The sequence below is a fragment of the Streptomyces sp. NBC_01591 genome (genome assembly GCF_035918155.1).
Lineage (GTDB): Bacteria > Actinomycetota > Actinomycetes > Streptomycetales > Streptomycetaceae > Streptomyces.
In genome coordinates this window covers 5,376,012-5,488,998 of the sequence record NZ_CP109327.1, presented here as the reverse complement: position 1 = coordinate 5,488,998, position 112,987 = coordinate 5,376,012, and the positions used below count along the sequence as shown (strand labels likewise).

Annotated in this window: 107 protein-coding genes and 2 pseudogenes (2 of these 109 only partly in view); 60 read left to right on the top strand and 49 right to left on the bottom strand. The window is 70.2% G+C overall.

Annotation, left to right across the window (positions count from 1 at the left end):
• Positions 1-725: the 3' portion of a pyridoxal phosphate-dependent aminotransferase gene (locus tag OG978_RS25675; RefSeq protein ID WP_326767455.1), read on the top strand. Its footprint begins 487 nt before the window's first position; 725 of the gene's 1,212 nt are visible here — the last part of the coding sequence; its start codon lies off the left edge, out of view; it ends in the stop codon at positions 723-725.
• A 103-nt stretch (positions 726-828) separates the two neighbouring features.
• Positions 829-1,233, top strand: coding sequence for an SCO4983 family protein (locus OG978_RS25670; protein WP_326767454.1), 405 nt, complete (start codon positions 829-831; stop codon positions 1,231-1,233).
• Between the two features lie 93 nt (positions 1,234-1,326).
• On the opposite strand, the gene OG978_RS25665 is transcribed toward OG978_RS25670, so the two are convergent.
• Positions 1,327-2,523, bottom strand: coding sequence for a tetratricopeptide repeat-containing glycosyltransferase (locus OG978_RS25665; RefSeq protein WP_326767453.1), 1,197 nt, complete (start codon positions 2,521-2,523; stop codon positions 1,327-1,329).
• A gap of 292 nt (positions 2,524-2,815) precedes the next feature.
• Between OG978_RS25665 and OG978_RS25660 the strand changes: the two genes are divergently transcribed.
• Entirely contained in the window at positions 2,816-3,877 is a 1,062-nt protein-coding gene (locus OG978_RS25660) for a hypothetical protein (protein WP_326767452.1), read from the top strand.
• An 88-nt stretch (positions 3,878-3,965) separates the two neighbouring features.
• On the opposite strand, the gene OG978_RS25655 is transcribed toward OG978_RS25660, so the two are convergent.
• Both OG978_RS25655 and OG978_RS25650 read right to left on the bottom strand, forming a co-directional pair.
• A complete protein-coding gene (locus OG978_RS25655) occupies positions 3,966-5,705 on the bottom strand; it encodes an Ig-like domain repeat protein (protein ID WP_326767451.1) in 1,740 nt (579 codons plus the stop codon).
• Between the two features lie 292 nt (positions 5,706-5,997).
• Positions 5,998-7,821, bottom strand: a complete 1,824-nt coding sequence (locus tag OG978_RS25650; RefSeq protein WP_326767450.1) for a phosphoenolpyruvate carboxykinase (GTP) — start codon at positions 7,819-7,821, stop codon at positions 5,998-6,000.
• 212 nt (positions 7,822-8,033) lie between these two features.
• Here OG978_RS25650 and trhA point away from each other — a divergent pair, with 212 nt between their 5' ends.
• Entirely contained in the window at positions 8,034-8,732 is a 699-nt protein-coding gene (trhA, locus tag OG978_RS25645; RefSeq protein WP_326767449.1) for a PAQR family membrane homeostasis protein TrhA, read from the top strand.
• Positions 8,733-8,784: 52 nt separating this feature from the next.
• Positions 8,785-9,417, top strand: coding sequence for a TetR/AcrR family transcriptional regulator (locus OG978_RS25640; protein WP_326767448.1), 633 nt, complete (start codon positions 8,785-8,787; stop codon positions 9,415-9,417).
• Positions 9,418-9,454: 37 nt separating this feature from the next.
• Here the strand turns inward: OG978_RS25640 and OG978_RS25635 are convergent, their stop codons facing one another.
• Positions 9,455-11,485 carry a thioredoxin domain-containing protein gene (locus tag OG978_RS25635; protein WP_326767447.1) on the bottom strand — a complete coding sequence of 677 codons (2,031 nt, stop codon included), beginning with the start codon at positions 11,483-11,485 and terminating at the stop codon, positions 9,455-9,457.
• A 259-nt stretch (positions 11,486-11,744) separates the two neighbouring features.
• On the opposite strand from OG978_RS25635, the gene OG978_RS25630 reads away from it, so the two are divergent.
• Entirely contained in the window at positions 11,745-15,029 is a 3,285-nt protein-coding gene (locus OG978_RS25630) for a tetratricopeptide repeat protein (RefSeq protein ID WP_326767446.1), read from the top strand.
• Between the two features lie 111 nt (positions 15,030-15,140).
• Here OG978_RS25630 and OG978_RS25625 read toward each other — a convergent pair whose 3' ends face one another.
• Positions 15,141-15,374, bottom strand: coding sequence for a hypothetical protein (locus tag OG978_RS25625; RefSeq protein WP_326767445.1), 234 nt, complete (start codon positions 15,372-15,374; stop codon positions 15,141-15,143).
• Position 15,375: 1 nt separating this feature from the next.
• A complete protein-coding gene (gene mca / locus OG978_RS25620; protein WP_326767444.1) occupies positions 15,376-16,257 on the bottom strand; it encodes a mycothiol conjugate amidase Mca in 882 nt (293 codons plus the stop codon).
• Between the two features lie 97 nt (positions 16,258-16,354).
• On the opposite strand from mca, the gene OG978_RS25615 reads away from it, so the two are divergent.
• Together OG978_RS25615 and greA are read left to right on the top strand one after the other, a co-directional pair.
• On the top strand, positions 16,355-16,771 hold the full coding sequence (locus tag OG978_RS25615) for a DUF4307 domain-containing protein (RefSeq protein WP_326767443.1): 417 nt from the start codon (positions 16,355-16,357) through the stop codon (positions 16,769-16,771).
• Positions 16,772-16,954: 183 nt separating this feature from the next.
• Positions 16,955-17,452: a transcription elongation factor GreA gene (gene greA, locus OG978_RS25610; protein ID WP_326767442.1), complete on the top strand. Its 498-nt coding sequence runs from the start codon at positions 16,955-16,957 to the stop codon at positions 17,450-17,452.
• Between the two features lie 68 nt (positions 17,453-17,520).
• Here greA and OG978_RS25605 read toward each other — a convergent pair whose 3' ends face one another.
• From OG978_RS25605 to ilvA, 3 genes are all read right to left on the bottom strand, one after another.
• Positions 17,521-18,306, bottom strand: coding sequence for an ABC transporter permease (locus OG978_RS25605; RefSeq protein WP_326770163.1), 786 nt, complete (start codon positions 18,304-18,306; stop codon positions 17,521-17,523).
• Positions 18,307-18,371: 65 nt separating this feature from the next.
• Complete coding sequence (locus tag OG978_RS25600) at positions 18,372-19,430, bottom strand: ATP-binding cassette domain-containing protein (protein ID WP_326767441.1); 1,059 nt, start codon at positions 19,428-19,430, stop codon at positions 18,372-18,374.
• Between the two features lie 150 nt (positions 19,431-19,580).
• Positions 19,581-20,810 (bottom strand): threonine ammonia-lyase, encoded by a 1,230-nt coding sequence (gene ilvA / locus OG978_RS25595; RefSeq protein WP_326767440.1) that lies wholly within the window; start codon positions 20,808-20,810, stop codon positions 19,581-19,583.
• A 177-nt stretch (positions 20,811-20,987) separates the two neighbouring features.
• Here ilvA and OG978_RS25590 point away from each other — a divergent pair, with 177 nt between their 5' ends.
• From OG978_RS25590 to OG978_RS25575, 4 genes are all read left to right on the top strand, one after another.
• Complete coding sequence (locus tag OG978_RS25590; RefSeq protein ID WP_326767439.1) at positions 20,988-21,518, top strand: MarR family winged helix-turn-helix transcriptional regulator; 531 nt, start codon at positions 20,988-20,990, stop codon at positions 21,516-21,518.
• Between the two features lie 73 nt (positions 21,519-21,591).
• Positions 21,592-22,086 carry a sigma factor-like helix-turn-helix DNA-binding protein gene (locus tag OG978_RS25585; RefSeq protein ID WP_326767438.1) on the top strand — a complete coding sequence of 165 codons (495 nt, stop codon included), beginning with the start codon at positions 21,592-21,594 and terminating at the stop codon, positions 22,084-22,086.
• Positions 22,083-22,331, top strand: coding sequence for a hypothetical protein (locus OG978_RS25580; RefSeq protein WP_326767437.1), 249 nt, complete (start codon positions 22,083-22,085; stop codon positions 22,329-22,331). Before OG978_RS25585 ends, OG978_RS25580 begins: the two co-directional genes overlap by 4 nt.
• A gap of 65 nt (positions 22,332-22,396) precedes the next feature.
• The gene (locus OG978_RS25575) at positions 22,397-22,588 is read left to right on the top strand and encodes a DUF1059 domain-containing protein (RefSeq protein WP_266730111.1); all 192 of its coding nucleotides are present in this window, start codon (positions 22,397-22,399) and stop codon (positions 22,586-22,588) included.
• A gap of 78 nt (positions 22,589-22,666) precedes the next feature.
• Here OG978_RS25575 and OG978_RS25570 read toward each other — a convergent pair whose 3' ends face one another.
• Entirely contained in the window at positions 22,667-23,812 is a 1,146-nt protein-coding gene (locus OG978_RS25570; RefSeq protein ID WP_326767436.1) for a cystathionine gamma-synthase, read from the bottom strand.
• Positions 23,813-23,880: 68 nt separating this feature from the next.
• Here OG978_RS25570 and OG978_RS25565 point away from each other — a divergent pair, with 68 nt between their 5' ends.
• From OG978_RS25565 to OG978_RS25535, 6 genes and pseudogenes are all read left to right on the top strand, one after another.
• Positions 23,881-24,984, top strand: coding sequence for a hypothetical protein (locus OG978_RS25565; RefSeq protein ID WP_326767435.1), 1,104 nt, complete (start codon positions 23,881-23,883; stop codon positions 24,982-24,984).
• Between the two features lie 240 nt (positions 24,985-25,224).
• Entirely contained in the window at positions 25,225-26,826 is a 1,602-nt protein-coding gene (locus OG978_RS25560; RefSeq protein ID WP_326767434.1) for a M48 family metallopeptidase, read from the top strand.
• An 18-nt stretch (positions 26,827-26,844) separates the two neighbouring features.
• On the top strand, positions 26,845-27,942 hold the full coding sequence (locus OG978_RS25555) for a hypothetical protein (protein WP_326767433.1): 1,098 nt from the start codon (positions 26,845-26,847) through the stop codon (positions 27,940-27,942).
• A 90-nt stretch (positions 27,943-28,032) separates the two neighbouring features.
• Entirely contained in the window at positions 28,033-28,698 is a 666-nt protein-coding gene (msrA, locus tag OG978_RS25550; protein ID WP_326767432.1) for a peptide-methionine (S)-S-oxide reductase MsrA, read from the top strand.
• Between the two features lie 561 nt (positions 28,699-29,259).
• Complete coding sequence (locus tag OG978_RS25540; protein WP_326767431.1) at positions 29,260-29,844, top strand: DinB family protein; 585 nt, start codon at positions 29,260-29,262, stop codon at positions 29,842-29,844.
• A gap of 26 nt (positions 29,845-29,870) precedes the next feature.
• Positions 29,871-29,966, top strand: a pseudogene (locus OG978_RS25535) (peptide-methionine (S)-S-oxide reductase MsrA); the annotation flags it as partial.
• An 88-nt stretch (positions 29,967-30,054) separates the two neighbouring features.
• Here OG978_RS25535 and OG978_RS25530 read toward each other — a convergent pair.
• From OG978_RS25530 to OG978_RS25520, 3 genes are all read right to left on the bottom strand, one after another.
• Entirely contained in the window at positions 30,055-30,264 is a 210-nt protein-coding gene (locus OG978_RS25530) for a DUF397 domain-containing protein (protein ID WP_326767430.1), read from the bottom strand.
• 86 nt (positions 30,265-30,350) lie between these two features.
• Positions 30,351-30,527, bottom strand: a complete 177-nt coding sequence (locus OG978_RS25525; RefSeq protein ID WP_326767429.1) for a DUF397 domain-containing protein — start codon at positions 30,525-30,527, stop codon at positions 30,351-30,353.
• A gap of 13 nt (positions 30,528-30,540) precedes the next feature.
• Positions 30,541-31,428: a helix-turn-helix domain-containing protein gene (locus tag OG978_RS25520; protein ID WP_326767428.1), complete on the bottom strand. Its 888-nt coding sequence runs from the start codon at positions 31,426-31,428 to the stop codon at positions 30,541-30,543.
• 2,203 nt (positions 31,429-33,631) lie between these two features.
• Here OG978_RS25520 and OG978_RS25515 point away from each other — a divergent pair.
• The 10 genes from OG978_RS25515 (at position 33,632) to OG978_RS25470 (ending at position 42,116) form a co-directional block, all read left to right on the top strand.
• Positions 33,632-34,141: a DUF6879 family protein gene (locus tag OG978_RS25515; RefSeq protein ID WP_326767427.1), complete on the top strand. Its 510-nt coding sequence runs from the start codon at positions 33,632-33,634 to the stop codon at positions 34,139-34,141.
• Between the two features lie 23 nt (positions 34,142-34,164).
• The gene (locus OG978_RS25510) at positions 34,165-34,971 is read left to right on the top strand and encodes a helix-turn-helix domain-containing protein (RefSeq protein ID WP_442817850.1); all 807 of its coding nucleotides are present in this window, start codon (positions 34,165-34,167) and stop codon (positions 34,969-34,971) included.
• A gap of 122 nt (positions 34,972-35,093) precedes the next feature.
• Complete coding sequence (locus OG978_RS25505) at positions 35,094-35,234, top strand: hypothetical protein (protein WP_326767426.1); 141 nt, start codon at positions 35,094-35,096, stop codon at positions 35,232-35,234.
• A gap of 265 nt (positions 35,235-35,499) precedes the next feature.
• Entirely contained in the window at positions 35,500-35,724 is a 225-nt protein-coding gene (locus OG978_RS25500) for a DUF397 domain-containing protein (RefSeq protein ID WP_326767425.1), read from the top strand.
• Between the two features lie 63 nt (positions 35,725-35,787).
• Positions 35,788-36,264 carry a hypothetical protein gene (locus tag OG978_RS25495; RefSeq protein WP_326767424.1) on the top strand — a complete coding sequence of 159 codons (477 nt, stop codon included), beginning with the start codon at positions 35,788-35,790 and terminating at the stop codon, positions 36,262-36,264.
• Between the two features lie 819 nt (positions 36,265-37,083).
• Positions 37,084-37,830, top strand: coding sequence for an IPT/TIG domain-containing protein (locus OG978_RS25490; protein ID WP_326767423.1), 747 nt, complete (start codon positions 37,084-37,086; stop codon positions 37,828-37,830).
• Positions 37,831-38,094: 264 nt separating this feature from the next.
• Entirely contained in the window at positions 38,095-39,660 is a 1,566-nt protein-coding gene (locus OG978_RS25485; protein ID WP_326767422.1) for an IPT/TIG domain-containing protein, read from the top strand.
• 72 nt (positions 39,661-39,732) lie between these two features.
• Complete coding sequence (locus OG978_RS25480) at positions 39,733-39,870, top strand: hypothetical protein (RefSeq protein ID WP_326767421.1); 138 nt, start codon at positions 39,733-39,735, stop codon at positions 39,868-39,870.
• A 625-nt stretch (positions 39,871-40,495) separates the two neighbouring features.
• Positions 40,496-41,404, top strand: coding sequence for a tectonin domain-containing protein (locus OG978_RS25475; RefSeq protein ID WP_326767420.1), 909 nt, complete (start codon positions 40,496-40,498; stop codon positions 41,402-41,404).
• Positions 41,405-41,720: 316 nt separating this feature from the next.
• Positions 41,721-42,116 carry a YrdB family protein gene (locus OG978_RS25470; protein ID WP_326767419.1) on the top strand — a complete coding sequence of 132 codons (396 nt, stop codon included), beginning with the start codon at positions 41,721-41,723 and terminating at the stop codon, positions 42,114-42,116.
• A gap of 68 nt (positions 42,117-42,184) precedes the next feature.
• On the opposite strand, the gene gdhA is transcribed toward OG978_RS25470, so the two are convergent.
• Together gdhA and OG978_RS25460 are read right to left on the bottom strand one after the other, a co-directional pair.
• Positions 42,185-43,564 carry an NADP-specific glutamate dehydrogenase gene (gene gdhA, locus OG978_RS25465; protein WP_326767418.1) on the bottom strand — a complete coding sequence of 460 codons (1,380 nt, stop codon included), beginning with the start codon at positions 43,562-43,564 and terminating at the stop codon, positions 42,185-42,187.
• A 232-nt stretch (positions 43,565-43,796) separates the two neighbouring features.
• Positions 43,797-43,967 carry a hypothetical protein gene (locus OG978_RS25460; protein ID WP_326767417.1) on the bottom strand — a complete coding sequence of 57 codons (171 nt, stop codon included), beginning with the start codon at positions 43,965-43,967 and terminating at the stop codon, positions 43,797-43,799.
• A 163-nt stretch (positions 43,968-44,130) separates the two neighbouring features.
• Between OG978_RS25460 and OG978_RS25455 the strand changes: the two genes are divergently transcribed.
• Positions 44,131-45,783 (top strand): hypothetical protein, encoded by a 1,653-nt coding sequence (locus OG978_RS25455; RefSeq protein WP_442817745.1) that lies wholly within the window; start codon positions 44,131-44,133, stop codon positions 45,781-45,783.
• 102 nt (positions 45,784-45,885) lie between these two features.
• Here OG978_RS25455 and OG978_RS25450 read toward each other — a convergent pair whose 3' ends face one another.
• A complete protein-coding gene (locus tag OG978_RS25450) occupies positions 45,886-46,398 on the bottom strand; it encodes a hypothetical protein (RefSeq protein ID WP_326767416.1) in 513 nt (170 codons plus the stop codon).
• An 83-nt stretch (positions 46,399-46,481) separates the two neighbouring features.
• Here OG978_RS25450 and OG978_RS25445 point away from each other — a divergent pair, with 83 nt between their 5' ends.
• On the top strand, positions 46,482-47,078 hold the full coding sequence (locus OG978_RS25445) for an RDD family protein (protein WP_326767415.1): 597 nt from the start codon (positions 46,482-46,484) through the stop codon (positions 47,076-47,078).
• On the opposite strand, the pseudogene OG978_RS48365 reads toward OG978_RS25445, so the two are convergent.
• The 3 genes and pseudogenes from OG978_RS48365 to OG978_RS25435 form a co-directional block, all read right to left on the bottom strand.
• Positions 47,047-47,203: pseudogene (locus OG978_RS48365) on the bottom strand (ABC transporter permease); the annotation flags it as partial. The gene OG978_RS25445 and the pseudogene OG978_RS48365 sit on opposite strands and share 32 nt — an antisense overlap.
• 149 nt (positions 47,204-47,352) lie before the next feature.
• Positions 47,353-48,621 carry a L,D-transpeptidase gene (locus OG978_RS25440; RefSeq protein ID WP_326767414.1) on the bottom strand — a complete coding sequence of 423 codons (1,269 nt, stop codon included), beginning with the start codon at positions 48,619-48,621 and terminating at the stop codon, positions 47,353-47,355.
• A 278-nt stretch (positions 48,622-48,899) separates the two neighbouring features.
• A complete protein-coding gene (locus OG978_RS25435) occupies positions 48,900-49,283 on the bottom strand; it encodes a hypothetical protein (RefSeq protein ID WP_326767413.1) in 384 nt (127 codons plus the stop codon).
• Between the two features lie 107 nt (positions 49,284-49,390).
• Between OG978_RS25435 and OG978_RS25430 the strand changes: the two genes are divergently transcribed.
• The gene (locus OG978_RS25430; RefSeq protein WP_326767412.1) at positions 49,391-49,678 is read left to right on the top strand and encodes a hypothetical protein; all 288 of its coding nucleotides are present in this window, start codon (positions 49,391-49,393) and stop codon (positions 49,676-49,678) included.
• 46 nt (positions 49,679-49,724) lie between these two features.
• Here OG978_RS25430 and hutH read toward each other — a convergent pair whose 3' ends face one another.
• The 5 genes from hutH to OG978_RS25405 form a co-directional block, all read right to left on the bottom strand.
• Positions 49,725-51,278 (bottom strand): histidine ammonia-lyase, encoded by a 1,554-nt coding sequence (hutH, locus tag OG978_RS25425; protein ID WP_326767411.1) that lies wholly within the window; start codon positions 51,276-51,278, stop codon positions 49,725-49,727.
• A 77-nt stretch (positions 51,279-51,355) separates the two neighbouring features.
• The gene (locus OG978_RS25420; RefSeq protein WP_326767410.1) at positions 51,356-52,519 is read right to left on the bottom strand and encodes a GGDEF domain-containing protein; all 1,164 of its coding nucleotides are present in this window, start codon (positions 52,517-52,519) and stop codon (positions 51,356-51,358) included.
• A gap of 95 nt (positions 52,520-52,614) precedes the next feature.
• A complete protein-coding gene (locus tag OG978_RS25415) occupies positions 52,615-53,427 on the bottom strand; it encodes an enoyl-CoA hydratase/isomerase family protein (RefSeq protein ID WP_326767409.1) in 813 nt (270 codons plus the stop codon).
• A gap of 106 nt (positions 53,428-53,533) precedes the next feature.
• On the bottom strand, positions 53,534-54,706 hold the full coding sequence (locus OG978_RS25410) for an adenylate/guanylate cyclase domain-containing protein (protein WP_326767408.1): 1,173 nt from the start codon (positions 54,704-54,706) through the stop codon (positions 53,534-53,536).
• Positions 54,707-55,055: 349 nt separating this feature from the next.
• Positions 55,056-55,922 carry a biotin--[acetyl-CoA-carboxylase] ligase gene (locus OG978_RS25405; RefSeq protein WP_326767407.1) on the bottom strand — a complete coding sequence of 289 codons (867 nt, stop codon included), beginning with the start codon at positions 55,920-55,922 and terminating at the stop codon, positions 55,056-55,058.
• Positions 55,923-56,055: 133 nt separating this feature from the next.
• Here OG978_RS25405 and OG978_RS25400 point away from each other — a divergent pair, with 133 nt between their 5' ends.
• The 4 genes from OG978_RS25400 (at position 56,056) to OG978_RS25385 (ending at position 58,854) form a co-directional block, all read left to right on the top strand.
• Positions 56,056-57,639: an acyl-CoA carboxylase subunit beta gene (locus OG978_RS25400; RefSeq protein WP_326767406.1), complete on the top strand. Its 1,584-nt coding sequence runs from the start codon at positions 56,056-56,058 to the stop codon at positions 57,637-57,639.
• 14 nt (positions 57,640-57,653) lie between these two features.
• Positions 57,654-57,875, top strand: a complete 222-nt coding sequence (locus OG978_RS25395) for an acyl-CoA carboxylase epsilon subunit (protein WP_326767405.1) — start codon at positions 57,654-57,656, stop codon at positions 57,873-57,875.
• Positions 57,876-58,030: 155 nt separating this feature from the next.
• A complete protein-coding gene (mmpB, locus tag OG978_RS25390; RefSeq protein WP_326767404.1) occupies positions 58,031-58,159 on the top strand; it encodes a morphogenic membrane protein MmpB in 129 nt (42 codons plus the stop codon).
• An 83-nt stretch (positions 58,160-58,242) separates the two neighbouring features.
• Positions 58,243-58,854 carry a nucleoside triphosphate pyrophosphatase gene (locus OG978_RS25385; protein ID WP_326767403.1) on the top strand — a complete coding sequence of 204 codons (612 nt, stop codon included), beginning with the start codon at positions 58,243-58,245 and terminating at the stop codon, positions 58,852-58,854.
• Between the two features lie 47 nt (positions 58,855-58,901).
• Here the strand turns inward: OG978_RS25385 and OG978_RS25380 are convergent, their stop codons facing one another.
• Positions 58,902-59,354, bottom strand: coding sequence for a hypothetical protein (locus OG978_RS25380; RefSeq protein ID WP_326767402.1), 453 nt, complete (start codon positions 59,352-59,354; stop codon positions 58,902-58,904).
• A 411-nt stretch (positions 59,355-59,765) separates the two neighbouring features.
• Between OG978_RS25380 and OG978_RS25375 the strand changes: the two genes are divergently transcribed.
• Both OG978_RS25375 and OG978_RS25370 read left to right on the top strand, forming a co-directional pair.
• Entirely contained in the window at positions 59,766-61,520 is a 1,755-nt protein-coding gene (locus OG978_RS25375; RefSeq protein WP_326767401.1) for an acetyl/propionyl/methylcrotonyl-CoA carboxylase subunit alpha, read from the top strand.
• Between the two features lie 161 nt (positions 61,521-61,681).
• The gene (locus tag OG978_RS25370) at positions 61,682-62,281 is read left to right on the top strand and encodes a TetR/AcrR family transcriptional regulator (protein WP_326767400.1); all 600 of its coding nucleotides are present in this window, start codon (positions 61,682-61,684) and stop codon (positions 62,279-62,281) included.
• Between the two features lie 187 nt (positions 62,282-62,468).
• On the opposite strand, the gene OG978_RS25365 is transcribed toward OG978_RS25370, so the two are convergent.
• Together OG978_RS25365 and OG978_RS25360 are read right to left on the bottom strand one after the other, a co-directional pair.
• Entirely contained in the window at positions 62,469-63,401 is a 933-nt protein-coding gene (locus OG978_RS25365; RefSeq protein ID WP_442817849.1) for a DeoR/GlpR family DNA-binding transcription regulator, read from the bottom strand.
• Positions 63,402-63,624: 223 nt separating this feature from the next.
• The gene (locus tag OG978_RS25360; protein ID WP_326767398.1) at positions 63,625-65,064 is read right to left on the bottom strand and encodes an NAD(P)H-quinone dehydrogenase; all 1,440 of its coding nucleotides are present in this window, start codon (positions 65,062-65,064) and stop codon (positions 63,625-63,627) included.
• Positions 65,065-65,313: 249 nt separating this feature from the next.
• On the opposite strand from OG978_RS25360, the gene OG978_RS25355 reads away from it, so the two are divergent.
• The 3 genes from OG978_RS25355 to OG978_RS25345 all read left to right on the top strand — a co-directional run bounded on the left by OG978_RS25355 (position 65,314) and on the right by OG978_RS25345 (position 68,392).
• The gene (locus OG978_RS25355) at positions 65,314-65,751 is read left to right on the top strand and encodes a gamma-glutamylcyclotransferase (RefSeq protein ID WP_072486709.1); all 438 of its coding nucleotides are present in this window, start codon (positions 65,314-65,316) and stop codon (positions 65,749-65,751) included.
• 102 nt (positions 65,752-65,853) lie between these two features.
• A complete protein-coding gene (locus OG978_RS25350; protein WP_326767397.1) occupies positions 65,854-66,678 on the top strand; it encodes a purine-nucleoside phosphorylase in 825 nt (274 codons plus the stop codon).
• 73 nt (positions 66,679-66,751) lie between these two features.
• A complete protein-coding gene (locus OG978_RS25345) occupies positions 66,752-68,392 on the top strand; it encodes a phospho-sugar mutase (protein ID WP_326767396.1) in 1,641 nt (546 codons plus the stop codon).
• A gap of 140 nt (positions 68,393-68,532) precedes the next feature.
• On the opposite strand, the gene OG978_RS25340 is transcribed toward OG978_RS25345, so the two are convergent.
• A complete protein-coding gene (locus OG978_RS25340; protein ID WP_326767395.1) occupies positions 68,533-69,978 on the bottom strand; it encodes an NCS2 family permease in 1,446 nt (481 codons plus the stop codon).
• A gap of 276 nt (positions 69,979-70,254) precedes the next feature.
• On the opposite strand from OG978_RS25340, the gene OG978_RS25335 reads away from it, so the two are divergent.
• Positions 70,255-70,932, top strand: a complete 678-nt coding sequence (locus tag OG978_RS25335) for a helix-turn-helix domain-containing protein (protein WP_326767394.1) — start codon at positions 70,255-70,257, stop codon at positions 70,930-70,932.
• A gap of 275 nt (positions 70,933-71,207) precedes the next feature.
• Here OG978_RS25335 and OG978_RS25330 read toward each other — a convergent pair whose 3' ends face one another.
• Positions 71,208-71,858 (bottom strand): PH domain-containing protein, encoded by a 651-nt coding sequence (locus OG978_RS25330; RefSeq protein ID WP_326767393.1) that lies wholly within the window; start codon positions 71,856-71,858, stop codon positions 71,208-71,210.
• 289 nt (positions 71,859-72,147) lie between these two features.
• Between OG978_RS25330 and deoC the strand changes: the two genes are divergently transcribed.
• The 3 genes from deoC to OG978_RS25315 are packed head-to-tail and all read left to right on the top strand — an operon-like array spanning position 72,148 to position 75,498.
• Positions 72,148-73,110 (top strand): deoxyribose-phosphate aldolase, encoded by a 963-nt coding sequence (gene deoC, locus OG978_RS25325; RefSeq protein WP_326770160.1) that lies wholly within the window; start codon positions 72,148-72,150, stop codon positions 73,108-73,110.
• A 5-nt stretch (positions 73,111-73,115) separates the two neighbouring features.
• Positions 73,116-74,555 carry an aldehyde dehydrogenase family protein gene (locus OG978_RS25320; RefSeq protein ID WP_326767392.1) on the top strand — a complete coding sequence of 480 codons (1,440 nt, stop codon included), beginning with the start codon at positions 73,116-73,118 and terminating at the stop codon, positions 74,553-74,555.
• A complete protein-coding gene (locus tag OG978_RS25315; RefSeq protein ID WP_326767391.1) occupies positions 74,545-75,498 on the top strand; it encodes an aldehyde dehydrogenase family protein in 954 nt (317 codons plus the stop codon). The genes OG978_RS25320 and OG978_RS25315 overlap by 11 nt, the downstream gene beginning before the upstream one ends.
• A gap of 65 nt (positions 75,499-75,563) precedes the next feature.
• On the opposite strand, the gene OG978_RS25310 is transcribed toward OG978_RS25315, so the two are convergent.
• A complete protein-coding gene (locus OG978_RS25310) occupies positions 75,564-75,983 on the bottom strand; it encodes a hypothetical protein (protein WP_326767390.1) in 420 nt (139 codons plus the stop codon).
• A gap of 63 nt (positions 75,984-76,046) precedes the next feature.
• On the opposite strand from OG978_RS25310, the gene OG978_RS25305 reads away from it, so the two are divergent.
• Positions 76,047-76,754 (top strand): uridine kinase family protein, encoded by a 708-nt coding sequence (locus OG978_RS25305; RefSeq protein ID WP_326767389.1) that lies wholly within the window; start codon positions 76,047-76,049, stop codon positions 76,752-76,754.
• A 142-nt stretch (positions 76,755-76,896) separates the two neighbouring features.
• Here OG978_RS25305 and OG978_RS25300 read toward each other — a convergent pair whose 3' ends face one another.
• The gene (locus tag OG978_RS25300; RefSeq protein ID WP_326767388.1) at positions 76,897-77,697 is read right to left on the bottom strand and encodes a SigE family RNA polymerase sigma factor; all 801 of its coding nucleotides are present in this window, start codon (positions 77,695-77,697) and stop codon (positions 76,897-76,899) included.
• A gap of 192 nt (positions 77,698-77,889) precedes the next feature.
• Between OG978_RS25300 and afsQ1 the strand changes: the two genes are divergently transcribed.
• The 5 genes from afsQ1 to OG978_RS25275 all read left to right on the top strand — a co-directional run bounded on the left by afsQ1 (position 77,890) and on the right by OG978_RS25275 (position 81,707).
• A complete protein-coding gene (gene afsQ1 / locus OG978_RS25295) occupies positions 77,890-78,567 on the top strand; it encodes a two-component system response regulator AfsQ1 (protein WP_326770159.1) in 678 nt (225 codons plus the stop codon).
• Positions 78,564-80,102, top strand: a complete 1,539-nt coding sequence (locus OG978_RS25290) for a HAMP domain-containing sensor histidine kinase (RefSeq protein WP_326767387.1) — start codon at positions 78,564-78,566, stop codon at positions 80,100-80,102. Before afsQ1 ends, OG978_RS25290 begins: the two co-directional genes overlap by 4 nt.
• 11 nt (positions 80,103-80,113) lie before the next feature.
• Entirely contained in the window at positions 80,114-80,737 is a 624-nt protein-coding gene (locus tag OG978_RS25285; RefSeq protein WP_442817848.1) for a GerMN domain-containing protein, read from the top strand.
• Between the two features lie 120 nt (positions 80,738-80,857).
• Positions 80,858-81,406: a VanZ family protein gene (locus OG978_RS25280; protein ID WP_326767386.1), complete on the top strand. Its 549-nt coding sequence runs from the start codon at positions 80,858-80,860 to the stop codon at positions 81,404-81,406.
• Positions 81,407-81,500: 94 nt separating this feature from the next.
• Positions 81,501-81,707 carry a PspC domain-containing protein gene (locus tag OG978_RS25275; RefSeq protein WP_326767385.1) on the top strand — a complete coding sequence of 69 codons (207 nt, stop codon included), beginning with the start codon at positions 81,501-81,503 and terminating at the stop codon, positions 81,705-81,707.
• Positions 81,708-81,776: 69 nt separating this feature from the next.
• On the opposite strand, the gene OG978_RS25270 is transcribed toward OG978_RS25275, so the two are convergent.
• Together OG978_RS25270 and OG978_RS25265 are read right to left on the bottom strand one after the other, a co-directional pair.
• Positions 81,777-82,094 (bottom strand): hypothetical protein, encoded by a 318-nt coding sequence (locus OG978_RS25270; protein WP_326767384.1) that lies wholly within the window; start codon positions 82,092-82,094, stop codon positions 81,777-81,779.
• 136 nt (positions 82,095-82,230) lie between these two features.
• Positions 82,231-83,385, bottom strand: coding sequence for an adenosine deaminase (locus OG978_RS25265; protein ID WP_326767383.1), 1,155 nt, complete (start codon positions 83,383-83,385; stop codon positions 82,231-82,233).
• A gap of 187 nt (positions 83,386-83,572) precedes the next feature.
• Here OG978_RS25265 and OG978_RS25260 point away from each other — a divergent pair, with 187 nt between their 5' ends.
• Positions 83,573-84,256: an alpha/beta hydrolase gene (locus tag OG978_RS25260; protein WP_326767382.1), complete on the top strand. Its 684-nt coding sequence runs from the start codon at positions 83,573-83,575 to the stop codon at positions 84,254-84,256.
• 34 nt (positions 84,257-84,290) lie between these two features.
• Here the strand turns inward: OG978_RS25260 and OG978_RS25255 are convergent, their stop codons facing one another.
• Positions 84,291-86,567: a leucine-rich repeat domain-containing protein gene (locus OG978_RS25255; RefSeq protein ID WP_326767381.1), complete on the bottom strand. Its 2,277-nt coding sequence runs from the start codon at positions 86,565-86,567 to the stop codon at positions 84,291-84,293.
• 181 nt (positions 86,568-86,748) lie between these two features.
• Complete coding sequence (locus OG978_RS25250) at positions 86,749-87,702, bottom strand: LysR family transcriptional regulator (RefSeq protein WP_326767380.1); 954 nt, start codon at positions 87,700-87,702, stop codon at positions 86,749-86,751.
• Between the two features lie 62 nt (positions 87,703-87,764).
• On the opposite strand from OG978_RS25250, the gene OG978_RS25245 reads away from it, so the two are divergent.
• The 4 genes from OG978_RS25245 (at position 87,765) to OG978_RS25230 (ending at position 91,307) form a co-directional block, all read left to right on the top strand.
• Positions 87,765-89,081 carry an MFS transporter gene (locus tag OG978_RS25245; RefSeq protein ID WP_326767379.1) on the top strand — a complete coding sequence of 439 codons (1,317 nt, stop codon included), beginning with the start codon at positions 87,765-87,767 and terminating at the stop codon, positions 89,079-89,081.
• A gap of 85 nt (positions 89,082-89,166) precedes the next feature.
• Positions 89,167-89,883 carry a L,D-transpeptidase family protein gene (locus tag OG978_RS25240; RefSeq protein WP_326767378.1) on the top strand — a complete coding sequence of 239 codons (717 nt, stop codon included), beginning with the start codon at positions 89,167-89,169 and terminating at the stop codon, positions 89,881-89,883.
• A gap of 106 nt (positions 89,884-89,989) precedes the next feature.
• On the top strand, positions 89,990-90,979 hold the full coding sequence (locus tag OG978_RS25235; protein WP_326767377.1) for a sigma-70 family RNA polymerase sigma factor: 990 nt from the start codon (positions 89,990-89,992) through the stop codon (positions 90,977-90,979).
• A gap of 34 nt (positions 90,980-91,013) precedes the next feature.
• Positions 91,014-91,307, top strand: a complete 294-nt coding sequence (locus tag OG978_RS25230) for a hypothetical protein (RefSeq protein WP_326767376.1) — start codon at positions 91,014-91,016, stop codon at positions 91,305-91,307.
• Positions 91,308-91,397: 90 nt separating this feature from the next.
• Here OG978_RS25230 and OG978_RS25225 read toward each other — a convergent pair whose 3' ends face one another.
• The gene (locus OG978_RS25225; RefSeq protein ID WP_326767375.1) at positions 91,398-91,784 is read right to left on the bottom strand and encodes an STAS domain-containing protein; all 387 of its coding nucleotides are present in this window, start codon (positions 91,782-91,784) and stop codon (positions 91,398-91,400) included.
• A 287-nt stretch (positions 91,785-92,071) separates the two neighbouring features.
• Here OG978_RS25225 and OG978_RS25220 point away from each other — a divergent pair, with 287 nt between their 5' ends.
• Positions 92,072-95,422 (top strand): S8 family peptidase, encoded by a 3,351-nt coding sequence (locus OG978_RS25220; protein WP_442817744.1) that lies wholly within the window; start codon positions 92,072-92,074, stop codon positions 95,420-95,422.
• A gap of 88 nt (positions 95,423-95,510) precedes the next feature.
• Here the strand turns inward: OG978_RS25220 and OG978_RS25215 are convergent, their stop codons facing one another.
• The 7 genes from OG978_RS25215 to OG978_RS25185 form a co-directional block, all read right to left on the bottom strand.
• A complete protein-coding gene (locus OG978_RS25215; RefSeq protein WP_326767374.1) occupies positions 95,511-96,101 on the bottom strand; it encodes a Uma2 family endonuclease in 591 nt (196 codons plus the stop codon).
• A gap of 98 nt (positions 96,102-96,199) precedes the next feature.
• On the bottom strand, positions 96,200-97,477 hold the full coding sequence (locus OG978_RS25210) for a thymidine phosphorylase (RefSeq protein ID WP_326767373.1): 1,278 nt from the start codon (positions 97,475-97,477) through the stop codon (positions 96,200-96,202).
• 133 nt (positions 97,478-97,610) lie between these two features.
• A complete protein-coding gene (locus tag OG978_RS25205; RefSeq protein WP_326767372.1) occupies positions 97,611-98,009 on the bottom strand; it encodes a cytidine deaminase in 399 nt (132 codons plus the stop codon).
• Positions 98,006-99,271 (bottom strand): ABC transporter permease, encoded by a 1,266-nt coding sequence (locus OG978_RS25200; protein WP_326767371.1) that lies wholly within the window; start codon positions 99,269-99,271, stop codon positions 98,006-98,008. The genes OG978_RS25205 and OG978_RS25200 overlap by 4 nt, the downstream gene beginning before the upstream one ends.
• On the bottom strand, positions 99,268-100,386 hold the full coding sequence (locus OG978_RS25195; protein ID WP_326767370.1) for an ABC transporter permease: 1,119 nt from the start codon (positions 100,384-100,386) through the stop codon (positions 99,268-99,270). Before OG978_RS25195 ends, OG978_RS25200 begins: the two co-directional genes overlap by 4 nt.
• A complete protein-coding gene (locus tag OG978_RS25190; RefSeq protein ID WP_326770156.1) occupies positions 100,383-101,966 on the bottom strand; it encodes an ABC transporter ATP-binding protein in 1,584 nt (527 codons plus the stop codon). Before OG978_RS25190 ends, OG978_RS25195 begins: the two co-directional genes overlap by 4 nt.
• Before the next feature lie 251 nt (positions 101,967-102,217).
• Positions 102,218-103,267: a BMP family lipoprotein gene (locus tag OG978_RS25185; RefSeq protein WP_326767369.1), complete on the bottom strand. Its 1,050-nt coding sequence runs from the start codon at positions 103,265-103,267 to the stop codon at positions 102,218-102,220.
• Positions 103,268-104,531: 1,264 nt separating this feature from the next.
• Here OG978_RS25185 and OG978_RS25180 point away from each other — a divergent pair.
• Positions 104,532-104,870 (top strand): hypothetical protein, encoded by a 339-nt coding sequence (locus OG978_RS25180; RefSeq protein ID WP_326767368.1) that lies wholly within the window; start codon positions 104,532-104,534, stop codon positions 104,868-104,870.
• 70 nt (positions 104,871-104,940) lie between these two features.
• On the opposite strand, the gene OG978_RS25175 is transcribed toward OG978_RS25180, so the two are convergent.
• On the bottom strand, positions 104,941-106,167 hold the full coding sequence (locus OG978_RS25175) for an amidohydrolase (RefSeq protein ID WP_326770155.1): 1,227 nt from the start codon (positions 106,165-106,167) through the stop codon (positions 104,941-104,943).
• Positions 106,168-106,364: 197 nt separating this feature from the next.
• Positions 106,365-107,006 carry a hypothetical protein gene (locus OG978_RS25170; RefSeq protein ID WP_326767367.1) on the bottom strand — a complete coding sequence of 214 codons (642 nt, stop codon included), beginning with the start codon at positions 107,004-107,006 and terminating at the stop codon, positions 106,365-106,367.
• Between the two features lie 255 nt (positions 107,007-107,261).
• Between OG978_RS25170 and OG978_RS25165 the strand changes: the two genes are divergently transcribed.
• The gene (locus OG978_RS25165) at positions 107,262-107,504 is read left to right on the top strand and encodes a type II toxin-antitoxin system Phd/YefM family antitoxin (RefSeq protein WP_326767366.1); all 243 of its coding nucleotides are present in this window, start codon (positions 107,262-107,264) and stop codon (positions 107,502-107,504) included.
• Entirely contained in the window at positions 107,504-107,878 is a 375-nt protein-coding gene (locus OG978_RS25160) for a type II toxin-antitoxin system VapC family toxin (protein WP_326767365.1), read from the top strand. Before OG978_RS25165 ends, OG978_RS25160 begins: the two co-directional genes overlap by 1 nt.
• A gap of 26 nt (positions 107,879-107,904) precedes the next feature.
• Here the strand turns inward: OG978_RS25160 and OG978_RS25155 are convergent, their stop codons facing one another.
• The 4 genes from OG978_RS25155 to OG978_RS25140 form a co-directional block, all read right to left on the bottom strand.
• On the bottom strand, positions 107,905-108,960 hold the full coding sequence (locus OG978_RS25155) for a hypothetical protein (RefSeq protein ID WP_326767364.1): 1,056 nt from the start codon (positions 108,958-108,960) through the stop codon (positions 107,905-107,907).
• 11 nt (positions 108,961-108,971) lie between these two features.
• Positions 108,972-109,907 (bottom strand): N-acetylneuraminate synthase family protein, encoded by a 936-nt coding sequence (locus OG978_RS25150; protein WP_326767363.1) that lies wholly within the window; start codon positions 109,905-109,907, stop codon positions 108,972-108,974.
• A 73-nt stretch (positions 109,908-109,980) separates the two neighbouring features.
• Complete coding sequence (locus OG978_RS25145; RefSeq protein ID WP_326767362.1) at positions 109,981-111,225, bottom strand: acylneuraminate cytidylyltransferase; 1,245 nt, start codon at positions 111,223-111,225, stop codon at positions 109,981-109,983.
• Positions 111,226-111,245: 20 nt separating this feature from the next.
• A complete protein-coding gene (locus OG978_RS25140) occupies positions 111,246-112,595 on the bottom strand; it encodes a DUF6716 putative glycosyltransferase (protein ID WP_326767361.1) in 1,350 nt (449 codons plus the stop codon).
• A gap of 209 nt (positions 112,596-112,804) precedes the next feature.
• Between OG978_RS25140 and OG978_RS25135 the strand changes: the two genes are divergently transcribed.
• A protein-coding gene (locus OG978_RS25135) for a glycosyltransferase family 2 protein (RefSeq protein WP_326767360.1) crosses the window boundary here: on the top strand, positions 112,805-112,987 show its 5' end (the start). Its footprint extends 807 nt past the window's final position; the window shows 183 of its 990 coding nt (coding positions 1-183); the start codon lies at positions 112,805-112,807; the stop codon falls past the right edge of the window.

The following is a 112,987-nucleotide window of genomic DNA, read 5'->3' as shown; positions in this document are numbered from 1 at the left end:
TCACCGACCGCACCAAGGCCCTCGTGATCATCAACCCGAACAACCCGACGGGTGCGGTGTACGACGACGAGATGCTGCGCGGGCTGACGGAGATCGCCCGGCGCCACAACCTGGTGGTCTGCTCCGACGAGATCTACGACCGGATCCTGTACGACGGCGCGACCCACACCCCGACCGCGACGATCGCGCCCGATCTGATGGTGCTCACCTTCAACGGGCTCTCCAAGAACTACCGGGTGGCCGGCTACCGGTCGGGTTGGCTGGCGGTCTGCGGTCCGAAGGCGCACGCCTCCTCGTACATCGAGGGGCTGACGATCCTCGCCAATATGCGGCTGTGCGCCAACATGCCCTCGCAGCACGCCGTGGCCACCGCGCTGGGCGGCCGGCAGTCCATCAACGACCTGGTGCTTCCCGGCGGGCGGATCCTGGAGCAGCGGGATACGGCTTACGACCTGCTGACGCAGATCCCGGGTGTGACCTGTGTGAAGCCGAAGGGGGCGCTGTACCTCTTCCCGCGCCTCGATCCCAAGGTCTACAAGATCAAGGACGACCGGCAGATGGTGCTCGATCTGCTGCGGGCCGAGAAGATCATGGTCGTGCACGGTACCGGGTTCAACTGGCCGGAGCCCGACCACTTCCGGGTCGTGACGCTGCCGTCGACCGAGGACCTGGCGGACGCGGTGAACCGGATCGCGCACTTCCTGGACGGATACGGCCAGCCCTAGCACCCCTGCCGACGGGCATTTCGCGGGACCAGGAATCGATCGCAGACAACTTTAGACTGAATCCAAGGTAGGATGGTTCCACTGCAACACCAGGAGGCCATCCATGTACGAACCGATCCGCACCAAATCGGTCCACACACCGGCCGACCACGCCGACGACTTCCCGCACCGTTCCCGCGAGGAAGAGCTGGACATCCAGCTCGCCGGGCACCTGGCCGCGCTCCTCGCGGTCACCGACGAGCTGGGCCTCGGAGAGGCGGGCGACCGCATCGCCGAGCAGGTCGCCAGGTTGCGCGGCGCGCCGCCCGCCCGGCACGCCGGCCGGACCGACGCACCCGCACCGGCGCTGCACCGCCGCGCCCATGCCCTCGCGGGCCGCGCCCTGGTGGTGGCCGCGTCCCGTGCCGACACGGCCGTCGCGATCCTCGCGGCCGAGCGCATGGACGCCCACACCGCGGCGCTCGCCGCCGCCCCCGCTGCCTCGACGCGACTGGTCGGCGCCCACTGACGGCCCCGGTCCACGTGCCGTCGAGGCGCGTGGACCGGGTGCCACCCGGTTGCCCCACACGACCGCCCGCACAGCCCCCGGTCAGGCCCCCGGTCAGGCGTCCACGAGTACCTTCGAGCTCAGCTTGCTCTGCGCAAATTCGAGGTTGCGGGCCACGCGGTCGCGTTGGTCGAGGGGCAGCTTGCCGCTTCTGAGGAGGCGTTCGGCGCAGCGCTGCGACTCCTCGTATTCGCCGATCCAGTAGGCGGCCACGGCGAGTTCGTCGAGTGCGCGCCAGTCGTACCATTCGGACTCGACGAACAGGATGTCCTTCGGGTACGGAATCTGCGCCGCTTGCCGCGCGAACATGTACGCAAGCGGCCAGCGCTCCCCGTTCGTGCGGCACAGGCGTGCGAGTTCACCGAGGGCTTCGGCGCGCGAGGGGCGGCTTTCGTGCGCGCGAAGGTAGCGGTCGATCACCTCGGCCGGCGGCCGGTCGAGCTCCACCGCGCGCCGTGCGGCGTAGAGATGGGCACAGAAGACTTCCTCGGCGAAGCCGCCCATGCCCGCCCGGCGGTCGTAGGCGGCGAGTGACTTCTCCGGCTCTCCGGCATCGCGCCAGCTCTGGGCGAGGTAGAAGACGTAGCGGGAGTTGTCGGGTTCCTTGATCAGACCCTGCTGAAGGGTCTCGGCATCGCGCAGGTATTTCTTCCGCTGCCCCTCCCCCCTCAGGCGTGCTCCGCCGCCCACCGAGAGGATGTTGGCGCCTTTCAACGTCCCCAGGCTGTACGACGTGCCGCAGTCGATGTACTCGTGCAGGACGCCGACGTAACGCCAGGGCAGCCGGGTCGAGACCAGCGCAGGGCGATAGTGGATGATGGGCGCGTTGTGCAGTGCGACGCGATAGGCGTCATGGGTCAGCTCGGGCATGCGGAAGCCGGGCTGCACCTCCATCAGATCGTCGGCGTCGATGAACAGCAGATAGTCCGCCGCGCCACGTGCCAGATCGATCGCCTCGCTGCGACTCCCGTCGTATCCCTTCCAGGGACTTTCGTACAGGGAGCCGGGCAGATCGCTGTAGATGTCACGGATGACGTCCTGGGTGCCGTCGGTCGACCCCGTGTCCAGGATGACCCAGGTGTCGATCAAAGGGCGAACGGATTCGAGGCAGCGCCGGATGACCGGGGCCTCGTCCTTGACGATCATGTTCAGACAGACTGTTGGTTTCACAGGTTTCACCCAACTCTGTGCGCCAAATGGCTGAAATGGAACGGTACTTGAATGCGCAACACATTCATGCAGCCGTGTCACGGACACAGTCATAACGCCGCCGCATTGCCGCCCGGGACAACCACGGACAGACAATGCCGCCATTCGCCTGATCGGCTCCAGGCAGGACGTTCACAAACCGATAATCCAGGTCGCACACCGACCGGCGTAGGAACGGAACGCCAATGGATCTCTTATGGGGCCCTTACGCTGAGCCATTGCGTTGATCGATCCGCATTTCGCTCATCCGCGTTGCGCGCACTGTCGAAAGATCCCAAAGAAGGCTCGAAGGAGCTTCCGACGAATCCAATCGTTTCCCCAAGGAGTAATACAGATGAGTCCTGAAAACGGGACCCGATCCGAGCTGGGCCCGCTTCCCCGGCGCAGCAAGTGGCTCGCCGGCAGTGCGGTGGCATCGCTGGCCATCGTGACGCTCGGCTTCGCCAGCCCCGCGCTGGCGGCCACCGCGAGCTCGCACTCGGCCACGGTGACCACGGTGGGCGCGCAGGGCGGCGACAAGTGCAGGGACGGGGGGAAGCGCGCCGGCGCTCCCGACGTCCAGGCCGACAAGGGCAAGGACAAGGACAAGTGCAAGGAGGGTAAGCCTGGTCCCACCGGCCCCACCGGCCCCACCGGGCCCAAGGGCGACACCGGGCCCAAGGGCGACACCGGCGACACCGGGCCGGAGGGCCCCCAGGGCGACACCGGAGCCACGGGCGCCACCGGAGCCTCGGGAGGCACCGGAGCCACGGGCGCCACCGGAGCCACCGGAGCCACCGGAGCCACCGGAGCCACCGGAGCCACGGGCGCCAGCGGTCCCAAGGGCGACACCGGCGACACCGGTCCCAAGGGCGACACCGGCGACACCGGTCCCAGCGGGTGCGGCACGGACATCGACTCCATCCTCTCCAACAGCACTGAGGAATTCAGCGTCTTCCTGTCGCAGGGGATCACGTACGGGGGCCACCGTGACGACCCCCAGACGGGGACCTACGACTTCGAGGACCTCACCACGACGGAGCAGAACCCCGGCTACCCCGACCCCGCCACTGTCTGTGCCGCCACCATTTCGTCCCTGGGTCAGGTGACGAACTTCAAGGTGATCACCGTGGACGGCTTCATCTACGAGCTCCAGTGCGTATCCAACGGGGTGACCCTCGACTGCGGCAGCCCCGAGAACCCGGTGCCCTGGAACCCCCTCGCCCTCAACGAGGTGCCGAGCGGACCGTTCGTGGCCCAGAACCCGCCGGACGCGAACCAGGCGACGGACCAGGCGGCCGGCAGCGAGAAGACGGCGCAGCAGTACCTGGACGCGCTCAACCTCGATCTCGGGCTGACGCCGGGCACCGTCCTGCGTGGTGCCGAGGCCGAGAAGGGACTCGCGAAGATGCAGTAGTGGTCCTGACCTCGTCGGGATCCCTCTGAAGTGTGCCGTGCCCCGGGTGATCGGGGCACGGCACACGTGCGTGGCGGAACGGCTCTCGTCAGACGCGCACCCGTACCGTCGCCGACGCCGTCGATCCGCTGTGCAGGGCGTCACCGGCGTAGCCGACCTCGTACGTCACCTGGCCGGTGGCCCGGGGCAGGTCGCTGATGGTGAACGTGCCGTCGGCTGCGACGGCGGCCGAGGTCAGTGTGCCGGTGCCCCTTCGGTCGGTGCGCACCACGGAAACCGTGATCCCGGCGGGGAGCGCGCGCCCCTGACCGGTCAGGGTGCCGGTGATCGTCAGCCCGGCGCTCTTCGTCGCCTCCGCCGGGGCCGTGAGGGCGATGGTGGTCGGGGCCTTGGCCACCGCGACGGTGAGTGCGGTGTCCTCGGCCGGGCGGTGGGTGATGTCACCGGTGAACGAGACGGTGTAGGTGGCGTCGCCGACCAGCGACGGAACGTCGAGGACGGTGAACGATCCGTCGGCGTCGACCTCGACGGGGGCGAGCTTGCGGTCGCCGTTCGCGTCGTGCCGTACCGCCGACACCCTGACCGGCTCGGCGGGCGCGGGCCCGTCCAGCTCCAACCGGCCCCTGATCCCGACCGGCTCGCCGACGACGGGCTGTCCCGGGGTGGTGGAGAGCGCGCCGGTGAAGCGGGAGTCGTACTGGGCGGCCGGGGGCTGGATGACATGCAGCCAGAACTCGTTGCCGTACGTGTTGGCGGTGACGGCGAACAGGCGTGAGCCGTCCTTCGACCAGCCGAGCCCGCGCGGCGCGATCCGGTCCCCGTCGAGCGCGCCCTCGAAGGCGAATTCCAGCGGAGCCGTTCCGGCCGCCGGGTCCGCCGGCTGCACGAGCAGGTCGACCGTGCTCCCGGTCGCGTCGGCGCCCCGGGCCATGTAGGTGCCGTCGCCGCTGAAGGCGACCGCGGACGCCTTGGCTCCCTCGGGCAGCGGCTGGTACGCGACCGGCGCGTCGGACAGGTCGGCGGCGTCCAGCAGCCGGGTGCCGTACGCGGCATCGGCGACGGCGATCCGCCGGCCGTCGGGGGACTGCGCCACGTCCTTCATGTCGAGGGCTCCTTGGCCCTCGGCGTCCGCGAACCGGCGCTCCGGTCCGCGCACGAGCGTGTCGCCGCTCGCGTCGAGCGTCGTGAGGAACGGGTCGGCCTCGCCGGGGCTGCGGGTCTGCGCCATCACGATGCGGTCCGGGACCTCGGGGCCGCTCGTCAGACGCAGGCGGCCCGCGCCGTTCCATCCGGTGTTCGTGGACTGGCTCCCGTTCGCGCCGTACAGCCAGGTCGTGGCGGTGTCACAACCGGAGTAGTACGGCGTCTCGGTGTGCCACTCCTTGCCGCCCGCGAAGGCGACATCGCGCGGGCAGCCCACGTCGGCCGCGGTGAAGGTGAAGTTGGTGCGTTCCTGCGTCACGGTGTCGAACGCGAGGATGCCCGAGGACTGCGAGACGTAGAGCGTCCCGCTGTCCGCGCTCAGGGCCATCCCGGACGGTGCGGTGCCGGTGGGCAGCGAACCCACCTTCTGGCCCAGGAAGTTGTAGACGTGGACCTGGTTCGCGACCCGGTCCCGGCGGTCGTCCGTGATGTAGACCCGTTCGTGCACCGAGTCGACGACCATGGCCGAGTACGACGAGATGGGCAACTTGGCCACGGTGTCACCGGCCACCGGGCCGTCGGCCGCGAGGGCGGCGGGTGGAGCGAGGGCGGTGAGCCCCGCGGTGCCGAGCGTCAGCGCGGCCAGCGTGGCCGCGATACGTCCGTGGTGCTGGTGCTTTCTCAACTGAGTCCCCCACAGGCTCTGTTGGTCTCCGGCCGACCGAGCCGGAGACATGTGAAGGAACATCGAATCTTGTGGAGGTGATGTGCGCAAGAGTGGGGCGATGCCTGGCCGTTCTTCACGAAAAGGACAGGAAGGGCAGGAAGGGCGCGAAAAGGGGCGGCCCCCGGAATCGTGAGGGGATTCCGGGGGCCGTACCGCGGCGGGCTTGTTGACCCCACAGGTCAGGGCGGATGTCCGAGGCCCGGCCGCGGGGCGTGCGGGGCGCACCCGCGCGGGGTGCGCCGGGGGGGCGTCAGCCGAGCCGGGCGACCAGCGCGCGGTACTCGTCCCACAGCTCCTTCGGCGTGTGGTCGCCGAAGGTGTTGAGGTGCTCGGGGACCAGCGCCGCCTCCTCGCGCCAGACCTCCTTGTCGACATTGAGCAGGAAGTCCAGGTCGGACTCGGAGAGGTCCAGGCCCTCGGTGTCGAGGGAGCCCTTGGCCGGCAGGATGCCGATCGGGGACTCGACGCCCTCGGCCTTGCCTTCGAGGCGCTCGACGATCCACTTCAGGACGCGGCTGTTCTCGCCGAAGCCGGGCCACACGAACTTGCCCGCGTCGTTCTTGCGGAACCAGTTCACGTAGTAGATCTTCGGGAGCTTGGCCTGGTCCTTGTCGGCACCGACCTTGACCCAGTGGTTCATGTAGTCGCCCATGTTGTAGCCGCAGAACGGCAGCATGGCGAACGGGTCGCGGCGCAGCTCGCCGACCTTGCCCTCGGCTGCGGCGGTCTTCTCGGAGGCCACGTTGGCCCCGAGGAAGACGCCGTGCTGCCAGGTGAAGGACTCGGTGACCAGCGGGACGGCCGAGGCGCGGCGGCCGCCGAAGAGGATGGCCGAGATCGGCACGCCCTTCGGGTCTTCCCACTCGGGCGCGATGATCGGGCACTGGCCGGCCGGGACGGTGAAACGGGCGTTGGGGTGGGCGGCCGGGGTGTCGGACGCGGGCGTCCAGTCGTTGCCCTTCCAGTCGGTGAGGTGGGCCGGAGCGGTCTCCGTCATGCCCTCCCACCACACGTCGCCGTCGTCGGTGAGTGCGACGTTGGTGAAGACCGAGTTGCCCCACATGGTCTTCATGGCGTTGGCGTTGGTGTGCTCGCCGGTGCCGGGCGCGACGCCGAAGAAGCCCGCCTCCGGGTTGATCGCGTACAGCTGGCCGTCCTCGCCGAAGCGCATCCAGGCGATGTCGTCGCCGATGGTCTCCACGGTCCAGCCGGGGATCGTCGGCTCCAGCATGGCGAGGTTGGTCTTGCCGCAGGCGGACGGGAAGGCCGCCGCGACGTACTTCGCCTCGCCCTGCGGCGGGGTCAGCTTGAGGATCAGCATGTGCTCGGCGAGCCAGCCCTCGTCACGCGCCATGACGGAGGCGATGCGCAGCGCGTAGCACTTCTTGCCGAGCAGGGCGTTGCCGCCGTAGCCGGAGCCGTAGGACCAGATCTCGCGGTCCTCGGGGAAGTGCGAGATGTACTTGGTGGTGTTGCACGGCCACGGAACGTCCTCCTGGCCCTCCTCCAGGGGCGCGCCCAGCGTGTGGACGGCCTTGACGAAGAAGCCGTCGGTGCCGAGCTCGTCCAGGACGGCCTGTCCCATGCGCGTCATGGTGCGCATCGAGACGGCGACGTACGCGGAGTCGGTGATCTCGACACCGATCGCGGAGAGCGGGGAGCCGACGGGGCCCATGCAGAACGGGACGACGTACATCGTGCGACCACGCATCGAGCCGCGGAAGACACCCTTTTCACCGGTAAAGATGGCCCGCATCTCGGCGGGGGCCTTCCAGTGGTTCGTCGGACCCGCGTCCTCCTCCTTCTCGGAGCAGATGAACGTGCGGTCCTCGACGCGGGCGACATCGCTCGGGTCGGACGCGGCGTAGTAGGAGTTCGGGCGCTTGGTCTCGTCCAGCTTCGTGAACGTGCCCCTGGCCACGAGCTCCCCGCACAGGCGCTCGTACTCGGCCTCGGAACCGTCGCACCAGACCACCTGGTCCGGCTCGGTTATCGCTGCGATCTCGTTCACCCAGGAAATGAGCTCCTGGTGGTCGGTGGGGACAGTGAGGGGAGCCGCGATGTCGCGCGCCACGATCGCTCCTTGATGAGGGTGTCTGTTTGGTAGTTGCCCCGTGGGGGCTGCGACCCGGATGCTTCTACCCCTTCGAATCCCGTTGGCGCTCATCCGGTGCCGACCGCACTCATTTGATCATCCGACCGTTTCGCCCATATGTCCAGGGGACCGCACACGTGAGCATTGCCACTCGTATTCGTTACCTACGGTTGCGTAGGTACGATGCGGGAATGACTGCTGCCGCCGCCGCGCCCGCGCCCGCCGGGCTGGAACCAGCCGAGTCCGACACCGTCCCGGTGAAGCCACGGATGCGCGGCTGGCTGCATGCCGGAATGTTCCCCGCGGTGATCGTCGCGGGGGTGGTGCTGATCGCGTTCACGGACAGCGCCATCGGCCGGATCGCGTGCGGCATCTACACCCTGACCGCGTGCCTGCTCTTCGGCGTGAGCGCGCTCTACCACCGGGGCACCTGGGGTCCGCGCGGCGAGGCGGTGCTCCGCCGGCTCGACCACGCCAACATCTTCCTGATCATCGCGGGCACCTACACCCCGCTGACCCTGCTGCTGCTCCCCGAGTCCACCGGGACACCGCTGCTGTGGGCGGTCTGGGCGGCCGCCACCGCGGGGATCGCCTTCCGGGTGTTCTGGGTCGGCGCCCCGCGCTGGCTCTACACGCCCTGCTACCTGGCGATGGGCTGGGCCGCGGTCTTCTTCCTGCCGGACTTCATGCGGACCGGCGGGATCGCCGTGCTGGTGCTGGTCGTCGTCGGCGGGCTGCTCTACAGCGCCGGGGGCGTCATCTACGGCATCAAGCGCCCCAACCCCTCCCCGCGGTGGTTCGGCTTCCACGAGGTGTTCCACTCGCTGACCCTGGCGGCCTTCGTGGTGCACTACGTCGGCATCTCGCTGGTGGCCTACAACCACCACTGAGCACCGTTCCCGAACGGTGCCGGCGGCCCGCCGATGCCCGACAATGACGACCATGGCCGCCACCTCCCGTACCCCTTCCGTTTCCGCTCCGGAAGCACCTCCGCAGCTGGGGCTGCGCGAGCGGAAGAAGCTCCGGACCCGGATCGCGATCCGGCAGGCCGCGTACCGGCTGATCGCCGAGCAGGGGTACGACGCGACGACGGTGGAGCAGATCGCGGAGGCGGCCGAGGTGTCGCCCAGCACCGTCTTCCGGTACTTCCCGGCCAAGGAGGACATCGTCCTCTCCGACGAGTACGACCCGGTCCTGGCAGCCGCCCTGCGCGGCCGGCCGGCCGGTGAGCCGCCGCTGGAGTCGCTCCGGCACGTCCTGACCGGGGCGCTCGCGGCGTTCCTGGCGACCGGGGAGGAGGAGCTCCGGCAGCGCACCCGGCTGATGGTGGAGGTGCCGGCGATCCGGGTCCGGATGGCGGAGAGCATGTCCGGCACCGCCGAGGTGCTGGCCGACGCGCTCGCCACCCGCGGCGGCCGCGCCCCCGGCGACCTGGCGGTCCGGGTGTCCGTCGCGGCGGTGCTGGGCGCGCTGCGCGAGGTGACGCTGTACTGGGGCGAGCACGGTCAGCAGGGCGACCTCGTCGCGATGGTCGACCAGGCGCTGGACACCCTGGAGGGCGGCCTGCGGCTGTGACCGGGGGCCGGAGCGGCCCCCGGTCACCCGGCGGGCCTCAGCGGCCCCCGAGGCTCCGCGCCAGCTCCCCCGCGTCCGTCGTCGGCGCCTCGCACACGAAGTGCCTGCACACGTACGCCGTCGGCGCCCCGCCCACCGTCGGCCGGTCCGCCAGCAGCGGGAACTCGGCCCCGCCCGTCTCCCCCGCCGCGACCACCGCGCCCGGTGCCGTGCCCAGCAGCGCCGTACGGTGCAGCTCGCCGCCGACCGGTCCGGCGACGGCGACCTCGCGCGGCCCGTCGAGCAGGGCCTCCGCGACGGCGAGGCCCCAGCTCGTGAACCGGGGAACCCGCGGGCCGAGCTCCTTGACCACGCCCAGCGCGCCCTCCGCGGCGGTGCGATGGGCCTCGGAGCCGGTGTGCGCGGCGTACGAGAGCAGCGCCCCGGCCGCCGCCGTCCAGCCCGCCGGGGTCGCGTTGTCGGTGGGGTCCTGCGGGCGGCGGATCAGCCGCTCGGCGTCGTCCGCCGTGTCGTACAGCTGACCGCCCTCGCCGGTGAAGTGCTGGAGCACGATGTCGAGCAGGAAGCCGGCGAACTCCAGCCAGACGCCCTCGCCGGTGACCGCGGCCAGGGCGAGGAAGCCCTCGGCCACGTCGCCGTAGTCCTCCAGGACCCCGGCGTGGCCGCCGGCCCGCCCGTCCTTCGACGCACGGTCCAGCCGGGCGACGTCGCCCATGTGGACCCGTACCAGCAGATCGGCGGCCTCGGTGGCGCGCTCGACGAGGTCGGGCCGGTCGAAGTACGCCCCCGTCTCGGCGAGCGCGGCGATCGCCAGGCCGTTCCAGGCGGCGACCACCTTGTCGTCCCTGCCGGGGCGCGGGCGCAGCTCACGGGCGGCGAGCAGCCCGGCCCGCACACGGGCGACCCGGTCCGGGTCCGCCCCGGCGTCCGCCCGTGCGAGCTGGAGGACCGAGGTGCCCTCCTCGAACGTGCCCTCCTCCGTCACACCGAAGTACTCCGCGGCGAAGGCGGCATCCTCCTCGCCGAGGGCCTCCCGCAGCTGTCCGGGCGTCCACACGTAGTACGCGCCCTCGACGTGCCGCCCGCCCCCGTCCTCGCTGTCGGCGTCGAGCGCGGAGGCGAAGCCGCCCTCGGCGGTGCGCAGTTCGCGCACCATGAAGTCGGCGGTCTCCAGGGCGACCCGGCGGGCCGACTCCGAGCCGGTGGCCCGCCACAGGTGCGCGTACACCCGGCAGAGCAGCGCGTTGTCGTAGAGCATCTTCTCGAAGTGGGGCACCAGGGCACCATCGGGCCGCTGGCGCAGCACGTACCGGTGGAAGCCCCCGCCCAGCTGGTCGAACAGGCTCGACCGCGCCATGGCGCCGCACAGCCCCTCGGCCATCTCCAGCGCGCCCTCGGACTCCGTCCGGGCGTGGTGCCGCAGCAGGAACTCGATCGTCATGCTCGGCGGGAACCTGGTGTCGCCGGCACCGAGCCAGCCGCTCTCGGGGTCGTACTCCCGGCTGATGCCCAGCAGCGCCCGCGCGAGCTCCGACTCTCCGGGAAGCCCGCCGGTCCCGTGGTCCAGCTGCCGCCCCGCCAGATCGCGCGTGATCTTCTCCGCGACCTCCCCGACCTCCGCGCGCCGGCCCGCCCACGCGTCGTGGACGCCTTCCAGCACCTGCCGGAAGGACGGCATCCCGTGCCGGGGCTCGGGCGGGAAGTACGTACCGAAGTAGAACGGCTCCCCGTCCGGCGTCATGAAGACGGACATGGGCCAGCCGCCCTGGCCGGTCGCCGCCTGCACGGCTTCCATGTAGACGGCGTCGACGTCCGGGCGCTCCTCGCGGTCCACTTTCACGGAGACGAAGTGCTCGTTCATGTAGGCCGCCGTCGCCTCGTCCTCGAAGCTCTCGTGAGCGAGGACGTGGCACCAGTGGCACGAGCTGTATCCCACGCTCAGGAAGACCGGCACATCGCGCCGGCGGGCCTCCTCGAAGGCAGCGGGCTCCCACTGCCACCAGTCGACGGGATTGTCCGCATGCTGGAGGAGATACGGGGACGTGGCGTGCGCGAGTCGGTTGGCCATGCCTCAATCCTCGCGTACGCGGCGCATCCCCGTTCGCACGCCACGGGCACGGCGCACGAACGGGCCCCGCGAGCCCGGCCTGATCCAGACGACAGGGCCTGGGCCCTGTCGCGCGGCAGACGGCAGCTTGACGACAGGGCCTAAGCCTCCGGCGAACGCCGATCGCCGCGCTCCCTCGCGCTGACGCGCCGTACGCAGGAGACTGGGCGGCGATGCCGGCTGAGGCAGTCGCAATCGTCGTATCCGGAGGGGGACACACATGCGGGACAGCCATCGGGCCGAAGCCGAACGGCTGTTGGTGCGCGCCGTGGAGGAAGAGGTGCGGCGCTCGGGCGGCCGGGCCGACGCCGGCACGCTGACGGCGCGCGGGCGGGCCGCGCTGGATTCGCTGGCGGCCGCCGCGGACGACGAGTACGCCGCGTATCTCCAGGCGCTGGACGCGGCCGAGTCCGGGGCGCAGCCGCTGTCACAGCGGTTCAGCCGAGCCGCGCTGGGAACTCCCCTGCTCGTCACCGGAGTTGCCGCAGTCGCCGCCTTCGGCGCGGATGTCGCGTTCGGTACGGCGACGGGGCCGGCGCTCGGCGCGGGCGCCGTCGTCGCGGTCGCGGGGGCCACCGCCACCGTCGCCAAGGTCACCGCCTCGCACTGGCCCGCCGCCCACCGGCGGGCCGGGGCGCTCGGGCAGCCCGGCGGTGCCGAACAGCTGCGGCTGCAGTGGCTGGCGGCGCTGGAGGTGCGGGGCATCCGCCCCTTCATCGACCAGCAGCGGATGCTCACCGCCTCGTCCCGCACCCCGGCCAAGAAGGTCCCGCCGCAGTCGCGGACCGCCCCTTCGCTGCGCGGCACGGACCGCAGCGCGGCGGCCCGTACGCGCTCGCTCCTGGAGCAGTCGTTCGGCCATCTGCCCGCCTGTGACGGGCCGTTCGCGGGGCGGAGGACCGAACTGGCACAGATCGCCCAATGGGTGCGGGAGGCCCGCGCGTCGACGGAGACCAAGCCGACCGTCGTCGTCCTGCACGGCACGCCCGGCTCCGGGCGCACCACGCTCGCGGTGCGGGCCGCGCACAGCCTGAAGGACCTGTTCCGCGGCGCCTGCGTGGTCGACCTGCGCGGCGACGTGGCCGGCGAGGCGCCGCTGCCGACCCGTGACGCGCTGCTCCACCTGCTGAACCGGCTGGGCGCGCCCCGTGAGCAACTGCTGTTCCGGGACGGGGCGGCGTCCCCCGGCGGGGCGGACCCGTCGGCCCGGGGCAGGGCGTCCGCCGAGCAGCAGGTGCGGCGGCTGAGCGAGCTGTACCACCAGCACCTGACCGGCACGCCCGTGACGATCGTCCTCGACGACGCCGGCGACGCGGCGCAGGTGCGCACCCTGATCCCCGAGCGATCCGACAGCCTCGTCCTCGTCACCGCCCGCGAGCCCCTGGAGCTGCCGGCCGACATCCCCGCCCGGGTCCACCATCTGCCGGTCGGGGCGCTCGACGCGGCCGGCGCGGAGGAGCTGCTGCGCGAGGCGGCCGAGACCCAGGAGGAGGGGCCGTACGACTCCCGGGCGACGGACACCGTCGCCGAACTGTGCGGCGGGCTGCCGCTCGCGCTGCGCATCGCGGGCTCCTCGCTCGGGACACGCACCCCCGGCACCCTGGCCACCGACCTCGCCGGGTACGGTCCGGTCGCGCCGGTCGAGCGGGCGCTGTGGCTGCGCTACACCGACCAGTCCGAGCAGGCGCGGCGGCTGCTGCGCCGGCTCGCGCTGGCCGGGCGGGCGAGCCTCGGCGCCGCCGCGGCGGCGGCGCTGCTGTCCGCCGACGAGCAGGAGGCCGAGCGGCTGCTGAAGGCCCTGGCCGGGGCCGGGCTGCTGACCCACGTACGGGGCTCGCGCTACCGGCTGCACGACCTCGTACGGGGCTTCGCCCTGGCCCGGCTGCGGGACGAGGAGGAGGCGGCGGACCGTACCGCGGCGCAGGAGCGGCTGATCCGGAACTACGCGGGCCTGGCCGGTGCGGTGATCCGGATGGTGGACGGCAAGATGTCGACCCGGGCCGGGCAGTTCGGCTCGCACGGCTTCGGTTCGCTGGACTCGGCGCTGCGCTGGCTGGACGACGAGTCGAGCTTCATCACCTCCGCGCTGCGGCACGCCGAGGGCGTCGACCAGGGCGCCGTGCTGGACCTGCTGGGCGCGCTGTGCGACTACTGCCTGCTGCGCGGCGACCTCTACCGGCTGGGCGAGATCAGCGAGTTGACGCAGGCGGTGGACAAGGGGCTGCTGGAACGGTCCGTGCAGTGGCGTACCGGCATCGCGGCCCGTCAGCTCGGCGAGCTGGACAAGGCCCGTACCACCCTGTCGTCGGTCGTCGGCCTGTACCGCGAGGCGCAGAACGGGGCGGGTACGGCGCTGGCGCTCTGCTCGCTCGGCATCACCCTGCACCACCAGGGCAATCTGACCGAGGCGTCGGCGCGGCTGCGCGAGGCGATCGAGCTGCAGTCCTCCGACGAGCAGGCCGAGGACCGGGCCTGGTCGATGCACGCCCTGGCGGCCGTCGAACGCGACCGGGCCCGGCTCGCGGAGGCGCTGACCTTGCTGGACACCGCCCTGGCCCTGCACCGGGAGGGCGAGTCGCTGCACGGCGAGGCGTGGACCCGGTTCCAGCTCGGCCAGACCCTGCTGCGGATGGGCGAGGTGGAGCGGGCCGAGGACGCGTTGCGCAAGGCCCTGGACCTGTACGGCCGCACCCGTGACGAGCGGGGCGAGGCGTGGGCGCTGACCCAGCTGGCGCGTGCCCGGCTCCTGGACGGCGACCCGGCCCCGGCGGTGGAGCAGCTGAACCGGGCGCTGGAGCGGCACCGGGACAACGAGGACGCGCGCGGCGAGGCGTGGACGCTGTTCTACCTGGGCCAGGCCCTGGAGGAGAGCGGCGACACCGACCGGGCGGTCCGGCAGCTGGAGCGGGCCCGCACGATGTTCTCCCGGATGCGGGACGTGTACGGGCTGGCGTGCGCGCGCCACCACTCGGGCCGGGTCACCCGTGACCAGCAGGCGGCCCGGACCGGGAACCTGCGCAACTCCGGCTTCGCCCGCCAGCTCCTGATGGACGCCCGCGCCGACTTCCGGCGCATCGGGGTCGCCCACGGCGAGGCGTGGACGTGCCTGGAGCTGGCGCTGATCGACGCGGGCAACAACCGTGCCCCGCAGGCGCTGGAGCTGTGCGGCGAGGCGGTGGAGCTGTTCGAGTCCTACGGCGACGCGCGGGGCGGGGACTGGGCCCGTTTCCTGCGCTGCACACTGCTGCCCTACGCGTCACCGGGCGGCAGCGAGGTGGGCACGGTGGTGGCCCAGCAGGAACTGGCCGAGCTGCTGCGGGCCGGTCACCCGGCGCGCGACGGCAAGCTGGAGGACTGCGCGGAGGCGTTCGCGGTGGTGCTGAACCGCGGCGTCGACCTGGAGGACGGCTGGCAGGCATGGCGCCTGGGCATGACGCCGACGCGTCATGCCCGGGAGGTCATGGGCGTACCGGTCCCGGCCGCACACGGCCCGTCCGGCGACTGAGGACGGCTTCGGGGTCCGGCCGGCCATGAACCGGCCGGACCGACGCCGGACAACGGGGCGGCTCGGGCTGTTCCGCGCCGCCCCCGCCTGCCTCTGCTTCTGCCTCTGCTTCTACCGCTGCGCGGAGCCCGCCCCGGCGGTGGCCTCGGCCACCACCGCGTCCGGGTCCGGGGCCTCCTCGAAGTCGACCTTGCCCATGTGCCGGTTCATGGACTTCATCAGCAGCCACACGCCTACGGCGAGCGCCGCGAAGACGATGAAGCCGAGAACGCCTGGGGTCACCTTGTTCTTGTCGAGCTCTGCGGCAAGCGGAACGAGGTCGGTCAGTGCCTGGGTCGCGTACATATCAGGCATTGTCGCGGATGCCCGCGAAGAGGTCGCTCTCGGGGAGGGAAGTATCGACGAGAGACTTCGCCAGCTCGTACTCCTCGGTCGGCCAGACCTCCTTCTGGATGTCCATCGGGACCCGGAACCAGCCGCCGTCCGGATCGATCTGCGTGGCGTGCGCGATCAGCGCCTTGTCACGGATCTCGAAGAAGTCCGCACACGGAACGTGCGTGGTCAGCGTGCGTTCGTCGCGCTCGAACTCCTTCCAGCGCTTCAGCCACTCGCCGTACGGCGACTCCAGGCCGCGGGACAGCAGCGCCTCGTGCAGCGCCACCGTGCGCGGCCGGTTGAAGCCCTGGTTGTAGTAGAGCTTCTGCGGCTGCCAGGCCGGGCCGAACTCCGACTCGGGGTACTGCTCGGTGTCCGCCGCACCGTCGAAGGCGATCATCGTGATCTTGTGCGTCATGATGTGGTCGGGGTGCGGGTACCCGCCGTTCTCGTCGTAGGTCGTGATCACCTGCGGCCGGAACGCACGGATGCTGCGGACGAGCCGGCCCGCGGCCTTCTCCTCGTCCTCCAGCGCGAAGCACCCCTCGGGCAGCGGCGGCAGCGGGTCGCCCTCGGGGAGACCCGAGTCGACGAAGCCGAGCCACTCCTGCTCGACGCCCAGGATCTCCCGGGCCTCGTCCATCTCCTTCTTGCGCACCTCGTGGATGTTCTCCTCGATGTACGCGTCGCCCTGGAGCTTGGGATTGAGGATGGAGCCGCGCTCGCCTCCCGTGCAGGTCACGACCAGCACGTCCACCCCCTCGGACACATACTTCGCCATGGTGGCCGCACCCTTGCTCGACTCGTCGTCGGGGTGGGCGTGCACGGCCATCAGTCGCAGCTGCTCGGTCAAGACTCGATCCTCAGTGATTCGGCACATGGGCAGGCTTCTATAGTGACCGAACCGGGGGGCGGAAAATTCCTCGATCCCCGGTACGGAAGGAACGATCATGACGGCGGTGCGCGAGGCGCTTCCGGAGAACCGCTACGGCCGCTCCGCGGACCAGCGAGCGGACCGCAAGCTCAAGATCATCGGCTCTGCGCTGGGCGTCGTCCTCCTCGGCGTGGTCGGCTGGATCGGCTACGACTACGTCAGCGGCCAGGGCATCAGCGCCGAGGTGATCAAGCGCCAGGTCGTCTCGGACCAGCGGGTCGACATCCACCTCGAAGTGCGCAAGGACAAGGACGCCAAGGGCTACTGCACCCTGCGCGCGCAGCACGAGAACGGCAGCGACGTGGCCCGCAAGGACTTCCGCTTCGACGAGCGCACCGACCGGATCGACCGCGTCCTGTCGCTGCGTACGACGTCCAGGGCCACCAGCGTCGAGCTGCTGGGCTGCACCACCGACGGCGGGGCGTCGCATTGACCGACGCACGCCGGCCCTGAACCACCGTTTCCGGGTCCGACCTGCGCATACGCAGTCCCGACGGTTTACCTTCTCCCCCTTTTCCTGCGGAATTGTTAGGCTCGTGGTTTCGCCCACCCGTGGAAGCACATGCTTACGGGTAGGGCGATGCTTTGTATTCCCAGTACCGACGAGGAGCACCCTGTGACCCAGACCAGTGAAAACGTCACCTGGCTCACGCCGGAGGCGTACAACCAGCTCAAGGCCGAGCTGGAGTACCTGTCTGGTCCCGCGCGCACGGAGATCGCCGTAAAGATCGCGGCGGCCCGTGAGGAGGGCGACCTGCGCGAGAACGGCGGGTACCACGCGGCCAAGGAGGAGCAGGGCAAGATGGAGCTCCGGGTGCGCCAGCTCACCCAGCTCCTGGAGCACGCGAAGGTCGGCGAGTCGCCGGCCGACGACGGCGTGGTCGAGCCCGGCATGGTCGTGACGATCTCCTTCGACGGCGACCCGGACGACACGATGACCTTCCTGCTCGCCTCCCGCGAGTACGCCAGCTCGGACATCGAGACGTACTCCCCGCAGTCACCGCTCGGCACCGGCGTGAACGGCAAGCGGATGGGCGACGACGCCGAGTACGAGCTGCCGAACGGCAAGACGGCCACCGTGAAGATCCTCGCGGCGAAGCCGTACACCGGCTGATCCCGCAGCACCGACGCGAGGAGCCCCCGGCCCGTCGGGCCGGGGGCTCCTCGCGTGTGCGGCCCCGCTCAGACCGCCACCTGCCGGTACTTGCGCACCGCCAGGGTGCGGAAGACCACCAGGATCAGCAGCGACCAGATCAGCGACGCCCAGACCGGGTGCACCATCGGCCAGGCGTCCGACGGCGACACGCCCGGGTTACCGAAGAGCACCCGGCAGGCCTGGACGGTGGCGCTGAACGGATTCCATTCGGCGATCGGCTGGAGCCAGCCCGCCATGTTCTCGGTGGGCACGAAGGCATTCGAGATGAACGTGACCGGGAAGAGCCAGATCAGCCCGCCGGAGGTGGCCGCCTCGGGGGTGCGGACCGAGAGGCCGATCAGCGCCCCGATCCAGGAGAAGGCGTACCCCAGCAGAAGCAGCAGCGCGAAGCCGCCGAGCACCTTGCCGATGTTCTCGTGGGTGCGCCAGCCGACCAGCAGGGCGACGACGGCGAGGACCAGCAGGGTCAGCGTCGTCTGGACGAGGTCCGCGAGCGTGCGGCCGGTGAGGACCGCGCCGCGCGCCATGGGCAGCGAGCGGAACCGGTCGATGAGGCCCTTGTGCATGTCGTCGGCGATGCCCGCGCCGGCACCGGCGGTGGCGAAGGTGACGGTCTGCGCGAAGATGCCGGCCATCAGGAAGTTCCGGTAGTCGGCGGGGCTGGTGGAGCCGCCGATCATCATCGAACCGCCGAAGACGTAGCTGAACAGCACGACGAACATGATCGGCTGGATGAGCCCGAAGATGATCATCTCGGGGATCCGGGCCATGCGGATGAGGTTCCGGCGGGCGATGACGAGCGAGTCGCGCATCGACTGCCCGATCCCGCCTCCCGCCCTGGGGACGGCCGGTGTCAGGGTCGTTCCGGTGATGGCGCTCACTTGACCGCCTCCGTCCCCGCCAGGGCGCCGCCGGCCGGGCCGGCCCCGGTCGCGTCTCCGTTCCCGTCGCCGTTCCCTTCGCTGCTCCCGTCTCCGTTCCCGTCTGCGTTCTGCGTCCCGGCGGCGTGTCCGGTCAGCGAGAGGAAGACGTCGTCGAGGGTGGGGCGGCGCAGGCCGATGTCGTCGATCTCCACGCCGCGGGCGTCGAGGTCGCGGATGACCTCGGCCAGCAGCTTGGCCCCGCCGAGGACCGGGACGGTCAGCTTGCGCATGTGCTCGGCGACGGTGACCTCGCCCTTGCCGACCTGTGCGAGCACGGCGCGGGCCGGGGCGATCTGGTCGCGCTGGTGCACCACGACCTCGACGCGTTCGCCGCCGGTGCGGGCCTTGAGCTCGTCGGAGGTGCCGCGGGCGATGACCAGGCCGTGGTCGATCACGCAGATCTCATGGGCCAGATGGTCGGCCTCCTCCAGATACTGCGTGGTGAGCAGCAGCGTCGTGCCGCCCGCGACGAGCTCCTCGATGACCTCCCAGAGCTGCTGCCGGTTGCGCGGGTCGAGGCCGGTGGTCGGCTCGTCCATGAACATGACCGGCGGGGAGACGACGAGCGCCGCCGCGAGGTCGAGGCGGCGGCGCATGCCTCCGGAGTACGTCTTGGCCGTGCGGTCGGCCGCGTCGGCGAGGTTGAACCGCTCCAGCAGCTCCCCCGCCCTGGCCTTCGCGTCCCGTGCGGTCATCTGGTAGAGCTGGCCGACCATCTGGAGGTTCTCACGGCCGGTCAGATACTCGTCGACCGCGGCGAACTGGCCGGAGAGGCCGATCGACCTGCGTACCTCATTGGGTTTCTTCAGTACGTCGATGCCCGCGACGACGGCCCTGCCGCTGTCGGGCCTGAGCAGGGTGGTGAGGACGCGCACGGCGGTCGTCTTGCCTGCGCCGTTGGGGCCGAGAAGTCCGAGGACGGTGCCTTCCGGCACATCGAGATCGACACCGCCGAGTGCTCGTACATCGCCGAAGGTCTTCACCAGACCTTCGGCATGGATGGCGCCTGGCATACGGGATTCCCCCAGTGTGTTCGGGTGACTTCCTCAACAGATCCTAGGTTTGACGGTCTTTCCGCGCCTGGTGAACACCTGCGGCGGACATGCCTGCGAAGACCTGGCGACGACAGGCAACGTAACGCGATACATCGCGACAGGCAAGGCTCAGCTCATCACCAGATAGCCCGCGTCCCGCAGCGCCGCCGAGACCTCCTCGCAGTGCTCCGGCCCCTTCGTCTCCAGCTGCAGCTCCACCTCGACCTCGGTGAGCCCGAGCCGGGGATCGGTCCGTACATGACCGATGTCGAGTACGTTCGCGTCGACCACCGAGAGCACACCCAGCAGAGTGGCCAGCGCACCCGGGCGGTCGGCCAGCCGCAGCCGCAGGCTGAGATAGCGGCCGGCCGCCACCATGCCGTGGGTCAGGATGCGCTGCATCAGCAGCGGGTCCACGTTGCCGCCCGAGAGCAGCGCGACCACCGGCCCGCGGAACGACTTCGGATCGCTCAGCAACGCCGCGACCGGGCTCGCCCCGGCCGGCTCCACCACCAGCTTCGCCCGCTCCAGACAGAGCAGCAGCGCACTGGACAGCTCGTCCTCGGAGACCGTACGGACCTCGTCGACCAACTCCCTGACCAGCTCGAACGGCACATCGCCGGGGCGCCCCACCTTGATGCCGTCCGCCATCGTGTTCAGCGAGCCGATCGACACCGGATGCCCCACGGCCAGCGAAGGCGGATAGCAGGCCGCGCCCGCCGCCTGCACCCCGACGATCCGCACATCGGGCCGGACCGCCTTGACCGCCACCGCGATGCCCGCCGCGAGACCACCGCCGCCGATCCCCACCACGATGGTGCGCACCTCGGGGCACTGTTCGAGGATCTCCAGGCCCACCGTGCCCTGCCCGGCGATGATGTCCGGGTGGTCGAAGGGGTGGATGAAGACCGCACCGGTCTCCTGCGCGTACTCCTGCGCGGCGGCCAGCGTCTCGTCCACGACATGCCCGTGCAGCCGGACCTCCGCCCCGTACTGGCGGGTGGCGGCCACCTTCGGCAGCGGCGCCCCGACCGGCATGAAGACCGTCGACCGTACGCCGAGCAACGCAGACGCGAGTGCGACACCCTGCGCATGGTTTCCGGCGCTCGCGGCGACGACTCCGGCCGCCCGCTCCACCGGGGACAGGCCGGAGATCCGTACATACGCACCACGCAGTTTGAACGAGCCGGTCCGCTGCAGGTTCTCGCACTTGAAATGGACCGGCGCGCCCACGAGCTCGGTCAGGTGGCGGCTGCCTTCCATGGCGGTCATCCTGGCCACGCCGGAGAGCATCTTCTGCGCCCCGCGGATGTCGTCGAGGATCAGCGGAGGAAAATGGCCGGTCGCGCGGAAGTTCATACCGTAAGTCTTGCAGCTCGGCCCGCGGGTCCCGCCGCTCGGCAGGGCGCCGTCCGCCGCGTCCCGTCCCCTCCTGGGCCGTTGTCCACAGGTTTGCGCAGCGCTGGTACGCGTTGCCCCGTGGCCGCGTACTCTGTCCCCCACCCATCCTTCACCGCACGAAGAGAGCCCCCGGCCATGCCCCCTCAGGACATGACGACAGCTGCGTCTCCTTCCGGGGGCGCCGCCCCCGAACCCACGGGTTCCGACCACGTCCTCGACGCTCTGCAGCATCAGGTCGCGGTATTCGCCCGCCGTGCCGAGCAGACCCGCCTCGGCGGTGTCGGCCAGGTGCGCAATTCCATGGACCGGGCCGCCTATCTGCTGCTCAACAGGCTGGACCGGGAAGGCCCGATGGGCGTCAAGGCGCTCGCCGCGGGCATGGGGATCGACTCCTCGACCGTGACCCGGCAGGTCGCACCGCTCGTCGACACCGGACTGGTCAAGCGCACCTCGCACCCCGAGGACGGCCGGGCCGTCGTGCTCCAGTTGTCGCCGCGCGGCCAGGCACGGCTGGACGAGGTCCGCAGCTCCCGGCGCGAGCTCATGACGCAGGTGACGGACAGCTGGACGGCCGAGGAGCGCGAGACCTTCTGCGCGCTGCTCACCCGGTTCAACACCTCGCTGGCCGCACGCCAGGCCTCGCACCAGGCGCCTCCGGCCGGCTGACCCAATCGCCTGGCCCGGGTGGACTGCGGCATACCTCTTGACCCGGAGCCCCGCAGCGGCTCGGATGTGGACTGTGCGAGAGCGCCAGTCGGGCCGGGAGCGGCGCCGCGCCCAGGAGTTCGAGATCTTCGTCGCGGGCGCGGCCGGCCGTCTGCTGCACACCGCCACGCTGCTCACCGCCGAGCCCATGCGGCCACCGGGAGCGAACCCCAGGGCCCAGCGGCTGCTCATGGCCGCGCTGGCAAGCACGTACGCACAGTGGGAACGGCTGCGCGGCGAGGACCCGTACGACCGCACCCGGCGCGAGCTCGCCGTCCGGTTCGCCCACGAGGTCTGGCGGCACCACCGGCCGCGCGGCGGGCTGCTGGACGCGCTGACGCCCTTGGAACGCCTCGTCCTCGTACTGTGGCTGTACGAGGGGGTCGCGGAGGAGCAGGCCGCGGCGCTGCTCGGCCTTCCGGTGGAGCGGGTGCGGGCGATCTGCAACCGCTCGGTGGCCACGATGCGCGGCACCCGTCGGCCCACGGCGCGGCGGGGCACGACGGGTCCGCTGGGGGTCGCGCGGTGAGCCGCGCCGGCGACCGTGAGGACGAGGTCCGGCGCATGCTGGACGGTCCGCATCCGCAGGTGCCCGCCGATCTGGCGCAGCGGGCGTCGGAGCGCGGCGGCAGGATGCTGCGCCGACGGCTGTTCGCCCGCCGGCTGATGCTGCTGGTGGCGTGCGCCGCGGTTGTGGCCTTCACGGTCTGGGCGATGGCGGCGCATCCCTGGCAGGTGCCGCCCGCCGAGACGACGCCGCTGGATGGCTGGTGAGCGGCGATGACGGCCGAACTATCCTGGAATGTGCGGGATCGTGTGACGGTCCCCAGGAGGCTGCCATGACCAGGAAGATCGCTGACTGCCGCAAGCATCCGAGCGTGTCGCACTGCTCGCTCACCATCTCGGGCGAGGAAGAGGAAGTCGTACGCGCCGCGACGGAGCACGCGGTCTCCGTCCACGAACACACCGACAGCCCGGAACTGCGCGAACAGATCCGGGCGATGCTGGAGGACGAGCAGGTCAACGCCTGACAAGGCCCCGAACGGCCGGGCGGGCTCGAACGTTCGAGCCCGCCCGGATTCTTTGCAGGACCGGCCCTGGGCCGCGACCTAGCCGAGCGCCTGCGTGAGGTCGGCCAGCAGGTCGTCGGCGTTCTCGATGCCGACGGAGACGCGTACGAGGTCGGCCGGCACCTCCAGCGGGGAGCCCGCCGCCGAGGCGTGCGTCATGCGGCCCGGGTGCTCCACGAGCGACTCGACGCCGCCCAGCGACTCACCGAGGGTGAACAGCTTCGCCCGGTTGCAGACCTGGACCGCCGCCTCCTCGCCGCCCTTGACCCGGAAGGACACCATGCCGCCGAAGGCCTTCATCTGCTTGGCGGCGATCTCGTGGCCGGGGTGCTCGGGCAGCCCCGGATAGAGGACCTGGGTGACCTTGGGGTGCCGGGTCAGCAGATCGGCGACCTTGGTGGCGTTCTCGCTGTGCCGGTCCATGCGGACCGCCAGGGTCTTGATGCCGCGCAGCACCAGCCAGGCGTCGAACGGCCCGGCGACCGCGCCCATCGCGTTCTGGTGGTACGCCAACTCCTCCGCCAGTTCGGGGTCGTTGACGATCAGCGCGCCGCCGACGACGTCCGAGTGGCCGCCCATGTACTTCGTGGTGGAGTGCACCACCACATCGGCGCCCAGGGCCAGCGGCTGCTGGAGGTAGGGGCTGGCGAAGGTGTTGTCGACGACCAGCCGCGCACCCGCGGCGCGGGCCACACCGGCGATCGCGGCGATGTCGGTGATGCCGAGCAGCGGGTTGGACGGGGTCTCCACCCAGACCGCCTTGGTGCGCGGGGTGATCGCCGCCCGTACCGCCGCCACGTCCGAGGTGTCGGCGACGGAGAACTCCACGCCCCACCGCGAGACGACCTTCGCGAACAGCCGGAACGTGCCGCCGTAGGCGTCGTTCGGGATGACCACATGGTCGCCGGGGGTCAGCAGCGTACGGAGCAGGCAGTCCTCGGCGGCGAGGCCGGAGGCGAAGGCGAGTCCGCGGCGGCCGCCCTCCAGGGCCGCGAGGTTCTCCTCCAGGGCGGTACGGGTCGGGTTGGCGCTGCGGCTGTACTCGTAGCCGCCGCGCAGTCCGCCCACTCCGTCCTGCTTGTACGTGGAAACCTGGTAAATGGGCGGAACAACGGCGCCGGTGAGGGGATCGGCGGTGTTTCCCGCGTGGATCGCGAGGGTCTCGAAGCTGTGCTGGTCGCTCATGGGGCCCGAGCGTAGTTCGTCCCGAGGGCGCCCACCGGACTACCGGGCCGTCCGGCGACAATGGGGGCATGGAGATTCTCTGGTTCCTGATCGCCCTGTGCATGCTCGCCGCGGTCGTCGGCCCCTTCGTGCTGCGCCGCCGAGGCGGAATCCGCCAGGTCGCGCCCGGTTCCCCGGACGCCGCCGACCCGGACGCCTACGGCTTCGTGCGCCAGGAGGAACTGGACATCCGGCTGCCGGGCCCGGACCAGGATCTTCTCGACGTGCTCGATGTCGTGCAGCGTTCCCAGGACTGGCGGGCGGCCTCGCAACTGCTGGCCGGCACGCCCAAGGAGGGCGAGGTGCGGTGGCAGCGGGTGCAGGCGTTCGCCGGGGCCGCCTCGCTGGAGCTGGCGCAGCAGCCCGGTGCCGGTGGCTCGTGGCTGCGCAAGTGGCGGGCGGAGGCGCCGAAGGACGCGGGCGGCGCGGCGGTGCACGCGGAGTTCCTGGTGCAGCAGGCGTGGCGTTCGTCGACCGCGGGAACGGACGACTTCCGGATCATCCTGGAGGAGGCCCGTACGGTCTGCGGCGAGGCGGCACTGCTGGCGCCCGGCGACCCCGTTCCGTACCTCACCGAACTGGCCGTGGCCCGCGGACTCGGCGACTCCCACGAGGAGTTCGACCGGCTCTGGGCGAAGGTGATGGACCGGGCCCCGGCCCACATGGGCGCGCACATCGCCGCGCTGCACTACTGGTGCGAGAAGTGGCACGGTTCGCGCGAGGAGGCCGACCGCTTCGCCACCGCGGCCGCGGCCCGCGCCCCGCAGGGCTCGCTGCTGGCCGCGCTGCCGCTCTTCGCGGTGTACGAGCATCTGCCCGAGGTCAATCTGGTGCAGGGCTTCTACCGCGGCCTGGTGGTGACCAAGGCGGTCGAGGGCGCCCTGTTCGCTGTGCACGCGGCCCGCCCGGACGACCCGATGCTCGCGCACGTACGCCATCTGCTGGTCCTCTTCCTGGTCCGGATGGAGCGCTGGTCGGAGGCGATGGCCCAGCTCGTCCACATCGACGGCCACGTGGGCGCCCTGCCGTGGACGCAGGGCCCCGACCCGGCCGCCGAGTACACGGTCTACCGGGCGCTGGCGGTGGCCGGCTACGAGGCGAACGGCGGCACCCCGGCGACGCTGCCGCGGTAGCCGCCGGGCGCCCGGCGGCTACCTGTCGACGCGCTGCCCGCGCGACCGCCCGACGGCGGAGCGGTGACACGACCGAACAGTGGCCCGGCACCCGCTTTCCGGGCGATGGCCGGTCCATGGCGCGGCCCCGGTCCCGGGCAGCCCGTGATACCACGTTGCCGCGCCCGGCTGCGGGACGACATACTCCGGTTCCCCACGCGCACCACCACCCGTCCCGTTCCTGTGGGGGGAATCCGCCCGATGAGCCCAACTCTGCGTGCCGTCCGCGCCGTTGCCCTGCTCGCCGGCTTCCACCTGCTCGGCATCCTCCTGCTCGCCCTCCTCTGCGTCCTCGACTGGGCCGCGTTCCGCTGGACGCTGCCCCCCGTCGCCGTGATGGTTCTCGCCCGCACCTCCGCGTTGGCGCTCCCGGTCGTGCGAGGCATGTTCATGCTGCGCATACCGAAGAACGACGACGTGCGCGGCCTGCACGTCGACGACGCCCAGCAGCCCCGGCTCTGGGCCACGGTCCGCGACCTCGCCGACCGGGCCGGCACCCGCGCACCCGACGACCTCGTGCTCACCGGTCAGGTGAGCGTCTCGGCCGACGAGGAGACCAGGTTCCTCGGCCTGGCCCGCGGCAGACGCCGACTCCTCGTCGGGGTGCCGCTGATGGCCGGAATGTCCGAGGCCCAGCTGTCTTCCGTGCTCGCGCACGAGATGGACCGCTACGCCAGCTCCGACACCCGCCTCACCGCGATCACCACACGCGGCCGGATCCAGGCCACCCGCACCATCAGCCACTTCCGGGAGCGGGCGGGCAAGACCGTCGCCAAGGTGCGGGCGCGCCAGGAGAAGAAGGCCGCGAAGGCGCACGCCAGGGGCAGGAAGGCCAAGGGGATCGACGTGGGCAGCGCCGGTGTCTCGCACCGTACGCTGGCGGCGCTGTACGCGAGGTACGCGCGCTTCTGCATACGCGCCGCACAGTCCGACGCCCGCCGCGCGGAGTTCGCGGCCGATGTCGCCGCGGCGAGGATCGCGGGCCGTGACGTGAGCGCGTCCGCGCTGCGCGAGATCCAGGTCCTCCTCAACACGCACGACATCTACATGGACTCGTACGCCACGCTCGGTGTGGAGGCCGGGATGCTGCCCCTGCCCGGCCAGGTCCTCGGCGGTATACGGCATGTGCTGGCCGCGCGCAGGGACGAGCTGGACGAGGTGCGCGACTCCATGGCGTCCGAATTGGACGCTTATGCGCACCCGTGGATCACGGAACGCGTCGCCCGGATCGAGGCGCTGCCGGACGACGGGCGCGCGCCGGAGCCGGCAGAACCGGCCCTGGGCCTGCTCGTCGACGCCGAGCGCACGCTGGCCGCTGTCGAGGAGCAGGTGCTGACACCGGAGATGCTGCGGCTGCGCCGGGTCGACTGGCCGGACCTGGTGCACGGGTCGATGACGGCGTACGAGGAGCGGTCGGCGCAGTACATGAGGACGGCGGTCACCGGGGTGACCGGCGGCGACGGCTCGCTGACCGACACGCTCGACGCGATCGACGCGGGCGCGCAGTGGCAGATCGCCGACCGGCTCCACAAGTCCGCCGAGGCCTGTGCGGCGACCGGACGCGCGGCCCGCGAGTTCGCCAGGCCCAGGCTGTACGTCGGACTGAGGCAACTGGTCGAGGGCGAGTACGTGCGGCAGGGGCGGGCCCGCTGGCAGCTGTCCTGGACCGACGAGGCGTCACTGGAGCTGCCGCAGGGCCACGAGGAGAAGCTCCCGGCGGCGCTGGACGCGGCGGTGGCGGACGTCCCGGACACGGAGCCGCTGCGCACCCTGCTCACCCCTGACCGCCGTACCTGTCGCTGAACCGGACCGGAACCCTCCATGACATCACTGCTGCTTCTGTCGGCTGCCGCTCTGTGCGGGTACCTCTGGATGAAGGTGCGGAAGGAGCCGCCGCAGACCGCAAAGGGCGCTCCCGACTCGGCGCAGGCCGCCGCGGAACTCGGCCTGGTACCGGCCGACGAGCTCGGCACCGCGGACGCCTGCGCCCCCGACCCGTACGACGAGGAGATACGCGCCACGGTCCGCGCCGGCGACTGGCGGGCGGGCGCCGCCTTCCTCGACGGAGCGGGCCAGGACTGGCAGGAGCGTTACCGGCGCGCCGCGGTCCTCCAGGACGAAGCCGCCGACGACGACGCCTGGCTGCTGGCCTGGCGCGCCGCGCGACCGCAGGACGCGGGCGCGGCCCTCGTGCACGCCGGTGCGTTGATCGGCGTCGCCGCGCAGGTCCACGGTACGAATCCGGCGAGGCGCCCCACGTGGGAGCAGTCCCGTGTCTTCCACCAGGTGATGGTCAGGGCCCGCGAGGCATGCCACGAGGCCCAGGCGCTGGCGTGCGACGACCCGTGCCCGTACATCGCCGAGATCTCCTGCGCCCTCGGCCTCGGCTACGGGCACGACGACTGCCGTGCCCTGTGGGCGGCGGTCGTCGAGCGCGACGCGTACCACCTCGTGGCTCACGAGGCGGTGCTCCGGTACTGGTGCCACAAGTGGCGCGGCTCGCACGAGCCGGCCGAGTCTTTCGCACGCGAGGCGGAGCGGCTGGGCAGCCCCGGCCAACTGCTCTCGCTGCTTCCGCTGTACGCCGCGTTCAAGCAGGACCGGTCCGACCAGAACACGGACGCGGATGTGTACTACAAGAGCCCGGAGCTGATCGCCGCGGTCGACGCCTGCCTGGCCGACGTGGCGGCCGCCGCGGCGGCCGACCCCGAGGACCGACGGATCGTCCGGGCCCGCCACATGCTCGCCTGGACGCTGTACTGGCAGGACCGGTACGAGGCGGCGGTGGAACAGTTCCGCGTGATCGACGGCCACTTCGACGGCGGCGCCCCGTGGTCGTACTTCGGGAATCCGAAGTTTTTCTACGTCCAGTGCCGCGACTACAGCGCCATGCAGGTCGTGGGCGCGAACGGCGACTGACCGTCGCGTACGCGGCGCGGGCACCGGAATCTCCGGCGCCCGCGGCGCGTTGTAGGGACTGGAAAGCCCAGCCCTCGGAGGAGCCCCCGCATGTTCCTGCAACGCCGTACCCCGCAGCTCCCCACCCCCGAGGAGGCGCTGAAGGGACGCCCCACCCCCGAATTCACCGTCCCGTCCCACCACACGGTCCTGGGCAACCCGCTGCTGGGCCCGTACCCGGAGGGTCTGGAGGTCGCGGACTTCGCGCTGGGCTGTTACTGGGGCGCCGAGCGCAAGTTCTGGCAGACGGACGGCGTCTGGACGACGCTCGCCGGCTACCAGGGCGGCTACACGGAGAACCCCGCGTACGAAGAGGTCTGCTCGGGCCTGACCGGCCACACCGAGGCGGTCCGCGTCGTCTTCGACCCGAAGACCGTCTCGTACGCCGAGCTGCTGAAGCTCTTCTGGGAGTCCCACGACCCGACCCAGGGCTTCCGCCAGGGCAACGACGTGGGCACCCAGTACCGCTCGGCGATCTACACCCACTCCCCCGAGCAGGAGGCCGCGGTGGCAGCCTCCCGCGAGGCCTACCAGAAGGTCCTCACGGCCGCCGGCCACGGCGCGATCACCACGGAGATCCTCCCGGCGGAGGGCCGCACGTTCTGGCCTGCCGAGGCATATCACCAGCAGTACCTCGACAAGAACCCGGCGGGCTACTGCGGCATCGGCGGCACGGGGGTCTCGTGCCCGATCGGGGTGGCTCCGGCCGAGGGATGAACCTCGCCCCACCCCTGTTCGAGCTGACGTGACTCCGGCGGGAACGACGACTGCGCGGATGGACTGAGCCGAGGCCTCTCCCGTGAGGCCGACTCAGGGTGGCGTTTCCCTGCGCCGCCGGTCGCGCGGAGGGAGGGGCGAGACCTGACCGTCGCTGACGGGCGGTGCCTGCCGGCCTGCCGTGCCATGGCCTGCTGCCGCCGCCTGTGGAGGCGGACCAGCCTCCCACCGCGCAGGATTCAGAGGCGCTGCTACGAACTCTTCCGCTCAGTCCCCGTCGGCTCAGCTCCCGTGGCCGTGGGCGATCCCACCAGCAGTACCTTTCGCGCAGCATTAACGGGTACTGCGGGCTGGGCGGCACCTGCGTCTCCTGCCCGATCGGCGTGGCACCGGTCGGCGGGTGAGCGTCGGGATCGCACGGGAAAAGCTGGTATGCCTCCGGCGAACCCGACTGGCCCGGCTGCTGCCCCGTCAATTCCTCGGCTCCGCAGGACAGCGGGGCGGGCCCGCCCGCCGGGAATTCGCTTCTCACCGGAACCGTCCCCGTGCGAAAGTCGTACGGTGACTGACTCCCCCAATGGCTCTGCCCGCGAACTTGACCTGCTGCGCTGGCAGTTCGACCTGACGTGGTCACTGTTCGAGTACCACCTGGAGCGGCTCGTCCCCGATGACTTCCTGTGGGAACCCGCTGCGGATTGCTGGACGGTGCACCGGGCCGACGACGGAACATGGACAGTGGACTGGGCGGAGACCGAGCCCGAACCTGTTCCTGTGCCGACCATCGGCTGGCTGAGCTGGCACATCGGCTGGTGGTGGAGCGTGGCCGTGGATCACGCCTACGGGAGAACGCCCCGAGAGCGGGAGGACATCACCTGGCCCGGCGCAGGGAAGCCGACCGTCGAGTGGTTGCGCGGCCTGCGTGAGGACTGGCTGGAGGCGCTGGACCAACTCACCCCTGCCCGCCTGGACACCACCGGCCCGTTCCCGTGGCCGAATGATCCTCGGCGCACCGTCGCCCACATGATTGCCTGGGTCAACGCCGAACTGATGAAGAATGTCGCAGAGATCGGTCAACTCCGCCTTCAGCGAGCCGTCAGCCAGGTACCGGACCGGACCGGCGATCCCGCCCCTGCCCGGTCGGCATAGACAGCACCTGTCACCGCAAGCGGTCCCACCAGCAGTACCTCAACAAGAACCCGGCGGGCCACTGCGATATCGGCGGGACGGGGGTCTCGTGCCCGATCGGGGTGGCTCCGGCCGGAGAGTGACAGGCCGCCTGCGACCCGGTGAGTGCCCGCCTGCCTGCTATTGGCCGGCGGGCACGTCTGTACCGATACGAGAGGGGCGCGGCAAGGATCAGACGGCGTTTCTGATGCGGTCCTCGCGTACCCCGGCCACAAAAGCGGCCCACGTGTCGGAGCCGAAGATCAGGACCGGACCGCTTGTGGCCTTGCTGTCCCTTACGGGAACGGCACCCTGAACGTCCGCGACCTCAACGCACTGGCCGTTGCCGCTGCTGTAGCTGCTCTTGCACCATGGAGCGGCCTCAAAGTTGGGGGTGCTCATCCCTCACTACCCTTCTTGGTCCCATACTGCTACAGCACGGCGTCTCCGTGCTCGTACGCTCACTGAACCCGGAGGGCGAGAGCTGGTCAGTCGGTGGAGTGCGTCGCCTTCACGTCGGCAACGAACGCATCCCAGCTTCGGTCGCTGAAGGTGACGACGGGGCCGAGGTTCTTACTGTCACGGACCGGAACCATGCCGCTGCGAGTGACCGCCACCTCTACACAGGCTGACTGCTGGTTGCTGTAGCTGGACTTGAACCACATCAAACCGGTTGAACTATTGCTTTTCATAACTCCCTGCCACTTCAGAGATCAGACGCCGTGAGGCCTGTTCGTCGCTTGCCTTGGTGCAGATGTCGGCGAAGGCTGCGTTGTAGCGAGCCACTTCGGCGGGCTTGTCCAGGTAGAGGTCTCCAGTGAAGCCGTCGGCGTACACCGTGGGCGGCTCACTCTCGCTTCCGTCGCGGTTGCGCGGGAACCGCAGGACGCCGAACGCGCCGGACAATACCCCCAGGTGAAAGCCTGCCGCGAACGGGATTACACGGACGCTCACGTTCGGTAGTTCGCCGACATCCAGCAGGTGCCGAAGCTGTTCCGCCATAGCCTTGGGGTGGCAGACCGGACGCCGCAGCACCGACTCGTTGAGTACGACGTTCAGGTTGGCGGGTGCGGTGGGGCGGGTGAGCAGCACCTGTCGGGCGATACGCAGGTTTACTCGACGGGTCACCTCGTCCGTGTCCTCGTCGCCGTTGCCTCGCTGAATGATCGTCTGGGCGTACTCCTTGGTCTGGAGCAGCCCAGGCATCAGGTCGGCCTCATACCAGTCAACTTCAGATGCCGCCTCCTCCAGCCCGATGAAGAGGTCGAACCCTTCCGGGATGACATCGCCGTAGGAGTGCCACCACCCGCGCGCTTTCGTCTCCTTGGCAACGCCCATGAGTGCCTTTGTGAGCTCCTCAGGTGCACCGTAGACGACACACATGGCCTGTACGTCGAGGCTGCGGAGCGACGTTTGCCCGCTCTCAATCCTCCACATCTTGGCTTCACTCCACTCAAGCGCGCGTGCCGCCGCTTTCACGGTGAGACGGGCTTCACTGCGCAAGTTGCGTAGGTACCGCCCGAGTTGCCGTCGCGGGACCGTCGATCCTGTGGGCCCATCGGTCATGTAATACCCCTTCTGATGACGTGCAGACCCTCGGTCTGCGATCTGCCGGTTCCTCGAAATGAGAGCACCACATCCCTCAATTCACAATGACGGCCTTATGTTCGAGTGTCGAAAAATGAAAGCCGCTAAATGAGAGCTTGCAGATCGAGTCCCTCAAGTGCATTCTGAAGCTGTCGCGCAGCAGCTCGCCTGCCCTGCCGAACGGCACCCGGTGAAGTGCGCCAAGTGCCCAGCGGCAGGGGCCTGATGTGGCGCGCGATGGCATGAAGAACCCCCGCGACGGGCTAGGTCCGGGGGCGTGGTCAACGCTTCTGAGGAGCGTCAACGTGATGAATCGTATCGTGCGGGTCCTGGCTCAGTTAGTTCAGTGGCGGCCCCCCAGCATGCGCCGCCCGCGCCAACGGGGTGCCAGCAGACGTTCAGTCAGGTTCGGGCTTGGCGCCTGGTGTCAGCGAAAGCGACGCTGCGCCCTCTGGCTGGCGACCTACGGCATCGACGTGGGCCCCCGCGTCATCCACGGAGTGGTGGTGCGGTGATGGACTCCGAGGCGTGGGAAGGGGCGGATTTTCCGGCCCGGCGGTCGCCGCTCATCTACCCGCCGTGCGAGTGTGGCGAGGCTGGGTGCCCTGATCGTCTCATCCAATCCGGTTCGGACAAGGTGCGTGAGACATGCCGTCCGGTGGAGCCCGACAGCCCTGTGCTCCAGAGCCTTCGGGCTCGCGTCCGTGATGAGAACGACCGGCGGCGCTTCGGGAGGTTGGGTTGAACGACCGAGGGATTAATCCGCCCGGTGCGTCGACCGTGATGCAACGTCGTGCCCGCCCAACTGAAGTGCCACGCCCACCGCAGGTGTTTACGTCCTGGCGGCAGTTGAAGCCTGGTCAGGTGGTGTTCGATCGTGTCAAGGAGATGCCTTGCATGGTGATCCAGGCCAGGGGCACCTGCGCCATCGTCGTACGGCCGGGCGGCCAGCCGTGGGAAGTGCAACTGCGACGACTCTCACCGGGCACTGACTACCACTGCCGACAGCTCGATGCCCTGGCAAACCATGTCGCCTGCCAGCGGCGCGGTGCAGAACGTCCGCGCTGAATCAGGACGCCGACCGGAGAGTCAGGAAGTCGACTATCGCTTCGAGGTTCTTCGTGCAGTGGACGAGGAACGAGAGGCCGAGGGCTCGGGCCGAAATTGCCCAGAGAGCGGCTTTCCACCACCTCGAGGTGGCCGCCGCGACGAGGGGACGGGCCCGTAGACCACTGTCCGGAAGAGTTTCGGCGATGACCGGAGCAACCTGACTGATCGTGCGGCCCATGAGCGTGCTGACCAGTTCGTCGTAGCGGGCATACGTCGCCCTCGTGCCGGGTCGTAGCCAGCGCCGTACTGGAATCCTCACTCGGTGCAAAAGCCATCGCTGAAACGGAACGTACGAGAACCCGACGAACACAGCGATGCACAGCAGGATAGGGATGATCCGCAAGACGGCAACGGCCGCAAGTCCGCGCGTATGGACCAGAGACGAGCTGCCGACCAGCAGAATGCGGAAGGCGGGGCGCACTCTTCGCCAGGTCGACGGCAATGGGGTACGGCCCCCAGATCTGCCGAGGTCGACCACCACGCCGAAGGCGCAGCAGCGAAACGCTCTTGAGATGCACCGGGCATGTGAAACGCACTCCATCGTGCAGCCGGAGGTCGTTTGCAGCTGACGGCTCAGAATAGGTGGCCGAACTCCCGAGCCTTCATGCCAAGCACGAAAGCGCGCAGCTTGGCGACGCTGGTGGTGACGACATCGGGTCATCGCTCTCGCGCACCCTGATCTAGCCGTCGACAGGGGCCAGCCCGATGCAGTACGGGGAGCTCGCCGCACTCGAAGACGGTGTGGCTCACCCTCGCCGCCAAGCGATGAGGAACCCGAAGGCGCTTTCCCGTTCTGGAAAGGATCAGTGCTTGACCCCGCTGCGACCACCTCGGGAACATCGACTGACGACAGGCACCCGCCGATGCCAGGGGGAACAATGCTGAGGAAGCTGACAGGCGACCCGGACTGCAAGAACGGCACATGCCCGACCCTGTGGGCCACTGAGGACGAGAAGAACTACATCGTGCAGGGCTACGTCGTCGCCGATCCGGAGCGGCTCGCACAGCTCGCCCTGCCAGAAAGGAGAGGCAGCCGTCGTGATCCCGGCCGCCATGCTGGAGGAGTACTTCGATGCTCGACGGTGAGGCTTTCGGGCAGCTCTTCGAGTCCTTCGAGCGGTCCGCCTTCCGGCTGGAGACCCTGGCCGTGTACGACGTCGAGGAAGAGGCCGAGGAGATGGCGCGCTTCCTGGCCGGCGAGCCCATGGGCCCGGAGTGGGACGACAACCCGTGGGTCCGTTCGATGACCGACAAAGGCAAGCACGTCTCCCGCGTACACGTACTGACATCCCCGCTCACCGACTACCTGCGCTACGAACTGGCCGCCTACCCCGGCAACATCACAGCCGGCGAGACCATCGGTATCCTGGACGAGGCTGAGCAGGACGTGACCGACCTGCCTGATCACGACTTCTGGTTGTTCGACGACCAGGATGTCTACCGGATGCACTACACACCCGAAGGTACGTTCGTCGGCGCCGAATTGCTCCCTGCCCACAGACTTGCCGAGTACCAGGGCTACCGGGACCGCGCCCTGGCCGAGGCGTTGCCGTTCGCGGACTACTGGGAGCGGCACCACTGACCGCCGACTCGATCGGGAAAGCCCTGCGGGCGCTGCGCGACGCATCCGGACTCACGGGTGACTCGGTGGCCCGCAGGGCTTCCATGTCTGCCGGGAAGCTATCGAAGATCGAGACCGGCAAGGTACGACCGACCGTCCAAGACGTGGACCTGGTCCTCACAGCCATAGGCGTAAGCCAGGAGGTCAAGGAAGAGTTCCTGGCGGCAGCCCGCGCCGAAGCCACCGAGGCCACCGCATGGCGCCTGCTGCGCCGCATGGGCCCGTGGAAGCACCAGAAGACCATCCGGGCCATCGAGGCCGGCACCACCACGCTCAGGCTCTTCCAGGGCCAGCTCGTCCCCGGACTCCTCCAGACACCCGAGTACGCCTCTGCCGTCTTCTCCCTGCCCCCGGCCATGCCGGAGGAGACCAGGGCCAAGACCGTGGCGGCCCGCCTCGAACGTCAGTCGGTCCTGTACGAGTCAGGCCGGTCCTTCCGCTTCCTGATCTGTGAGCACGTACTCCGGTGGCTCATCTGCGAGCCCGTGGTCATGGCGCTCCAGCTGGACCGGCTCGTGTCCGTGTCCCGTCTGCCCAACGTTTCGCTGGGTGTCGTGCCGTCCGACCGCCGGATGCCCGACTTCCCCATGACCTGCTTCAGCCTCCACGACGACCGACTCGTCATCGTGGAAACGTTCCACTCCGAGGTCACCACCCGCGACCCGAAGGACGTACAGCTCTACCTCGACACCTTCGAGCGGTTCGCCGCAGTGTCCGTTTACGGCGATGCCATGAGAGCCCTGGTCGAGGGCATCCGGGACGGATTCTTGCCCCAACAGGAAAGGTCCTAGAACGAGCTGCTCAGCGGGTGAAGCATCAGCGGTGCCAACAACCGAGGGAGGAAATCCCAATGAGCAGCCCAAGCACCTCGATGGACCCGCCGGTTCAACTGTCCCTCCCTCGCACACCCCCCGTGCCTGCACCGGGTTGCGGTGTCTGCGCCGCCCTCGCAAAGCAGCGCACCACGGCGTACGGCAACGGGGACATGTCCGCCGTCTCGGACTACAACGTCGAGTTGGCCGCGCACCGAAAGAAGCACCTCGGGGTGCAGTAGGGGACATGCAGACGTGGAGAGACGAACGCACAACGGCCGCGAACGCCTCCGAGTCCATTCGCGGGGTGCTCGCGCCTGCCTGGGCCTGCCGGAGAGCGCCTACGCGGCGATACGGCGGCAGGTAACCCCCAGAGGTCAGCCGCTCGTGCGCCTCGGCTCGATCCCCGTTGCTCACGTCGAGCACCTCGCAGAGGCGCTGCGAGGCACCCGAACACACCGCGAGCGGGACAGCGGTGTCCTTCCCATCTGAATCAAGGAGGACCAGATGAACGACCTGTACGGCCTCGACATCACCGGAGCCCGCTTCAGCAAGGCGTGTGGGGGCAACACGCACCCGGACGGCGAGGCGTGCGTGACCCTCGCGAAGATCGGGCCGGACGCATGGGCGATGGGCGACAGCAAGCGGCCGGACGCCGAGCCGCTGCGCTTCACCACGGCGGAGCTGGACGCGGCGGGTATCGACCCTGCGCGCTTCGACCTCTCCGCCTGAGCTGACGGCCCTGCCCTCACGCAGACGGGTGGGGCCGTCGTCATCTCTGGGAACGGAGCGGCAGTGCACCACCACGGCTATGCCTGGCTTGGGGAGAAGAAGACGTTCGACAAGGAGAGCATCCGCAGACCGGCCGGACAGGCCCCAACCGTGAGCAGTGAGAAGGACGTACTCGACCGGTATCGGGAAGCCGTAGCGATGTTCCCGACTTCTGACGTGCCCCCGATCCAGACGTCGCACTGGCTCATGAAGCCGCCCTCGATCATCCGAGGGACATGGGAGGAACCCAAGAAAGCCGGCGAATGGCTTGGTCTCCAACTCGCTGAGTTTGCACCCCGGTTCGCCTCTGAAGGTGACCGGAAAGTGGCCAGGCTGGCTCTCCTGGTGAAGGCCGCAGTCGAGCAGCTGACGTGGGGAGGAGACGTATCCCTTGGCCACTATTTGAGTGGCACTGTCTTCCACTCCGTCACCCTCGTGACGTGCTCCCCGAACCGTGCTGCTCCCGACCTGCCCTGCCCTGTCCGGCAGGCCAGTGCATGACAGAGCCCCGACTGATGCCGGGGCCGAAAGAAGCGGCGGGCTACTGCAGCATCGGCAGCACGGGGGTCTCGCACCCGGCCGGGGTGGCTCCGGCCGCCGGAAATCGGTCAGGAACGTGCTGGTTTCTGGGGGCGCGTGGTGCGAGAGGCGGCGGATTTGGGTCCCACCGGCGTACCGATCGTCCCACCCCCATGCGCTCGTCCATTCGATTGACTGCCAGTCAGGGTGCTTGTGTCATATTCCAATTGTGTGGGTCACTTGAGTTACCGAACCGGTGGGCCGCCCATCCCTCTCCGGGGGAGCGCGGAACCGTTCTGTTCGCCGACCGTCCACGCATGACGGGCCTCGGCATCTTTTGCTCCGGATGGCCGCGATGGGCGCCCCTGTAGAGGACTTGGATCCGACCAGTCGTCCCTGCCGAATAGCGGCAGGGACTGGTGCGGCAGCCCCCGGCCTCTGCAAGTGAGCGGTGCGCGAGCCATACGCGCACACCGAATACCTCGTCATCGGGGCCACGAGAGTGGCTGCCGGCCACGGCCTACGGGGCCGGCAGCCCGCGACTTGGCTCATCACGGCTCCGAGCACCCTGCGCGGCGGACGGCCGATGACAACGCCTTCCCCCAGCAGGCATCTTTCGGACGATTCTCCGGGCTCGCCCAGCGGCGTACCCCCGGGACCGGTCGAGCAGGAGGTGAGCGAGGACAGTCGGGGCCGGACAGCGTCCCGGTGGTCCAAGTCGCGGCCATGGGTCCTGATCCGGGCCCGCCTCGAAGTCAACTTCCGGATTCGAGAGGTCAGTTCAAGACACGGAGGACGATCATGCCAATCAGTCCCAACCAGGGCTCCACCGGTGGCGGTACCGCCGTCACCATCACGGGCACCAACCTCACGGGCACCACCGCGGTGCTCTTCGGCACCAAGCCGGCCACCGGCGTCACCAACGTCTCGCCCACCCAGGTCACCGCTGTCTCGCCGTCCGGTTCCGGCGCGGTCGGCGTGACGGTGACCACCCCGGGCGGAACCAGCAATCCGATCCCGTTCTTCTACGTCGGCGCCCCGTTCAAGTCCGGTCTGAGCGTGAGCTCGGGCTCCACCGCAGGCGGCAACACCGTCGTCATCAGCGGCACCGGTCTGTCCACCGCCACCGGGGTGTCCTTCGGCGCCAATACCGCCACGCCGACGGTGCTGTCGGACAGCCAGATCAGTGTCGTCGTGCCCGCGGGTGCGGCAGCCGGGCCGGTGAGCGTCACTGTGACGACCGCCGGAGGATCCAACAACGGTCTGTCGTACACGTACATCGACGTCCCGACCATCACCGGGATCGCTCCGGCTTCCGGACCGACTTCCGGCGGAACGGCGGTGACCATCACAGGCACCAGCCTGACCACGACGAGCCAGGTCACGTTCGACTCGGTGCCGGCAGCGTTCACGGTCATCGACGCGACGACGGTGTCTGCCGTCACCCCGCCCGGCACCGTCGGTGCGGTCGACGTCGGTCTCTCCAACCCTGCGGGCACAGCCACGGACGTCGGCGCCTTCGCCTATACGGCGGGCCCCGGCATCTGATCCGCCACGGCTGTGGCACCGACCGTCGGCCTGAACAGCGCCCGGCGCCGGTACCGCTTCCGGTTGCATGATGCCCGCCCCGGTCCGGCGCGTTCCGCGCCAGGCCGGGCGGGTATCCCCACTCGGCACCACTCGCTCGCGCCCGCCCGACCAGGAGGCCCGGGCGGCGCCCGACCCTCACATTCCGGTGTCCTTATCCCGCCCGCAGCACCCCGATCACACCCCCCTGACAGGAGAACGGCAGTGGTACGTTCCGACAGCTCAATGCCCCACGCTACGCAACCGACGACGGCTGCGGCGGCCGCCGTATTCGCGACGCCCACGATCAGTTCCCTCGCCCCCAACCAAGGGCCGATCACGGGCGGGAACACCGTCACACTGACCGGAACCGGCTTCACCGGCGCCACCTCCGTCCGCTTCGGCACCCTGCCCGCCGCATTCACCTACATCTCCGACACACAAGTCACCGCGATCGCCCCCGCCGTCCCCGCCGTACCCATCGGCCCACTGAACGTCACAATCACCACACCAGGCGGCACCAGCACCGGAATCCCCTACACGTACATCGCCGTTCCGGTTCTGGCCAGCATCGCCCCCAACCAAGGGCCGATCACGGGCGGGAACACCGTCACACTGACCGGAACCGGCTTCACCGGCGCCACCTCCGTCCGCTTCGGCACCCTGCCCGCCGCATTCACCTACATCTCCGACACACAAGTCACCGCGATCGCCCCCGCCGTCCCCGCCGTACCCATCGGCCCACTGAACGTCACAATCACCACACCAGGCGGCACCAGCACCGGAATCCCCTACACGTACATCGCCGTTCCGGTTCTGGCCAGCATCGCCCCCAACCAAGGGCCGATCACGGGCGGGAACACCGTCACACTGACCGGAACCGGCTTCACCGGCGCCACCTCCGTCCGCTTCGGCACCCTGCCCGCCGCGTTCACCTACGTCTCGGCGACTCAGCTGACTGCGGTGGTCCCCGCCGGCGGCCCGGGCCCGGTTACCGTCACGGTCACTACGCCCGCCGGTACCAGCACCGGAATCCCCTACACGTACATCGCCACTCCCGTTCTGGCCAGCATCGCCCCCAACCAAGGGCCGATCACGGGCGGGAACACCGTCACACTGACCGGAACCGGCTTCACCGGCGCCACCTCCGTCCGCTTCGGCACCCTGCCCGCCGCGTTCACCTACGTCTCGGCGACTCAGCTGACTGCGGTGGTCCCCACCGGCGGCCCGGGCCCGGTTACCGTCACGGTCACTACGCCCGGCGGTACCAGCAGTCAAGCCGTCTCCTACTACTACCTCGACGCACCGGTTCTCAACAGTGTCATCCCCGACTCCGGCCCGGTGGGCGGTAACAACACCGTAACGCTGACCGGGGCGAATCTCCTCCAGGCCACGGCGGTTCGCTTCGGCCTGACGGCGGCCACCGCCTACACCATTCTCTCGGCCACGGAGATCGAAGCGACGGTGCCGCCCGGTGTCAGCGGCACCGTTCCGGTCAACGTCACCACGCCCGGTGGCACGAGCAACAGTGTCGCCTACCTGTACCTGAGTGCCCCGGTAGTCGTCGGTCTGGTACCCGACCAGGGACCGTCGGCGGGCGGGAACACAGTGACTGTCACCGGCTCCGGACTGACGCATACCACCGCAGTGCTGTTCGGGGGTGTGCCTGCCGGCTTCACCGTGGTCTCCGACACCCAGTTGATGACCACGGCACCGCCCGGCGTGACGGGCTCGGTCACCGTCAAGGTCGTCACCCCTGGTGGCACCAGTATCGGCGTTCCCTACACCCGAGTTGGCCCACCCGCCATCTGAGCGGTCCGGTCGGCTCGGCGAACCAGTTCGACGGGTATCCCGATAGAACCCGGCCCATGGACAATCGCAGCCATGAGCGGAGATCCGATACGTCACTACCTGGCCTCCGTCGAGAGCCGACTGGCAGCCGACGGCTGCGCACCTCGCTGGGAGAACTGGACCGGAGTTCCTGCGCCCGTCGGGCGGCGGGCCGACTTCCGGATGCGGTAGGCGGCCGCCAACCTGCATCTGTTCACCGTGTACCGGGGGAAGCCGGCCCTTGGCCGGGCCTGCGCCTCGCACCTGACCGAGAAGGGTGCCCGCTACTTCCAGCCGCAGGGCCGAGCCGCCGGGTTCAGGCGCGCCATCCAGCCACCCAGCCACCCGGGTCCTCCAGCCATCGAGTCATCGCGCGTCGTGCGGTGGCTCCATATGGCCCAGCCGCGGGACACCTGCGACGTAGCCGCCCCCATCGGTCCGTCGGCGACCGTAGCCGTCCCGCGCCTGTCCGACGGCCGCGTCGAGTATCTGGGTGCTCGGTGACCCGGCCCTCGTACTCGACAGAGCAGATGGCACGCCGCTCGTCGTCTCCGATCCCCGGAAGGTGATCACCAGCCGGTCGTGCGCGTCCGCGCCCGAAGCCGACCTCGGGGCCGGCGCAGGACGCCCGGGGTCGAACGGCCGGCGCGGGCACCTACACAGTCGGGGACGATCCGGACCCCAACGCTTGGATGCTCAGCCATCGTCCCCGAGTACTCAAGCCACTTGCGTATCACCTGAGCTCGAAGCGGAGGCAACGGCCAGCGGCCTGGACACCCAGGCCACTGCGCGGCTTCGAGTCAAGTGAGCCACGCCTGTGATTCCTCGTAAGTGTGACCCTCTTTGGGCCACATGCAGCCCCGTTACCACCGCTCCACCCCTGCGGGGCAAGGGAATACCGCGAGATAAAACAGCAATTTTCAGACCATTTCATAAGTCACTCCGGGTATCTGCCCGTTTGTATGGTCCTGGTTCTGCCAACCACTCAGATGCACATTCGCGTTGGAAGGAACGAGGCAACATGGCTCACTGGCAGAAGATTCCTGGAGGACTCGCGGCGATCTCGGCCGGGTCCAGAACCAATGTGTGGGGCGTCAACGCCGACGCGAACATCTACCGGTTCACCGGAGACGACGCCAACCCCTGGATCCAGATCCCCGGCGGCCTCACCGACATCGGCGCAGCAGCCGACGGCACCGTATGGGGCGTCAACTCCGCCGGAAGCATCTACCGCTACACCGGAGACCAAGGGGACACCAACCACTGGCAGAAGATCCCCGGCGGCCTGACCCGCATCTCGGCCGGATCCAGGACCAACGTATGGGGCGTCAACGCCAACGGAAACATCTACCGGTTCACCGGAGACGACGCCAACCCCTGGATCCAGATCCCCGGCGGCCTCACCGACATCGGCGCAGCAGCCGACGGCACCGTATGGGGCGTCAACTCCGCCGGAAGCATCTACCGCTACACCGGAGACCAAGGGGACACCAACCACTGGCAGAAGATCCCCGGCGGCCTGACCCGCATCTCGGCCGGATCCAGGACCAACGTATGGGGCGTCAACGCCAACGGAAACATCTACCGGTTCACCGGAGACGACGCCAACCCCTGGATCCAGATCCCCGGCGGCCTCACCGACATCGGCGCAGCAGCCGACGGCACCGTATGGGGCGTCAACTCCGCCGGAAGCATCTACCGCTACACCGGAGACCAGGCAGGCTGAGCCACCCCGACATCGACACTCGCAGGTTCCCCCGACCCTTGCCGGTCGGGGGACCATTTGCTTCCCTGGCCCCTCTGGCCACCGATTCGCGCCCTGGGTCCGAGGGCCGTGGCGCGCGGCTTCTACGCCGAACTCGCCCGCCTCCTGGGCCGGGCGGAGGAGTTGACCGGGGTCCGGCCGCCTGTTGCGATGGTTGTCGAGATGCCTACCTGACGGCTTCGTCCTGCGAGCGTGCCGAGGGGTACGGGCGGTGGCGGGCAGTGGCGTCGCATGCATCGCGCACCGTCGGCCACCGTACGAAGAGGAGCTCCCACCGATGACGAGCGAAGACCGCGGTACTCCTGCCACCCCGACCGGTCCGGCCTGGTTCATGGCCAATGAAGTCGTGGCGTTCGTCGTCGAGTTGGCGGCGTTGGCCGCGCTGGCCTGGTGGGGTTTCGCCACCGGGGACAGTGTTGCTGCCCGGCTGCTGCTGGGGATCGGGGCGCCCGTTGTCGCCGCTGTGGTCTGGGGGATGTTCGCCGCTCCTCGTGCCCGTTTCCGGCCGCCGCTCGTGGGGGTTCTGCTGGTCAAGGCGGTGGTGCTCGGTTGTGGTGTGTACGCGGTCCATGCCGTGGGGCATTCGGGGGCGGCGGTGTTCTTCGGGGTGGTGGTGGTCGTGAACACGGGGCTGGCGGAGACCTTTCGGCGTCGCGCGGTGTCGGCTGCCTGACACTCATGACAGCGGCCCGGCCGCGCGAGGCGGCCGGGCCGGGGTGGCGTCAGGGGTGCCGGGTCAGATCAGATGAGGCCCTGGGCCAGCATCGCGTCGGCGACCAGTTCGAAGCCGGCGATGTTGGCGCCGACCACATAGTTGCCGGGGCTGCCGTAGCGCTCCGCGGTGGTGTAGCAGGAGTCGTGGATGTGGCGCATGATCTCCGCGAGGCGCTCCTCGGTGTGGGAGAAGGTCCAGGAGTCGCGCGAGGCGTTCTGCTGCATCTCCAGGGCGCTGGTCGCCACGCCGCCCGCGTTGGCCGCCTTGCCGGGGGCGAAGGCGACGCCCGCGTCCTGGAGGACGCGTACGGCCTCCGGTGTGGTGGGCATGTTGGCGCCCTCGGCGACCGCCTTCACGCCGTGGCGCACCAGGGCCACGGCATCGGCCTCGTGGAGTTCGTTCTGGGTGGCGCAGGGCAGGGCCACGTCACAGGGGACGTTCCAGACGCCGGTGCCGGGGACGTACTTGACGTGCTCGCCGCGGCGTTCCGCGTACTCGGAGACGCGGCCGCGGCCGGCCTCCTTGATCTCCTTGAGGAGGGCGAGGTCGATGCCCTTCTCGTCCACGACGTAACCGTTGGAGTCGGAGCAGGTCACCACGGTCGCGCCGAGCTGCTGGGCCTTCTCGATCGCGTAGATCGCGACATTGCCCGAGCCCGAGACGACGATGCGCTGGCCGTCGAGGGATTCACCGCGGCTGCGCAGCATCTCGGCGGTGAACAGGACACAGCCGTAGCCGGTCGCCTCGGTGCGCGCCTGGGCGCCGCCCCAGCCGAGGCCCTTTCCGGTGAGTACGCCGGACTCGTAGCGGTTGGTGATCCGCTTGTACTGGCCGAACAGGTAGCCGATCTCCCGGCCACCGACGCCGATGTCACCGGCGGGGACATCGGTGTACTCGCCGAGGTGACGGTGGAGTTCGGTCATGAACGACTGGCAGAACCGCATGATCTCGGCGTCCGAGCGGCCCTTGGGGTCGAAGTCCGCGCCGCCCTTGCCGCCGCCGATGGGCATGCCCGTGAGCGCGTTCTTGAAGATCTGCTCGAAGCCGAGGAACTTCACGATGCCGAGGTTGACCGAGGGGTGGAAGCGCAGCCCGCCCTTGTACGGTCCGAGCGAGCTGCTGAACTCGACCCGGAAGCCGCGGTTGACGTGGATGTCGCCGGAGTCGTCCGACCACGGCACCCGGAAGATGAGCTGGCGCTCCGGCTCGCACACGCGCTCGATGATCCTGGCGTCCACGAACTCCGGCCGCTTCGCGAGGACCGGGCCGAGGGTCTCCAGGACCTCCCGTACCGCCTGGTGGAATTCCTTCTCGCCCTGGTTGCGCCGGAGGATCTCGGCGTACAGCGGCTCGATGACGCGGCTCTCGGTGGCGTGCGGGGTTACGGAATCAGGGGTGGCCTGCATTGGGTCAAGACCTTCCGTCGGTGGGCATGCGCGCGAAGACGCCCCCCGTCCCGGGGGCGCCGGCGGTCCCCCTCCCCATTGAGGGCGTCGCCCAGACATCGCACGCTCTGCGGCTCACGGAAGCGACGTACAGAACCGTTGTGGCAGGTCGATTGTCCCAGTCGCTTCGGAACTCCTTCAACGGGACCCACGCAGTCGGCCTCGGACAGGGGAGCCGGGCAGTGGAGCCGGGCTACGCCCGCACCTCGCGGCGCAGCATCCACAGCCCCGCTCCGGACGCGAGGGCGGTCACCCCGGCGACCACGCTCAGCGCGATCTGGAGTCCGTTCTCCTCCATCAGGAAGTTGAGCGAGACGTTCGCGGCGATCGCCGCGCAGAACACGATCCAGAGCAGTGCCTTCATGGGATTCCTCCGTGGCCGGGCCGGTTGATGTCTCCATGCTGCTGGCGGGAGGCGGTCGCCACGAGGGGCCGGCCCCCCGGATCCATGGTGTAGCCAGCTGCACCACGGTGCCGGTGCGCGGAGGCCGCTGTTCGGTCCGGGCGGCGCCGATAGGGTCTGCCGGGTGGGGATCACCGAGGGCATCGGGACGCGCGACAGGGAACGTGGCAGCGAGGACGTGCGGGCCTCCACCGGAGCGGGCTCGGACTCGGCGCGGTGGTGGGTGCCCGGTGTCGCGGTGCTGGTCGTCGTGCCGCTGTACCTGCTCTGGGCGCTGGTGCTGGCCACCGGCGGCGGTGATCTGGCGGCGCAGCTCGCCTGGGCCGGCTTCGCCTCCCGGCATCCGGGGTCCGCGTACAACCTCTCCTGGTACGGAGGGATGCACACCGCCAACTACAGCCTGCTGACGCCGCCGCTCATGGCGGTGTTCGGGGTGCGGGCGGTGACCGTCGCCGCCGGGCTCTGCGGGTCCTGGGCGCTGGGACGGCTCTGTGTACGGAGCGGGGTGCGGTGGCCGGTGGCGGTCGCGGTGCTGGGTTCGCTGACGCTCTGGTGCAATGTCGCGTCCGGGCGCACGACGTTCGCGCTGGGCGTCGCGATCGGGCTGGTCGCGCTGCTGTACGTACGGCGTCGTACGGGCATCGCGGCGGGATGCGCGGCGCTGGCGACGGCGGCAAGTCCGGTGGCGGGGCTGTTCCTGGTGGTGGCGGGCGCGGCGTACGGGCCGGCCCGGCAGTGGCGGCGGGCGGCCGCGCTCGTCGTGCCGCCGTTCGTGGTGGTGGCCGTGACGACGCTGGTGTTCCCGTTCACGGGTGAACAGCCGATGGCGGCGAGCAAGCTGTGGATGCCGTTGGCGGCCTGCGCGGCGCTGTGGCTCGCGGCGCCGCGCGAGGGCGGCTGGCGGGTGGTCCGGTTCGCGGGCGCGGTGTACGCGGTCGGCGTCGTCCTGACGTACCTGATCCCCTCGCCCATCGGGACGAACGTGGAGCGGCTGGTGGGGGTGGCCGGCCCGCCCGTGCTGCTGGCGGCGCTGCTGACCGTCCTGCCGCGGTGGGCGCGGGGCGGCACGGCGGTGCGGGTGCAGGTTGTGGTGCTCGCCGGGATGCTGGCGTACAACACGGGCTGGCTGGTCGACAAGACCGATGACGATCTGCGGGTCTCCAACTCCGTGCCCGCCTGGGCGGAGCACACCGACGGCGTGGTCGCCGAGCTGCGCCGGCTGGGCGCCGAGCGGACGCGGGTGGAGGTCGTACCGGCCCGCAACCACCGCGAGGCGACGGCACTCGCCCCGTACGTGAACATGGCGCGCGGCTGGAACCGGCAGCTCGACGTGGAGCGCGGGCGGCTGTTCTACGAGGGCACGCCGACCCCGGCGACGTACCGGGCATGGCTGGACCGGTGGGGCGTGGGCCTGGTCGTGCTGCACAACGGCAGGCCGGACGGGCCGGCCGAGGCGGAGGCGGGGATCGTCCGGGGCGGCGCCGACTGGCTGGAGCCGGTGTGGCGGGACGCGGAGTGGCGGATCTACCGGGTGCGCAAGGCCGTACCCCTGGTCTCCGCGCCGGGCACCGTCGTACGCGGGGACGACGCCTCCCTGGTGGTACGGATGCCCGCCGCCGGGTCGGTGACGGTACGGATCGCCTACTCGCCGTGGCTGCGGGCGGACGGCGGGGGGTGCCTGCGGCAGGACGGCGAGTGGACGCTGCTGACGGTGGCGCGGGGCGGGGAGTACCGGCTCGATTCCCACTACCGGCTGTGGCCGTTCGGGGCCTGCTGACGGGTCTTGTCGGCGGGTCTTGTCGGCGGGGCTCGCTGGCGGGGCTTGTTGGCGGGGCCGGCTGACGGGGCGGGCGCGGCTTCGCGGGCGCGGCCCCCGGGTTCAGTCCGTGACGCCCAGGTCCTGACGCATCAGCTCCCGCATCGTGTCGAGGCAGGGGTCGGCCGCCTTCAGGTCCTCCAGGACCTGTTCGACGCTCTCGCCGTCGCGGGCCAGGCCCCGGTCGAGGCGTTTGACGGCGCCGTCACCGGCGGCGAGCACCCGGTTGAGGTCGCGGGACGCCTGCAGTATCCGTTCGGGGACGATCATCTGTGCCTCGGCGTAGCGGTCGCGGTGGTCGAGGCGGGCCTCTTCGAGCTGGTTGCGTTCCTGCTCCGCGTAGACGCCGTCGCGGATGCGGTGCAGGGCGTCCTTGAGGAGTGTGTGGAACTGCCGGGACGCCCGGTTCATGGCCGTGTACTGGGTGCGCCGCTCCTCGAACTTCCGCCGCCCGTCCGCCAGTCGGGCCTCCTCGGCGCGCTGGCGTACGGTCAGCCGTTGCACGAACACCGGGGCGAGGAGGGTGCCGAGCACTCCGACTACTGCGGTGATCATGGCGGTGATGGCGGTGGTCATGACTGCGAGGCTAATGCGGGCCGCGAGGCGGCGTGAATGCGGTTCCCGGGCCATGGTGACGGCACATCAGACATGATGCCGTCATGACAAACTCACGGGGGAAGAGACGTACCCGGAGCCTCTCCGGGTCACCTCTGCCGACGGCTCGCGCGGCTCTCCCGCCCGCGCCCGGGTACCACCACGCGCCGCGCGCGGCGCGCGTACCACCACGCGCGGGCGATATGCGCCGCTATCTCGCCGTCGGCCTCGACTGCTACCTCTGCCTGCTCACGGCCGGCTTGCTGGCCCGGCAGTACGTGGACACGGCCGAGGTCACCGAGGCCGTCGGCCTGCTGCTCGGCCCGACGCTCGCGTTCTCGTTCCTCAACCATGTGGTCCTCACCGCACTCACCGGGGCCGGTGCGGGCAAGCTGATCATGGGGATACGGGTGGTCAGGCTCCCCGACGCCGGGCGCCCGGGGCCCTGGCTGCTGATGCGGCGCTGGCTGTACGGGCTCTGCTGGCTGCCGCTGCAACCCTGGTACGGGCTGCGCTCGCTCCTCTCGGGCCCCGGCGTCCTGCCCCGCACCACGCTCTGGAACGGCGGGAACGGCGAGCTGTACGCCGATGCGCTGGGCCTGCGCCAGGTACGCCACAGCGACCTCACCGCCCACCGGATCGCGAACCCCGCCCACCGCTGAGGCCGGGCGGGCCCACAACCGCGCACCCGGCCCCCGCGATTCCCGTATCCGCCCAGCAGCCCGTTGACGAGGGCCTCGCCGACGACCTGGCGGGTGACGCGGCCGCTCTTCCAGCCGAGCGCCTTGGATGAGAAGGCTCACGAACGCCGGAGGCGGCGGCACCGCGGATCCGAGGGGATCCGCGGTGCCGCCGCCTCCGTGCGGGGTTCGGGAACCGGTCGTCGCCCACGGTGACGACCGGCGGCTCGCGCCGGGGATGACGCGTGGGGTCGGGTCAGGCCTGGGAGCCCGCCGTCCACTCCGCCCAGCTCATGTTCCAGCCGTTGAGGCCGTTGTCGGGGGTGATGGTGCGGTCCGGGGAGTTCTTGACGATGACCACGTCGCCGACCATGGAGTTGTTGTAGAACCAGGCGCCGGGCTGGTTGGCGTCGCTCGCGCCCTTCACGTCGGCGAGGCCGACGCAGCCGTGGCTGGTGTTGGCGCTGCCGAAGATCGACCGCGCGCCCCAGTAGTTGCCGTGGATGAAGGTGCCCGAGGTGGACAGCCGCATGGCGTGCGGCACGTCCTTGATGTCGTACTCGCCCTTGCCGTCGTCGTCGGTGAAGCCGACCGTCGCACCGTTCATCCGGGTCTCCTTGAACTTCTCGGAGATCACCATCTGCCCGTTGTACGTGGGGTTCTCGGAGGAGCCGGAAGAGATCGGGATGGTCTTGATCGTCTTGCCGTCCTGGGTGACGGTCATCATCTTCGTGTTGGCGTCGACCGTCGAGACCTGGTTGCGGCCGACCTTGAAGGTGACCGTCTTCTGCTGCACGCCGAAGACGCCGTCCGCGCCCTCGACACCGTCCAGCGCCAGCTTCAGCGTGACGGTGGAGCCGCCCTGCCAGTAGTTCTCCGGGCGCAGGTCGAGACGCTGCGCGTTGAACCAGTGGCCGACGACCTGCTGGCCGCTGCTGGACGTCACGGTGATACCGGCCTCGACGGCCTTCTTGTCCGTGATCGCCTTGTTGAAGTTGATCGAGACCGGCATGCCGACGCCGACCGTGGAGCCGTCCTCGGGGGTGAAGTTCCCGATGAAGCTGTTGGCGGGCGAGACGGTGGTGAAGGAGGAGTTCTCGTGCGCCTCGCGGCCCTTGGAGTCCTTCGCCGTCGCGCTGATCTTGTACGTGGTCGAGCGCTCCAGCTGGACGTCCGGCTTCCAGCTCTTGCCGTCGGCGGAGAGCGTGCCCTTGACGGTGGCTCCGGCGGCCGTGGTCAAGGTGACCTGGGTCAGCGTGCCCTTGGCGACGGTGACCTTGGCGTCGTTGTTGATGCTCGCGTTGGTCGCGCCGTTCTTCGGCGAGATCGTTATCTGCGCTTCCGAGGCGTCCTCGGCTGCCGCCTTGTCGACTTCGGCCGCCTGCGACTTCTTCGAGCTCTCGGCGCTGCCGCCCTTGTCCCCGCCGCCGCTGCAGCCGGTGAGCACCAGAACGCCGCCGAGCAGTGCGGACACGGCCACCAGGCCCCTGCGCCGCTTGCTGTCCGTCATCACACGCTTCTCCATCGTTGCCGAATCCCCAAAAACCCCGAGCAGAGCCGCCGGCGACCGGCGGAACCCGTCAATGGTCCTAGAACCCATGGAAAGGGTCCTCCGTTCCACATCCACGAAAGATGTGGGGAACAACACTCATCGACGCGTCCGCGGTTGCGGTGGTTCCCGACGCCGGTCACGTAAGGACGACCGGCGAACGACACGGCCCCGCACCGCGTGCGAAGCGGTCCGGGGCCGGTGTTCACCAGCTGCTGGTCCCGCCGCTCGCGGCGACGTGACCGTCGTCGTCCTCACCCATTGTGCGGGACGTCGACACCGCCTTCCGCGTCGTCCTCCTCGTCCTCTTCGCCGTCCTCCTCGTCGAGGTCCCAGGCGTCCGGGTCGTCCGGGTCGTAGTCGACGATCTCGCTGCTCCAGGAGGCCTGGGCGAGCTCGACCCCGGGTACCTCGCTGACCAGGTCGAACGGGTCGACGAGGGAGGCGAGGGCCTCCGCGCCGTCTTCCCGTACGGCGGCCTCGGCGTGCATGCGTTCCTCGGCGGACTCGCCGCCCGGTTCCCCGTATTCGGCGGCGATCGATTCCAGTGCGGTGCCGCTGAGGGCGGCGGGGTCCGTGATCTCCAGCACCATTTCGACCCGAAGGCGAACAAACTGTGATGTCTCAGAAGTGCTCATGTGCCGGAGCGTAAGCTCCGCGCGCCCCCGGCTTTCCCACGACCCGCTGCTTTCACTAGCATCGGCACACATGCCTAACTCACGGCTGTGACAAGGGGATCGATTCCGTGGTCATCGCTCGTCGCCCGCTCCTGACCGCCACCGCCGCGGCCACATTGCTGGCCGCTCTGTGGTTCGTCCCGTCCGCCAACGCGACGGACGAACCGGCCGGTGCACCGGCCGTACGGAGCGTACCGACCACCACCGCCGGGGACTCCGCGGCCGGTCCGAGGCTGGCCGACACCGGGACCGGGATCGACACCACCCCGTATCTGATCGGCGGCGTGGCTTTCCTGGGCATCGGCGCGGCGTTCGTCTCCCACTCGGCACGCCGCACCGACACCCTGCCCGTTTAGGAAGCCTCCAGGCCAGGCCTGTCCGACCCTGATCCGCCGGACAGCCCTAGGCCAGCGGCCCGGTCACCGGCTCGACCGCCGCGACCAGCTTCCCCGCACGCACGAACGCGTCGGCCGCGGCCAAGTCCGGTGACAGGAAGCGGTCCGGCCCCGGCCCCTCGACCCCTGCCGCGCGCAGCGCCTCGATGGCGGCCTGCGAGGCGGGCGCGGGGGTGAGGCCCCCGGCGGCACGCAGTTCGATGGCACGGGTCGCCGCGTACAGCTCGACGGCGACGATCCGGGCGAGGTTGTCGACGGCGGTACGGAGCTTGCGCGCCGCCGACCAGCCCATGGAGACGTGGTCCTCCTGCATCGCGGAGGACGGGATCGAGTCGGCCGAGGCGGGTACGGCGAGCCGCTTCATCTCGCTGACCAGGGCGGCCTGGGTGTACTGGGCGATCATCAGGCCCGAGTCCACCCCGGCGTCGTCGGCGAGGAACGGCGGCAGCCCGTGCGAGCGGTTCTTGTCCAGCAGCCGGTCGGTGCGGCGCTCGGTGATGGAGCCGAGGTCGGCCGCGACGATCGCCAGGAAGTCGAGCACGTACGCGACGGGGGCGCCGTGGAAGTTGCCGTTGGACTCGACCCGGCCGTCGGGAAGCACGACGGGGTTGTCGACGGAGGAGGCCAACTCCCGGGCCGCGACGACGGCGGCGTAGTCGAGGGTGTCGCGTCCGGCGCCGTTGACCTGGGGGGCGCAGCGTACGGAGTAGGCGTCCTGCACGCGCGGCGCCTCGTCCTCCTGGAAGTGGCCGGTGAGGCCCGAGCCGGCGAGGACCCGCAGCATGTTGTCGGCGCTGACGCCCTGGCCCGGGTGCGGGCGGATGGCGTGCAGCTCCGGGGCGAGCACCTTGTCCGTGCCGAGCAGCGCCTCCAGGGAGAGGGCGGCGGTGATGTCGGCGGAGGTGTAGAGGCTCTTCAGGTCGGCCAGGGCCATGACGAGCATGCCGAGCATGCCGTCGGTGCCGTTGAGCAGGGCGAGGCCCTCCTTCTCGCGCAGCTCGACCGGGGTGATGCCGTGGGCGGCGAGCAGTTCACCGGCGGGGCGCACGGTGCCGTCGGGGCCCTCCGCGTCACCCTCGCCCATCAGCGTCAGGGCGCAGTGGGAGAGCGGGGCCAGGTCGCCGGAGCAGCCGAGCGAGCCGTACTCGTGGACGACGGGCGTGATGCCCGCGTTGAGCACGTCGGCCATGGTCTGCGCGACCTCGGGGCGTACGCCGGTGTACCCGGAGGCGACCGTCTTCAGCCGCAGGAACATCAGCGCGCGGACGACCTCGCGCTCGACGCGCGGCCCCATGCCGGCGGCGTGCGAGCGGACGATGTTGCGCTGGAGCTGTGCGCGGAGGTCCTGGCTGATGTGCCGGCTCGCAAGCGCCCCGAACCCGGTGGAGACGCCGTACACCGGCTCCGGCTTGGCGGCGAGCGCGTCCACGATCTCGCGGGCGGCGGCGAGCGCGCTGACGGCGGCTGCGGAGAGCTCGACGCGGGCGTTGCCGCGGGCCACGGCGATGACGTCCTGAGCGGTGGTACCGGACGTCCCCACCACGACTGTATGCATATCCATATTCAGAAGCGTACGGACTGAATCCCTTCATGTCACTAGTGGTCGCGCGGTTGACCCCTTACCGACCGGTGCTTCCTTCAGGGGCGACTGCCGCGCAGGTGGCGGCGGTCGTGGGCGGACCTGGGCGGCGCGTCGGCCAGCCGGATCACCTCGTCGTCGCGCCCCGCCACCACCGGTTTGACCGAACGGGCCGCCTTCGCCCGGTACTGGGCCGCGTCCGCCAGCCGGAACAGCCGCCGCGCCGAGACCACCGGGCCGATCGGATCACCGGTCGACGCGATCCCGCACGCCACCCCGTCGCCCAGCTCCAACTCGGCCGCCCGTTCGCAGAGTTCGGTGGCCACCCGGACCACGTCGTCCACCTCCGGACCCACCGTCAACAGGCAGAACTCATCACCGCCGAGCCGGGCCGCGAGCGCGCCGGGCAGCATGGCACCGCAGCGGGACAGCACCGAGCCGAAACGTTCCAGCAGGCGGTCGCCGACCGCGTGGCCATGGGTGTCGTTGACCTGCTTCAGTCCATTGAGGTCGCAGACGACCAGGCTCACCACCGCTCCGTCCGCCCGGTGCCGCTCCACCGCCTCGTCGAGCCGCACGTCGACGGCACGGCGGTTGGCCAGACCGGTGAGCGGATCGGTGAAGGCGAGCTTGCGGACCTCTTCGAGCCGTTCGGACTGGGAGATCCCCGCGGCTACGACCGCGGCCAGCACGGTCGCGAAGTCCGCGTCCTCCCGCCCGAACACCGGCGCCCCCACCGGGCGGGCCACATACAGCTCACCCCAGGCCCGCCCGTGCAGCACGATCGGCGCGATCACGCAGCAGCCGCGCCCGCGCCGGCGCAGGGCGGCCACCCTCTCCCGGCCGTACCCGCTCCCGTACTCCCGCAGCCCCGCACCCGGCATCGCGCCCGCCGAACCGTCGGCGGTCTCGACCCAGGCGTCCGGTTCACCGCCCCCGGCCCACCGTTCGTGCAGGAACTCGGTGATCTCCGGGAACTGATGCACCGGATACGTCTCCGCCTCGGGGAACTCCTCCTCCCCCTCGGCCCGTTCACCCGCGTTCACCAGCACGCGCAACTGCCCGCGCCCGCGCTCCCACACGGAGAGCGCGGCGAAGCTGCCGCCCAGCGCCTCGCACGCCCCCAGCGCAGCCGCTCGCCACGACCCCCTCGGGGTGTGTGCCGCCGCCATCGTCTGCGCAAGCAAAACCACGGCCCGCAGCCGTGCATCATCACCACCCATCGCTACAGCTTATGTAGATTTGTGGTGATTTGATCAGTTTGGGGCATTCATTGCGTGCGCTTCGTGTCTATTCAGTTATGGAGTGCCACTCCGCGTCACTCGCCGGGCCAGTTCGGCTTCCGCTTCTCGTTGAAGGCGGCCACGCCCTCGGCCCGGTCGCCGGAGAAGGCCACCGACCGCCAGGCGGCGTCCTCGACTTCGAGACCGGCCCGGAGGTCGAGGCCGTGCCCCAGCCGCAGCGCCCGCTTGGCGGCCCGCAGCCCCACCGGGGAGTTGGCGGCGATCCGGCCGGCCAGCGCCAGCGCGGCCGCCCGGTCCTGCCCGGCCTCCACCAGTTCGTCGACCAGCCCGCAGTCGAGCGCCTCGGCCGCCTCCACCCGCCGGGCCGTGAAGACCAGCTCGGCGGCGCGCGCCGCACCGATCCGCCGTGGCAGCAACTGCGTACCGCCGCCGCCCGGGATGACACCGACCGACACCTCGGGCAGGCCGACCAAGGCTGTGCGGTCGGCGACGATCAGGTCGCAGGACAGGGCCAGCTCGAATCCGCCGCCGAGCGCGAAGCCGTGCACGGCGGCGATCGTCGGCATCGGCAGTTCGAGCACGCCGGTGTACGCGGACCGGGCGGTGGGGCGCTGGCGCAGCAGATCGGCATCGGTGAAGGAGTTCCGCTCCTTCAGGTCCGCGCCCACGCAGAAGGCCCGCTCATGGCTGGAGGTGAGGACGGTGACCCGTACGCCGGGGTCGGCGGCGAGCGCGGCGCAGGCGGCGGCGATCGAGCGGGCCATGTCGGTGGACACGGCGTTCATCGCCTTGGGCCGGTCGAGGACCAGCTCGGCGACGTGTTCCTGCCCCTCGTGGACCCGTACGACGACGAATTCCCCGAACCGCTGCTCGGACGTGACGGTCATGACTGCACCCCTCCGGTTAACGATCGTTACCGGAGGGATCCTAGGGGGCGGCCCGGACAGCGGTCCCGGGTGAGTCCGAAAGGCCTGGATTCAGGAAAGGCCGGATTCAGGAAGTGCCGCGGCGTGCCAGCAGCCAGGGCTCCACCACGCCGAGCCCGCGCACCGGGCGCTGCCACATCGGCTGCAGCCCGTAGCGGTACTTGGGCGCGGCAACCGGCTCCACGCCTTCCTGGCGCTCCTTCTCGGCCACCGCGGCCTCCTCCGCCGCCTGCGCCTCGGAGGCCGGGGCGTCGCCGGTACGGGTCAGCTCCTCCGCGAACGCCCCGTCCACCAGCACGGCGTCCTTGGGGGCTATCGACGTCAGCCGGCTGGCGAGGTTCACCGTCGTACCGAAGACATCGCCCATCCGGGTGGTGACCGTGCCGAACGCGATGCCTACGCGCAGCGCCGGCATGGTCTCGTCCTGGGTCATCGCCTCGATCAGGCGCAGCGCGATCTCGGCCGCGGTGCCCGCGTCGTCGGCGGCGAAGAGGACCTCGTCGCCGAGGGTCTTGATGAGGCGGCCGCCGTGGGCGGCCACCAGGTCGGCCGAGGTGGTCTCGAAGGCCTCGACCAGCTCGCCGAGCTCCTCCTCCTCCAGCCGCCGGGTCAGCCGGGTGAACCCGACGAGGTCGGCGAAGCCGACGGCCAGCCGGCGGTCGACCATCTCCTCGTCGTCGGCGGCCTGCACGACCCGCCCGGTGGCGGCGGCCAGCTGGCGCCGCCACACGTAGACCAGGAACTCCTGCAGCTCCGGAAGCAGCAGCTCGACCAGCGGGTACGTGACTTCGGTACGGGTCATTCCGGGCTCGGGCGGCTCGGTCAGCCCCTCCAGGAAGGAATCGATCTGCCACTCCGCCAGCCGGGCGGTGGTCTGCCCGGTGGACCGGGCCACCTGGATCGCCATCGGTTCGCTGAGCAGCCCCGCCTCGACGAGACCGGCGAGCCGGCGCAGTGCCAGCACATCGGCCTCGGTGAGCGCCTTGGCCTGCCCGATGTCGGCGAAGCCCATGGCCCGCCAGAACCGGGAGGCCAGATCCATCGAGACACCGGCGGTACGGGCCGCCTGGAACGGCGTGTAGCGACGGTCTGCGCCCAGGATCAGCTGTTCCAGCCGGATCGCGAGGGGGTCGTCGGTCGGTTCCGCCGTATGGTCGACTTCGTGATGCGGTGTCGCGTGGACCGAGGGGTCCGACGGGGGCTGTGTGCCCGCACCGGAGGTCGTGTCGTCGACGGTCACCAGCCGCCTCCTGCCCGTTCCCTGCGCACTGCCCTGCCGATCTGTCGGTGGATCGCCTCAACGATACGGCAGGTGTGCCGAAGCTCACGCCCCTATGGCTTCCCGGAATGTTCCTGGGTGAGCCGGGGGGCGTGGGTGGTTTCGGTCGGTGGGGGGTTTCCAGGAGGGCACGGATCTCATGCCCCGGGTACGTGTTCGGGTAAGACGAGGGGGCGGGAGGAGCAGAGTCGTCGCGGCGGCCCCGATGGGCGCCGTGGAGGCGGGCCTACGGTTCGTGGCCCGGTGAACCAGGGATGGCGGCAGCAACCGCACGGCGCGTCCGCGCCCCCAGCGGCCCTCGCCGCCGTCCTCAGACCAGGCCGCCCCCGATGCCCCGCAGGTGGACGATGTCGCCGGCCGATACCGGTTCCTGGAGGCCGTCGTCGGTGGAGAGGAGCAGGCGGCCGTCGCTGTCGATCGCCACGGCCTCGCCGGTGAGCGTGCGGTCGCCGGGCAGCTGGGCCCGTACCGTCCGGCCGAGCGTCGCGCAGCCCGCCGCGTACGCCTCCTGCAGGCCGCTCGCCGCCGCGTCACCGTCCGCCGTGCGCCACCGGCCGTACCAGTGCTCCAGCGAGCGCAGCACGCCCCGCAGCAGCGTCTCGCGGTCGGTGGAGACGGCTCCGGCCAGGGCCAGCGAGCCGGCCGTGGGGACGGGCAGCTCCTCGGTGCGCAGGGAGACGTTGAGGCCCATGCCGATGACGACGCCGTCCCCGGCGCGCTCGGCCAGGATGCCGCCCGCCTTGCGCTCCGCGCCGTCCACCGTGACCAGGAGGTCGTTGGGCCACTTCAGGGCCGTGTCGACGCCCGCGGCCTTCGCCAGGCCGGTCGCCGTGGCGACCCCGGTGAGCAGCGGCAGCCAGCCCCACCGTTCGGTGGGGACGTCGCCCGGCTTCAGGTAGACGGACAAGAAGAGGCCCGAACGGGCCGGAGCCGTCCAGGTGCGATCGAGGCGGCCGCGACCCGCCGTCTGCTCCTCGGCGACCAGCACGGCGCCTTCCTCGAGCCCCTCGGCCGCGCGCCGGGCGAGATCGGAGTTGGTGGACCCGGTGGTCTCCACCACGTCGAGCGAGGTCCACAGTCCGCCCGGCCGCAGCAGTCCGCGGCGCAGCGCGGGGACGTTCAGGGGCGGTCGGTCCAGGTCCGACCAACGACTCTGTGGCGCATCCGAAGGTGTCATGCAAGCCAGACTAGGTGTGGCAAACGACGCACTGCCGAACCGTATCCGCGCCGATACCCTACGGATCAGTAGGTGTTCAGCACCTGACCAGCAGCACAGTCGTCCCCGTGACCAGGCAGGGAGCCGCCACCCGATGTCCGAGCCGGAAGAGACCGACATCCACACCACCGCGGGCAAGATCGCGGACCTGCAGCGCCGAATCGACGAGGCGACGCACGCGGGCTCCGCGCGTGCGGTCGAGAAGCAGCATGCGAAGGGCAAGTTGACCGCGCGCGAACGGGTCGATCTGCTGCTCGACGAGGGTTCCTTCGTGGAGCTCGACGAATTCGCCCGGCACCGCTCCACCAACTTCGGCATCGAGAAGAACCGCCCGTACGGAGACGGCGTCGTCACCGGCTACGGCACGGTCGACGGCCGCCCCGTCTGCGTGTACTCGCAGGACTTCACCATCTTCGGCGGCTCGCTCGGCGAGGTCTACGGTGAGAAAATCGTCAAGGTGATGGACTTCGCGCTGAAGACCGGCTGCCCGGTCATCGGCATCAACGACGGCGGTGGCGCCCGGATCCAGGAAGGCGTGGCCGCGCTCGGTCTGTTCGCCGAGATCTTCCGCCGCAATGTGCACGCCTCGGGCGTCGTGCCGCAGATCTCGCTGATCGTCGGACCGTGCGCGGGCGGCGCGGTCTACTCCCCCGCGATCACCGACTTCACGGTCATGGTCGACCAGACCTCGCACATGTTCATCACCGGCCCCGACGTCATCAAGACGGTCACCGGTGAGGACGTCGGCTTCGAGGAGCTCGGCGGCGCCCGCACCCACAACACCACCTCCGGTGTGGCGCACCACATGGCGGGCGACGAGAAGGACGCCATCGAGTACGTCAAGTCGCTGCTGTCGTACCTTCCTTCGAACAACCTGTCCGAGGCGCCCGCCTTCCCCGAGGTGGCGGACCTCGCCACCACGGACGAGGACCGCGAGCTCGACACCCTCATCCCGGACTCGGCCAACCAGCCGTACGACATGCACAGCGCCATCGAACACGTGCTGGACGACGGCGAGTTCCTGGAGACCCAGGCCCTGTTCGCGCCGAACATCATCACCGGCTTCGGGCGCGTCGAGGGCTACCCGGTCGGCATCGTCGCCAACCAGCCGATGCAGTTCGCCGGTTGCCTGGACATCAACGCGAGCGAGAAGGCCGCACGGTTCGTCCGCACGTGTGACGCCTTCAACGTGCCCGTGCTGACCTTCGTCGACGTTCCCGGCTTCCTGCCCGGTGTCGACCAGGAGTACGGCGGCATCATCCGCCGCGGCGCCAAGCTGATCTACGCCTACGCCGAGGCGACCGTCCCGCTGATCACCGTGATCACCCGCAAGGCGTTCGGCGGCGCGTACGACGTCATGGGCTCCAAGCACCTCGGCGCCGACATCAACCTCGCCTGGCCGACCGCGCAGATCGCCGTGATGGGCGCGCAGGGTGCGGTCAACATCCTGCACCGCCGCACCATCGCAGCCGCCGAGGATCAGGAAGCCACCCGCGCCGAGCTGATCGCCGACTACGAGGACACGCTGCTCAACCCCTACGTGGCGGCCGAACGCGGTTACGTCGACGCGGTGATCATGCCGTCCGACACCCGCGCCCACATCGTGAAGGGGCTGCGCCAGCTGCGTACCAAGCGGGAGTCGCTGCCCCCGAAGAAGCACGGCAACATCCCCCTCTAGAAAGGGTCCTGGCCATGATCAAGGTCGTACGGGGCAACCCGACCCCTGAGGAACTGGCCGCCGCGCTGGCGGTGGTGCGGGCGCGCGCCGCGGTGACGACGTCCGAGGAATCGTCCGGCACACCGGCCGGCGGGTCGGCGCTGCCCGGCCAGTGGTCCGACCCGGGACGCATCGCCCGGCGCACGCGTCATCTGCCCGGCCCGCGGGCCTGGGCCCGGACGTACTGGCCCGGGTAGTCGCAGGAGGATCCCTTCGCGCGTGTTTCCGGAGGTCCGGGCCCCTTTGGGTCCGGACCTCCGGTGCGTCCGGGCACGATCTGGCCCGTACGCACCACGGCGGCTGAGTACCCGTACTCAGGCGCGCGGTCCGCCGCGGCAGCAGGATCGTTTCCATGCTGTGGTCCGACCCGGAGAACAAGCCCCCGAAGGAACTGCGCGACGCCCAGGACATGATGCGCCGCGCGGGGCTGGTGCTTGCGCTCGCGATGGTGGTCGCGATGTTCGTGCTCGGGATGCGTTGAGAGATGCGCCGAGGGATGCGCTGATGGGGTACGCCGCTGGGCAGGCCCCGGGGCCCGTCCGCTCTCTTCCGCTCTCTTCTACGATGGCGCGTATGACTGATCAGCGCCGTCTCGTGCTCGCCTCCGCCTCCCCCGCCCGCCTCGGTCTGCTGAGGCAGGCCGGCTTCGCGCCCGAGGTGGTCGTCAGCGGGGTGGACGAGGACGCGCTGAGCGCCCCGACACCGGCCGAGCTGGCGCTCGTGCTCGCCGAGGCCAAGGCCGCGGCGGTGGCCGGCCGGGCGGAGGCGGCGGGTGCCCTGGTCATCGGCTGCGATTCGGTGCTCGAACTCGACGGCGAGGCGCTCGGCAAGCCGGCCGACGCCGAGGAGGCCATCGCCCGCTGGAAGTCCATGCGCGGCCGGGCCGGTGTGCTGCGGACCGGCCACAGCGTGATCGACACCGCGACCGGACGTACCGCATCGGCGACCGCCTCCACGACCGTCCGCTTCGGCGAACCGACGGACGCCGAGATCGCCGCCTACGTGGCCACCGGCGAGCCGCTCCATGTCGCGGGCGCCTTCACCCTGGACGGCCGTTCGGCACCGTTCGTCGACTCCATCGAGGGCGACCACGGCAATGTCATCGGGCTCTCGCTGCCGCTGCTGCGCCGACTGCTGGACGAGCTCGGGATCTCCGTCACCGAGCTCTGGGTCTGAGAGTCGGGGCCGGTCCGGAGGGGCCGGTCCGGAGGAGCCGGTCCCGATCAGACCGGCGCCGGGGCACCCGGCTCGGCGGCGGGCTTCGCGGACTCGTCGGACCGGGTGCCGTACGCCACCAGCGTGAGCACTATCAGCCCGAGCACCACCATCAGAGTCGCGAACGCGGTCCAGCCGACCAGCCCGACCGTCAACGCGCCCAGCACTCCGTGCACCACGGCGCAGGTGATCAGGACGATGCGGGCGATCCGGCCGGGGGCCCGGTCGCGGATGCCGGCCAGCAGCAGGAGCAGCCCGCACAGCAGCAGGTACAGGCCGAAGACACCACCCATCGCCCAGGTGCCGTTGGACATGACGGCGGGGTCCATCCCGGCCAGTGACATGTCCTGGTTCTTGACGACCGTCGCCAGGATGCCGTTGATGAGCACAATGCCCACGGCTTCCACGAACAGCACGATCGCGGCCACGAACGCCACCGGTCTGCGCACCACGGTGCTCACCCCCTGTTACCTGCAGTACGTGCGATAGCGCGGACCCTACTAACGGGTAATGCTCCGGACAAGGGCCCCGGCGATCTCCGCTCCCACTCCGCGCTCCTGGCGTGCGCGGGCGCACTCCCCCCGCACCCCCCTTGCCCCGACTCTCGTGCGCCGGGCAAAGAATCGTTCGCCCATTAGTGGGGACTCGACAAAGAATCGCGGAAACTCGCAGCTCGTACGAACAGAGACCTGGACCACACCTCGTGGCTACTGTGCGGTTATGAAACCCGGCGTACCGTGGTGCCACAAGGGATTTCGCGACTTGAGCAAGCCTCGAATCACACTCCGTGTGGGCAAGCTCACCATTGGGGACGGGTCGTAGGGCCGTGTCGGTAGTCCCTAAACTCAGCTTGTTTCAAGGAGGGAGCCATCGTGCGCAAGGTGCTCATCGCCAACCGTGGCGAAATTGCTGTCCGTGTTGCTCGGGCATGCCGGGATGCCGGGATCGGGAGCGTGGCCGTCTACGCAGACCCGGACCGCGACGCTCTGCATGTGCGTGCGGCCGACGAGGCATTCGCTCTGGGCGGTGACACCCCGGCCGCCAGCTACCTGGACATGGCCAAGGTGCTCCAGGCTGCCAAGGACTCCGGAGCCGACGCGATCCACCCGGGCTACGGCTTCCTGTCGGAGAACGCCGAATTCGCGCAGGCGGTGCTGGATGCCGGCCTGACGTGGATCGGGCCGCCGCCGCAGGCGATCCGGGACCTCGGCGACAAGGTCGCCGCCCGGCACATCGCGCAGCGTGCCGGGGCTCCGCTGGTGGCCGGCACGCCCGACCCGGTCGGGGGTTCCGCCGAGGTCGTGGCGTTCGCCGAGGAGCACGGGCTGCCGATCGCGATCAAGGCCGCCTTCGGTGGCGGCGGTCGCGGTCTGAAGGTGGCCCGCACGCTGGAGGAGATCCCGGAGCTGTACGACTCCGCGGTCCGTGAGGCCGTCGCGGCGTTCGGCCGGGGCGAGTGCTTCGTGGAGCGCTACCTCGACCGGCCGCGCCACGTCGAGACGCAGTGCCTGGCCGACAGCCACGGCAACGTCGTCGTGGTCTCCACCCGTGACTGCTCGCTCCAGCGCCGCCACCAGAAGCTGGTCGAGGAGGCCCCGGCCCCCTTCCTGTCCGACGCGCAGAACGCGGAGCTGTACGCGGCGTCCAAGGCCATCCTGAAGGAGGCCGGCTACGTCGGTGCGGGCACCGTGGAGTTCCTCGTAGGCACGGACGGCACCATCTCGTTCCTGGAGGTCAACACCCGCCTCCAGGTCGAGCACCCGGTCACCGAGGAGGTCAGCGGCCTCGACCTCGTACGCGAGATGTTCCGCATCGCCGACGGCGAGGAGCTGGGCTACGACGACCCGGCCGTGCGCGGGCACTCCTTCGAGTTCCGGATCAACGGCGAGGACCCGGGCCGCGGCTTCCTGCCCGCCCCGGGCACCGTCACCACGTTCGCCCCGCCGACCGGCCCCGGCGTCCGCCTCGACGCGGGTGTGGAGTCCGGCTCCGTCATCGGCCCCGCCTGGGACTCGCTGCTGGCGAAGCTCATCGTGACCGGCGCTACCCGTGAGCAGGCGCTGCAGCGCGCGGCCCGTGCGCTGGCCGAGTTCAACGTGGAGGGCATGGCCACCGCCATCCCCTTCCACCGCGCGGTCGTCACCGACCCGGCCTTCACCAGCGAACCCTTCCAGGTCCACACCCGCTGGATCGAGACCGAGTTCGTCAATGACATCAAGCCCTTCACCGCCACCGCCGACACGGAGGCCGAGGAGGAAGCCGGCCGCGAGACCGTCGTCGTCGAGGTCGGCGGCAAGCGCCTCGAGGTCTCCCTCCCCTCGTCGCTCGGCATGAGCCTGGCCCGTACCGGACTCGCCGCGGGCGCCAAGCCCAAGCGCCGTGCCGCGAAGAAGTCCGGCTCCGCGGTCTCCGGCGACACCCTCGCGTCCCCGATGCAGGGCACGATCGTCAAGATCGCCGTCGAGGAGGGCCAGGAGGTCCAGGAGGGCGACCTGATCGTCGTCCTGGAGGCCATGAAGATGGAGCAGCCGCTGAACGCGCACCGCTCCGGCACCGTCAAGGGCCTCGCCGCCGAGGTCGGCAGCTCGGTCTCCTCCGGCGCCGTCATCTGCGAGATCAAGGACTGACCGACGCGGTATCCGTGTCACAGGGGCCCCTGCGGAGTCGTACGACTCCGCAGGGGCCCCTGTCCGTGCGGCCCAGCTCCTCGGGCGCACTCCTGCGGGCGCACTCCTGCGGGCGCACGATGGCATCCTGGACCCCGAGGCGGAGGAAGGGAGGCTGCGCAATGGCGACCAGTACGGCACAGACGCCGCCCCGGCCCATGCGTGCCGACGCGCGCCGGAATTACGACCGGCTGCTGAGCGAGGCCCGGACCGCCTTCGCGGAGCATGGGACCGACGCGTCCCTGGAGGACATCGCGCGACGCGCGGGCGTGGGGATCGGCACGCTGTACCGGCACTTCCCGAACCGGCACGCGCTGATGAACGCGGTCTTCCAGGAGGCCCTGGCGTCCCTGATCACCCGTTCCCGTGAGCTCGCGGGGGCGGAGCAGCCGTGCGGGGGCTTGGTGGAGTGGCTGGGCGCAATCATCACTCATGCGGGTGAGTACCGCGGGCTGGCCCAGGCGCTCATGTCGACGTCACGGGACGAGACTTCGGCCCTGTCGCAGTGCAATGTGCCGCTGCGCGAGGCGGGGGCGGTACTGCTGGCGCGGGCGCAGGCGAGCGGGGCCGTGCGGCCGGATGTGTCGATCGACGACCTGTTGCAGCTGACGAACGCGATCGCGCTGGCCGCCGAACAGTCCCCGGACGACCCGGAGTTGGCGGGGCGGCTACTGATGCTGACCCTGCAGGGGTTGAAGGGGGCGCGTGCGGAGGGGGGTTGAGGGGTTGGGGGCGGGCAGGCCTTGCGGTCCGCTGCGCGGGGCCTGCTCCCCTGCCCGCCCCTTCCCGTAACCGGGGCTCCGCCCCGGACCCCGCGCCTCAAACGCCGGCGAGGCTGGAATTTCGCCCCCGGCGATTCGAGGAGGCGGGCCCGGCGAAGCCGGATTCTCGACGCCGACGAGGCCGGGTTTATCGGCGCCGCAGGTCCGCGACCCTCGCCCGGTCTCCCTGTTCCGCCATCGCCGCCGCGCTCCGTAGTTGCTGCGGGCCCTGGCCTCCGGGGGCGCCCCCGTGCGTACGGCGCTGTCCGGGCAGCGGCATGTCACGGCGGCCCTGCCGGCCGTGCGGAAGGGGCTCGGACGCCGCGGGGCCGCTCCCCGAGCCGGCCACCGCGATCTGCACTCCCTGGTCCGCCAGGGCCTGCAGTTCGCTGGCGGCGCGGTCGTCGTGGCCGGGAGGTTCGTCCGTCACCAGGCGGGTGACCAGATCCGTCGGCACCGTCTGGAACATGGTGTCGGAGCCGAGCTTGGTGTGGTCCGCCAGGACCACCACCTCCGCGGCCGCCTGCACCAGCGCCCGGTCCACGCTCGCGGAGAGCATGTTGGACGTGGAGAGACCGCGCTCCGCGGTGAGTCCGCTCCCGGAGAGGAACGCGCGAGAGACCCGCAGCCCCTGGAGGGACTGCTCGGCACCACTGCCCACCAGGGCGTAGTTGGAACCGCGCAGCGTACCGCCGGTCATCACCACCTCCACCCGGTTGGCATGGGCCAACGCCTGGGCGACCAGCAGGGAGTTGGTGACGACGGTCAGACCGGGGATCCGCGCGAGCCGGCGGGCCAGCTCCTGCGTGGTCGTACCGGCGCCGACGACGATGGCCTCGCCCTCTTCCACGAGACCGGCGGCCAGGTCGGCGATGGCCGTCTTCTCCGCGGTGGCGAGATGGGATTTCTGCGGAATGCCGGACTCCCGCGTAAAACCGCCCGGCAGTACCGCACCGCCGTGCCGGCGGTCGAGGAGTCCTTCTGCCTCCAGTGCCCGCACGTCCCGCCGTACGGTCACTTCGGAGGTCTGGACGACGCGGGCGAGCTCACGGAGCGATACCGCCCCGTTGGCACGCACCATTTCGAGGATCAATTGACGACGTTCTGCAGCGAACACGAAACTGACAGTAACGTGACCGCCCGAGTGTTTTCAGCAGTTTGCACCGAATAACGGAAGTTGTACATACAAGGGGCCGCCAAGTGGTATAGGCGGCCCCGTTGTTGTTCCGTACTGATCGGAAGGCGGTCGTCGGACCGCCCGAGTTGCCGGGAGTTACCGGGGATTGCCGGGTTCCCGAAGGCGCTTACGCCTCGCCCGCGCGCTTACGGGTGTGCAACTGCCGGGCCACTTCCGCGATCGAACCCGACAGGGACGGATACACGGTGAAAGCGTTTGCGATCTGTTCTACCGTCAAATTGTTGTCGACCGCGATCGAGATGGGGTGGATGAGTTCGCTCGCCCGCGGCGCGACGACACAGCCGCCGACCACGATGCCGGTGCCGGGCCGGCAGAAGATCTTGACGAAGCCGTCGCGGATTCCCTGCATCTTGGCGCGCGGGTTGCGCAGCAGCGGCAGCTTGACCACCCGGGCGTCGATCTTGCCGGCGTCGACGTCGGCCTGGGTGTAACCGACGGTGGCGATCTCTGGGTCGGTGAAGACGTTCGAGGAGACCGTCTTCAGGTCCAGCGGGGCCACCGCGTCGCCGAGGAAGTGGTACATCGCGATCCGGCCCTGCATGGCGGCGACCGAGGCGAGGGCGAAGATCCCGGTGACGTCACCGGCCGCGTACACGCCCGGAGCGCTGGTGCGGGAGACCTTGTCGGTCCAGATGTGGCCTGACTCCTTGAGCCGTACGCCGGCCTCCTCCAGGCCCATGCCCGCGCTGTTCGGGATCGCGCCGACCGCCATGAGGCAGTGCGAACCGGAGATGACCCGGCCGTCGGCCAGGGTGACCTCGACCCGGTCGCCGACGCGCTTCGCGGCCTGGGCGCGGGAGCGGGCCATGACGTTCATGCCTCGGCGCCGGAAGACGTCCTCCAGCACGGCGGCCGCGTCCGGGTCCTCGCCCGGCAGCACCCGGTCGCGGGACGAGACGAGCGTGACGCGCGAGCCGAGCGCCTGGTAGGCGCCCGCGAACTCGGCGCCGGTCACGCCGGAGCCGACCACGATGAGCTCCTCGGGAAGCTCGTCGAGGTCGTAGACCTGGGTCCAGTTCAGGATGCGCTCGCCGTCGGGGAGCGCATCCGGGATCTCCCGGGGGTGACCGCCGGTCGCGATCAGCACGGCGTCGGCGGTGAGCGTCTCCTCCGTGCCGTCGGCGGCGGTCACGACGACCTTGCGGGAGCCGTCGGCGGCCTGGAGGCCCTCAAGACGGCCGCGGCCGCGCATCACGCGGGCGCCGGCGCGGGTGACGGAGGCGGTGATGTCGTGGGACTGGGCGAGCGCCAGGCGCTTCACCCGTCGGTTGACCTTGCCGAGGTCGACGCCGACCACGCGGGCGGCCTGCTCCACGTGCGGGGTGTCGTCCGCGACGATGATGCCCAGCTCCTCGTACGAGGAGTCGAAGGTGGTCATCACCTCCGCCGTCGCGATCAGGGTCTTCGAGGGCACGCAGTCGGTGAGCACGGACGCGCCGCCGAGGCCGTCACAGTCGACGACGGTCACCTCCGCGCCGAGCTGGGCACCCACCAGTGCCGCCTCGTAGCCGCCGGGTCCGCCGCCGATGATCACGATCCGGGTCACGAAAAGTCCGCCTCGCGTATGTCATCCCGCGGCCGTCTGCTGCCCCGGCCGGGGGTCCGGGGGAGCGCCCCGGGGGAATGCAGTACGTACTTCATTGTCCCGCACGCGCCAAGGTGCTTCGTCCCGGGGCCCTCCATACGTGCGCCGGGGCGTGCGCGCCGGGGCCCGGGGGCGGGAAGCGGAACCCCGCGAGTGGTCTTCCGCACCGGAATCGACGTTCTCCCCGTCGCCTCCCGTACCCTCGGACCCATGTCGCTCTACGCCGCGTACGCCGGCAACCTCGACGCGCGGCTGATGACGCGCCGCGCACCGCATTCCCCGCTGCGCGGCACGGGCTGGCTCAACGGCTGGCGGCTGACCTTCGGCGGGGAGCAGATGGGCTGGGAAGGCGCGCTCGCCACGGTGGTGGAGGCGCCCCGTTCTCAGGTCTTCGTGGCGCTGTACGACCTGGCACCGATGGACGAGGACTCCATGGACCGGTGGGAGGGTGTCGGCCTCGACATCTACCGCCGGATGCGGGTGCGGGTGCACACCCTGGACGGCGAGGAGCCGGCCTGGATGTATGTGCTGAACGGCTACGAGGGCGGGCTGCCGTCCGCCCGCTACCTGGGCGAGATCGCCGACGCGGCGGAGTCCGCGGGTGCGCCGCACGACTATGTGATGGAACTCCGCAAGCGCCCCTGCTGACCCGGCCGACCAGCGCTTTTGTGTGAAAGTACGAGCAAGCGTGTGCAGGCTCTGCACATGGGCATCTACGCGCGTAGGGAATCACCGGCTACCCTCATCCGCGTGAACGCATCAGTTATTCCGGACAACATCCAGGGCGACCCGTACGCCGCCGCCTCCGACGCCGCCGCCCGCCTGCGCGAGCTGACCGGTGCCGAGACCCACGACGTCGCGCTCGTGATGGGTTCCGGCTGGGCACCCGCGGGCGATGCGCTCGGCGCTCCGGAGGCCGAGTTCCCGGTGACCGAGCTGCCCGGTTTCCCGGCGCCCGCAGTGCAGGGGCACGGCGGGACGATCCGCTCGTACCGGATCGGCGAGAAGCGTGTCCTGGTCTTCCTCGGCCGCACGCACTTCTACGAGGGCCGGGGCGTCGCCGCCGTCGCGCACGGGGTCCGCACCGCCGTCGCGGGAGGGTGCGGGACCGTTGTCCTGACGAACGGCTGCGGCGGTCTGCGCGAGGGCATGCGCCCCGGTCAGCCGGTGCTGATCAGCGACCACATCAACCTGACGGCGGCCTCCCCCATCGTCGGCGCCAACTTCGTCGACCTGACCGACCTGTACTCGCCGCGGCTGCGCGCGCTGTGCAAGGAGGTCGACGAGACCCTCGAAGAGGGTGTGTACGTACAGTTCCCCGGCCCGCACTACGAGACCCCGGCCGAGATCAACATGGTCCGCGTCATGGGCGGCGACCTGGTCGGCATGTCCACCGTGCTGGAGGCCATCGCCGCGCGCGAGGCCGGCGCCGAGGTGCTGGGCATCTCGCTGGTCACCAACCTCGCGGCGGGGCTGAGCGGGGAGCCGCTCAACCACGAAGAGGTGCTGCAGGCGGGGCGGGACTCCGCCACGCGCATGGGCGCGCTGCTGGCCCGGGTCCTCGAACGCATCTGACCCGGCCGCGGCTGACCCGGCCGCGGCCGGTTCGCGCACCTACCCACGAAGCACCCGCAGGAAGGCGGACACCGTGCAGCAGGACCTCATCGCGCAGGCCAGGACGTGGCTCGCGGAGGACCCCGATCCCGAGACCCGCGACGAGCTGGCCGGGCTCATCGAATCCGAGGATCTCGACGAGCTCGCCGCACGGTTCGCGGGCACGCTGCAGTTCGGCACCGCCGGGCTCCGCGGTGAGCTGGGGGCCGGGCCGATGCGGATGAACCGCTCCGTCGTCATCCGCGCGGCGGCCGGGCTCGCCGCCTATCTCAAGGCGCAGGGGCAGGGCGGCGGGCTCGTCGTCATCGGGTACGACGCCCGGTACAAGTCCGCCGACTTCGCCCGCGACACCGCGGCCGTGATGACCGGCGCGGGCCTGCGGGCGGCGGTGCTCCCCCGCCCGCTCCCCACCCCCGTGCTGGCGTACGCCATAAGGCACCTGGGTGCCGTCGCGGGCGTCGAGGTGACCGCCAGCCACAATCCGCCGCGCGACAACGGCTACAAGGTCTATCTCGGCGACGGCTCGCAGATCGTCCCCCCGGCTGACGCCGAGATCGCCGCCGCGATCGCCACGGTCGGCCCGCTCGACGGCGTGGCCCGCCCCGACGACGGCTGGGACACCCTGGGCGACGAGGTGCTGGCGGCCTATCTGGCCCGTACGGACGCCGTGCTCGCCGCCGGATCGCCGCGTACCGCCCGGGTCGTGTACACCGCGATGCACGGTGTCGGTACGTCCGTGCTGACGGCCGCCTTCGACCGTGCCGGATTCCCCGCGCCGGTGCTCGTCGCCGAGCAGGCCGAGCCCGACCCGGCGTTCCCCACCGTCGCCTTCCCCAATCCGGAGGAGCCCGGCGCGATGGACCTCGCCTTCGCGACCGCGCGCCGCACCGACCCCGACATCGTCATCGCCAACGACCCGGACGCCGACCGCTGCGCCGTCGCCGTCCCGGACCCCGCGACCGACGGCGGCTGGCGGATGCTGCGCGGCGACGAGGTGGGGGCGCTGCTCGCCGCGCATCTGGTGGATCGGGGCGCGACCGGCGTCTTCGCCGAGTCGATCGTGTCGTCCTCACTGCTCGGCCGGATCGCCGAGAAGGCCGGCAACGGCTATGAGGAGACGCTGACCGGCTTCAAGTGGATCGCCCGCGTCGACGGACTGCGGTACGGGTACGAGGAGGCGCTCGGCTACTGCGTCGACCCCGACGGCGTACGCGACAAGGACGGCATCACGGCCGCCCTGCTCGTCGCCGAACTCGCCTCCATGCTCAAGGAGCAGGGGCGTACGCTGCTCGATCTCCTCGACGACCTCGCGGTCGCCCACGGGCTGCACGCCACCGACCAGCTGTCGGTGCGGGTGAAGGACCTGTCGGTCATCTCCGACGCCATGGCGCGGCTGCGCGAGCAGCCCCCGACCGCGCTCGCGGGCCTCGCCGTCACCTCGGCGGAGGACCTGGCGCGGGGCACGGATCGGCTGCCGCCCACCGACGGGCTCCGCTACCACCTGCAGGGTGCCCGGGTGATCGTCCGCCCGAGCGGCACCGAGCCGAAGCTCAAGTGCTACCTGGAGGTCGTGGTGCCGGTCGGTTCGGCGGACGAGCTGCCGGCGGCCCGTGCGAAGGGTGCGGAGCTGCTCGACGGGATCAAGCGCGACCTGTCGGCCGCGGCCGGGATCTGACGCCGGTCCCGCTTCACGTACGCACCAGGTACGTGAAGCCGGTGTCCACCGCTCCCCGCGCCACGACGGGCAGCTCGCGGGCCGGCCGGTCCGGATCCCCGATCGCGGAGCCCGGCCCGCAGGCCGAGCGACCACGTCGGCTACTTGATGTCGAGCAGCTGCTCCAGCGGGTCGATCGCGAAGTAGACAAGGAAGAGCGCCGCGGTGCCCCAGAGCAGCCAGTGGACTTCGCGGGCCTTGCCCAGGCACGCCTTGATGACCACGTAGGCGAGGAAGCCGGCGCCGATGCCGTTGGTGATGGAGTAGGTGAACGGCATGACGGCGATGGTCAGGAAGGCGGGGATGGCGAGTTCGTAGCGGTCCCAGTCGATGTGCTTGACCTGGGTCATCATCAGGAACCCGACCGCGATGAGGGCGGGGGCCGCAGCCTGGAGGGGCACGATGGTGAGAATCGGGGTGAAGAAGAGGGCGAGGGCGAACAGGCCGCCGGTGATGATGTTCGCGAAGCCGGTGCGCGCGCCTTCGCCGACACCGGCGGCGGACTCGATGTACGTGGTGGCGGACGAGGCGGATGCCGCGCCGCCGGCGACGGCGGCTGCGCCGTCGATGAGCAGCACGCGGCCCAGACCGGGGACCTGGCCGCGCTCGTCGAGGAGTCCGGCTTCAGCGGTGACGCCGACGACAGTGCCCATCGTGTCGAAGAAGTCGGACAGGATGAGAGTGAAGACGAGCAGGACGACGGTCAGCACGCTGACCTGACCGAACGAGCCGAACAGATCGAAGTCGCCCAGGAGCCCGAAGTCGGGTGCGGCAACGGGCTTGTCGGGCAGCGAGGGCTCGGTCAGACCCCAGGACTTGACGTCGGCGATGCTGTTGATGACGACGGCGACGACGGTCATCACGACGATGCTGATGAGGATGGCGCCCTGCACCCTGCGGGCCAGGAGGACGATCGTCATCAGCACGCCGAGACAGAAGACGAGCATGGGCCAGCCGGTCAGGGTGCCCGTGCCGATCTGAACGGGCACGGTGGTGTTCGCGGCGTCCGGGATGCGGGTGACGAACCCGGCGTCCACGAAGCCGATGAAGGCGATGAACAGGCCGATGCCGACACTGATGGCTTGCTTGAGGGCTTGCGGAATGGCGTGCATGACGGCCTCGCGCAGGCCGGTCAGCACCAGTACGCAGATCAGCAGGCCTTCGAGCACGATGAGGCCCATCGCGTCGTCCCAGCTCATCAATGGGGCGACCTGGAAGGCGGTGACGGCGTTGAGACCCAGGCCCGCGGCCAGGGCGAGCGGCAGGTTGCCTCCCACACCCATGATCACGGTCATCACGGCGGCCACCAGGGCGGTGGCGGTGGCCAGTTGACCGGCGTCCAGCTGGTGGCCGAATTTGTCCTCGGTGCTGCTGAGGATGATCGGGTTGAGTACGAGGATGTACGCCATCGTGAAAAAGGTGGCGAACCCGCCACGTATCTCACGGCCGTACGTCGAACCGCGTTCGCCTATGCGAAAGAACCGGTTGAGCGGGCCACCGGGCCTGATTGTCGGTGCTCCGGCCGGGCCTGTCGTGCTGGTGTGCATGACTGCGTCTCCTGGACCTGCAAGTGCGGGGGAAGGACCTGGCAATGGCGCCGGAAGCATGTATCAGCCGGTTGTACGAACACACATACGGCGTCTTGCGAGCGGATCCTACGCGGCAGGGACGCAATCTCAATCGCTTTGCGGTATCCATTGGTTGACTATCCGGTACCGCCCCTGTCGGTTCCTCCAAAATCACAGGCGACCTATCCAGTCAAACCAGGATGCGGGCGACAGCAGCCATGGAGTTCATCCCGAGTAACTCCATACTCTCGGCCCGTGCATCCACCGCTCCCTTTCAACGCGCGCGCCGCCCGCATGCTGCGCGAGAAACTCGGGATGACCCCCGGCCACGTCGCTTACGGCATGCGCGCCTCCTACGGCACGACCCACATCACCCCCGACCACATCACCGCGTGGGAACGCGGCACCGCACTGCCCACCGCCAGTGAACTCACCGCCCTGGCCGGTGCCCTGTGGTGCGACCCCCGCGAACTCATGGGCGCTCCCCACACCCTGCGCGAACACCGTCTCGCCCGCGGACTGGCCACCGAGGACGTCGCCCGCGCCACCGGCCTCGACCTCGACGCCTACCACCACATGGAAGAAACCGGCCAATGGACCGGCGACAAACGGCAGTCCGCCAAACTCGGCACCCTCCTCAACCTCCCCCCACGCGACTTCATCGCCGTCACCGGCCTCGAGGGCGAACTCGCCCGTCTCCTCACAGAAGCCGTCTCCACCCGCTGGCAGGCCCACATCCGCGCCATCGCCGGCCTCGTCTCCACGGATCGCCGCAGCCTGCAGGCCCCCCTGCGCGACATGCACCACGAGTACCAAACCCTCATGGCCGCCACCCTCAGCCGAGCCGGCGGCACCACCGCCTCCGGCGAAAACGGGCGACGCTACATCGACGACATCGTCAACCACTTCTGGGCCCGGCTCCCGGCGCACTGAACCGGGCCATGTCCGCACGGCCCGCACATGGGGACGTGAGCAGGCGGACAGCCGTGCCTGATCACGGGCCACGGGAGGCAGAGATGGCCGAGGCGAGCGCCACCGGGCAGCAGCCGGTGAAGCGGCGGCAGGGGGCGGCGCGCAGGCGGATTCGCGATGCCGCGGCGCGATGGATCGGGTTCGATCGAGCGGCGCGATGATCGCGATGCTTTCGAGGCCCTACGACAGTCGCCGATGCCGATCGCCGTACGCGCGTGCTCCGAATCCGGTCCGCCTCAGCCGATCGCGAGCAGCACCACCAGCAGCACCACGCCCACCACCGCCGGTGCGATCACCTCGTACGCCCAGCGCACCGACACGGACGACTCGGCGGTCTCCGCGGAGGCAGGCGCGCCCGCCTTCGCCCGCTCCACCAGTTCACGCAGGTCCGCCATGGTCCGGTCGGCCACTGCCATCCGGGCCTTGGTGTCGCGGACATCGGCGTGCACGGAGGTGCGGTCGTAGGGGTCGTCCAGCGACCGCCGGGACTGCTGCCGGGCCGCCTTCTTCCGCTGCCGCAGCGATACCGGTACCGCCCACATCTGGTACTTGGCGCCGCCCTCGGTGAACAGCTCACTCGAATACCCGGCCCGCAGGTCCGCGACTTCGGTCCACGGCATGGTGATCGTCCGGAACGGGTTGCGGATCCGGATGCGCTGCTCGTTGGCGAGCACGACGGGCCGCAGCGTGAACGCGACGACCAGCGGCACCGCGGTCAGCATCCCCGCCAGCGCCAGCCAGGGCACGTTGCCGTCCCCCCGGATCAGGGCGTCCCCGCCGATCCAGCAGATGAGCAGAAGCAGCAGGACACCCCCGACGATCCCGGCGGGCGAGCGGAAGGTCCGGTCGGCGTAGACCGGCTCGGCGGGTGGTGTGGGGCTCGTCATGGGCCCGATTCTGCCTGACCGGCGCAAGGAACTGCCCGGCGGATCAAAGTCGGACAGGGCGTGGCGTCGGGTGCGGTGCATCGCAAGGCGCCGGATCGTCCTGATAGCGGAGCTATTCGGGCGGTCCGGCAGCGCCGCGAGGTGCCGTGCCAGGCGTCGCGACCCCGGCCATGATCCGCCGGGCAGTTCCCAGGGACGCCGGGGCGGCCGCCCCGGGACCGCGCCCCGCGCGGAGAGGTGGTACCCCTGTACAGGCCGCTACGCGCGTAGATATGCTCCTCTGGTGACCATGCCCACCACAGCTCCTGCATTCTCCGACGCGACCGCGTCCGACAGTGCGCTGCGCCGCTTCCTGCACGGGCTGCCCGGCGTCGACGCCGTCGGCCTCGAAGCGCGCGCCGCGTCCCTCGGAACCCGTTCGATCAAGACGACGGCCAAGGCGTACGCCATCGACCTGGCCATCTCGATGATCGACCTGACGACGCTGGAAGGCGCGGACACCCCGGGCAAGGTCCGGGCCCTCGCCGCCAAGGCCGTCAATCCCGACCCGACCGACCGCACGACCCCGCGCACCGCGGCGGTCTGTGTCTACCCCGACATGGCGGCGACCGCCGTCGCCGCGCTGTCCGGTTCCGGTGTGAAGGTGGCGTCCGTGGCGACGGCCTTCCCCGCCGGCCGCGCCGCGCTCGACGTCAAGCTCGCGGATGTCCGCGACGCCGTGGCCGCCGGGGCCGACGAGATCGACATGGTGATCGACCGGGGAGCCTTCCTCTCCGGCCGCTACCTGAAGGTGTACGAGGAGATCCTCGCCGTGAAGGCGGAGTGCGCGCGGGCCGACGGCACCGACGCACGCCTGAAGGTGATCTTCGAGACGGGCGAGCTGTCCACGTACGACAACATCCGCCGCGCCTCCTGGCTCGGCATGCTGGCGGGTGCCGACTTCATCAAGACGTCGACCGGCAAGGTGGGCACCAACGCCACGCCCGCGAACACCCTGCTGATGCTGGAGGCCGTGCGTGACTTCCGCGCGCAGACCGGCGTACAGATCGGCGTGAAGCCGGCCGGCGGCATCCGCACGTCCAAGGACGCGATCAAGTTCCTGGTGCTGGTGAACGAGACCGCGGGCCAGGACTGGCTGGACAACCACTGGTTCCGGTTCGGCGCCTCCAGCCTCCTGAACGACCTGCTGATGCAGCGCCAGAAGCTCAGCACCGGCCGTTACTCCGGCCCCGATTACGTGACGGTGGACTGATCCCCATGGCATCTGCATTCGAGTACGCCCCCGCCCCCGAGTCGCGCTCGGTCGTCGACATCGCGCCCTCGTACGGGCTGTTCATCGACGGCGAGTTCGCCGAGGCGGCCGACGGCAAGGTCTTCAAGACCGTCTCGCCGAGCAGCGAAGAGGTGCTCTCCGAGGTCGCGCAGGCCGGTGCGGCCGACGTCGACCGGGCCGTGAAGGCGGCCCGCAAGGCGTTCGAGAAGTGGTCGGCGCTGCCCGGCTCCGAGCGCGCCAAGTACCTCTTCCGGATCGCCCGGATCATCCAGGAGCGCAGCCGGGAGCTCGCCGTCCTGGAAACCCTCGACAACGGCAAGCCGATCAAGGAGACCCGCGACGCGGACCTCCCCCTGGTCGCGGCGCACTTCTTCTACTACGCGGGCTGGGCCGACAAGCTGGACCACGCGGGCTACGGCGCGAACCCGCGCCCGCTCGGCGTCGCCGGCCAGATCATCCCGTGGAACTTCCCGCTGCTGATGCTGGCCTGGAAGATCGCCCCGGCACTCGCCACCGGCAACACGGTGGTCCTCAAGCCCGCCGAGACGACCCCGCTCTCCGCGCTGTTCTTCGCGGACATCTGCCGTCAGGCGGGCCTGCCCAAGGGTGTCGTGAACATCCTCACCGGGTACGGGGACGCGGGCGCCGCCCTCGTCGAGCACGAGGACGTCAACAAGGTCGCCTTCACCGGCTCGACCGCGGTCGGCAAGGCCATCGCCCGCCAGATCGCCGGTACGGACAAGCGGGTCACCCTCGAACTGGGCGGCAAGGGCGCCAACATCGTCTTCGACGACGCCCCGATCGACCAGGCCGTCGAGGGCATCGTCACCGGCATCTTCTTCAACCAGGGCCAGGTCTGCTGCGCGGGCTCGCGGCTCCTCGTGCAGGAGTCGGTCCAGGACGAGGTGCTGGACGCGCTGAAGCGCCGGCTGTCCACACTCCGGCTCGGCGACCCGCTGGACAAGAACACCGACATCGGCGCGATCAACTCCGCGGAGCAGCTCGCCCGGATCACCGCACTCGCCGAGACGGGCGAGGCGGAGGGCGCCGAGCGCTGGTCCGCCCCCTGCGAACTCCCCTCCGCCGGTTACTGGTTCGCCCCGACGCTGTTCACCAACGTCACTCAGGCGCACACCATCGCGCGCGACGAGATCTTCGGCCCGGTGCTGTCGGTGCTGTCGTTCCGCACGCCCGACGAGGCGGTCGCCAAGGCCAACAACAGCCAGTACGGCCTCTCGGCCGGCATCTGGACGGAGAAGGGCTCCCGCATCCTCGCGGTGGCGAACAAGCTCCGGGCGGGCGTCGTCTGGGCCAACACGTTCAACAAGTTCGACCCGACCTCGCCCTTCGGCGGCTACAAGGAGTCGGGCTTCGGCCGCGAAGGCGGCCGTCACGGCCTGGAGGCGTACCTCGATGTCCGATAACCGTCTGAGCGTCTTCAAGACCTACAAGCTGTACGTCGGGGGCAAGTTCCCCCGCTCCGAGAGCGGCCGGGTGTACGAGGTGACGGACTCGAAGGGCAAGTGGCTGGCGAACGCGCCCCGGTCCTCCCGCAAGGACGCGCGCGACGCGGTCGTGGCCGCCCGCAAGGCGTTCGGCGGCTGGTCGGGCGCGACGGCGTACAACCGCGGCCAGATCCTCTACCGCGTCGCGGAGATGCTGGAGGGCCGCAAGGACCAGTTCGTACGGGAAGTGGCGGACGCGGAGGGCCTGTCGAAGTCCAAGGCGGCGGCCGTCGTGGACGCGGCGATCGACCGCTGGGTCTGGTACGCGGGCTGGACCGACAAGATCGGCCAGGTCGTGGGCGGGGCGAACCCGGTCGCGGGCCCGTTCTTCAACCTGTCCACCCCCGAACCGACCGGTGTGGTCGCGGTCCTGGCACCCCAGGAGTCGTCGTTCCTGGGCCTGGTCTCGGTGATCGCGCCGGTGATCGCGACCGGCAACACGGCCGTCGTCATCGCCTCCGCGGACTCGCCGCTGCCCGCGCTCTCGCTGGGCGAGGTGCTGGCCACCTCCGACCTGCCGGGCGGAGTGGTGAACATCCTGTCCGGGAGGACGGCGGAGATCGCGGCGCCGCTCGCGTCCCACCAGGACGTGAACGCCATCGACCTCACGGGCGCCGACGCCGCACTGGCGAAGGAGCTGGAGGTCGCGGCGGCGGACAACCTGAAGCGGGTGCTCCGCCCACCCGTCTCCCGCCACCACCCCGAGAAGGAAGCGCAGAGCGCTGCGCCTTCCTCCGCTGTGGACGGCGGCGCTACGGACTGGACGGCCGATCCGGGCACCCACCGCCTGACGGCCTTCCTGGAGACCAAGACGGTCTGGCACCCGACGGGCGCCCTGGGCGTCTCGGGCTCCTCGTACTGACCGGCTCCCCGCACGGCAACGGCCTGTTCTTCCGGCACCCCGGAGGAACAGGCCGTTCCGGCTGCTCAGCCGCCGTGCAGCGCCTGCGCCACCGGCCCGACCGGCGGCAGGTCCTTCAACGCACCACCACTGGTCAGCGGGTCGGTGACAGCGGCCGTGGACAGCGGCTTGAAGTCGGCGAGCTGCGTGCCCACCGCGTTGTCCAGCGGATCCGTGCCGGTGCCGGCCAGCGGGTCGAGCCGCAGATGCGTCACCGGTGCGATGCCGTTCCTGAGCGAGTGGCCGAGCGCCCCGGTCACCGCGCCGCCGGCGGCCTCTCCGGCCGCGCCGAGGCCGGTGTCGGCGCCCACGGCCGGCACGTGGGGCAGCGGCGCCGCCTGGGCCGCTGCACCCCCCGCACCAAGCGCGGCACCCACCGCGGTGACGGTCAGGCCTGCCCTCAGCAGGGCGCGGCGACGGGACTTGGAAAGTGCATGACGTGCCATCGAATTCCCACCTGATCAAGACGATCGAGTAATCATCTGAGTGCGTAGAGTAGTTGAGGTGTGATGCTCGATACCAACAAGGGCACCGGGGGATCCCCTGCGCGGGTCAATGCCTCACACTCGTATCCTGTGAATGCCCAACCGATCCCGACCCGTGTCGTACTGCTCGCGGGCCCTTCCGGCTCCGGCAAGTCCTCCCTCGCCGCCCGCACCGACCTGCCGGTGCTGCGCCTGGACGACTTCTACAAGGAGGGCGACGACCCCACGCTGCCGCTCGTTCCCGGCAGTACGGACATCGACTGGGACTCCGCACAGTCCTGGGACGCCGACGCCGCGGTCGCCGCGATCACGGAGCTGTGCCGCACGGGGCGCACCCACGTCCCGGTCTACGACATCGGCACCAGCTCCCGGGTCGACCGGGAGGCCCTCCACATCGAGCGCACGCCGCTGTTCGTGGCCGAGGGGATCTTCGCGGCGGACATAGTCGAGCGGTGCCAGGAGCTGGGCGTACTGGCGGACGCGCTGTGCCTGCGCGGCCGTCCGACGACGACGTTCCGCCGCCGGCTGCTGCGGGATCTGCGCGAGGGCCGCAAGTCGGTGCCGTTCCTGCTGCGGCGCGGGTGGCGGCTGATGCGGGCGGAGCGGCGGATCGTGGCGCGGCAGACGGCGCTGGGCGCCCATCCGTGCGGCAAGGAAGAGGCGCTGGGCCGGCTGGCCGCGGCTGCGGCCGGGCGGTGCCGACGGGCGCCCGTGACGCGGGAGACTGCGTAGCGGGCCTCCCGCGACCGGCAGCTCCTCGGACACGCGAACGGGGCCGGACAGGCCCCCCCGGCCCATCCGACCCCGCAGCTTTCCCCGTACTCCGCCGCCTCCCCCGAAGCAGCGCCCCGTTCTCCCCCGTGTCCCCCTCGCCTCAGGCCACCAGCTCGCCGAAGGACTCCTCCTCGTCACGGCCGAAGCTGAGGACCTCGTCCTCGCGCAGCCGGCGGAGCGACCGCCAGATGCTGGACTTCACCGTGCCGACACTGATGTCGAGGATGGCCGCGATCTCCGGATCCGTGCGGCCCTCGTAGTAACGCAGGACCAGCATCGTGCGCTGGAGTTCCGGCAGCCGCGCCAGCGCCTGCCAGAGCACGGCGCGCAGTTCCGTGCCGCGCATCGCGTCCGTGTCGCCCGCCGTCTCCGGCAGCTCCTCGGTCGGGTACTCGTTGAGCTTGCGCCTGCGCCAGGCGCTGATGTGCAGGTTCGTCATGGTGCGGCGCAGATAGCCGCCGACCGCCGCCTTGTCGCTGATCCGGTCCCACGCCCGGTACGTCGAGAAGAGGGCGCTCTGCAGCAGATCCTCGGCCTCGAACCGGTCGCCGGTCAGGTGGTAGGCGGTTGCGTACAGGGAGGCGCGGCGCTCCCGGACGTAGGCCGTGAACGCCGCTTCGGCGTCCTCGCCCTGCGCCGGGGCCTTCCGCTCCCCCGTGCCCTCCCCGTACGCGTTGCCCCCGTTGTTCCCCCCGTTGCCCCCCACAGGCGCGTCAACCACCGTCATGTACGACGTGTGCTGACGCCCGACGCCACGAACGCACCCCCGCCCTCCCCCGAGGTCTCGGCTGCGCTCGACCAGGGAGGTGCCCCCTCCGACGCCGGACTTCTCGACACTCCGACCGACATCGTGGAGACGCGTGACAACTGCGCTTGCGGTGATGCTGTGAGTTGCGTTCATCTCGCGCCCCCCATCGGTGGAGTCCGTCCGTTCCTTGTGCCAAAGAGCTTGCCGGGGCAGTTTCATGACGCTGTCCGCCGACTGTCACAGGCCTGTCACAGGGCCTGCCGAACGTGCGTCGGAGGCGCCCCGGATGTATGAGTCGGCCCCAACTGTCGAACTGGGGCTCCACCATGGGTCAGAATGACCAGCGTGCCTTTCCTGTTGCTGATCGAGGACGACGACGCCATCCGCACGGCCCTCGAACTCTCGCTGTCACGCCAGGGCCACCGTGTGGCCACTGCGGCGACAGGAGAGGACGGCCTGAAACTGCTGCGTGAGCAGCGGCCGGATCTGATCGTGCTGGATGTGATGCTGCCCGGTATCGACGGCTTCGAGGTGTGCCGGCGTATCCGGCGCACCGACCAGCTGCCGATCATTCTGCTGACCGCACGCAGCGACGACATCGACGTCGTCGTCGGGCTGGAGTCCGGCGCCGACGACTATGTGGTGAAACCTGTGCAGGGCCGGGTGCTCGACGCCCGGATCCGCGCGGTGCTGCGCCGCGGCGAACGCGAATCCACCGACTCCGCGTCCTTCGGGAACGTGGTGATCGACCGATCCGCGATGACCGTGACGAAGGACGGGGAGGATCTGCAGCTCACGCCGACCGAACTGCGCCTCCTGCTGGAGCTGAGCCGCCGGCCGGGCCAGGCCCTGTCGCGGCAGCAGTTGCTGCGGCTGGTCTGGGAGCACGACTACCTCGGTGACTCCCGGCTGGTGGACGCGTGTGTGCAGCGGCTGCGGGCCAAGGTGGAGGACGTGCCGTCCTCGCCGACCCTGATCCGTACCGTCCGGGGTGTGGGCTACCGGCTGGACTCGCCTCAGTGAGCGACGCCGTCAAACGGAGCCTGCTCACCGGGCTTCGCTGGACCAGTCTGCGGCTGCGGCTCGTCGTGGTGTTCGCGCTGGTGGCGCTGACCGCCGCGGTGTCCGCGTCGGGGATCGCGTACTGGCTGAACCGCGAGGCCGTGCTGACGCGCACCCAGGACTCCGCGCTCGGGGACTTCCGCCAGGAGATGCAGAGCCGGGCGGCCTCGCTGCCACTCCACCCCACCAGGGACGATCTGCAGAACGCGGCCGTGCAGATGGCGAGCAGCTCGCCCGGCTACAGCGTGCTGCTGGTCGACGAGCGCGACACCGGCAAGCCGATCGTCGGCAACTCCGACCTGGACACCTTCACGCTCGACAACGTGCCGCTGTCGCTGCAGAAGGCGGTCAACAAGAAGCAGCCGGTGGAGGCGGGCAACAAGTACGAGTACCACCTGTTCTGGCAGCGGACCAGCATCCGCGGCACGCCGTACCTGGTGGGCGGTACGAAGATCATCGGTGGTGGCCCGACCGGCTACATGCTCAAGTCGCTCGACCAGGAACGGCAGGACCTCAACTCCCTCGCCTGGTCCCTGGGCATCGCCACCGGGCTCGCACTGATCGGCTCGGCACTGCTCGCGCAGGCCGCGGCGACGACCGTGCTGCGGCCCGTGCAACGGCTCGGCGACGCCGCCCGCAAGCTCGGCGAGGGCAAGCTCGACACCCGGCTCGTGGTGTCCGGCACGGATGAACTGGCCGATCTCTCCCGTACGTTCAACCGGACCGCGAGTTCGCTGGAGAAGCGGGTCGCGGACATGAGCGCGCGGGACGAGGCGAGCCGGCGGTTCGTCGCCGACATGTCGCACGAGCTGCGCACCCCGCTCACCGCGCTGACCGCCGTCACCGAGGTGCTGGAGGACGAGGCGGACAGCCTCGACCCGATGATCGCGCCCGCGGTGCGTCTGGTGGTGAGCGAGACCCGGCGCCTCAACGACCTGGTAGAAAACCTGATGGAGGTCACCCGCTTCGACGCGGGTACGGCCCGGCTGGTCCTCGACACCGTCGACGTCGCCGACCAGGTCACCGCCTGCATCGACGCCCGTGCCTGGCTGGACGCGGTGGATCTGGACGCCGAGCGCGGCATGATGGTCCGCCTCGACCCGCGCCGGCTCGATGTGATCCTGGCGAATCTGATCGGCAACGCGCTCAAGCACGGCGGTTCGCCGGTACGGGTCGCGGTGCGCACCGAGGGCGACCAACTCGTCATCGAGGTCCGCGACCACGGCCCCGGGATCCCCGAGGACGTGCTGCCGCATGTCTTCGACCGGTTCTACAAGGCCAGCGCCTCGCGGCCGCGTTCCGAGGGCAGCGGTCTCGGTCTTTCGATCGCCATGGAGAACGCGCACATCCACGGCGGTGACATCACGGCCTCGAACTCGCCGGACGGCGACGGCGCGGTGTTCGTGCTGCGGCTGCCGCGCGACGCAGAGACGCTCACCCGTTCCGCCGGTGGGCACGACGCCGGGGACCAGGACGAGGAGGGCGAGGCGACGTGATGGGCAGCGTGATGGGCAGCGGCAACCGCCGGGCGTACCGTTCGGCCGTGGCACTGGCCGGGGTTGTGGCCGGGGCCTTGCTGGCCGCGGGCTGCGGGATCAGGTCCACCTCGGTGCCGGTGGACGCCGGGGCCGCGCCGTCCCAGGTGCCGTGCACGATGTCCGCGGAGAACGTCACGACGCAGGCCCTCAAGGGCATCCCCGTACAGATCTATCTGGTCTGCTCCGCGCAGCTGGTCACGGTGGACCGTACGGTGCAGGTCGACGAGAACGCTTCGGACCGGGTCCGGGTGGCGCAGGCGCTCCTGGACGAACTGCGGCAGAAGCCGCCCGCCGAGGAACGGCAGGCCGGGTACTCCACGACCGTCCCGCAGAACCTGCGGGTCGACGCGGCCCGCCCCGGCGACCGGGCGGGCACACTGCGGCTCAGCGAGCAGCCGGAGGACCTGCGGTCCGAGGCACTGGCGCAGATCGTGTGCACGTACGCGGAGAGCGACACGCTCGCCCCGGAGGACACGGTGGTACTGGGCGGGCCCGGCGACTACGCGCCGCGCGGATATCTGTGCACCTCGGAGATGAAGGCGCGGCCCAAGGCGGTACCGACGCTGGGCGTGGGCACAGGCACGGGGGCCTGAGCGGCGGGTGCCGGGGCCCCTGCACCCGGCTCTCCGGCCTCGAGCACCAGAGGGGCGTCCGGACAGGCCGGATTCCGGGTCGACGGAACCGATCCTGCCGTTCGCCGCGTCTTGGGGGGCGTGCGTCAAGGTTCGGACGGTCAAGCCGTCATCCGCTTCCGCGCGGCCGGGGTATCTCTCCTCCTCGCGCATCTGCTGCTCGTCGGGTGGCTGACGCTGCGCCCCCTCGACGTGCCGTGGACGACCGCCTCGAATCTTCATCCGCTCGACGGCATCAGAGCCGACCTGTCCCTCGGCCCGGTCGAGGCCGCCCGGCGGATCGGTGAGGGGCTGCTGCTGCTCGCCCCGCTCGGCGTGTTGCTGCCGATGGCCGGGGGCCGGCTCACCGTCTCCCCGTGGGCCTCGCTGGCCCGCACCGTCGCGGCGGGGGCGCTGATCTCGACGACCATCGAACTGGCCCAGACCGGAGTGCCCGGACAGATCGTCGACGTCGACTCGCTGCTGCTGAACACCACCGGCGTGGCCCTCGCCCACCTGCTCGTCGTACCCATGTGCCGGGCGCGGCTGCGCCGCAGGAAGCAGGAGCGGGTCAGGGTGGTGCCCCACCCCAGGGACGAGGCGGGCCAGGGTGCGACCCCGACGATTCCCAGGGTCGGGATCGCACCGTAGAGCGACGCTTTGCCCCCCTTCGCCGGGCCACCATGGAGACATCGGGAGCACGACGGAGCTGCTCCCTCAGCAACGGTTCGCGAAGGAGCCCACCATGGCCGCACTTGCCCGCCCCCGTGACGGACGCATGATCGGCGGAGTGTGCGCAGCGCTGGCACGGCGCTTCGGCACCTCCGCGGGAACCATGCGCGTGATCTTCCTGGTCTCCTGCCTGCTGCCGGGTCCGCAGTTCCTGCTCTACCTGGCGCTGTGGCTGCTGTTCCCGTCCGAGAAGACGTCGTCGGCCACCGCCGCCTGGTGACCCTCGTACACAAACGCCTGTGGGGCGGACACCCGATCCGGGTGTCCGCCCCACAGGCGTTTACGAGAATCAGCCGCCGAGCGGGAGACCGTTGGTCGACAGGCCGCTGGTCTTCAGGCCGCCCGCGGGCATGCCGCCGAGCAGGCCCTTGACCGGGGTGGTGGCCTCGCCGACGAGCTTCTGCTGGTCGGTGCCGAGCAGCTTGGTGGCCGTCTCCTGCACCGGCAGACTCTGGGTCGCCGTTCCCAGCGCCGCGCTCGCGACCGGCAGAGCGGTGGTCGCGGCATCGGTCGGCAGCACTGCGGCGGAGGCGGTACCCGCAGCGGCGGCGGCGAAAGCGGCACCGAGAGCGGTGACGCCGAGAGTCCTGACAGCGGACTGCTTCATGTGAAATTCATCCTTGGGGATAGGGATGTGGGGGGATCCGAAACGTAGCCATCCCACCGCCCTTCCCGCAAACATGCCGACACGCCGAGAACGGCCGGGAATTCGACGCCCCGGCCGTTCTCCGCAAAGGGTCCGATCAGCCTGCGGAAGCGGAAGAAACGCTGGTCGCAGTGGTCTGCTCGAAGAGCCACTCGGACTTCAGCTCGGCATATCCGGGCTTGATCACATCGTTGATCATCGCCAGACGTTCATCAAAAGGAATGAATGCCGACTTCATCGCATTGACGGTGAACCACTGCATGTCGTCGAGCGTGTATCCGAAAGTCTCGGTCAGCTTCTCGAATTCGAGGCTCATGCTCGTACCGCTCATCAGCCGGTTGTCCGTGTTCACGGTGGCCCGGAAGTGCAGCTTCCGCAGCAGCCCGATGGGGTGCTCGGCGTACGAGGCGGCGGCGCCGGTCTGGAGGTTGGAGGTCGGGCACAGCTCCAGCGGGATGCGCTTGTCCCGTACGTAGGAGGCGAGGCGGCCGAGCTTCACACCACCGTCCTCGTCGACCTCGATGTCGTCGATGATGCGGACCCCGTGACCGAGCCGGTCCGCACCGCACCACTGGAGCGCCTGCCAGATCGACGGCAGGCCGAAGGCCTCGCCCGCGTGGATGGTGAAGTGGTTGTTCTCCCGCTTGAGGTACTCGAAGGCGTCGAGGTGCCGGGTGGGCGGGAAGCCCGCCTCCGCGCCCGCGATGTCGAAGCCGGCCACGCCCTGGTCGCGGTAGCGGTTGGCCAGCTCGGCGATCTCCAGGGAACGCGCGGCGTGCCGCATCGCGGTGAGGAGGGCGCCCACCCGGATGCGGTTCCCGTCCCGGCGGGCCCGCTGCTCGCCCTCACGGAAGCCCTCGTTGACCGCCTCGACGACCTCTTCGAGGGTCAGTCCGGCCTCCAGGTGCTGCTCGGGGGCGTACCGCACCTCGGCGTAGACGACACCGTCCGCGGCCAGGTCCTCGGCACACTCGGCGGCCACCCGGACCAGCGCCTCGCGGGTCTGCATGACGGCGCAGGTGTGGGCGAACGTCTCAAGGTAGCGCTCCAGCGACCCGGAGTCGGCCGCCTCGCGGAACCAGATGCCGAGCTTGTCGGGCTCGGTCTCGGGCAGTCCTTCGTATCCGCTCGCGCGGGCGAGGTCGACGATCGTTCCCGGGCGCAGGCCGCCGTCGAGATGGTCGTGGAGAAGCACCTTGGGGGCACGCCGGATCTGATCCTGGCCGGGCACATGAAGGGTCGGGCTCATCATTTGCGCACTCTAGCGCCTACGCGCGTAGATTGTCGCTTGTCGATGCGTAACAGTGACCGCGAATACGGGTGGAGTACACCTGTCTTTCTGACACTGTTCTGTCATGGCACAGCGCGCACTCCCCCTGCCTGCCGCAAGGCTGGGACGGGCCGTCAGGACGGCCGGAGCTCCAACCGCGGTCAGCGGCGTGGTTCTGCTGCTCCCGGACGGCGAGACCGACTCGCACCGCCGCCCCTCCCCTCTCTCGTACGCACTCCAGCTGCCGCTGGCCCGCGCCCTGGCCCGCGCCGGTGAGGAGGACGGGCTCGCCGCGCATGTCGTGCGCTACCGCTGTCGCGGCTGGAACGCGACAGCGGCAGACCTCGCGGCGGACGCCGAGTGGGCGGTGGACGAGGTCGTACGACGTTACGGCGACATCCCCGTCTGCCTGGCCGGCCACGGCATGGGCGGCCGGGCCGCGCTCCGGGCGGGCGGCCACGCGGCGGTCGACTCCGTTCTGGCGATGGCGCCTTGGCTGCCCGAGGCCGGGGCGGACGAGCCGGAGCCGGAGCCGGTGAAGCATCTGCTCGGCCGTCAGGTGCTGCTCGTACACGGCACCAACGATGCCCGCACCGACCCCGAACTCTCCTTCCGGCTGGCCGAGCGGGCCAAGAAGACCAACCGCGACACCTGCCGCTTCGAGGTCCACTCGGACGGCCACGGGCTGCGCCAGCACCGGGCCGAAGTGATAGCCCTGGCCGCGGACTTCGTGCGCGGCTCGCTGTTCGGCCGGGCCTACGCGCGCCCGGTCTCCGACGCACTGGCGGCGCCGCCGCCGCTGGGGCTGCGGATGCCGCTGGCCGCGGGGTTCGGGAAGTCGCTGCGGGGGTGAGGGGGCGGGGGCGTCCCAGAGGTGCGGCGCCGGGTCATCGGTCGCCTCCGAGGAACCTGTCGATGCGCTGGGCCCGCCGCCACTGCTGGAACCCGGGCAGGGCCGCGATGTCGGTGAGGTCTGCGAACCCGGGGTCGCGGGTGAGGACCTGGTCGGCCGCCCGGTAGGCGTCGTCGGTGCGGCCGAGGGCGAGCAGGATGCGGACCTGGGTGTCGCGGATGAAGTCGTGCGCCGGGCCCTCGGCCTCGGCCAGCGCCTGTTCCACGGCGGTCAGCGCGCGCTCCGGTTCACCGCCGTGCAGCAGGTGCCAGGCCAGGGCGTTGCCGGTACGGCGCCTGACCTCTTCCTGGAAGGCGCCCTCGTCGGTGAAGTGCCAGATCGTGTCGGGTATCAGGGACATGGCCTGTTCGGCGTACCGGACGAGTTCGGCGTCCAGGGCGGGGCGGTCGGTGTCCGTCGCCTTGTCGCTGAGGTCGCCGAGGATGTTGACCAGGGCGTAGTGGGCGTAGAGCTGGTCGTAGTCGGAGTAGCTCGATCCCGGGACGCAGAGCGCGATGGCTTCCTTGTACGCGGCGATCGCCTCCTTGGGCCCCTTTCCGGCGCCGTCCCCGACCAGGGCGTGCACGGCCTGCCAGTTCGGGTCGTGGACGACCTCCTTGACCGCGACTCCCTTCAGGTGGAGCCGGGTGCGGGGGAACGTCGCGCGCAGCCGGTCCAGCGTCGGCCGGCCGAGCTTCGTGCCCCGGAAGTTCGCGAACTCCAGGTGCCGCAGGGCGAAGAAGGGCTCGGGGAGGGTGGTGAGTTCATTGAATGCCAGGTCGAGGTGGCGGAGGTTCGGCGTACGGGCGAAGGCGTCGTCGGGCAGGGACCTGAACGCGGTGCGTGCCTTCTCCCCGTCGAAGGTCTCCTGGCCCCAGCGGTCGAGCTCCAGGTGTTCCAGGGTGGCGATGTCCCAGATGCCGGCGAGCAGGTCCCTGGAGGCCGGGGGCTGTTCCGTCCACGGGGTGCGGCCGCTGAGGCGCAGTACGCGCAGGCGGGGCAGCCGGGCCAGCTCGGGCAGTCGGGTCAGCCGGGCGGACGGGCAGGAGTTGAGGTTCAGCTCCTCCAGCCCGGTCAGGTCCAGCAGCGCGTCGGGGACGGACTCCAGCCAGGTGTTGGACAGGTCGAGGGTGCGCAGTCCCGTCAGGCGGGTGACAACCGTGGGGAACGCGACCAGGGTGTCGCAGTAGTAGCGCCCCTGGTTCAGACAGGACAGGTCCAGCTCGCGCAGTGAGCGCAGCCGGTCGATCCATTCGGGGAGCCGGCAGGCCAGATGTCCGGCGCGCAGGACCTCCAAGCGGCCGAGGCTGCCGAGGGACTCGGGAAGTTCCGTGAAGCGGTTGCCGGATATGTCCAGCACCCGGAGGTTCCGGAGTGCGCCGATGGATTCGGGCAGCCCGGTCAGTCCCGTTCCCGACACGTCGAGTTCTTCCAGGGCGGTGAGTTCGCCGATGCGTGCGCCGATGGCGCCGATCTCGCCGTTGTCCGCGAGCGACAGGACGCGCAGTCGGGGGAACGCAAGCAGTTGTTCCGGGAAGCTGTGGAGCTTCCGTCCGGAGAGGTCGAGTTCGGTGACCTCGTCGGCCCGGTCCAGCAGGGAGTCCAGCTCCTCCAGCGCGATGACGCGGCTCGGGCGCACCCCGGCGCGCAGCACTTGGTGTCCCTCGCCCATGGCCTCCTCGATCTTCCGTGAGTCGGCTTCACCGTGCTTGTTCAGCAGTTCGGGCAGCAGGATGCCGCTCAGTTCGCCGTTGGTGAAGTCGACCGGGTGGTTGGTGCGGCAGGGGTCGCCGACGAGGAGGGCCTGCGGTTGCTCGGCGAAGTCCAGGCAGAAGTACAACATGCCGATGATGAGCGACGCGCGGGTGCTGCCGCGCACCGTGAGGAGGCCGCCGTCGTCCCCGTACGAGCCGCAGATGCCGCCCGTCACCTCCAGGTTCCCGCGCACCAGCACGTTCGGGCAGCCGTACAGGAACACGTTCCGGGCCCGCAGACTGCCCGTCACGGCGAGGAAGTTGCCGCCGCTGTTGTCCCACCAGTCCAGGTTGCCGTCGACGGTGAGGTCACCGTCCACGATGGTGTTGTACGGAACCCAGTCCTCGCCCCCCTCCGGCCCCAGGTGCCCCGCGACATGCAGACCGCCCTCGTACAGCCGGATCTCCTGGTCGTCGGCGAACTCGGCGTACGGGTAACCGATGCCGTCCGAGATCCGGAAGCGTTCCTCCGCCTCCTCGGCGGTGATGACGCGGTACCCCAGGGGTGAGTGAATCATGGTGAGTTCGCGGCTTGTCGGAGCGGCCGCGCTCCGGGATTCCTGGCCGGTCATCCGTGTTTGCTCCCCTGCTGCTCTGCTCGGAGTGGTGTGGTGCGCCGGTTCGACGCGGCTGCACGCGGGTGACCCTAGGGGGAGGCACTGACAGCGGGAGGGCGGGTTCCGGGACGGGGGCGGCGGCTCAGTCGGGCAGCAGATGTCCCCGGCGCGACAGCAGGAAGCGTTTGAAGGCCGCCACCGGTGGGGTGTCCGGGTGGCCGTCCAGCCAGGCGACGCCGATCTCGCGGGCCGCCCTCGGGGCCGTGACGGTCAGCTCGACGACGCCGGGGCGGGCGACCGCGGGCGGCGGCAGCAGGGCCACGCCGAGGCCCGCCGCGACCAGGCCGCGCAGGGTCTCCGCCTCCTCGCCCTCGAAGGCGACACGGGGCGTGAAGCCCGCCTCGGCGCACAGGTCGTCGGTGATCCGGCGCAGGCCGTAACCCGGTTCGAGGGTGACGAACTTTTCGTCGGCGGCCTCCGCGAGGCGGATGCGGCGGCGGGTGGCGAGGCGGTGGTCCTCGGGGACGACGAGGCGCAGGCGCTGTTCGTCCAGGCGGCGGGCGACGAGGTCGGGGGCGTCCGGGACGGGTGAGGTGAGGCAGAGGTCGAGGCCGCCGGCCCGCAGGCGTTCGATCATCGCCTCGCCGTAGTTCTGCACGAGCTGGAAGCGGACCCGGGGGTGGTCGGCGCGGAAGGCGCGGATGAGGGCGGGGACGGTTTCCGAGCCCATGGTGTGGAGGAAACCGAAGGCGACCTTGCCGGTGGCCGGGTCGGCGTCGGCCCGTACCGAGTCGGCGGCCTTCTCGACCTCGGCGAGGGCCCGCTCGGCGGAGCCCAGGAAGGTGCGGCCCGCCGGGGTGAGGGAGACGGTGCGGCCCTTGCGGGCGAACAGGGCGACTCCCAGGTCCTGTTCGAGCCTGACCATCGCCCGCGACAGGGTCGACTGCGGGACGCCGAGCTCCTGCGCGGCGCGCGTGACGTGCTCGTGGCGGGCCACCGCCTCGAAGTGGGCCAGCCGCGGCGCGAGCACGGCGCGAATGTCTTCTTCGTAACTACTGGGTGACAGCCGGGGCTGTGAGCTGCGTTCATGCACCATGGGATTGATTATCGCCACTTCGTGCATTGGACGCATGAAAGCGGAGAGCCTACTTTCGAGGCATGCCTCCTGCCAGTACCGGGGCGTCCACCCTCACCGTGGCCGCCTCGCCCCAGCCGTCCCCCGTCGCCCCCGTCGCCACCGCCGCCACCGCCCCGGAGCGTCTCGAACCGGGCCGCCCCGGCTACCGCCGGATGAGCTTCGCGCTCTTCGCCGCAGGTGTCGCGACGTTCGCACTTCTCTACTCCACGCAGGCCCTGCTGCCCGCCGTCTCCGCCTCCTTCGGCGCCACGGCCGGACAGGCCAGCTGGACGGTCTCAGCGGCGACGGGCGCACTGGCGCTGTGCGTGCTGCCGATGAGTGCGCTGTCCGAGCGGTTCGGACGGCGGCAGATGATGACCGCCTCGCTGACGGTCGCCGTGCTGGTCGGACTGCTCGTCCCCTTCGCCCCCTCGCTGGGCTGGCTGATCGCGCTGCGCGCCGTCCAGGGCGCGGCACTGGCCGGGCTGCCCGCCTCCGCGATGGCGTACCTGGCCGAGGAGGTGCGGCCGAAGGCACTGGTCGCCGCGATCGGGCTGTTCGTGGCCGGCAACAGCATCGGCGGCATGAGCGGCCGTATCCTCACCGGCTGGATCGCCCAGCTGTGGGGCTGGCGCGCGGCGCTCGGCGCGGTCGGCCTGCTGGCCGTGGCCTGCGCGGTCGTCTTCCACTTCATGATCCCCAGGGCGCGGAACTTCACCCCGGGAACGCTGAACCCGAAGGCCCTCGCCAAGACGGTGGGCGGGCACCTCGCCGATCCGCTGCTGCGCCGGCTGTACGCGATCGGCGCGCTGTTCATGACGGTGTTCGGCGCGGTCTACACGGTGATCGGCTACCGCCTGGTGGAGGCCCCGTTCAACCTCCCGCAGGGTGTCGTCGGCTCGATCTTCCTGGTCTACCTCGTCGGTACGGTCTCCTCCGCCGCGGCCGGCCAGCTGGTCGCCCGGCTCGGCCGCCGGGGCGCGCTGTATCTGGCCGTCTCCACCACGGCCGCCGGTCTGCTGCTCTCGCTCGCCGACCAGCTGGCCGCCGTACTCCTCGGCCTGGTCCTGATCACGGCGGGCTTCTTCGCCGGGCACGCGGTCGCCTCCTCGTCCGTGAGCCGTACCGCGACAAAGGGCCGCGCCCAGGCGTCGGCGCTCTACCAGTCCGCGTACTACCTGGGCTCCAGCGCGGGCGGCACGCTCGGCGCGGTCGCCTTCCACGCCGGGGGCTGGGCCGGGACCGTGTCGCTGGGGCTGCTCGCGGTCCTCGGCGTCGTCTCGATCACGCTGTACGGGACGCGGGCCGCCCGCGCCGAGCGGCGCCGGCTGGTTCCGGTGGCCTCCGTACAGAACTGAGACGTACGGCGCACAACCATCCACTCCCCGACGCGCGTCTAGCAGGCGGAAGCACCTCACGGCGCGCGAAGGGGAGTTGGCGTACATGGGAGTCGCGGGGAACGTACGGGGAGTACGGCTGCGGCGCGGGCTCGCGCTGTCGGTCGCAGGCCTGACCGCGGTACCGGCCCTGGTGCTGGCCACCGGCGGACAGGCGCAGGCGGCGTCCTGCACGACGTCCACCGGGCCGTACCAGAAGCAGGTCGAGAAGTATCTGAACCGGCCGGCCGACGGCAAGCAGTCGGCCGCCGACTGCAAGGCGATCAGGTCGTTCCAGAGCAAGTACGGGGTCACCCCCACCATCGGATACGCGGGTCCGGTCACCTGGCGCACGATGAAGACGCTCACCGCCCAGAAGGCGGCCGGCAAGAACCCGAACAAGGACAAGAAGTGCCCCACCAACAAGGGGCGCATCGCGTGCGTGGACCTGACCCGGCAGCTGAGCTGGATCCAGGACGGCAGCAAGCTGAAGTTCGGCCCCGTGCCGGTACGAACCGGGCGGAACGGCTACGAGACCCGCACCGGGTCGACGAAGATCTACTGGCGGCACATCGACCATGTCTCGTCGATCTACCACGTGGCGATGCCGTACTCCCAGTTCTTCGACGGGGGTCAGGCGTTCCACGCGGTCGGCGTGAAGATGTGGAACCCGCCGGGGTCGCACGGCTGCGTCAACATGCGTACCGCCGACGCCAAGTCGTACTGGAAACTGCTGAGGAACGGCGACGACGTGTACGTGTACGGGCGCAAGCCCGGAACGTGACCGGAAATAGGGCGGCTCCGGTACTTCACGCCCCCGTTGTCAGTGGCCTGCGGTAGCTTCCGGAGTGCCGGAGTGAGCGGTGTCACAGCGCAACAGGGGTGGAGCGATGAGTGATCTGACAGCGACGACGGACGTCGACAGCCGTCTGGAGGGACACCGGGTCGAGCTGACCGGTTACTGCTACCGGATGCTCGGCTCGGCCTTCGAGGCGGAGGACGCGGTGCAGGACACGCTGGTGCGTGCCTGGCGCAACTTCGACAAGTTCGAGGGGCGTTCCTCGCTGCGGTCCTGGCTGTACCGGATCGCCACCAATGTCTGTCTGGACATGCTGAACGCCGGCAACAAGCGGGCCCGTCCGGTCGATCTGACGGGCCCGACACCGCTCGCCCAGGCGGCACTCAACCCCCTGCCGGAGAACACCTGGCTGGAGCCGATGCCGGACGGGCGCATGCTGCCGACGGTGGCCGACCCGGCGGAGGCCGCCGTGGCGCGGGAGTCGGTGCGCCTGGCGTTCGTCGCCGCGCTCCAGCATCTGCCGCCCAAGCAGCGTGCCGTGCTGATCCTGCGCGAGGTGCTGGCCTGGAAGGCGAGCGAGGTCGCCGAGCTGCTCGACACCTCGGTCGCCTCGGTCAACAGCGCCCTCCAGCGCGCGCGGGCCACCCTCACCGAACACGAAAGCAAGCCCGCCGACGCCGCGAATCCGCTCGACGAGGAGCAGCGCAAGCTCCTCGAGCGGTACGTGGCGGCCTTCGAGGGCTACGACATGGCGGCGCTGACCGCGCTGCTCCATGAGGACGCCGTGATGACCATGCCGCCGTTCGACCTCTGGCTCCAGGGGCACGACGACATCACCGGCTTCATGCTCTCCATCGGCGCGAGCTGTGCGGGCTCCCGCCTGGTGGCGACGTCGGCGAACGGCACCCCGGCGTTCGCGCACTACAAGCCGAATCCGGACGGGCCCGGGTTCGTGCCGTGGGCGGTGCAGGTCATCGACATCTCGGACGGGGCCATCACCGGGATGCACTGCTTCCTGGACACCCCGCGCTGGTTCCCGCTCTTCGGGCTGCCGGACCATCTCGACGACGACGCGGCGTGAGGGCGGCGTGAGGCGCGGCATACGGAACGGGCTGGTGGCCGGCTGGGTGGTACTGGCGGCCGGTGGCTGGGGGCTGACCCAGTGGATGGGCGAGCCGTCCGCCACCGGCGGCCCCGAGTCCGGTCCGGCCCGGCCCTCCGGGCCGGGCGGTGAGCCGGGGCCGCAGCCCGAGTCCGCCTGCGACGACCTCGTCAGCGCCGCGTCGCCGCGCCCCACCGCCACCGCGGCCCCACTCCTCGCGGCGTCGGCGGCCCCGGTCGGCGACGGGACGGCCCGCCTCACGCAGACGGTCTGCGTACGAGCACGGGCAGCCGAGCCCGCGGACTGAGCGGGACGGGGGCCGAGGGGACGCCGAGGACGCGAAGGGGTGCGGAGGGACGTGAAGGGGCGCGGCTCCCCAGGGTCGGGGCGCGTCCGCTCAGCCCCGGCCCTCCCCGGCCCCCGTCGCCGTCCCCGTCCCGCACCCCACATCCACCACATCGGCCAGCCCGACCAGGTCCAGCAGGCTCTGCAGCTCGGGCGGCACATTGCGCAGCCGCAGTCTCCGGCCGCCCGCCCGGCGCGCGACGAGCCCCAGCCGCGCTATCGCCTCGACCAGGGCCAGATCCACGTGCACGACCCCGCCCACGTCGCAGTCCACCCCCGTGTCCGGGTCGCGGACGGCGCCGTCGGGGTCGTACAGCAGCGTCTCCAGCTCGGCGCAGAGTCCCGGCACCGCGGCCCTGGTGACGCGGCCGGTGACGACGAGAACGTTCGGGGTCATGGGTTCCACATCAGGGAGACCGGTCCGGCGGCCGAAACTCATCGCCGGCCGGCTTCTGTCCTTTCCGGGCCGCCCGGCCCGGTGAGCGCCCCGTACCCGCCCGGCAGCTGCCCCCACCTGCCCTGCGCCTCTCCGCGCCGTCTCCCCTCGCACCGCTCCGGACCGATGAATTCCGTCAACTCCGGTGATCTATGCGGTTTCTGTGAACCTCCCCGGCCAATTCCCCCTCTAGGTACGTGAACCGGCCGGCACCGGCGTCCCATCGGTGCCGACTGACCAGTGGCCCCTCGGGGCCGCCTGATTCTCCAGGGGGAGAGTTGCGCAAACACGTGAGAAACGCGTGTGTTTCGACCGTCGCCGCGGCCGCCGCGGTGGCGCTCGCGGCCGGGATGACCAGCCCGGCCGTGGCCCAGCCCGACACCACCAGCTCCGGCAGCGGCCGCCCGGCCGGCGCCGGGTCCGCGGACCGGCACGAGCTGACGCTCATCACCGGCGACCGCGTCACCGTGGACGCCAAGGGCAAGCTCGTGTCCTTCCGGGCCGCCGAGGGCCGCGAGCACATACCCGTGCAGCGGCAGATACGCGACGGGCACACCCTGCTCGTCCCGGCCGACGCCCACCGGCTGATCAGCTCCGGCAAGCTGGACCGCCGGCTGTTCGACATCACCGAGCTGAGCCGGGCGGAGAACCTCCGGGCCCAGAAGTCGGGCCTGAAGCTGATCGTCTCCTACCGGGGCGCGAAGGCCGCCGACGCGAAGGCCGAGGTCCGCGAGGCCGGCTCCACCCGGGTCGGCCGGACCCTGAACTCGCTGAACGCCCAGTCGGTGACCACCCCGCAGCGTGACGCCCAGGACATCTGGCAGGCGCTCACCAGCAAGGCCTCGCACAGCGCGCAGCGCACCACGGCCGCCGGGATCGACCGGGTCTGGCTGGACGGGGTGCGCCGGGCGAGCCTCGACAAGAGCGTGCCGCAGATCGGTACCCCTGCCGCCTGGAAGGCCGGTTACACCGGAAAGGGCGTCAAGATCGCCGTACTGGACACCGGTGTGGACGCCACCCACCCCGATCTCCAGGACCGGATCCTCGACACGAAGAACTTCACCGCCTCGCCCGACGCCAAGGACCGGGTCGGTCACGGCACGCATGTCTCCTCGATCGCGGCCGGTTCGGGCGCCAAGTCGGGCGGCAAGTTCAAGGGCGTGGCCCCGGACGCCAAGCTGCTGGAAGGCAAGGTGCTCGACGACGACGGCTTCGGCGACGACTCCGGCATCCTGGCCGGCATGGAGTGGGCGGTCGCGCAGGGCGCCGACATCATCAACCTGAGCCTCGGCGGCGCCGACACCCCCGAGGTGGACCCGCTGGAAGCGGCGGTCGACAAGCTGTCGGCCGACAAGGGTGTCCTGTTCGCCATCGCGGCGGGCAACGAGGGCGACGGGGCCGGTACGGTCGGCTCCCCGGGCAGCGCGGACGCCGCGCTGACGGTCGGCGCGGTCGACGACAAGGACCAGTTGGCCGACTTCTCCAGCCGTGGCCCGCGCATCGGCGACGGGGCGATCAAGCCCGATGTCACCGCCCCCGGCGTGGACATCACGGCGGCGGCCGCGCCCGGCTCCGCCATCGACCAGGAGGTCGGGCAGAACCCGCCCGGCTATCTGACGATCTCCGGTACGTCGATGGCGACCCCGCATGTCGCGGGCGCCGCGGCGCTCCTCAAGCAGCAGCACCCGGAGTGGAAGTACGCCGAGCTCAAGGGCGCGCTGACGGCCTCGACCAAGCCGGGCGCGTACACGCCGTTCGAGCAGGGCACGGGTCGGATCGCAGTCGACCGGGCGATCGCCCAGACCGTCGTCGCCGACCCGGTCTCGGTGAGCTTCGGTGTGCAGCAGTGGCCGCACACCGACGACACCCCGGTCACCAAGAAGGTGACGTACCGCAACCTCGGCACGACCGATGTCACCCTCGACCTCGCGGTCACGGCCACCGGCCCGAAGGGCAAGCCCGCCCCGGCCGGCTTCTTCGGCCTCGGCTCCGACAAGGTGACGGTCCCCGCGGGCGGCACCGCGGACGTGCCGCTGACCGTGAACACCAAGCTCGGCGGTACGGCCGACGGCACCTACTCCGCGTACCTCGTCGGGACGGGTGGCGGCCAGAGCGTCCGCACCGCTGCCGCGGTCGAGCGCGAGATCGAGTCGTACGACCTCACGGTCAAGACCCTCGGGCGCGACGGCAAGCCCGCCGAGTTCGCCGAGACCGACCTCTACGGCCTCTCGGGAACGGCACTCGGCCAGTGGCTCTCCCCGACGAACACCGACGGCACGGCCAAGGTCCGTGTCCCCAGGGGCGGTTACACGCTGAACGCGGCTGTCACCATCGACCCCGAGGACTACGCCAAGGGCACCGACTGGCTGGCGCAGCCGAAGCTGGACGTCACCAAGAACCTCACCGTGACGCTCGACGCGCGCAAGGCGAAGCCGGTGAACATCACCGTGCCCGCCACCGGGACGAAGTCCCTGCTGGCCGCGCCCGACCTCCAGTTCACGAGCGATGACGGCGGCTACACCTACGGCTGGATCCTCGACACGTACAAGAACTTCCGCACCGCGCACTTCGGCCCGGCGGTGACCGACGGATCGGTCTCCCAGCACTGGCTGGGCAGCTGGAGCAAGGGAACCTCGACCCGGTACGACATCGCGGCCGGCGGTCCGGTGACCCGGGCGGCCACCGGTTTCGAGCGGAAGTACACCACCGGCCAACTGGCCAAGGTGAGCCTCTCCCTCGGCTCGCCCGCCAAGGGCAAGTCCGGTGAGATCGCCGCCGGGGGCTCGCTGCCCGGCTCGGACGGCGGCTGGGCGGCCTGGACCCCCCACAAGATCCCCGGCAAGGTCACCGCTTACGTCTCCACCGCCGACAAGGCGAAGTGGAACTTCGACTTCAACCAGACCGGCGGGGTCGACGAGGACGGCTACCCGGTGATCGATGCGCAGTACTCCCTCGGCGCCCCGCAGAGCTTCAAGGCGGGCAAGTCCTACACAAAGAAGGTCAACACCGCGGTGTTCGGCCCCGCGGTCAACTCCGAGTACGGTATCCTCCGCGACGGCGACAACATCGTCGGCATGCTGCCGCTGGTGGCCGACGGACGCGGCAACATGGGTGATTCCGCCTACAGTTCGGCCAAGACGGTCCTGTACCGCAACGGCAAGAAGCTCGCCCAGAACGAGGACCCGCTGACGGGCCTGATCCCCTTCGCCGTACCGTCCGCCGCCGCCGACTACCGGCTGACGACCTCGATGCGGCGCAGCACCGCACTCTCCCCGGTCTCCACCCGGATCGACGCGAGCTGGACCTTCCGCTCCAAGCGGACCTCGGGCCCGGCCATGCTGCCGGTCTCCACGGTGCGGTTCACACCCAATGTCACCGCGGACAGCAGGGTCACGGCAGGCAGGACCGCTTCCGTGCCCGTGACGGTGCAGGGCGCGGCCGCCGGGAAGAACCTCAAGTCACTGACGGTGTACGTCAGTTACGACGCCGGCAAGACCTGGAAGAAGTCCACGGTCAAGGCGGGCAAGATCTCCGTGAAGAACCCGGCCAAGGGGAAGTCCATCTCCTACCGGGCCGATGTCACGGACAAGAAGGGCAACAAGTCGTCGGTGTCGATCTACAACGCGTACTTCGGCAAGTGACCGACCACCGGTGAGCCGCCAGGCCCACCGCCCGCATGACAGCGGCCCGTCGGGACGGATCCCTCCGCCCCGACGGGCCGCTCCCGTCTCAACTCACCGGGAACACCCCGGTGTCCAGGTCCAGCCCGAACGGCTCGGGCAGCGTCAGCTTCTCCCCGTACTCGACCGTGTCCAGCACCCGGTAGGTGCCGCCGTCGGGCTCACCGTAGAGCGTGGCGGTGGGGCGGCCCGAGTGCCACGGGTCGAGCAGCAGGAACAGCTCGACACCGGCCTTCGCGTATCCGTGCACCTTGCCGATGCGGTCGTGGTTGGCGTTGGCCTGCGAGGTGATCTCGACGACGAGCCGCGCCTCTTCGGCCGGGACGCGGTTGCCCGGCCCGGTCGCCACGGCACGCGGCACGACGACGAGATCGGGGATGTAGAGCCCGGCCCGGCCCGGCACGGCGACACCGAGGGTCTGGTAGATCCCCCAGTCCTCCGGAATCACCGAGTAGAGCCTGCGCTGCAGCAGTTCCGCGGTGGTGTTGTGGTCCTTGGACGGCGGTGGCGACACGGTGACGATCCCCTCGATGATCTCCACCTTGCAGCCCTCGGGTGCGTCCGTCTCCTCCCAGATCCGGACGAGGTCGTCCCAGTCCTGGCCGTGGCCGGGGGCGGGATCGACGGTGAGTGCGCTCATGGCGGTCTCCTCTTATCGGTGCGTCACCGAGTCCAGCATGCCGAACGGGACCGGCGGCAGTCCACCGATCCCGTTCACCCGAATGGGAAAGCCGCAGGTCAGGCGATACGTTCCCGCACCACCGGGGTGGCGGTGAACTCCGTGCCGGCCGGGGCGATGTCGTACGCGTCGGGCAGGGCCTTCAGTGCGTAGTCGAACTTCTCGGGGGTGTCGGTGTGCAGCGTCAGCAGCGGCTGGCCGGCCGTGACCACGTCGCCCGGCTTGGCGTGCAGTTCGACGCCCGCGCCGGCCTGGACCGGGTCCTCCTTGCGGGCCCGGCCCGCGCCGAGGCGCCAGGCGGCGACGCCGATGTCGTACGCGTCCAGGCGGGTCAGTACGCCGGTGGACGGGGCCGTGATCACGTGCTGCTCGCGGGCGACCGGGAGCGTGGCGTCGGGGTCGCCGCCCTGGGCGGAGATCATCCGGCGCCAGACGTCCATCGCGGAGCCGTCGGCGAGGGCCTTCTCCGGGTCGGCGTCCTTGAGCCCGGCCGCGTCGAGCATCTCGCGGGCCAGGGCGAGGGTGAGGTCGACGACGTCCTTCGGGCCGCCGCCGGCCAGTACCTCGACCGACTCGCGCACCTCCAGGGCGTTGCCCGCGGTCAGGCCGAGCGGGGTGGCCATGTCGGTGAGCAGGGCGACCGTGCGCACTCCGCTGTCGGTGCCGAGCGCGACCATGGTGGAGGCCAGTTCACGGGCGTCCTCGATGGTCTTCATGAAGGCGCCGGAGCCGACCTTGACGTCCAGGACGAGCGCGCCGGTGCCCTCGGCGATCTTCTTGGACATGATGGAGCTGGCGATGAGCGGGATGGCCTCGACGGTGCCTGTGACATCGCGGAGGGCGTACAGCTTCTTGTCGGCGGGGGCGAGCCCGTCACCGGCGGCGCAGATCACGGCGCCGGTGGTGTCCAGGACGCTGAGCATCTCCTCGTTGGAGAGGTGGGCGCGCCAGCCGGGGATGGACTCCAGCTTGTCGAGGGTGCCGCCGGTGTGGCCGAGGCCCCGGCCGCTGAGCTGCGGCACGGCGGCGCCACAGGCGGCGACCAGCGGGGCGAGCGGCAGGGTGATCTTGTCGCCGACGCCGCCCGTGGAGTGCTTGTCGGTGGTGGGCCGGGAGAGCGACGCGAAGTCCATCCGCTCGCCGGAGGCGATCATCGCGGCGGTCCAGCGGGCGATCTCGGTGCGGTTCATGCCGTTCAGCAGGATCGCCATGGCCAGCGCGGACATCTGCTCGTCGGCGACCTCACCGCGGGTGTACGCGTCGATGACCCAGTCGATCTGCTCGGGGGTCAGCTCGCCTCGGTCGCGCTTGGTGCGGATGACGGAGATGGCGTCCATGTCCTGGGAGTCCTTCCGGCCGGTACGTACGGTACGCAAGAGTCCCGAATGACTCTACGCGCATAGAGGGTGGAGATGGGGGTGGCCCTCCCGACGTGCGGGAGGGCCACGGTGAACGCGCTGCGGTCGCCCGCTACTTCAGATGGTCCGGGCCGAACGCCTGCGGCAGCATCTCGTCGAGTGTGCGCAGCCCGTCGGGCGTCTCCAGGACCAGCTCGGGGCCGCCGAACTCGTACAGCAACTGCCTGCACCTGCCGCACGGCACCAGGATCTCGCCGGCCCCGTCCACGCAGGTGAAGTGGGTGAGCCGGCCGCCCCCGGTGGCGTGAAGCTGGGAGACCAGGCCGCACTCGGCGCACAGCCCGATGCCGTACGAGGCGTTCTCGACGTTGCAGCCGGAGACCGTACGGCCGTCGTCGACGAGCGCCGCGGCGCCGACCGGGTAGTGCGAGTACGGGACGTACGCGCGGGTCATCACGGACCGTGCGGCGCTCCGCAGCGCCGCCCAGTCGACCTCCGCGGCGGCCGTCACTTGCCCTGGCCCTTGCGGTAGACGAGACCGTCCGCCTTCGGCATGCGCAGGCGTTGCGCCGAGAGCGAGAGGACCAGCAGCGTCGTGACGTACGGAGCGGCGTCGACGAACTGGCTCGGCACCTGGTCCGTCAGCGCGTACCAGGTGAAGAGCAGCGCGGAGACCGCTGCCGAGACCACCGCGGCCACGTACTTCTTCCGGTACAGCTGCCAGAGCAGTACGACCACCAGCAGAATCGCGAGCAGCAGAAGCATCGCGTGCACGTTCTCGGCACCGCCGCGCAGCTTGAGGCTGTCGGTGAAGCCGAACAGGCCCGCACCGAGTGCCATCCCACCGGGCATCCAGTTGCCGAAGATCATCGCGGCGAGACCGATGTAACCGCGGCCACCGGTCTGGCTCTCCTGGTAGATGCCGGTGGAGACGATCGCCAGGAAGGCGCCGGCGAGTCCGGCCAGACCGCCGGAGACCACGACGGCGATGTACTTGTACTTGTAGACGTTGACGCCGAGCGACTCGGCGGCGACCGGGCTCTCGCCGCAGGAGCGCAGCCGCAGGCCGAACGAGGTGCGCCACAGCACCCACCAGGTGCCGGGGACCAGCAGCAGCGCGACGACGGTCAGCCAGGACAGGTTGGTGACCAGGCCACCGACGACCCCGGCGACGTCGGAGACGAAGAACCAGTGCTTCTCCTGCAGATCGAGAAGCCAGTCCGACAGCCCCGGAATGGTGATCCGGTCGATCGCCTCGATCCGCGGGGACTGCTTGGACGAGCCCCCCTCCACACCGTCGAAGGCGAAGTTGGAGAGGTAGCGGGTCACTCCTACCGCGAGGATGTTGATGGCCACACCGGAGACGATGTGGTTCACCCCGAAGGTGACGGTGATGATCGCGTGCAGCAGGCCACCGAGGGCGCCGCCGACGATGCCGAACAGGACACCCACCCACGGGCCCCACTGGAACCCGGCCCAGGCACCGAACCAGGTGCCCAGGATCATCATGCCTTCGAGACCGATGTTGACGACGCCCGCACGCTCGGCCCACAGACCGCCGAGTCCGGCGAGGCCGATCGGGACCGCCAGTTCGAGGGCGCCCGCGACCTGCCCCACGGAGGTCACGTCGTTGGCACCGCTGATCAGGCGGACGAGCGAGACCAGCGCGAGCCCGCCCGCGATGATCAGCAGGATGACGGGCAGGGTGAGCTTGCGGCGGCCGCCGCCCTTCTTGGGGGCGACGCTCGCGGCGGAAACCTGGGTTGCGCTCACAGTGCGGCCTCCTTCTCGGTCTTGAGGGCATGGCCGGCGGCGAGTTCCTCGCCGACCTTCTGCTGCTGGCGGCGGGTTCCGTAACGGCGCACGAGTTCGTAGCTGACGACGACCGAGATCACGATCAGACCCTGCATGATCGTGGCGATCTCCTTCTCGTACCCGAACTGGTCGAGCGAGGAGGACGTCTTGTCCAGGAAGGCGATCAGCAGGGCGCTGAAGGCGATGCCGATCGGGTTGTTCCGGCCGAGCAGGGCGATGGTGATGCCGGTGAAGCCGATCCCGGTCGGGAAGTCGAGACTGTAGGTGTGCGAGTCACCGAGGAGCGTCGGCATGCCCGCCAGACCGGCGACGGCGCCGGAGATCAGCATCGAGGTGAGGATCATCTTCTTGGCGTCCACACCGGATGCCTGGGCGGCGCTCTCGCTCTCACCCGTGGCCCGCAGGTCGAAACCGAAGCGGGTGCGGTTCAGGACGAACCAGTAGACGACGCCGCAGGCGGCCGCGACGAAGGTGAACCCGTAGATCTCCCCCGCCTCCGCGCCCATGGACAGGCCGGGGAACCAGGCGGACTCCGGGATGTCGCCGGTGGTCAGGTTGTTGGAGCCGGCGGGCTGCACGCCGAAGTTCTTCGGCAGGATCAGCCAGGCGACCAACGCGGTCGCGATGGAGTTGAGCATGATCGTCGAAACGACCTCGCTGACCCCCCGGGTGGTCTTGAGGAAGCCGGCGATCCCCGCCCAGAAGGCGCCGACGAGCATCGCGACGATCACGATCAGCGCGATCTGCAGCGGTCCCGGCAGGTCGACGTTCGCGCCGACCAGCGCGGCCATCATCGCGGCGAGCCGGTACTGGCCGTCGACACCGATGTTGAAGAGGTTCATCCGGAAGCCGATGGCGACCGCGAGGGCGGCGAGGTAGTACGTACCCGCCTGGTTGATGATCAGCACCTGCACGTCGACGTACGCCGCCGAGTCGAACATCAGCCGATACGGCTCGAACGGGTTCTTGCCCGAGGCGAGCAGCACCGCGGTGGTGAGCGCGAAGGCGACGACCAGGGCGAGAACGGGGCCGGCGAAGCCCAGGATCAGCCGGTCCTTGTCGAATTTCTTCATCGGTCCTCGTCCTCCGGTGCTGCCTCGAGATGACCGGTGGCGGCGCCGGTCATGGCCGAGCCCAGTTCCTCCGGGGTGATGGTGCCGGGGTCGGCGTCGGCGACCAGCCGACCGCGGTACATGACGCGCAGGGTGTCGGAGAGCCCGATCAGCTCGTCCAGGTCCGCCGAGATGAGCAGGACGGCGAGGCCCTCGCGGCGCGCCTCGCGGATCTGGTCCCAGATCTGCGCCTGCGCGCCGACGTCCACGCCGCGGGTGGGGTGCGCGGCGATCAGGAGCTTCGGGTCGTGGCTCATCTCGCGGCCGACGATCAGCTTCTGCTGGTTGCCGCCGGAGAGGGAGGCCGCGGTGACCTCGATGCCAGGGGTGCGGACGTCGTACTCGCGGACGATCCGCTCGGTGTCGGCGCGGGCCGCCTTGATGTCCAGCAGCCCGCCCCGGCTGTTGGGCCGTTCCGTGACGTGACCGAGGATCCGGTTCTCCCAGAGGGACGCCTCCAGCAGCATGCCGTGCCGGTGACGGTCCTCCGGGATGTAGCCGATGCCGCTCTCGCGCCGCTTGCGCGTGGGAACGTGCGAGATGTCGTCGCCGTCGAGGGTGATCACTCCGCCGTCGGGGTTCCTCATGCCGATCAGAGCCTCGATCAGCTCGGTCTGGCCGTTGCCCTCCACACCGGCGATGCCCAGCACCTCGCCCTTGTGGATGGTGAGGTCGATGCCGGCCAGCACGTCACGCACCGCACCGTCCGGATCGGTCACGGTGAGCGCGAGGTTCTCGATGCGCAGCATCGGGATGTCCGTCACCGTGGACTCACGGGTCTCGGGAGAGGGCAGTTCGCTGCCGACCATCAGCTCGGCGAGCTGCTTGGTGGTGATGTCGGCCGGGTCCGCGGTGCCGACCGTCGTGCCGCGGCGGATCACCGTGATGTCGTCGGCGACCGACAGGACCTCGCCCAGCTTGTGCGAGATGAAGATGACGGTGAGGCCCTCCGCCTTGAGCTCGCGCAGGTTGTCGAAGAGCGCGTCGACCTCCTGCGGCACAAGCACGGCGGTCGGTTCGTCCAGGATCAGGATGCGCGCGCCCCGGTAGAGGACCTTGAGGATCTCCACGCGCTGCCGGTCGGCGACACCGAGGTCCTCGACGAGGGCGTCGGGCCGGACCCCCAGACCGTACGCGTCCGAGATCTCCATGATCTTCTTGCGTGCGGCGGAGCCGATGCCGTGCAGCTTCTCGCCGCCGAGAACCACGTTCTCCAGGACGGTGAAGTTGTCGGCGAGCATGAAGTGCTGGTGCACCATGCCGATGCCGCGGTCGATGGCGTCGGCCGGGCTGCCGAACGCGACCTCGGTCCCGTTGATCGCGATGGTGCCCTCGTCCGGCTTCTGCATGCCGTAGAGGATCTTCATCAGTGTGGACTTGCCGGCACCGTTCTCACCGACGAGGGCGTGAACCGTGCCCTTGCGAATGGTGATGTCGATGTCCCGGTTGGCAACGACACCGGGGAAACGCTTGGTGATGCCGTGCAGTTCTACGGCGGGGGGGCTGGACGCGTTGATGACGCACTCTCCTTGGCCGGACAGGAGCGGGGGCGGAGGGGCAGGGGCGGGGTGAAGTTATCGCGCCGGAGGGCTGTCTACACGCGTAGTGCTACCGAATCGTAAGGCGCATATGCACAGCACATGGCGGGAGACCGGGGTCGGCCCCGTGCTGGAGAGACGCTGTGACGGGCGGAACTTCTCGGACGGACACCCCGTGAGCCCGGAGCAGCAACAAGGTGCGCTCCGGGCCCTGGGGAACCAGCCGTACGGCAGTTGCTGTGACGCAGGTGCCGTTACGGGGTGGTCTTGACGGTGACCTTGCCGTCGATGATGGCCTTCTTCGCCTTGTCGACAGCGGCGATGACGTCGGTCATCTTGGTGAAGGCCGGGTTGGAGTCGGCCAGGCCGACGCCGTCCTTGTCCAGGCCGTAGCGGACCTCACCGGACTGCGGCTTGCCGTCCTTGACCGACTGGATCAGGTTGAAGACGGAGTCCGCGACGTCCTTGGTGACCGAGGTCAGGATCTGGCCCTTGTAGGCGGCCAGGCCCTTCTGGTTGTACTGGTCGGAGTCGACGCCGATGGCCCACTTGCCCGCCTTGGCGGTGGCCTCGATGGACCCGGATCCGGCCAGACCGGCCGCCGCGTAGATGACGTCGGCCTTCTTGTCGAGCTGCCCCTGGGCGGCGGCCTTGCCGAGGTCGGGCTTGGAGAAGCCGTCGAAGTTCGGCGGCTGGGTCAGGTACTGCGACAGGACCTTCACCGACGGGTCGGTGTCCTTCACGCCCTGCTCGAAGCCCGCCTGGAACTTCTTGATCAGCGGGGTCTCCACACCGCCGATGAAGCCGACCGTCTTGGACTTGGTCACCTTGGCCGCCGCGACGCCGGCGAGGTACGAGCCCTGCTCCTCGTTGAAGACCATGTTGGCGACGTTCTTGTCGGTCACCGAGGCGTCGTCGATGATGCCGAAGGTGGTCTTCGGGAACTTCGCCGCGACCTTCTTGATGGCGGGCGCGTACGCGAAGCCGACGCCGATCACCGGGTTGTTGCCGGCGCGGGCCAGCGTGGTGAGACGCTGCACCTTGTCGGCGTCCGCCTCGCCGTCCGACGGCTCGGCCTCGGTGCCCTTGAAGCCGAGTTCCTTCTCGGCCTTGGCCAGACCGGCGTAGGCGGCGTCGTTGAACGACTGGTCGCCGCGTCCACCGACGTCGTACGCGATGGCCGTCTTGGCTTCCTTGGAGTCGGAACCCGCATCCGACGACGTCTTACTGCCACAGGCCGTGGCACTGAGCGCGAGCGCCGTGGACACAAGGCCCACGGTGGCAATCCGGGTGATCCGGCGCAAGGGAAGGCTCCTTCAAACCTGACCGAAGCGCCTCTTCCGGCGCTGGTTTCGCGGCGATCGTAACGCGCGTAGATGTCAGATAAAGCCCTGTACGGAAGCCGTTATCGGATCGTCGCGTACGAGGGACGACCTGCCCGGCTACAGGTGGTTGCCATCGAGTTACACGGAGACGATGAACGGCTCGACGACAAGGTACCCCGTTGCGTGGAAGATACTGATCAGCCGACCAGGACAGGGGTACGGCACTCAAGGTCCGCCCGGCCACCGCATGTCACCGCGGGGCGCACTCCCGGCCGACCGAGGACATCACGGGCGAACCGCCGAACCCTATGCGTTTCGAAACCCGAGTGGGCAGGGAAATCGGAATTCTAAATTCCGCAGATGCCACAAGTATGCGAAGGTAAAGTTTCTTGCCATGAACGGCAAAGTGTTGATATAAATCGATCGCCAGCTGATCAAGTCGGGGTGTCGCAGCGCCAATCATCCTGAATGCGCAGAGCAGAAGAAATCAACTTTCCGAGAATCCTGCCTGCGCGACCGGACCGACCAAACGGGAACTCCGGATGATTCCTGCAGTCGCGCTGCACCCCCTTTCACAAAGGGGAACTGTGAAAAGATCGCTCACCGCATCCTGTCTCGCTCTCACTTTCGCGACCGCGTCATTCGGTTTCGCACCAGCCGCCTCCGCCGGCGGCAGTGTTGGGAACTGCGACACGTGGATCACGTACAGCTCACCCAACTACGGAAACGCCCGCTGCACCAGCATTGCAAGGTTCGACGAGTTCCGAGCGAAGATCACGTGTATTGACCCCCACGGAAAGCAGTGGCTCGCCTACGGCCCATGGAAGAAGAACGGTGAGACTTCCAAGGGGAAGTGCTCAACCGACACGAATGTTGGCGTATTGAAGGTCGGCGTCAGCTACAGCGGCTAAGGGCTGTCCCGTAATCCCTGGTAGATCGGCGTGCGGCGTCAGATGCGGTGCATCGCAAGGCGGAGGGACGCACGAATGCTGACTGTATTCGCGCGTTCCGACAACGCAGCGAGGTGCCGTAGCTGTCGTCGCACGCCCGCCAGGGATTACGGGACAGGTTTCTCTCCCTGGCTACCGCGACCTCCCTGGCAAGGCGAACCACTCATTGGGGCACCCAATGAAAGAAAGCGGACCGCATTCGACCCCGGTGATCACGAGGGCTGTAGCGCTCAGCGCCCGCAACCATTACTAGCCAGGCCCACTAGGTCTTCGAAACACATGGAAGGGCAACCTTGAAGAAGGCACTCATCTCAGCATTCGGCGCTGCGATCGCAGTAGCATCCTTGATTATCGCACCCAGCGCCTCGGCAGCTGAAGTCGGCACTCAGGATATCGATTGCGACACGTGGTACAAAAAAACCTCTCCCAACGTGGGATATGCAAAGTGCACCGGAATGCTCCCTTGGCCCCTTGAAGGTGCCCAGGTGAAGCTCACCTGCATCGACCCTCACGGAAAGCAATGGCTCGTCTATGGCCCGAGGAAGGGCAATGGGAAGACGTCCAGTGCGAAGTGCTCGACCGACACCAACGTCGGGATCTTCAAGGTCGGCGTCAACAGGACTCGCATCTAAGGCCCGTTGAGAGCGGTTGAAGAATGGGAGGCGCCCGCGAACTTGCGGGCGCCTCCCCGCCCATCCCGGCTCAGGCAGAGTTGCCGTCCAGCTGTGCGGCCGCAGTGAACAGCTCGACGGCGACCGTGATCGCCTCCTCGTCGGCGTCGAAATCGCCGCGATGCAGGTCGAGACGGGCAGTGTCGCCGGGCGTACGGACCCCGAGCCGGGCCATGGCGCCGGGGACGTGTTCCAGGTACCAGGAGAAGTCCTCGCCGCCCAGGCTCTGTTCGGTGTCCTCGATCGCATACGATCCGCGGCGCGCGGTCATCGCCGTGGCGAGCAGATCGATCACGGCGGCGTCGTTCACGACGGGCGGTACGCCCCGGACGTAGTTGATCACCGTCTTGGCGCCGTGCATCTCCGCCACCTCGTCGATCGCGGCGTGCACCAGGTCGGGGGCCTCCCGCCAGGCGGCCAGCTCCAGGCAGCGGACGGTGCCCGAGAGTTCGGCGTGCTGCGGGATCACGTTGCAGGCGTGACCGGCCTCCAGCCGCCCCCAGGTGACGGCGAGCCCGGCCCGTGCGTCGACCCGGCGGGCCAGCAGCGCGGGCACCTCGGTGGCGACCTTGGCGGCGGCGGTGACCAGGTCGGTGGTCAGGTGCGGCCGGGCGGTGTGGCCGCCAGGACCGTCGAGCGACACCTCCAGCCGGTCGCAGGCCGAGGTGATCGCCCCCACCCGCAGCCCGATCCGCCCCACGTCCACCTTCGGGTCGCAGTGCACCCCGATGATCCGCCCGACGCCCTCCAGCGCCCCGGACAGGATCGTGTCGGGCGCCCCGCCGGGCAGCACCTCCTCGGCCGGCTGGAAGATCAGCCGCACGGGGTTCGGGAGCAGCCCCTGCCGGTCGAGCTCGGCGAGCACGAGCCCGGCGCCGAGGACCGAGGTGGTGTGGATGTCGTGCCCGCACGCGTGCGCCCGGTCGGGGACGGTGGAGCGGTACGGGACGCCGGCCTTGGTGTCCGGGATGGGCAGTGCGTCGATGTCCGCGCGCAGGGCGAGCATCGGCCGCGGGTCGCCTTCCCGGCTCCCCACGTCGCAGATGAGCCCCGTCCCCGTGTCGAGCACCCGGGGTTCGAGTCCCGCCTTCTCCAGCCGGGCCTTGATGGCCGCGGTGGTACGGAACTCCTGGTTACCCAGCTCGGGGTGCATGTGCAGGTCGCGCCGGAAGGCGATCAACTCGGCACGCAGGTCCTCGGGCAGGGTGCCGGGCAGCGCCTCGTCCCCGGGCAGCTGGGCATCGGAATCGCGGGACATCAACTGGTTCACCTGGTGAAGGGTAAGGCCCTTCCCCCTTCAACTGACCGTGAAACAAGAAAAGTTCAGCCACATAGACGAATAAATGACTGCGCCGTGGCGTGTGAGGTGACGGCGGGGCGGGTAAACTCGCCCCCTTTTGCGCCACGACAGGCCACCCCGGCCACTCCGGCCACTCCGGCCGCCATCGGGCTCCATCAGCCAGACAGCCCCCGGCGTACCGGGACCAGGGCCGCCCCGAGGCACAGCGCGCCGACCGGCAGCAGGTCCAGGCTCACGGCCATCAGCACGGTCCCGGCCAGAACCAGCACCGGGGCCCACGCCCGGACCAGGCCACGGCGGAAGAACGCGAGCAGGGTGACAAGACCCAGCAGCCCGAGCCAGAACAGCATCGGCACCACGGTGTAGACCAACGGCATCACACCGGGCACGCCCTGCACCCGGTCGAACATCTCGCTCATGGCCTGCTTGTCCGCCGCGGCGAACCCGGCCGCCAGGTCGATCACCGCCTGCACCACCACCGCCACCGTACCGAGCAACCCGGTCCAGGCGGCCACCTCGACGGCGACCCGCCTGCCCCCGCGCTGCCCGGCGAGTCTCCGCAACCCCAGGAACACCGGCACGAAGGCGAGCACGCCGGCCAGAAACAGCAGATGCGCCGCCGTCCACCACACCCCGGGCCCGTAATCACCAACGGCCCGCCCGACCAGCCGCACCGCCCCGTACCCCGCCATCAGGGCGGGTCCCGCGAGAAGGGCCGCCCCGACTGTCACCCCGGCCGTACCATCCGTACCGGCCGTCCCACCCTGTCGCTCCGTCGCCATCCGCATCGTCGTCATGCGTCGATGCTCGCGCCCGGCCGGCCCTGCCCGCTATCGGGGCTTCCCCCCAACAAACCCTGGGTGTACGCCACTTACGGGTCAGGGTGATCCATGGCGCCCCTCTCGGGCTTGCGTACGACATCGGCATCGACCGCCACCCCCGATGCCTCGCCCCCGGCAGGCAAGAGCCGCCATCGACGCACGCCTCCGGACCGCGGGGTAAACTTAGTCCAGTGATTAGTCCACCCGCCGATCCATCCCTGTGAGGCAGCCGTGGAAGCAGCTCGTCAGTACAACGTCCATGAGGCCAAGACCCACCTCTCGCGCATCCTGGAGCAGGTGGCCACGGGCGAGGAAGTAGTGATCTCCAAAGCGGGAGAGCCAGTGGCCAAAGTCGTGCCGCTCCGCGCCCGGGTGAAGCGGACCGGGCGCGGCTCGCTCCAGGGACAAATCCACATCAGGGAGGACTTCGACGACCTGCCGGACGACCTGGCCGACGCCTTCGGGGTGCGCTGATGAAAATGCTGCTCGACACACATGTCGTCCTGTGGTGGCTCGACGACTCCGCCGAGCTCACCAACGAGATCAAGCACCTGCTGGACACGGAGCCCTCGGTCTTCGTCAGTGCGGTCACCCCGTGGGAGATCGCGATCAAACAGTCCCTCGGAAAGCTCGAAGGTCCCGAGGATCTGGCTGAACGGGTACGGGACAGCCAGTTCACCTCGCTTCCGATCACCGCGGGACACGGCGTACGGGCGGGCAGACTGCCCGCACATCACCGCGATCCGTTCGACCGGATACTGATCGCGCAGGCCCAGACCGAGGGAATGACGATCCTGACCCGCGACAAGTGGATCCCCTCCTACGACGTGCAGGTCATGCCCGTCTGACGGTGGTGCGCGGCCCCGGCGCGGCTCTACGCCTCCGTCACCGCCGTGGCCCGCCAAGGCGCCAGGCGCTGAACGTCGCGGGCCGTTGCCGTGACGCCGCTCAGGAAGCCCTGGGCTCGCGGGGAGGCCGTGTCGCGGAGCCATTCCGGGGCGATGTCGCAGACCGCGACCTTCACCTCGGTGCCGGCCAGGGCGAGGGGCAGGGTGTGGACGACCGTGGAGGGGAAGCTCAGGACCGTGCGGCCGATGGGGCCGCGGCGGGCGATGAGTTCGAGGGGGAGGTCGGGGCGGACGATCTCCAGGCCGGTGGCGGCCTCCAGTGCGTGGAGCTTCTCGGTGGACTCGCGGCGGTGCGCGAAGTAGCGGGTCGCTCCGTGGGTGCGGGACAGGGACGCGACGGCCTCCAGGTACTGGTCCCGGTCGACCACGCCCGTCTCGACCAGTGAGGTGCCGACCAGGTCCGCGCCCTTGGTGAGCAGCGGCGGGCCGAAGCGGGCGCGGGTCCAGGCGAAGGTGTTGGGGGTGACGGTCACGCCGGGCGGAGCCTCGACCGGCATGGCCGTGAAGACCTCGACCGTGCGGGTGGCGGACGGGGTGAAGCGGCTGCGGGCGCGGGCCGTGACCGGGGCCAGGACCAGTTCGCGGGGGCCCGAGCTGCCCTTGCGGTGCCAGCGCACCAGGCGTTCGCCGCGCGCGAGTTGGGCGACGAACTCCATGGTGGCCGTGCCGTCGTCGACCACGGTGAGGCGGCGGGCCCGGACCATGGTGAGCAGGAGTTGTACGTACCGGGAGAACGGGTCGCCGATGACGACGTGTTCCGCCCGGCGGACGAGTCCGGACAGGTCGCGCAGGCTCTTCAGGGGCGCGCCCGCGCCGCCGCGCGCCTCCTGCCAGCGGACGTTGATGCCCTCGTCGCGGGCCAGCTCCGCCATCCGGCGCAGCTGACCGCGCGACATCGGGTCGACCGGGGGGAGGACGACGACCGTGATGTCCGTGAGGACCCGGTCGCCACCTCCCTCTGTGTAGGCCCACTCCAGGACGTTCAGGAGCTGGACCGGGCTCTCGACGAAGGCGAGGTTCACCGGTCGGCCCGTCAGACCGCGACCGGCTCGGCGGCCGGAGCCGCCTCGGTGTTCTCGGCGACGACGCCCGCGACGCGGCGGAGCTTCTTCATCGGGCCGAGCTCGGACTCGTACACCTTCTTGACGCCGTCGCCGAGCGAGGCCTCGATGGTGCGGATGTCGCGGACGAGGCGGGTGAGGCCCTGCGGCTCGACGGAGGCGGCCTGGTCGGAGCCCCACATGGCGCGGTCGAGGGTGATGTGGCGCTCGACGAACGCGGCGCCGAGGGCGACGGCGGCGAGGGTCGTCTGGAGGCCGGTCTCGTGGCCGCTGTAGCCGATCGGGACGTTGGGGTACTCCTGCTGGAGGGTGTTGATGACCCGGAGGTTCAGCTCCTCGGCCTTGGCCGGGTACGTCGAAGTGGCGTGGCAGAGAAGGATGTTGTCCGAGCCGAGGACCTCGACCGCGTGGCGGATCTGGCGCGGGGTCGACATGCCGGTGGAGAGGATGACCGTGCGGCCGGTGGCCCGCAGGGCGCGCAGGAGCTCGTCGTCGGTGAGGGAGGCGGAGGCGACCTTGTGGGCGGGGACGTCGAACTTCTCCAGGAAGGCGACGGCCTCGGTGTCCCACGGGGAGGCGAACCAGTCGATGCCGCGCTTGGCGCAGTGCTCGGAGATGGCCTGGTACTCGGCCTCGCCGAACTCAACGCGGTGGCGGTAGTCGATGTACGTCATCCGGCCCCAGGGGGTGTCGCGCTCGATGTCCCACTGGTCGCGCGGGGTGCAGATCTCCGGGGTGCGCTTCTGGAACTTGACGGCGTCGCAGCCGGCTTCGGCGGCCACGTCGATCAGGGCGAGGGCGTTGTCGAGGTCGCCGTTGTGGTTGATGCCGATCTCGCCGGTGATGTAGACGGACTGGCCGGGGCCGGCGGTGCGGGTGCCGAGGGTGCGCAGACGGGAGGTGCTCATGAGGTGTGTTTCCTTAGCTCGGATGACTTGGCGGGTTTGGGGGACCCGGGGTAGTTGCTGGTAGTTGCTGGAGTTAGCGGGGTTGCTTGGGGGACTGAGTGGGGTTCGTGGTCGTGAGGGTGGGGCCGAGCAGCCAGGCCGCGATCTCGCGGATGGCGCCGAAGCCGCCGGGGGTGGTCGTGACGGCGCGTGCGGCCGCCCGTACCGAGTCGTGGGCGCTGGCGACGGCGACGGGCCAGCCGGCGAGTGCGAAGCACGGCAGGTCGTTGACGTCGTTGCCGACGTAGAGGACACGTTCGGGAGCGATGGACTGTTCGTCGCACCACTGCTTGAGCGCCTGGTCCTTGCGGTCGATGCCGTGCAGGACCGGGATGCGGAGCTTGTGGGCGCGGGCGGCGACGACCGGGTTCTGCTCGCTGGAGAGGATCAGCAGCGGCAGTCCGGTCTTGCGCAGGGCCGCGATGCCGAGGCCGTCGCCGCGGTGGACGGCGACGATCTCGCGTCCGTCGGCGTCGATGAGGACCCGGTCGTCGGTCTGCGTGCCGTCGAAGTCGAGGACGACCGCGTCGATGTCGTCGAGGGTGGGCAGCGGCGAGGGGTCGAGCAGCGGCGCGAGGGCGCGGGCGCGGGCCAGGTCGTGCGGGTCGTCGATCTCCAGGACCCGTGCGGCGTCGGTGCGCACCAGGGCGGTGTGGCCGAAGAAGCGGTGGCGGTGGGTGCGGAAGCCCGCCACGTTCATGGCGTACGCGGTGCCGGTTTCGAGGAGGTCCTCGGGGCGGTCCTGGCGCATCTGCCGTACGGACTTGTCGTGGTTGACGCCGTAGTTGTCCTCCTCGATCGCGCTGCCGTCGCGCCAGAGGAAGCCGTGGAAGGGGGCGACGGTGACCGCCGTGTCGGCGCCGTCGTGGGCGACCGCGGCGGCGACGCCGTCGATGTCCTCCCGTACGACGAAGGGGCTGGTGCACTGGACCAGCAGCACCACGTCGGCCGTCCGCTCGCGCATCGCCTCGTAGGCGTCCAGGGCGTGCAGCACCGCGTCCTCGCTGCTGGACTTGTCCCCGGCGATGGCCGCGGGGCGCTGGACGATGTGCAGCCGCTCGGGGGCGCCGAGCGTGTCGCCCGCGGCGCGGGCCGCGTCGGCGATGGCCGCGTCGTCGGTCGTCACGACGACGTCCGTGACCTCGCGGGAGGCCAGGCAGGCGCGTACGGCGCGGGCGATCAGCGGTACGCCGCCGACCTGGGCGAGGTTCTTGGCCGGGACGCCCTTGGATCCGCCGCGGGCGGGGATCACGGCGAGCACGGTGGGGGTCGGGGTCATCTCTGCTCCTGAAGTGGTGTTCACAGCTCGCCCATCCGTCGGATCACCGGGGCGACCCGCTGGACGCCCTGCCGGTACGCGCCGCGCGCCGCTTCCCGGACCGCCTCGCGGACCGCGCCGCGCACCCCGCCGGTCTCGCGGGGCCGTTCGGCGCCCGGCAACGGGTGGCCGTCGGGGGCGAGGTGGTGGCGGGCGAGGATGCCGGGGAGGTAGCCGGGGGCGGTGGCGGGCGTGTAGTACGGGGCGAGGTCGGGCAGCCGGGCCGCGGCGAGCAGGTCGTCGACGCGGGCGCGGGCGTGGTCGTAGGCGGTGGCGTACGTGCCGTCGGCGGCGACGCCCTGGCCGGCCAGCCACTGCGGGTCGGGCTCCGGGCGGAAGCCGCCGTCCAGGTGGTCCCAGGAGGTGAGCAGGCCGGAGCCGATGAAGTGGTGGTTGCCCAGTGCCTCGCGGACGCCGAGGTCGGTGAGGACCGCGGTCGGGATACGCCGGTGCAGGGACTCCAGTGCGGCGGTCGAGGAGACCGTGACCAGCAGGTCGGTACGGTCCAGGACCTCGCCCATGTGCCCGTACACCAGGCGGAAGTTGGGCGGGAGTCCGCCGGGCAGCTTCTCGGCGAGCCGCTGGTACGGGAGTTCCTCGATGTGCGTGGTGTGCTCACCGGGCTTGGAGCGCAGCTTCAGCAGCACCTCGCGGTCCGGGTGCAGCCTGGCGTGCTCGACGAGCCTGCGCAGCAGGTACATGCGGTCGTCGCGGGAGGCCGGTACGGAGGGCTGGGCGGCGAAGACGACGGTGTCGCGGCCCTCCTGCGGGCGGTGCGGCTCGCCGCCGAGGAACGGCAGGGCGGCCTCGGTGACGGCCGAGGCGTCGGCGCCCACTCCCCCGTACACCGCGCGGAAACGCTCCGCGTCGTGGCGGGAGTTGGCGAGGACGACGTCCGCGCCGTGCCGCAGCAGCAGCCCGTCGGCGAGCTTCTCGTAGACGACGCCGACATAGCCGGTGACGACGACGGGCCGGGCGGGCAGCCGCAGTGCGGCGAGTCCGTGCAGCATCGCCTGGACGGCTCCGCCGACGAGGGCGAGGACGACGACGTCGTACCCCTCGTCCCGCACGGTGTGCAGGAATTCGACGGCCGTCACCTCGCGCACCCGGCCGGCCTCGATACCGACGTCGCCGACCTCGGCGAGCTGGCGCGGGGTCGGGGTGGCCCGGCCGCGCAGCAGCAGTCCGCTGATCTCGACGCGCTGCGCCGACGTCCCGGACGCGTCGGCGGTGAGGCGGCGCGCGGTGAGCGCGCCCCATTTCCACCGGGTGTCGGAGTCGGCGAGTACGGCTACCCGGAGGGTGGTCGTCTTTTCGGTACGTGGGGGCACGTCCCAGAACTTAGGAAGGCATTTCGATTCGCGGCCCAACGTGACGGCAACAGCTGGTTAACAGCCCGCCGACGCTTGGCGAATCGCCTTCACAAAGGGGACGCAATCGCCCATGATTCGGCCCGGTTCATCATTCCGACATTCGCCGTTCACCCGCCGTCCCTCCCGGGGCCAAGGCAAATGACGGGCTCCCGCCTAGCGTGAGACGGGTGGTTAAGCTCTCGGTCATCGTGCCGTTCTACAACGTGCAGACATACGCCCCCGACACCTTGAGAAGCCTGCGGGCCAACGCCCGCGAGGACTTCGAATTCATCCTGGTCGACGACTGTTCGACCGACGGGACCGCGGACATACTGCGCCGCGCCGAGGACGAGATTCCGGGGGTGGTCGTA

What these genes read in the sequence shown, in the direction of transcription:
- OG978_RS25515 (WP_326767427.1), top strand. Translation starts at nt 33,632, where the DNA reads ATGCTCGACGGTGAGGCTTTCGGGCAGCTCTTCGAGTCCTTCGAGCGG.
- OG978_RS25315 (WP_326767391.1), top strand. Translation starts at nt 74,545, where the DNA reads ATGTCCGATAACCGTCTGAGCGTCTTCAAGACCTACAAGCTGTACGTC.
- OG978_RS25240 (WP_326767378.1), top strand. Translation starts at nt 89,167, where the DNA reads ATGGGAGTCGCGGGGAACGTACGGGGAGTACGGCTGCGGCGCGGGCTC.
- OG978_RS25365 (WP_442817849.1), bottom strand. Translation starts at nt 63,401, where the DNA reads ATGGTGCGTGCCAACGGGGCGGTATCGCTCCGTGAGCTCGCCCGCGTC.
- OG978_RS25570 (WP_326767436.1), bottom strand. Translation starts at nt 23,812, where the DNA reads ATGAGCGACCAGCACAGCTTCGAGACCCTCGCGATCCACGCGGGAAAC.
- OG978_RS25605 (WP_326770163.1), bottom strand. Translation starts at nt 18,306, where the DNA reads ATGCGCGACTCGCTCGTCATCGCCCGCCGGAACCTCATCCGCATGGCC.
- OG978_RS25250 (WP_326767380.1), bottom strand. Translation starts at nt 87,702, where the DNA reads ATGGTGCATGAACGCAGCTCACAGCCCCGGCTGTCACCCAGTAGTTAC.
- OG978_RS25270 (WP_326767384.1), bottom strand. Translation starts at nt 82,094, where the DNA reads ATGAAGCAGTCCGCTGTCAGGACTCTCGGCGTCACCGCTCTCGGTGCC.
- OG978_RS25285 (WP_442817848.1), top strand. Translation starts at nt 80,114, where the DNA reads ATGGGCAGCGGCAACCGCCGGGCGTACCGTTCGGCCGTGGCACTGGCC.
- OG978_RS25415 (WP_326767409.1), bottom strand. Translation starts at nt 53,427, where the DNA reads ATGACCGTCACGTCCGAGCAGCGGTTCGGGGAATTCGTCGTCGTACGG.
- OG978_RS25300 (WP_326767388.1), bottom strand. Translation starts at nt 77,697, where the DNA reads ATGAACGCAACTCACAGCATCACCGCAAGCGCAGTTGTCACGCGTCTC.
- OG978_RS25255 (WP_326767381.1), bottom strand. Translation starts at nt 86,567, where the DNA reads ATGATTCACTCACCCCTGGGGTACCGCGTCATCACCGCCGAGGAGGCG.
- OG978_RS25170 (WP_326767367.1), bottom strand. Translation starts at nt 107,006, where the DNA reads ATGACGACGATGCGGATGGCGACGGAGCGACAGGGTGGGACGGCCGGT.
- OG978_RS25330 (WP_326767393.1), bottom strand. Translation starts at nt 71,858, where the DNA reads ATGACGAGCCCCACACCACCCGCCGAGCCGGTCTACGCCGACCGGACC.
- OG978_RS25445 (WP_326767415.1), top strand. Translation starts at nt 46,482, where the DNA reads ATGACAAACTCACGGGGGAAGAGACGTACCCGGAGCCTCTCCGGGTCA.
- OG978_RS25615 (WP_326767443.1), top strand. Translation starts at nt 16,355, where the DNA reads ATGACGGCGGTGCGCGAGGCGCTTCCGGAGAACCGCTACGGCCGCTCC.
- OG978_RS25225 (WP_326767375.1), bottom strand. Translation starts at nt 91,784, where the DNA reads ATGAGTTTCGGCCGCCGGACCGGTCTCCCTGATGTGGAACCCATGACC.
- OG978_RS25305 (WP_326767389.1), top strand. Translation starts at nt 76,047, where the DNA reads ATGCTCGATACCAACAAGGGCACCGGGGGATCCCCTGCGCGGGTCAAT.
- msrA (WP_326767432.1), top strand. Translation starts at nt 28,033, where the DNA reads ATGTTCCTGCAACGCCGTACCCCGCAGCTCCCCACCCCCGAGGAGGCG.
- OG978_RS25470 (WP_326767419.1), top strand. Translation starts at nt 41,721, where the DNA reads ATGACGAGCGAAGACCGCGGTACTCCTGCCACCCCGACCGGTCCGGCC.
- OG978_RS25590 (WP_326767439.1), top strand. Translation starts at nt 20,988, where the DNA reads ATGCCCCCTCAGGACATGACGACAGCTGCGTCTCCTTCCGGGGGCGCC.
- OG978_RS25600 (WP_326767441.1), bottom strand. Translation starts at nt 19,430, where the DNA reads ATGCCAGGCGCCATCCATGCCGAAGGTCTGGTGAAGACCTTCGGCGAT.
- OG978_RS25395 (WP_326767405.1), top strand. Translation starts at nt 57,654, where the DNA reads ATGATCAAGGTCGTACGGGGCAACCCGACCCCTGAGGAACTGGCCGCC.
- hutH (WP_326767411.1), bottom strand. Translation starts at nt 51,278, where the DNA reads ATGGATATGCATACAGTCGTGGTGGGGACGTCCGGTACCACCGCTCAG.
- OG978_RS25215 (WP_326767374.1), bottom strand. Translation starts at nt 96,101, where the DNA reads ATGAGCGCACTCACCGTCGATCCCGCCCCCGGCCACGGCCAGGACTGG.
- OG978_RS25565 (WP_326767435.1), top strand. Translation starts at nt 23,881, where the DNA reads ATGGAGATTCTCTGGTTCCTGATCGCCCTGTGCATGCTCGCCGCGGTC.
- OG978_RS25520 (WP_326767428.1), bottom strand. Translation starts at nt 31,428, where the DNA reads ATGACCGATGGGCCCACAGGATCGACGGTCCCGCGACGGCAACTCGGG.
- OG978_RS25400 (WP_326767406.1), top strand. Translation starts at nt 56,056, where the DNA reads ATGTCCGAGCCGGAAGAGACCGACATCCACACCACCGCGGGCAAGATC.
- OG978_RS25460 (WP_326767417.1), bottom strand. Translation starts at nt 43,967, where the DNA reads ATGAAGGCACTGCTCTGGATCGTGTTCTGCGCGGCGATCGCCGCGAAC.
- OG978_RS25235 (WP_326767377.1), top strand. Translation starts at nt 89,990, where the DNA reads ATGAGTGATCTGACAGCGACGACGGACGTCGACAGCCGTCTGGAGGGA.
- OG978_RS25440 (WP_326767414.1), bottom strand. Translation starts at nt 48,621, where the DNA reads ATGGAGAAGCGTGTGATGACGGACAGCAAGCGGCGCAGGGGCCTGGTG.
- OG978_RS25575 (WP_266730111.1), top strand. Translation starts at nt 22,397, where the DNA reads ATGACCAGGAAGATCGCTGACTGCCGCAAGCATCCGAGCGTGTCGCAC.
- OG978_RS25450 (WP_326767416.1), bottom strand. Translation starts at nt 46,398, where the DNA reads ATGACCACCGCCATCACCGCCATGATCACCGCAGTAGTCGGAGTGCTC.
- OG978_RS25525 (WP_326767429.1), bottom strand. Translation starts at nt 30,527, where the DNA reads ATGTGGTTCAAGTCCAGCTACAGCAACCAGCAGTCAGCCTGTGTAGAG.
- OG978_RS25320 (WP_326767392.1), top strand. Translation starts at nt 73,116, where the DNA reads ATGGCATCTGCATTCGAGTACGCCCCCGCCCCCGAGTCGCGCTCGGTC.
- OG978_RS25160 (WP_326767365.1), top strand. Translation starts at nt 107,504, where the DNA reads ATGAAAATGCTGCTCGACACACATGTCGTCCTGTGGTGGCTCGACGAC.
- OG978_RS25530 (WP_326767430.1), bottom strand. Translation starts at nt 30,264, where the DNA reads ATGAGCACCCCCAACTTTGAGGCCGCTCCATGGTGCAAGAGCAGCTAC.
- gdhA (WP_326767418.1), bottom strand. Translation starts at nt 43,564, where the DNA reads ATGCAGGCCACCCCTGATTCCGTAACCCCGCACGCCACCGAGAGCCGC.
- OG978_RS25485 (WP_326767422.1), top strand. Translation starts at nt 38,095, where the DNA reads ATGCCCCACGCTACGCAACCGACGACGGCTGCGGCGGCCGCCGTATTC.
- OG978_RS25150 (WP_326767363.1), bottom strand. Translation starts at nt 109,907, where the DNA reads ATGAGCACCTCCCGTCTGCGCACCCTCGGCACCCGCACCGCCGGCCCC.
- OG978_RS25640 (WP_326767448.1), top strand. Translation starts at nt 8,785, where the DNA reads ATGGCCGCCACCTCCCGTACCCCTTCCGTTTCCGCTCCGGAAGCACCT.
- OG978_RS25670 (WP_326767454.1), top strand. Translation starts at nt 829, where the DNA reads ATGTACGAACCGATCCGCACCAAATCGGTCCACACACCGGCCGACCAC.
- trhA (WP_326767449.1), top strand. Translation starts at nt 8,034, where the DNA reads ATGACTGCTGCCGCCGCCGCGCCCGCGCCCGCCGGGCTGGAACCAGCC.
- OG978_RS25175 (WP_326770155.1), bottom strand. Translation starts at nt 106,167, where the DNA reads ATGTCCCGCGATTCCGATGCCCAGCTGCCCGGGGACGAGGCGCTGCCC.
- OG978_RS25310 (WP_326767390.1), bottom strand. Translation starts at nt 75,983, where the DNA reads ATGGCACGTCATGCACTTTCCAAGTCCCGTCGCCGCGCCCTGCTGAGG.
- OG978_RS25480 (WP_326767421.1), top strand. Translation starts at nt 39,733, where the DNA reads ATGAGCGGAGATCCGATACGTCACTACCTGGCCTCCGTCGAGAGCCGA.
- OG978_RS25635 (WP_326767447.1), bottom strand. Translation starts at nt 11,485, where the DNA reads ATGGCCAACCGACTCGCGCACGCCACGTCCCCGTATCTCCTCCAGCAT.
- OG978_RS25500 (WP_326767425.1), top strand. Translation starts at nt 35,500, where the DNA reads ATGAACGACCTGTACGGCCTCGACATCACCGGAGCCCGCTTCAGCAAG.
- OG978_RS25245 (WP_326767379.1), top strand. Translation starts at nt 87,765, where the DNA reads ATGCCTCCTGCCAGTACCGGGGCGTCCACCCTCACCGTGGCCGCCTCG.
- OG978_RS25490 (WP_326767423.1), top strand. Translation starts at nt 37,084, where the DNA reads ATGCCAATCAGTCCCAACCAGGGCTCCACCGGTGGCGGTACCGCCGTC.
- OG978_RS25420 (WP_326767410.1), bottom strand. Translation starts at nt 52,519, where the DNA reads ATGGGTGGTGATGATGCACGGCTGCGGGCCGTGGTTTTGCTTGCGCAG.
- OG978_RS25340 (WP_326767395.1), bottom strand. Translation starts at nt 69,978, where the DNA reads ATGCACACCAGCACGACAGGCCCGGCCGGAGCACCGACAATCAGGCCC.
- OG978_RS25370 (WP_326767400.1), top strand. Translation starts at nt 61,682, where the DNA reads ATGGCGACCAGTACGGCACAGACGCCGCCCCGGCCCATGCGTGCCGAC.
- OG978_RS25660 (WP_326767452.1), top strand. Translation starts at nt 2,816, where the DNA reads ATGAGTCCTGAAAACGGGACCCGATCCGAGCTGGGCCCGCTTCCCCGG.
- deoC (WP_326770160.1), top strand. Translation starts at nt 72,148, where the DNA reads ATGCCCACCACAGCTCCTGCATTCTCCGACGCGACCGCGTCCGACAGT.
- OG978_RS25405 (WP_326767407.1), bottom strand. Translation starts at nt 55,922, where the DNA reads ATGACACCTTCGGATGCGCCACAGAGTCGTTGGTCGGACCTGGACCGA.
- OG978_RS25630 (WP_326767446.1), top strand. Translation starts at nt 11,745, where the DNA reads ATGCGGGACAGCCATCGGGCCGAAGCCGAACGGCTGTTGGTGCGCGCC.
- OG978_RS25435 (WP_326767413.1), bottom strand. Translation starts at nt 49,283, where the DNA reads ATGAGCACTTCTGAGACATCACAGTTTGTTCGCCTTCGGGTCGAAATG.
- OG978_RS25145 (WP_326767362.1), bottom strand. Translation starts at nt 111,225, where the DNA reads ATGACCCCGACCCCCACCGTGCTCGCCGTGATCCCCGCCCGCGGCGGA.
- OG978_RS25210 (WP_326767373.1), bottom strand. Translation starts at nt 97,477, where the DNA reads ATGGACGCCATCTCCGTCATCCGCACCAAGCGCGACCGAGGCGAGCTG.
- OG978_RS25275 (WP_326767385.1), top strand. Translation starts at nt 81,501, where the DNA reads ATGGCCGCACTTGCCCGCCCCCGTGACGGACGCATGATCGGCGGAGTG.
- OG978_RS25555 (WP_326767433.1), top strand. Translation starts at nt 26,845, where the DNA reads ATGACATCACTGCTGCTTCTGTCGGCTGCCGCTCTGTGCGGGTACCTC.
- mmpB (WP_326767404.1), top strand. Translation starts at nt 58,031, where the DNA reads ATGCTGTGGTCCGACCCGGAGAACAAGCCCCCGAAGGAACTGCGCGAC.
- OG978_RS25625 (WP_326767445.1), bottom strand. Translation starts at nt 15,374, where the DNA reads ATGTACGCGACCCAGGCACTGACCGACCTCGTTCCGCTTGCCGCAGAG.
- ilvA (WP_326767440.1), bottom strand. Translation starts at nt 20,810, where the DNA reads ATGAACTTCCGCGCGACCGGCCATTTTCCTCCGCTGATCCTCGACGAC.
- OG978_RS25385 (WP_326767403.1), top strand. Translation starts at nt 58,243, where the DNA reads ATGGCGCGTATGACTGATCAGCGCCGTCTCGTGCTCGCCTCCGCCTCC.
- OG978_RS25560 (WP_326767434.1), top strand. Translation starts at nt 25,225, where the DNA reads ATGAGCCCAACTCTGCGTGCCGTCCGCGCCGTTGCCCTGCTCGCCGGC.
- OG978_RS25355 (WP_072486709.1), top strand. Translation starts at nt 65,314, where the DNA reads ATGTCGCTCTACGCCGCGTACGCCGGCAACCTCGACGCGCGGCTGATG.
- OG978_RS25195 (WP_326767370.1), bottom strand. Translation starts at nt 100,386, where the DNA reads ATGAAGAAATTCGACAAGGACCGGCTGATCCTGGGCTTCGCCGGCCCC.
- OG978_RS25265 (WP_326767383.1), bottom strand. Translation starts at nt 83,385, where the DNA reads ATGATGAGCCCGACCCTTCATGTGCCCGGCCAGGATCAGATCCGGCGT.